The organism is Mycobacterium neumannii, assembly GCF_002245615.1.
GTDB lineage: Bacteria > Actinomycetota > Actinomycetes > Mycobacteriales > Mycobacteriaceae > Mycobacterium > Mycobacterium neumannii_A.
This window is the reverse complement of sequence record NZ_NKCO01000022.1, coordinates 1-88,949: the sequence shown is the minus strand read 5'-3', so window position 1 is coordinate 88,949 and position 88,949 is coordinate 1. Positions and strand designations below refer to the sequence as shown.

Here is an 88,949-nt window from a genome sequence, read left to right as displayed (position 1 = left end):
TTATAATGCTGGTCCGGTCGTCGTCGTCACTGTGTCCTTCGTCGGCAGCGTCGGATGTGTATAAGAGTCAGTTCATGAGCTGAACGGTAACCCGACGAGCGCACTGTTGGGGTGCTCGAACCGCGAGTGCGTCGGCAAAAAGTGTGCGCTGGAAGGCGGGGTTAGAACCGCCACCACGGGTGGAGCGGCGGCGTCGCGTCCAACCGGACCCGCTGCCCCGGTTTGGGCACCGCTAATTGCACCTTCTCCGCGTCGGCGGCCCGCAGCAGCCGCTCGACCGGTTCGGCCCACGGGTGTGGCGCGAGCCGGAAGGTGGCCCAGTGGATCGGTACCAGCAGCCCCCGGTCGGCTTCGGCGACGTCGAGGTGCGCCTTGACCGCCTCTTCGGGGTTCATGTGGATGTCCGGCCACGCCGGATGGTAGGCACCGACGGGCAGCAGCGTCAGGTCGAACGGCCCGTGGTCCATACCGATCTGGGCGAAGCTCTTGGTGTATCCGGTGTCGCCGCCGAAGAACGCCCGGTGTTGCGGGCCCATGATCACCCACGATGCCCACAGCGTGGTGTTACGGGTGAACGCGCGACCGGAGAAGTGTCGCGCCGGCGTGCACACCAGGGTGAGATCGCCGATCGTGTGGCTCTCGTTCCAGTCGAGTTCGACGATCCGGCTCTCCGGTATCCCCCATTTGCGCAGGTGCGCGCCGATGCCGAGCGGGACGACGAACGGCGCCCGCTGCGTGTGGACGAGGCCGACGATCGTGTCCATGTCGAGGTGGTCGTAGTGGTCGTGGCTGACGATGATCGCGTCGACGGCGGCCAGCGCCTCGAGCGGAGCGGGCACCTCGTGCATCCGCTCCGGGCCGACCGTTTGGGACGGTGAGCACCGGCGGCTCCACACCGGGTCGGCCAGCACGCGGTAGCCGTCGAGTTCGACCAGCGCCGAGGAGTGACCGAACCAGCACGCCGACACCTGCGTCGAGTCGGGCTCGGTGGGTGACGGTGTGACGACCGGAATCGAGCCGTCCGGTCGGGTGACGCCGCGTGACCCGACCAACTCGCGCACCAGCAGCCGCTGCTGTTCGGCGTCGATGCTCATCATCGAGGCCGGTTCGAGGTTGACGAACACCCCGTCGCGGTAGTTCGGGGAGCGTCGCGCGACGTGTTCGATCTCCGTGGGCGAAGCGCCCAGTGCCGCGGGTGCACCCTGCAATGCGCGTACAAGCCAACCGCCGGCCAGCAGTGAGGCCGTGCCGAAGCCGAGGCGCAGCGCCGACCGGATCATCAAGCCCCCTTGAACCTCGGAGGTCGCTTCTCGATGCGGGCCACCTGCGCCTCGATGATGTCCTGGCTCGCCCACGCCCGATCGAACAGATCCTTGTGCGCCGGCCACGGGTCCTCGTAGGCGCCGTCGTCGTTGAGCACCCGCTTGGCGTGCTGCAGGGCCAGCGGCGCGAAGCCCGCGATCTCCTGTGCCCAAGCCTGCGCGTCTTGCAGCGTGCCGATGCGGTTGGCCATCCCGGTCTGCAGTGCGACGTCGGCGGTGAGCCGCTCGGCCGCCATCAGCATGCCGCGCGCCCTGCCCGCCCCGACCAGCGACGTCAACCGCCGGATGCTCCAATTGTCCAGCGCTATCCCGTATTTCGCGACCGGGAACTGGAAGTACGCCTCGGGAGCGACGACGCGCAGGTCGCAGATCATGGACAGGATCACCCCGGCGCCGATCGCGGGTCCGTTGATGGCGCCGATGACCGGCACCGGCGCCGCATCGATGGCCAGGTTGAGCGCCCGCGCCTTATCGGGCAGTTCGTCGGCGACCCCCTGGCCGCCGGAGAGGTCGGCGCCGGAGCTGAAGACGTGGCCCGCGCCGGTCAGCACGATCGCGCGGACGTCCTCGGCGCCGGCCTTCTCGATCGCTTCGCGAAGCCCGTCGACGAGTTCGGCGTTGAGCGCGTTGCGGCGGTCCTCGCGTTGCATCTCCAGGGTCATCACGTGGCCGTCGCGGGTCACACCAATCATGGGAGCGAGCCTATATAAAGCGCTCTAGCCTGTTGCTGTGAGCCGGATCGGTGCCCTCGAGGTGCGCGATGCCGTGCTGGACCCCGGGTCGTTTCGCAGTTGGGACGGCCCTCCGCTGGATGTCGGGGCCGACGGCGACTATCAGCGGGCGCTGTCCGCCGCGGCCGCCAAGACGGGCTTGGACGAGTCGGTGGTAACCGGAGAAGGCACGGTGTTCGGCCGTCGAGTCGCCGTGGTGCTGTGCGAGTTCGACTTCCTTGCCGGCTCGATCGGGGTGGCCGCGGCCGAGCGGATCACCGCCGCGGTGCAACGGGCGACGGCGCAGCGGCTGCCGCTGCTGGCCTCGCCGAGTTCGGGTGGCACCAGGATGCAGGAGGGCACGGTTGCGTTCCTGCAGATGGTCAAGATCGCCGCGGCCGTCGAACTGCACAAACGCGCGCATCTACCGTATCTGGTGTACCTGCGGCATCCCACTACCGGCGGGGTGTTCGCGTCGTGGGGATCGCTGGGCCATGTGACCGGCGCCGAACCCGGCTCGCTGATCGGCTTCCTCGGGCCGAGGGTGTACGAACACCTCTACGGTGAGCCGTTTCCCGAGGGCATTCAGACCGCCGAGAACCTGCACCGCCACGGCGTCGTCGACGGGGTGGTCCCGCTCGACGCACTGCGCGCCACGTTGGACCGGACGCTGACGGTGGTCGCCGATCCGCCGGGCTCGCCGCCGTCCGCACCCGAACTCGGGCCGTTGCCCGACGTGCCGGCGTGGGAGTCGGTGGAGGCCTCGCGGCGGCCAGACCGCCCGGGTGTGGGGTATCTGCTGCGGCACGGGACGACCGAGCGGGTGCTGTTGTCGGGCACGGGACAGGGTGAGGCGGCGACGACGCTGTTGGCGCTGGCGCGGTTCGGCGGGCAGCCGGCGGTGGTGCTCGGACAACAACGTGTGGTCGGCGGGATGGTCGGGCCTGTGGCGCTGCTTGAGGCGCGTCGGGGCATGGCGCTGGCCGAAGGTCTGCAACTGCCGCTGGTGCTCGTGATCGACACGGCCGGGCCCGCATTGACCGTCGAGGCCGAGCAAGGCGGGCTGGCCGGCGAGATCGCGCGCTGCCTGGCCGAACTGGTCACCCTGGATACGCCGACGGTGTCGGTGCTGTTGGGTCAGGGCAGCGGCGGACCGGCGCTGGCGATGGTGCCGGCCGACCGGGTGTTGGCGGCGCTGCACGGCTGGCTGGCGCCGCTCCCGCCGGAGGGAGCCAGCGCGATCGTGTTCCGGGATCTCGACCATGCCCCGGAACTGGCTGCGGCCCAAGGTATTCGGTCGGCAGACCTGCTGCGCAACGGTATCGTCGACGTGATCGTCCCCGAAATCCCCGATGCCGCCGACGAACCCATGCAGTTCACGCAGCGGCTGTCGGCCGTCGTCGCCAACGAACTGCACTCGCTGCGGTCGGTTCCCGGAGAGGAACGGCTGCGGACGCGGCTGCAGCGCTACCGGAGCATCGGCCTGTGACACCGAGCGGCCACCATCCGATGGCATGCTGGGTTGGATGGAAGCCCTGCTCCATTTCGCCGGAAACTTCTGGTGGCTGATCTTTCCCTTCGGGGGCGTGATCGCGGGCGGTGTGCGCGCGGTCGCGGCTGCCAACGAACGTCGTGCGCAACGCCGACTCGAGCGCTATCGGATCAAGCAGGAGACCAAGGTGGCGCTGGCCGAGGCGTCGGGCCGGGCACGCAGTCATGAAGCGGCGAACCGGCGCGAGATGGCCAAGGTGATGCAGCGTCACGCCGACACCGACGCCCGCTGGCTCGAGTACGAGATCGACGTCGCGAAGCTGTTGGACTTTCCGCTGATGACCGACATGAGCGCTCCGTTGACGCTCGCATTTCACAAGGCCAGGAGTCGCGCGGATCTGCTGCGCCCCGAATCCGTCGACGACATCATCGCCGACCGCGCCACGCAGATCGACTACCGCGACGCGGTGCACGAGTATGTGGCGGCGTTCGACATCGCCGAGGCCGACGCGATTCGCAGGCGTCGCAGCGATTTCTCGACCGAAGACCAGGCTCGCATCGAACGGGCCCAGCATTTGCTTCGGCTCGCATCCGACGACGCGGCGACCTCCGACGAGCGGAAAGCGGCCTACGCCCGGGCGCAGAAGGAACTCGACGGCCTCATCGTGCTGCCCCCGACGACTCGGGCGAGCATCGAACGCAAGATCGTCGGCGAGATCGAGGCCTGACCCAGCTTTGGGCAATCAGCCGCCCAGCTCGGAGACCGCGGTGTCCAGTTGTGCTGCCTGCTCTTCGATTTCGCGGTCGGACGGCGCCTCACCGATGCGTTGCACCAGGTCGTCGCGGGACGCCACCTCAAGGGCGCCGCGGTAGTCGGCCGAAGCGAGTCGGCCCGCACTGATCACCTCCACCCGGCCTTCGACGACGACCAGGATGGCATTTCTCTCTTCGGACTGCAGCAGCGTGCGTACATCCTCGGTCGAGATCATGATTGGTTCCGTCCTGTCTGTTGTTGCAGCCGGTCGATCACTCGGAGGCCTGCGGATTCTCCTGCGGCCCCCGGCCGGCGTCCTGACTCATGGCCTAGCTATGCCCGTTGATCAACCGGTCTATGCGAGCGCCAGCGCGGCGAGCATCGCGATGCAGGTGACGAGGTCAAGCGGCAACCGCAGCCAACTTCGCCGGGTCCAGCGCACCGCCGCGGACTCGTCGACCTCCGCAGGATCGCCCCTCTCGAACGCCACCGCCTTCGGTATGAAGTCGACCAGCGACCACACCCGCATCACTGCATGGCTGGCCAGCGCCACCAGCAACGCGGTACGCACGTCGGCGTGGGACCACGCGGCGATGAGCGCGACGACGAGCAGCACCTCGAATGCGGTGTGCGCCGGGATCCAGAACCGGCGGCGCGAGAGACCGCCGTTGTGCGCCTGGATGATGCCAGGCCGCTTGGGCCACGCGGGGTCGACGACGACGGTCTCGTAAAGGCCGCCTCCGAATACGACACAGGCCAGCAGCGTGGCGGCGGCAATCGAAAGAAGCGTCGGGGTCCACATCACCGCCGATTATTACGGGGCGTCGAGATAACGCTGCACCGTCGGTCCCACCGCCGCGACGATCTCCTCGTGCGACATCGCGACGATCGGCGGAAGCTGCAGCACGTACCGGCACAGCGCCAACCCCAGCGTCTGCGTGGCGATCAACACCGCCCGCCGCTCCGGTGCGACGGGGTTGATCGCGGCGACGACGGGCAGCAGCTGCCGGGTGAAGATGTCGCTCATCCGTTGCGCGGCATCGTTGTTGGTCGCGCTCGACCGCAGCAGCACGATCAGCGCCTCATCGCGCTCCCACCGGTTCATGAAGTGGGACACCAGGCTGGCCCCGACGTCACCGGGATCGACACCGGACAGGTCGGGGATCTGCAGGTCGAAGTCGGCGGCCGCCGCGAACAACTGGTTCTTGTTGCCGAAGTACCGCATCACCATCGACGGGTCGATGCCGGCGTCCGCGGCAATGGCCCGGATGGTGGCTCGTTCGAAACCCGATCGAGCGAACCGGTCGCGTGCTGCCGCCAGGATGACCGCCTTGGTCTGCTCCGAGGATCTCCGCATGCCAACAAGTGTAGGCCAACAAGTGTTGACAAGAGGCTGAACCAGAGTACATAGTGATGTCAACAAGCGTTGGCATAGACGGCCGGCGGAAGGAGAAGACGATGAACACCCACGACACCGATGTCCTGATCGTCGGGGCGGGCCCGACCGGACTGGCCGCAGCGGTGGCGTTGGTCTCGCACGGCGTGGCGACGACGGTGGTCGATCGCCAGGCCGCGGGCGCCAATACGTCGCGCGCAGCGGTGGTCAATGCCCGCACACTCGAGGTGCTCGAAGCGTTCGACGTGGCCAGGCGGCTGGTCAAGGAGGGGGTGCAGGCGTCACGGTTCACGATCCGCGACCGCGGCCGCACGCTGATCCCGGTCGACTTCAGCGGGCTGCCGACCGAGTATCCGTATTCGTTGATGGTGTCGCAGGCCACCACCGAACGCCTGTTGCTCGAGCGACTGGAGGAAATTGGCGGTCGTGTGCTGCGCCCGAAGACCCTGACCACGCTCGCCGAGGATCGGACCGGAGTCACCGCGACGTTCGACGACGGCGACGCCCTCCGCGCACGCTACGTCGTCGGCGCCGACGGAATCCGCAGCCTCGTGCGGGAGCAGGCTCACATCGGCTTCGAAGGCAGCGTGTACGACGAGTCGTTCGTGCTCGCCGACGCCCGGCTCACCGGCCGCGCGCCCTCCGACGAGGTCATCCTGTACTGGGCCAAGGAGGGGCTGACCGTGGTAGCACCGCTGCCCGACGGCGTTCATCGGATCGTCGCGCCGGTCGCCGACGCGCCCGAGGAGCCATCGCAGGCGTTCGTTCAGCAGATCCTCGACGCCCGTATCGGCGCCGCGGCGCCGACGGTGAACGCGGTGATCTGGGGTTCACGCTTCCGCGTTCACCACCGGGTCGCCGACACCTTCCGCGCGGGCCGGCTGCTGCTGGCCGGTGACGCCGCGCATGTGCACAGTCCCGCCGGCGGGCAGGGCATGAACCTCGGCATCCAGGACGCGGTGGCACTCGCCGACGCGCTGACCGCTGTTCTCGCAGGCGAACCCGACGCCCGGCTCGACGACTACAGCGAGTCGCGGCGCCCCATCGCGCAGGAGGTCGTGGAGATGACCGATCGCCTCACCCGGCTGGCCACCCTCCCCCGCGCCGCGCGCCCGATCCGCAACACGGCGATCCGGCTGGCCGGGCTCGTGCCCGCGGTGCGCAGCGGCCTGGCGCGCAGGTTCAGCGGTCTGGTCTACCGCTGAACTCCACCGCCGTGGCCCGGCTGTGCCCGTACAGCACGGCCGCGGCGATGCCCGCCTCGACCATGGCGACCACTGTGGCCACGGCCATCACGGTCGAGGGGCCGTTGGTCGCCGCCGCACCGTGGTGATGGCCGGGCCCGGGCAGATGCAGCGCGATCATCGCCAGGTTCATCAGCGCGACGGCTACCCAGGTGCGCTGTCGCCCGTCGCGCCACAGGTCACGCGCGCAGTACAGGCATGCCCCGACCATCGCGGCCAACACCGCGGCGGTGAACGGACGTTCCGCGTGGCCGAGCATGGCCGCGTGTAACAGGGCCGATCCCGCCGCGAGTACGGCGCACGCCCGTCGCCCGACCGTTCCGATCGTCGTCATGTAGATACCGACTCCGGCGGTCGCAGGAATTCATCCCGTGACAGGATCCGGACATGGCAGCCATCCGCCCGTTCCGCATCGCGATTCCCGACGACGACCTCGCCGACCTGCAGTCGCGGTTGCGCCGAACGCGGTGGGCCGAGGCCGAATGTGTCGACGACTGGAGCCAGGGCATTCCGCTGGCCTACACCCGCGAGCTGGCCGAGTACTGGGCCGAGGGTTACGACTGGCGGGCCCGCGAGGCGGCGTTGAACCGGTTCGACCACTACACCACCGAGATCGACGGGCTCGACATCCACTTCATCCATCAGCGCTCGTCGCAGGCCGATGCGTTCCCGTTGCTGATCACCCACGGCTGGCCGGGGTCGATCGTCGAGTTCCACAAGGTGATCGAACCGCTCACCGAGCGCGGCTTCGACGTCGTCTGCCCGTCGCTGCCGGGTTACGGCTTCTCCGGAAAACCCACCGAAACAGGTTGGGGCATCGAGAAGATCGCCTCGGCCTGGGACACCCTGATGAGCGAGCTGGGCTATGACCGGTTCGGCGCGCAGGGCGGCGACTGGGGTGCCGCGGTCACCACGCAGATCGGCCGCAACGGGGGCCGCTGCAAAGCGATCCACCTGAACATGCCGCTCGGGTTCCCACCCGGCAAGCTCGAGAATCCGACCGAAGAGGAGAAGCGGGCGCTGGAACGTGGCGCGTACTACCAGAAGTGGGATTCGGGTTATTCCAAACAGCAGTCGACCCGTCCGCAGACCCTCGGCTATGGCCTCGTCGACTCCCCGGTCGGGCAGCTGGCGTGGATCGTGGAGAAGTTCTGGTCGTGGATGGACTGCGACGGCCATCCGGAGAATGTGCTGACCAAAGACGAACTCCTTGACAACGTGATGCTGTACTGGCTGACCGCATCGGGCGCGTCGTCGGCCCGGCTCTACTGGGAGAGCTTCAACGCGTTCGGCGGGTTCGACCGCGTCGAACTCCCGACCGGCGTCGCATCCTTTCCCAAAGAGATCCTGCAGGCCCCGCGCGACTGGTGCGAGAACGGATACAACATCACCCATTGGACGACGATGCCGCGCGGTGGTCACTTCGCGGCGTTCGAGCAGCCCGACCTGTACGTCGACGACGTCGCGAAGTTCTTCGATAGCGTGCGATAGATGGGCAGGACGCTGGAGGCCGACTACTTGGTCGTGGGGGCGGGCGCGATGGGGCTCGCGTTCACCGACACGTTGGTCCACGAGTCGGATGCGACGGTCGTGGTGGTCGACCGCAACGACCAGCCCGGCGGTCACTGGACGACGGCGTACCCGTTCGTGCGGCTGCACCAGCCGTCGGCCTACTACGGGGTGAACTCGCGGGGGCTGGGCAGCGACACTGTCGACCAATTCGGGCTCAACGCAGGCTATTACGAGCTGGCTAGCGGTGCCGAGGTGTGCGCGTACTTCGACGCGGTGATGACCCAGCACCTGCTGCCGACCGGTCGGGTGACGTATCTGCCAATGAGCGAGTATCTCCGCGACGGGCGGGTGCGCACATTCGGCGGCGAGGACATCGAGGTGACGGCGCGGCGGGTGGTCACGACGCGGGTCGAGGTCGTCGTGCCGTCGATGCGGCGCCCGTCCTATGACATCGCAGACGGTGTCCATGTCGTGCCGCCCAACAGCCTGCCGCGGCTGCCGGACCCGCGTGACCGTTATGTCGTTGTGGGAGGGGGGAAGACGGCGATGGACTCGTGCCTGTGGCTGTTGCGGCACGGCATCGCGCCGGAGCGGATGACGTGGATCAAGCCCCGCGAGTCGTGGGTGCTGGACCGGGCGGCCATTCAACCAGGCCGGCAGTTCGCAAAGCACACGATCGGGGATTTCGCCAACCAATTGGCCGCGGTGCGCGAGGCGGAGTCGCTTCCCGACCTGTTCGAGCGACTCGAGGACAAGGGCTGCCTGCAACGCATCGACCGGTCCGTCGAACCGACGATGTACCGGTGCGCGATCCTGTCGCAGGCCGAGCTGTCCGAGCTGCGCCGCATCACCGACGTCGTGCGGATGGGCCACGTCCGGGCGATCGAGCCCGGGCGGATCACGCTCGACGACGGGGTGCGTGAGGTCGGCGACTCGGTGCTCTACATCGACTGCACCGCAGACGGTTTGGGCAAGGAGCCGGTGACGACGATCTTCGACGGCGACCACATCGCGCTGCAGACGGTGCGCACGTGTCAGCCGGCGTTCAGTGCGGCCGTCATCGCTCACGTCGAGACGGCGTATGCCGACGACGACGCCCGCAATGCGTTGTGCCGGCCGGTGCCCTACCCGCACGTCCCGGTCGACTGGCTGCGGATGATGTTGATCTTCAACGAGAACCAGCTGCAGTGGTTCTCCGACCCGGACATGATGAAGTGGGTGGACGCGGCGCGGCTCAACGCGTTGCACCATGTGACCGCCAACGTCAGCGAACGGGCACGCGACCGGATCATCTCGATGCTCACCTCGGAGCTTCCCGCGGTCAACGAGAAGTTGGAAGCACTGCTGGCGCAGGCTTAGCACCGCGCCGCCCCCAATCCCGCTCCCTGCGCCGAATCTGAGCTTGTGCACGAGATTTCGCGCGATTCTCGCGCATATTTTCAGTTTCGGCGGCAACGGCTACGCCAGCGACTCCACCCACGCGCGGTGCAGTGCGGCGTAGTGACCGCCCGAGCGGGCGATCAGTTCGGCGGGTGTGCCGTCCTCGACGATCCTGCCGTGCTCGAGCACCAGCACCCTGTCGGCGACCTGGACGGTGGACAACCGGTGCGCGATCACCAACGCGGTGCGATCGGCGAGCACGGTCTCGAGCGCTCGCTGAACCATCCGCTCGCTGGGGATGTCCAACGACGACGTCGCCTCGTCGAGGATCAGCACCGCGGGATCGGCGAGGAACGCCCGCGCGAACGCGACGAGTTGCCGCTGCCCCGCCGAAAGCCGGCCGCCACGTTTGGCGACATCGGTGTCGTATCCGTCGGGCAGCGCCGCGATGAAGCGGTCGGCGCCGACGGCTTCGGCCGCAGCGGCGACCTCGGCGTCGGTGGCGTCGGGCCGGCCGAACCGGATGTTGTCGGCGATGGTGCCGTCGAACATGAAGTTCTCCTGGGTGACCATCACAACGTGGCGGCGCAGCTCGCTCTGCGAAAGGTCGCGTAGGTCAACGCCGTCCAGCGTCACCGAGCCAGAGGTCGGATCGTAGAACCGCGCGATCAGCTTGGCGATCGTGGTCTTGCCCGCACCGGTGGTGCCGACCAGCGCGACGGTCTGGCCGGCAGGCACCTCGAGCATCAACCCAGGCAGGACCGGGCGGTCGGCGACGTACTGGAATCGCACATCGTGGAAGGCGATCTCGCCGCGCACGCCGGTCAGCGCCACGGGGTGCTTCGGGTCTTTGATTCCCGGGCGCTGGGCGAGCACGCCCGCCAGCTTCTCCAGCGCCGACGCCGCCGACTGGAACGTGTTAAAGAACTGCGAGATCTCCTGCATCGGTTCGAAGAACATGCGCAGGTACAGCAGGAACGCGGTCAGCGTGCCGATGGTCATCTGTCCGTTCAGGACGCGGTAGCCGCCGTACAGCAGCACCACGCCGGTGGTGAGGTTGCCGACGAGTTTGACCCCCGGCATGAAGATCGCGAGCAGTTGGAAGGTGCGCTCGTTGTCGGCCTTGTAGCGGTCGGCGATGTCTTCGAAGATCTGCTGGTTGCGCGGTTCGCGGCGGTAGGCCTGCACGGCCTTGATGCCCGTCATCGTCTCGACGAACTGCACGATCACCAACGCGGCGCTTTCGCGTACTCGCCGATACGTTCTCGCCGACTCGTTGCGGAACCACCACACCAGCCCGATCAAGACCGGGAAGGCGCCCAGGCACATCAACCCGAGCCGCCAGTCGAGCACGACGAGCAGGACCGCCGTGCCGAACAGCGTGAGCACCGCGGTAACCAGGCTGTCGAAGCCGGTCTCGAGCATGTCCTGGATGGCTTCGACGTCGTTGGTGGACCGACTCACCACCCGCCCCGAGGTGTACCGGTCGTGGAAGGCGATGTCCAGGCGCTGGAAGTGCCGAAACACCCTGCGGCGCAACTCCAGAAGCACTTTCTGTCCGATGCGCCCGGAGCGGCGGAGGAAAAACATCCGACTGGTGGCCTGCACCGCCACGACGATGGCGAGGGTGCCGACGATCATCAGCAGCGTGTGGGCCGGCCCGCCTTCGACGATCGGCGGGATGCCCCGGTCGATGCCGCGCTGCACGAGGATCGGAACCGACAGACGCGCCGCGTTCTCCACGACCACTACGAGGGCGAGCAGCCCGACGGTGAAGCGGTAGGGGCGCAGCAGGTCGCCGAGAAGCGAACGGGCCTCGCGGCGTCGGTCGATGGTCTCGTCGATCGGCAGATCGTCCTGGTGTTCTTCGAACTTGCCGCGCCATTCTGGTGTCGCGGTATCAGTGGTGTCGGTGGCGGTCATCGGCGTTCGGCCTCCGAAGCCGCGAACCGTCGCTGTGCGGGGTCGCGGTGCAGCGCCTCCTGCTCCTCGACGGCGTGGTCGAGGCGGCTGCGGTCCCGATCGTCCTCCCACGCGCACGCGCGCTCGGTGCCGTCGGCCAGCTCGTCATCGGCGGCCAGCAGGTACCGGTACTGCGGCACCTCGGCGAGCAGCTCGGCGTGGGTGCCGACATGGGTGATGGTGCCGCCCTCTAGCAGGGCCACCTTGTCGGCAAGCAGGACCGTCGACGCGCGATGCGCCACAACGATTCCGGTGACGGAGTGCAGCACCCGGCGCAGCGCCTCCTCGACGACTGCTTCGGTGTGGACGTCGAGCGCGGACAGCGTGTCGTCGAGAACGAGGATCTTGGGCGCCGCCAGGATCGCGCGCGCCAGCGACAGCCGCTGCCGTTGCCCACCGGACAGGCTCATGCCCTGTTCGCCGATGCGGGTCTCGAGGCCGAAGGGCAGGTCGTAGACGAAGTGCGCGGCCGCGACGTCGATCGCCTCGGCCAGGTCGTCATCGGAGGCGTCCGGTCGTCCGAGCCTCAGGTTCTCGGCGACCGACATGGAGAACAGCGTCGGGTCTTCGAAGGCCGTGGCCACGGCTTCACGCAGCGCGGGCAGGGTGAATTCGCGAATGTCGCGCCCGTCGATGCGGATGGAACCCTCGGACACGTCGTACAGGCGAGACACGAGGGCGGCCAGCACCGACTTTCCCGACCCCGTCGACCCGACGAGCGCGAGCGTCTCCCCCGGTTCGACGGTGACCGTGACATGGCGCAGCGCGAACTCGTCCGAGTCGGGGAATCGGAAGCCGACGTCGATGAGTTCCAGGCGTCCGCCGCTCGGCGGTTGGTCAACGGCGCCGTCGACGATATCGATTGGCGTATCGAAGATCTCGGTGATCCGGTTCGCGGCGGTGAACGCCTCCTGCGTCATCGACAACAAAAAGCCCAGGGAAGCGATCGGCCAGACCAGCGACAGCATCATCGTGATGAACGCGACCAGCGTGCCGAGGGTCACGTGACCCTCGCCGGCGGCGTAGGCGCCGAAACCGAGGACCACGATCAACGTCAGGTTCGGGATGACTTCGAGCAACGTCCAGAACTTCGCCGAGACCGACACGCGATCGATCTGCGTGCCATAAAGATCGGTGAGTTGGTCGTCGAACCGGTCGTAGACGTAGCCCTCGCGGCCGAAGGATTTGATCACCCGCAACCCCAGCGCCGATTCCTCGACGTGGGTGGCGACGTGACCAGCCTGATCCTGGGCCAGCCGCGACAAGCGGGTGTATTCCTGTTGGAAGTGCAGGACGGTCAGTGTGATCGGCACGATCGACACCACCACGACCACGCCCAGCGGCCAGTACATCGCCAGCAGGATGGCCGTGACGACGGTGATCTGGAGTCCGTTGAGTAGCAGGAAGAGCAAGCCGAACGACATGAAGCGGCGAATTGTGCCGAGGTCGTTCATGATTCGCGAGAGCAGCTGGCCGGACTGCCAGCGTCCGTGGAAGCTCATCGGCAGCACCTGCAGCCGCGCGTAGAGGTCCGTGCGGATATCGGCCTCGACACCCAAGGTGGCGCGGGCAGCCAGCCATCGGCGGACGAACCACAGCACCGCTTCGGTGACGCCGATGCCCATCGCGGCGGTGCCGAGCAGCCACAGCCCCTGTTGATCCTGGTGGCGCACCGGACCGTCGATGACGGCTTTGGTCATCAGTGGGATGGACACGGTGGCGGCGAGGCTGGCGATGGCGACCGTGACCATTGCGATCCAGCGCGCCCGATACGGCATCAGGTACGGCAGCATCCGCCACAGGTCCGAGCTCGCGCGTCGGCGTTGCGGTGGCGGGGCGATGGCTGGCGCGGAGCGCAGGGCCTGGGCTTCGGGGGCGACCACTTAGTCCATCTTCCCATGCCAGGCAATCGGATATCGCGTGGTCATGCCGCTGCCGATTCCTGGGATCCGAACTGTGTCTCGTACAACTCGGCATACCGGCCTCTGTTGGCGAGCAGTTCGAAATGGGTGCCCCGCTCGACGATGTGACCGTCCTCGACGACCAGGATCAGATCGGCCGCGCGCACGGTCGACAGCCGATGCGCGATCACAATCGATGTCCGACCGGCGAGCGCTTCGCCGAGGGCTTGCTGAACGGCGGCCTCCGATTCGGAGTCCAGCGATGCGGTGGCCTCGTCGAGCACGACGACCCGGGATCGACCCAGCAGCAGCCGCGCGATCGTCAACCGCTGGCGCTGTCCGCCGGACAGGCGGTAGCCCCGCTCACCGACCACGGTGTCGAGTCCGTCGGGCATCTCCGCGACCACATCGGCGAGTCGCGCCCGGTCGAGCGCCTCCCACAGTTGGTCGTCGGTGGCATCGGGCGCCGCAAGCTTCAAGTTGGCCCGGATCGACTCGTGGAACAGGTGGCCGTCCTGAGTCACCACGCCGACGGTGTCCTTGAGCGACACGAACAACACGTCGCGGACATCAACGCCGTTGAGTGTGACCGCGCCGGAGTCGACGTCGTAGAGGCGGGCGAGCAGTGACGCGATCGTCGACTTGCCCGCCCCCGACGAACCCACCAGAGCCACCATCTGCCCGGGTCGCGCGGTGAACGAGATGCCGTGCAGCACTTCGTCACCGCCGCGGATGTCGAGTTCGGCGACCTCCTCCAGCGAGGCCAGCGACACCTTGTCCGCCGACGGGTACGAGAACCGCACATCGTCGAACTGCACCGCCACCGGACCGGCGGGAACCGGCACGGCGCCCGGCCGTTCCGCAATGAGCGGCTCAAGGTCGAGCACCTCGAAGACCCGCTCGAAGGACACCAGCGCGCTGGCGATCTCGACGTGGGCGTTGGCCAGTGCGGTCAGGGGCGCGTACAGGCGGGTCAACAGCAGTGCCAGGGACACGATCGCGCCTGCCTGCAAGTGGCCGCCGATGGCCAGCGCGCCGCCGAGCCCATAGACGAGCGCGAGCGCCAACGCCGACATGAACGTCAGCGAGTTCATGAAGACCGACTGCAGCATCGCGGTTTTCACGCCGATGTCGCGGACGCGGCCCGCCCGCAGCGCGAACTCGCGCGATTCGGTCGCCGGATCGCCGAACAGCTTGACCAGCGTGGCGCCGGGCGCCGAGAACCGTTCGGTCATCTGCGTATTCATGGTCGCGTTGTGGGTGGCGGCCTCGCGGGACAGCCGAGCCATCGTGCGACCGATCCGGCGGGCGGGAACGATGAAAAGAGGCACGAGCACCAGCGAGAGCAGGGTGACCTGCCACGAGATCGACAGCATCACCACCAATGTCAGCGTGAGCGTGACGAGGTTGGCTACCACACCGGAGAGGGTGTCGGAGAAGGCGCGTTGCGCCCCCATCACATCGTTGCCGAGCCGGCTCACCAGCGCGCCGGTCCGCGTGCGGGTGAAGAAGGCGACCGGCATCCGCTGCACGTGGTCGAAGACCGCGGTGCGCAAATCGAGAATGAGGCCCTCACCGATCGTCGACGACAACCACCTCGTTACCAGCGAGGCGGCAGTCTCGGCAACGGCCACCGCCGCGATGACAGCCGCAAGCAGCAGAACCGTGCGTGCCGATCCTGCCGTGATGGCGTCGACGACCTTGCCGGCCAGCACGGGGGTAGCGACGCCGAGGAGCGCGGAGACCACGCTGACCGCGACGAACGCGCGCAACCGAGGATGGTGGCGGGCAGCGAAACGCCAGATGCGACGCAGCAACGCCGTGTTCAGCAGCGACCGCAGATCGCCGCCGCGGGCATGCGACTGCCGGTACAGCGTCTGCCGCGCGACCGTTTCCATGCTCATGAAATCACCGTAGAACCTCAACAATGAATGAGGTCAACGGCTTCCCGTGCCGCTGACCGGGCACCTACGGGATACCCGGGATTTCGGCCGCACTCTCCTGTCGGACGCCGGCGTCCGCGGCCTGAGACCGGCTAGGCGTCTATCCGGGCGAACTGACGCTGCTGATACTGGTCGACACAGGTTGCGCGCCGGACCTTGCCGCTCGTGGTGATGGGGATCGATCCCGGTGACACCAGAACAAGATCGGCGACGTTCAGGCCGTGTGCGTTGGATATCGCCGAGGTGACTTCGCGCTTGACCTCAGCCAGGGTCTCGGCAGCCTCCTGATCGGAGCCACGCTTCCTAGCCTCGATGATGACGACCAGCTTCTCGACCGAACGGTCCGGCACCGCGATCGCCGCGCACCGCCCCCGCGTGATCTCCTGCACCGTGGCCTCGATGTCATCAGGCGAATGATTACGCCCGTACACGATCAACAGATCCTTGATACGGCCGATGACAAACAACTCGTCATCGAACAAAAAGCCCTGATCCCCAGTCCGCAACCACGGCCCCTCCGGCGTACCCTCCGACGGAGCGACAAGCCTGCCCCCGAACGTGGCTTCGGTCTCCTCCGGCTTCTGCCAATACCCCAGCGCCACGTTGTCCCCGTACACCCAGATCTCGCCAGTCACCCCCGCCGGGCACTCGGTCATCGTGTCGGGATCCACGATCCGAACCGTCGGCGAGTGCGGCACCCCGTAACTGACCAACGGTGTGCCGCCCCTGTTTTCGCAGCGCTCCGCCTTGCCGGCAGTCAGCTTGTCGGCGTCGAAACGCACAACCTTGGGCACCTGGTTCGGCCGGCCGGTCGCCACATACACCGTCGCTTCCGCCAACCCGTATCCGGGACGTAACACTGTCTCGGCGAGGTTGTAGGGAGCGAACCGCTTGGTGAAGCGCTCGATGGTGGCGGGATTGATGCGCTCGCTACCGCTACCTATTCCACGCAGCTGACCGAGGTCGAGTCCGGCCATGTCCTCGTCGGACGTCTTCTTCGCGGCGATTTCAAACGCGAAGTTCGGCGCCGACGAGAATGCGTGCTTGTTGCTCGCCAACAATTGCATCCACCGCGCCGGCCGCTGCAAGAACGCCACCGGGCTCATGAGCACAGCGTGGAGGCCGGCCAGGACAGGAACGAAGATTCCGACCATCAAGCCCATGTCGTGATAGAACGGCAGCCACGACACGATAGTGGTGTCGGGTGGAGGCACGTTTCCGTCGTCGGCGAACAGATCCGACATCAGCTGCCGGTAATTCACCAGAAGGTTCCTGTTCGACACCATGACGCCCGCCGGCGTACGGGTCGACCCGGACGTGTACTGCAGAAACGCGATGTCGGGACCGTCCTCGCACCCGGCATCGGATCCCGGCGGTGCATCGAGATCCAGCGAATCAACAGCGATCACCACAGGAGCCCCGCCGCTTTGCGACTGTACGGCCTGCGTGACGCTGTCCACGACTGCAGACGTCGTGAGAACTACTGCCGGCGAGGAGTCGTGCAGCACCGAATCGACGCGCTCATCGGTGACGCCACCCATCGGGACGGAGAGCGGAACGGCGATGAGTCCGGCTTGCAGTGCGCCGTAGAAGGCGACGATGTAGTCAAGCCCCTGTGGCGCCGAGATCACCGCCCGATCGCCGGGCGACGCGCAGCGTTCGAGCGCATTGGCGACGTTCGTCGTTCGCCGGTACAGCTGGGACCAGGTCAGGCTTTCGGGGACACCGTTCCAGTCCCGGTCATAGTCGATGAACGTGAACGCTGTGTCGTTGGGTTGGAAACCGGCGCGCTCCCGGATCATCGCGGCGGGGGAAGCATCATTCACGCGGATTCACACCCTCCGGAGCGAAATTCGGTAGAGGTTTGCGTGTTCGAGCCGGAACTGCCTGATCGATGCCTCGAGATATCTCTCGTAGACCGACACCTTTTCCGGACCGACAATTTCTACCGCCTCCGTCCAATTGCTCCGTAGCCTCTCGAGCCATGCTGAGCAGGTCAATGCGTAGTGCTCCCGATGATTCTGCACCGATCTGATCTCGAATAGCTTCTCGGCGGCGTGTGCTATCTCTGCCAGCCTTGGCGGATCCGACTCCGGGAATATGTGCTCGGCTATGAATAGGCAATCTTCCAGCCCTTGTTGGTCCATTGCGACGTTACCTTTGCCAATTGTCTGCAGAGCCAGACCCGCGCCGGGATGAAGGATTTCATGACACTTCTCGAAGAATCGCCGATATGCATCTACTCTGTCTGATCTCTTCCGGCCGAACTTGACGAAGTGCTCCATCGCGCCTATCGAAACGGCGGCGTCATAGCGTTCCTCGGGAACGAAATCCGCCCAGTCTTGGATGAGCACTTGAAATCGGGAATCGCCCAGCCCCTCGACGTGTTTGGCCTGCGCCTCGCTCAACGTCAGTCCGGTGACTTGCTGAACGCCATGTTCGGCGACCATTCGTTGCATGACCGAACCCCACCCGCATCCGATGTCCAGTACGCGGCTGCACCCCGTCGCCCCGGCCTCGGTCACGAGGTAATCGATCTTCCGTCTCTGCGCCTCCGCGAGATCATCACTCTCGCCATCCCACAATGCGCATGAATAAGTCATCGACTCATCGAGCCACAGTGAGTAGAACTTGTTACTCACGTCGTAGTGGTGCTGAATCGACTCGGGCGATGCACCGCGCTCGCTCAGTGTTTCCATTTCCTCCCCTTCAATCGAAAAGCTTCCTATGCGTCTATGCGTGCGAACTGACCCTGCCGATAATGTTCGACACAGGTTGCGCGCCGGACCTTGCCGCTCGTGGTGATCGGGATCGAACCCGGCGACACCAGAACAAGATCAGCGACGCCAAGGCCATGCGACTGAGATATCGCCGAGGTGACTTCACGCCTGACCTCAGCCAGGGTCTCGGCAGCCTCCTGATCGGAGCCACGCTTCCTGGCCTCGATGATGACGACCAGCTTCTCGACCGAACGGTCCGGCACCGCGATCGCCGCGCACCGCCCCCGCGTGATCTCCTGCACCGTGGCCTCGATGTCATCAGGCGAATGATTACGCCCGTACACGATCAACAGATCCTTGATACGGCCGATGACAAACAACTCGTCATCGAACAAAAAGCCCTGATCCCCAGTCCGCAACCACGGCCCCTCCGGCGTACCCTCCGACGGAGCGACAAGCCTGCCCCCGAACGTGGCTTCGGTCTCCTCCGGCTTCTGCCAATACCCCAGCGCCACGTTGTCCCCGTACACCCAGATCTCGCCAGTCACCCCCGCCGGGCACTCGGTCATCGTGTCGGGATCCACGATCCGAACCGTCGGCGAGTGCGGCACCCCATAACCGACCAACGGTGTGCCACCCCCGTTCTGGCAGCGCTCCGCCTTTCCGGCAGTCAGCTTGTCGGCGTCGAAACGCACAACCTTCGGTTCCTGACCGGGCCGGTCGGTCGCCACATACACCGTCGCTTCCGCCATGCCGTACGACGGTCGTATCACCGCCGAGCGGAGATTGCAGCGGGCGAACCGAGTGGTGAAGCGCTCGAGCGTCGCCGGGTGCACCCGTTCGCTACCGGTCGCAATGACGAGCACGTCCGAAAGATCAAGGCCGGCCATGTCCTCGTCGGACGTCTTCTTCGCAGCGATTTCAAACGCAAAGTTGGGCGCGGCCGAATATGCCTTGCTGTTGCTTGCCAGCAGTTGCATCCACCTAGCCGGCCGCTGCAAGAACGCCACCGGGCTGGTGAGTACGGCGTGAAGTCCCGTCAGAACGGGCCCGCAGACGCCGAGGTATAAACCCATGTCGTGATAGAACGGCAGCCACGAGACAAGCGTGGTCTCCGGCGGGGGGACACCACCGGAGGCGGCGAAGTAGTCGGCCGACACCTGACCGAAATTGGCCAGAACGTTCCTGTGCGACATCATGACGCCGGCCGGAGTACGGGTCGACCCGGACGTGTATTGCAGGTACGCGATGTCGGGTCCGTCCTCACACGCGGCATCAGAATCCGGCGGCGCGTCGAGGTCGAGCGAATCAACCGCGACGACTTCGGGCGCACATGCTTCCGAGTGAGAGTTGACGTAATCGGCCACGGGGCCGGCGACACGAGATGACGTGAAAACGACTGTCGGCGACGCGTCCCGCAACACCGAATCAACGCGCTCGTCGCTGACGCCCCCCAGTGGAACGGAAAGCGGGACCGCGATCCGGCCCGCCTGCAAAGCGCCGTAGAACGCGACGATGTACTCGAGGCCCTGCGGTGCCAGTATCACGGCGCGGTCGCCGGTCGACCCGTGACGGACAAGCTCCCGTGCAACATTGGTCGTCCGCCGGTAAAGCTGCGACCACGTCAGCGTTTCGGCCGCGCCGTCCCAGTCCTGCTCGTAGTCGATGAACGTGAGTGCCCGGTCATTCGGCTGCAGGCTGGCGCGCTCGCGCAGCACCGTCAAGAGGGAGGTCCCCGTCACCAGCCAGAGGTTACCGTCGCCGTCGCCAGTGCAGGCCGAAAGTGAGAGATTCGGTAGCCGACAAACCCATCACGGTAGAAAGTCCTGCGTGGACAGATCTGACGACCTGCCGTTTTGCTCCTGGAAGACGTGTAGGTGCCGCCGGAACTGGTGATGACCGCGTTTGCCGAACACCGCACTGCGGGGAGGGTACAGCGACGCACTCACACCGTGCGAGCCAATCGTTCCGCGAGCAGCGCCGCGAACTTCGCCGGATCGTCGGGAATGTCACCTTCCGCGAGAAGTGCTGTGCCGTAGAGCAATTCAGCTGTCTCCGCTAACGCGGACTCGTCAGCGCTGTTCTTCTGTGCCTGCTGCAGGCCGTTGACGAGCGGATGTCGTGGGTTGAGTTCGAGGATCCGTTTGGTGACTGGCATTGTCTGTCCAGATGCCCGGTACATGCGCGCCAGCGCCGGTGTGATGCCGAAGGTGGGGGTTATCAAGCAGGCCGGCGACTCGGTCAGTCGCTTGGACAAGCGTACTTCTGCGACATGGTCACTGAGGACTTCCTTCAACCAGGCCAGTAGATCGGCGAAGTCCTTCTGCTGCTCCTCGCGCTCGGCCTCGCTCCTTTCCTCCTCCGTTTCAAGGTCGACTTCGCCCCTTGCCACCGACTGGAGCTGTTTGCCTTCGAACTCGGGCACCGATCCCACCCAGATTTCATCAACTGGATCGGTGAGCAGCAGCACCTCGTAGCCCTTGGCTCGGAAGGCCTCGAGATGTGGCGACTTCAGAAGCTGCTCGCGTGACTGTCCTGTGGCATAGAAAATCTGCTCCTGACCCTCTTTCATGCGTTCGACATACTCGGCGAGAGTGGTCGGCTCCTCGTCACTGTGAGTCGAGGCGAACGACGAGATGCGCAGGAGGGTGTCCCTGTTGTCGAAGTCGGACATCAGGCCCTCCTTGAGGGCTGAGCCGAATTGGGTCCAGAACGTGCGGTAGTCCTCCGGACGCTCGGATTGCAGATCCTGGATCGTCGACAAAACCTTCTTGGTCAGCCGACGGCGGATCGCGGTGACCTGTCGATCCTGCTGCAGGATTTCGCGAGAGACGTTGAGGGACATGTCCTGTGCATCCACGACGCCCTTGACGAATCTCAGGTAGCGGGGCATCAGTTCATCGCAGTCACCCATGATGAACACACGCCTGACATAGAGCTGTATCCCCACCTTGGCGTCTCGCGAGAACAGATCGAACGGGGCCTGCGACGGGATGAACAGAAGTGCCTGGTACTCGAAGGTGCCCTCGGCCTTCATCGCAATCACCTCGAGCGGGTCGTCCCAGGCGTGAGCGATGTGCTTGTAGAACTCCCTGTACTCCTCAGCGGAGACCTCATCCTTGGACTTGGCCCACACCGCCTTCATCGAGTTGAGCGTCTGAGTCTCGATCGTGACGGCTTCCTCACCCCCTTCCTCGGCTGGGGGAGTTCGCCGCTCGACCTGCATACGGATGGGCCAGGAGATGAAGTCGGAGTACTTCTTGACGAGTTCTTTGATCTTGAACTCGGAGGTGTAGTCGTGCAGCTGGTCCTCGACGTCTTCGGGCTTGAGGTGCAGCGTCACTGACGTGCCCTGCGGGGCGTGTTCGACTGTCTCGATGGAGTAGGTGGACTCACCGGTCGATACCCATCGGGTGGCCTGACTTTCGCCGGCCTTCCTGGTGAGCAGCTCAACCTTATCGGCCACCATGAACGTCGAGTAGAAGCCGATACCGAACTGACCGATCAGTTCCTCAGAGGCGGCGGCGTTCTTGGCCTCTCTCAACTGCTGCCGCAGTTGAGCGGTACCGGACTTCGCCAGCGTGCCAATGAGGTCGACAACCTCGTCGTGCGTCATACCGATGCCGTTGTCACGGACGGTCAGGATGCGAGCGTCGTTGTCCACATCGATCTCAATGTGCAGATCGGATGCGTCGACATCGAGGTCCTTATTGCGCAGCGTCTCCAGGCGCATCTTGTCCAGCGCGTCGGACGCATTCGAGATCAACTCTCGCAGGAAGGAGTCCTTGTTGGAGTACACCGAGTGAATCAGCAACTCAAGAAGTTGGCGCGCCTCCGCTTGGAACTCCAACTGTTCGACGTGTGCAGTCATGTGCTTCCGTTCGACAACAGACGTTTAATACCGGCAAAGATGATAGCGAGCCGGTCGATGGCCGGCAGGAAGGGCTCGACTTTGTCCACCTCCGTTCGGCATGGCGACTTGACGACCGCTAGCAACGTCCACCCGGCCGCTCGAAGGGACCGAAACCGACGTGAGCAGAACCCGGCGCTCGCTATGAAGCACGCCTAATCGTCGTTCCGATGCCGGCTTGTGCCGCTTTACGGATCGATTGTTCCGATTTCGAGACAACAGCCCCTGTGTGAACCTAGCGTTGTCGTTTGTGACCGCCTGCCGAGGCAAACCACTGCCACCGAGGAAGCACGCGACGGCGCCGCCGTCGGTGTCCCGCTGACCTCTCGAGTGCACGGTGTGGGGCCGTGCGGCGGCCGAGGCCACAGCAACCATTTCTACGCGGAGGGGAAATGACGTCATTCAAGTCTGTGGATGATTCACAGTCGGGCTCTATGGCAGCCGCGACGCCATCCACAACGGGCACCACGCCTGTCACCCCAGTTGCCGTTATCGGCATGGCATGCCGGCTTCCGGGGGGCATCGACTCTCCAGAACAGCTGTGGGAGGCCTTACTTCGGGGCGAAGACCTGATCATCGAGATCCCGCCGGACCGCTGGGACGCCGAGGAGTATTACGATCCCGAGCCGGGTGTGCCCGGTCGGTCGGTGTCGAAGTGGGGCGCGTTCCTCGACGAGTACGGCGGTTTCGACGCTGACTTCTTCGGCATCAGCGAACGGGAAGCCACCGCGGTGGACCCTCAGCATCGCCTCTTGCTGGAAACTTCCTGGGAGGCAGTGGAACACGCTGGTTACAGCCCTGCGCGGTTGGCAGGTTCGCAGACTGGCGTTTACGTCGGTCTGACGCACGGCGACTACATTCTGCTCGCGGCGGATGCCCATGCCCTGGAGGGGCCATACGGATTCTTGGGCAACAACTACAGCATGGCGTCGGGCCGAATCGCGTACGCCATGGACCTGCACGGTCCGGCCATAACGGTGGACACTGCGTGTTCGTCCGGCCTCGTCACTGTGCATATGGCCTGTCGCAGCCTGCATGACGGCGAATGCGACGTCGCACTCGCCGGCGGTGCCACGCTGTTGCTTGATCCGCGGAAGTCGTCTGCGGGATCGGCCGGCGGCATGCTGTCCCCCACCGGGCATTGCCATGCGTTCGACGTAGAGGCGGACGGGTTCGCGTCCGGCGAGGGTGCCGTCATGGTGCTTCTGAAGCGTTTGCCCGACGCGCTGCGCGATGGTGACCGAATCTTGGCCGTCGTGCGCGGTACGGCTCTGAATAACGACGGCCGCACGGTGAACATCACCACACCGTCGCAGCCCCTGCAGGTCAAGGCCTACCAAGCCGCATTGGCGGCGGCCGGTGTGGACCCGAGCACCGTCGGCATGGTCGAGGCACACGGAACGGGAACCCCGACCGGCGATCCCATCGAATTCGGCAGCCTGTCAGAGGTTTACGGACTCGAAGGGCCGTGTGCGCTCGCAGCGTCGAAGACGAACTTCGGGCATACCCAATCGGCCTCGGGAACTTTGGGACTGGTGAAGGCGGTCCTCGCCGTTCAGCACGGAGTGGTGCCACAGAACCTGCACTTCACCCAGCTGCCCGACGAACTCGCCCGTGTCGAGAGCAATCTCTTTGTGCCCAAGGAGAACACGCCCTGGCCGACCAACGGTGCGGCACCCCGGCGGGCTGCAGTTTCAGCCTACGGGTTCTCGGGAACCAATGCCCACGCCATCGTGGAGCAGGCTCCCGGCACTTCCGCGGTCGATCCGCAACGCAACGGAAGCGGTGACGCGGCGACTGAGCAACCGCAACTGTTCACGCTGTCATCGACCTCAGCCGACGAACTGCGCCGAACCGCCGCACGGCTGGCCGACTGGGTTCAGACGCATGAGGACGTGACCCTGGCGGACCTGGGCTACACGTTGGCGCGCCGGCGTGCACACCGCCCGGTGCGCACCGGCGTCATCGCGAGCAACCGACCGGAGTTGATCGAGGCTCTGCACGAGGTAGCCGCCGGTGATACACCGTACGAGGCAGCAGTCGGACGCGATGACCGTGGTCCTGTATGGGTGTTCTCGGGCCACGGATCGCAATGGGCGGGAATGGGTGCCGACCTGCTGGCCAACGAGCCAGTGTTCGCTGCCACCATCGCCGCTGCCGAACCGCTGATCGCGCAGGAATCCGGCTTCTCGGTGACCGAGGCGATGACCGCCCCTGAGATGGTGTCCGGCGTCGACCGCGTCCAGCCCACGCTGTTCGCGATGCAGGTCGCATTCGCAGAAACCATGAAGTCCTACGGTGTGCGCCCGGGCGCGGTGATCGGACACTCCCTGGGCGAGACCGCCGCAGCGGTGGTCGCCGGTGCGCTGTCGCTCGAGGACGGCGTCCGCGTCATTTGCCGCCGCTCGCGGCTAATGGCCCGCATCGCCGGTTCCGGGGCGATGGGATCGGTGGTACTGCCGGCGCAGCAAGTGCTTTCCGAACTGACCGCCCGAGGGATCGACGACGTCGTTATCGCGGTGGTCGCCTCACCGGAGTCCACTGTGATCGGCGGGGCTCCCGAGCGCGTACGGGAACTGCTCGCTGAGTGGGAGCAGCGCGACGTGATGGCCCGCGAAGTCAAGATCGACCTGGCATCGCACACTCCCCAAGTCGAACCCATACTCGGCGACTTGTCCGAGGCACTGGGCGAGTTGTCCCCTGGCACACCGGAAGTCCCGTTTTATTCAACGAGTTTGTTCGACCCGCGCGACGTGCCGGTGTGCGATGCCCGCTACTGGGTGAACAATCTGCGGCGCACGGTGCGGTTCGCCGCGGCGGTGCAGGCCGCTATGGAGGACGGCTACCGGGTCTTCGCCGAACTGGCACCCCACCCCCTGCTCACACACCCGCTGGAGCAGAACGCCCGCAGCCTCGACGTGCCGATGGCTGCCTTGGCGAGCATGCGTCGCGAACAAGAGCTGCCGCACGGACTGCGCGGTTTCTTGGCAGACCTGCATGCCGCAGGTGCCGCGGTCGACTTCTCCGTGCTCTATCCGCATGGACGGTTGATCGATGCGCCCCTGCCGACATGGACACATCGCCAACTCCGTCTGAGCAAGGACGGTCAGGCAAGCTCCCCGACGCACGGCGCTCGCACCATTTCGGTTCATCCCTTGCTGGGTTCCCATGTGCGCTTGCAGGAGGAGCCCGAGCGCCACGTCTGGCAGGGCGAGGTCGGCACCACGGTCCATCCCTGGCTGGGCGATCACCAGATTCGCAATGTGGCTGTGCTCCCCGGAGCTGCTTACTGCGAGATGGCGCTGGCGGCCGCGCATGCCGTTCTTGGCGAGGCGTCCGAGATCCGCGACATCCGCTTCGAACAGGCACTGCTTCTCGACGAGCAGACCACCGTCGGCGCCTCGGCATCGCTGTCGTCGCCGGGCAATTTCGAATTCTCCGTGGAGACCAGTCAAGGAGGCGAGCAGACGCGACAAGCTACCGCGATCCTTCAGGCCGCCGAGCTCGAGCAGCCTCCTGCGCATGACGCGTCTGCGCTGCTCGCGGCGCATCCGCACCGCGAAGATGGAGACGCGGTGCGCGCACGCATGGATCAGCGGGGTGTCCAGTACGGTCCGGCGTTCGCCGGTCTCGGCGCCGTACACACCGGCGAGTCCGCGACCATGCTCGCCGAGGTCGCACTTCCCCGCCAGATCCGATCGCAGCAGGGCGCTTACGGCGTGCACCCGGCGCTGCTCGATGCTTGTTTCCAATCTGTCGAGGCTCACCCCGACGTCCAGGCGTTGGGTGAAGGCATGCTCGGGCTCCCGCTCGGTATACGTCGCCTGCGCTCGTACACCGCTGCGCGCGACGCGCACTACTGCTTGACGCGCGTGACCAGAGTCGACGTCTCCGGAGTGGAGGCCGACATCGACGTGCTCGATGAGCACGGCACCATCATGATCTCTGTCGAGGGCCTGCAGTTGGGCACCGGAGCAGACGAGAAGGGCAACAAAGCACGGATACTGGCCGACCGGCTGCTGACGATCGAATGGCAACCGCGAACACTGCCAGAGGTTGAGTACGCCGAGGCCGGGAATTGGCTGCTGGTCAGCACAACCAACACAGACCAAGTTGCTACAAATTTGGCCGATATCCTGAAGACGCATGGTGCGCAATGCACTGCCATGTGTTGGCCGCGGAATGCGGACCACACCTCGAGCGCCGAAGAGCTCAGAAGTCAGCTGCGTGGCGGATCGTTCACGGGCGTAGTGGTTTTCACGGGCTCCGAGAACGGCGGCGCCGAGAATGAGCTTCCGCGTTTGAGTCGCGAGTATGTGGAGCATCTCGTCCGCATCACCCGCGAACTCCCGGACCTGTCTGGCGAGCCGCCGCGTCTGTACGTTGTGACCCGAGACGCCCAGGCTGTGGGGACCGGGGACCGGCCCAACCTCGAACTAGGCGGGCTTCGAGGGCTCGTGCGAGTGATCGGCACAGAGCATCCGCACCTGCGAGCCACTCAGATCGACGTGGACGCCAGCATCAAGCCTGACCAGTTGGCGCAGCAATTGCTCTCTGAGATCGAAGAAGACGAAACAGCTTGGCGGAACGGTCAATGGTACGTGGCGCGTTTATACCCCGCTCCGTTGCGCCCAGAGGACCGGAAGACCTCCGTCGTCAATCATGAGCAAGACGGGATGCGGTTGAAGATCCGTACACCAGGGGACCTAGAGTCCGCTGAACTCGTTGCTTGCCAGCGGGTTTCGCCTGGGCACGGAGAAATCGAGGTCGCGGTCACCGCGTCGAGTATCAACTTCGCCGACGTGCTGGTCGCATTTGGCCGCTACCCGTCGTTCGAGGGTCGGCTTCCAGAGCCCGGAACCGACTTCGCCGGGGTGGTGACCGCCGTAGGACCCGACGTCACGACTCACAAGGTCGGCGATCACGTTGCCGGCCTCTCCCCTAACGGTTGTTGGGCGACATTCATCACCTGCGACGCCAACCTCGCGGTCACTCTGCCCACCGGGTTGACCGACGCTGACGCCGCCGCGGTGACCACGGCGACCGCAACCGCCTGGTACGGCCTGCATGATTTGGCCCGCATCAAGAGTGAAGACAAGGTGCTGATCCACTCCGCTACCGGCGGGGTCGGCCAGGCCGCAATCGCGATCGCCCGCGCGGCAGGCGCCGAGATCTTCGCCACGGCAGGCAGTGAGCAGCGTCGGCAGCGGTTGCGCGACATGGGTATTAAGCATGTTTACGACTCCCGCAGCACCGAGTTCGCCGATCAGATCCGCAGCGATACCGAGGGCTATGGGGTCGACATCGTGCTCAACTCGGTCATCGGGGCCGCCCAAAGGGCAGGCGTCGAATTGCTGGCATTCGGTGGACGATTCGTGGAGATCGGCAAACGTGACATCTACGGTGACACCAAGCTGGGGTTGTTCCCGTTCCGACGCAACCTGACGTTCCATGCCCTCGACCTGGCGCTCCTGTCGTTCAGCCATCCTGACCGGCTGCGGGACCTGTTGAACACGGTGTACAAGCTCACCGTCGACGGCGTGCTTCCGATCCCGGAGAGCACCCACTATCCGTTGGCCGACGCCGCCACCGCAATTCGGGTGATGAGCGCCGCGCAGCACACCGGCAAGCTCATCCTCGACATTCCGCGGGCGGGAAGCAGCAACGTGGTGTTGCCGCCGGAGCAGGCTCAGGCCTTCCGCGATGACGGCTCCTACATCATCACAGGCGGTCTGGGCGGTCTTGGGTTGTTCCTGGCCGAGAAGATGGCCGCCGGCGGCTGCGGGCGCATCGTGCTCACCTCGCGTTCGCAACCCAACCGGAAGACACTGGAAACCATCGAGCTCATCCGTTCGATCGGTGCCGACGTCGTGGTGGAGTGCGGGGATATCACCCGACCCGAAACGGCAGAACGCGTAGTGGCAACAGCTATTTCGACCGGGCTGCCGGTGCGCGGGGTGCTGCATGCCGCCGCCGTCATCGAGGACGCCACGCTGACGAACATCACCGAGGAGCTCATCGAACGGGACTGGGCGCCAAAGGTATACGGCGCGTGGAATCTGCACGCGGCGACCGCGGATCAACCGTTGGACTGGTTCTGCTCGTTCTCGTCGGCAGCCGCGCTGGTGGGCTCGCCGGGCCAGGGCGCGTACGCCGCGGCCAACAGCTGGCTCGATGCGTTCACCCATTGGCGACATGTACAAGGTCTTCCGGCCACGGCGATTGCATGGGGCGCCTGGGGAGAAATCGGTGCGGCCACCGCACTGGCGGAGGGCACGGGCGTTGCCATCACACCCGACGAAGGGGCGTACGCGTTCGAGGCGATGCTGCGTCACGACCGCGCCTACACCGGCTACGCGCCCATCATGGGGACCCCGTGGTTGACCGCGTTCGCGCAGCACAGCCCGTTCGCCGAGGCGTTCCGCAACACCGGACAAGGCACCGCGGGCTCAAGCAAGTTCCGTGCAGAACTCGACGAGCTCCCCGTTGAGGAGTGGCCCGCCCTGCTGCGGCGCTTGATCTCCGATCAGGTCAGCTTGATCCTGCGGCGCAACGTCGACCCAGACCGTCCGCTTGCCGAGTACGGCATGGACTCGCTGGGGGCCCTCGAACTGCGCACGCGGATCGAGACCGAAACGGGGCTTCGCATCACGTCGACGAATATGACGACGACCATTCGCGATTTGGCGACCATGCTGTCCGAGAAGCTGACGCCCGCGGAACCCAAAGAGGTCAAAGTGTCGGCTTGATCCGATCTCGGTTGCTTGCTTCGGAGCGTTGCGACGGAGGTGATGTCGGCTCCTGTGTGGGAAAACATCGATCGGAGAGATTGCGCTCGGGAACGAGGGTCAACTCGGCCGTGGGTCGTTAGCCTCTGCGGGTGATGGGCGATCCGCTTACTTTCCGCCGGATAGTTCAGTCGCTCGATGGCGCTTGCCATCGCCGAAGAAGCAGGACATTGTCCAATCATCGGCGACGGTGCGTCGCCGTGGTCGAACAGAGATTTCAAACCTCGGAATCTCTGCAAACGCCGGATTCAAAGGGTCGAAAGCGGCGTCGGCTCTGCTCCTATCGGTCCGCCGTTCCCTAGAACCTGGTCTTCACAGGTTGGACGTCGGTCGGCTTCAGCCCGACCGGCTCAGTCATCAGACGTGCCGCCTGACGCCAGCCTGTCGCGCAGACTCTTCGGACGGATATCAGGCCAGTTCTGCTCGATATAGTCCAGGCAGGCAGCCCGATCCGCTTCACCGAAAACGACACGCCAACCCGGCGGCACATCGGCGAAAGTCGGCCAAAGACTGTGCTGCTCCTCATCGTTGACCAAGACGAAAAAGCTGCCGTTCTCGTCGTCGAAAGGATTGACGCTCATAGTTCTCCCAGTCAATATAGATCGATATCAGTAAAACCGTCCCAAAGCATACTCACCACTGAGCCGACCGAGTTCACACCCGTATAGGTGGCATTCTTGCCGACACAATCCGCGGCCGAATTGAGGTGAACATAGCCAACCTCGTGGTCGAGAGATTACGGTTCGTCTTCTTGGCGGTCGCTGTCATGGCGGACGCTCAACTGGGCGCAAGCGCGCGGTCGGCAAGCAATCCCATTACCGGTGCCAAGAACCGCGAATAAGCAGCTGTGACGTGGGTCTGGTCGGAGTACACGAGGGTGTCGCCAACGATGACAGGGCAGCGGTCAGCGGTGCAGAACAAGTCCGTGACGTCGACATAGTGGCCTCCGCCAGCTCTGGTGGCGGCAGATTCACCGGCGATGCCGACTTCGTTCACCGCGCTCGACCGAGGAGCCGAGCAGGCCGTCGCATCATCGAGATGGCCGGACAGGCAGATCGACACCATCGAGTGCGGGTTCGGGATGGGGCCGAGCACCAGAACCTCCGCACCCGTACTACTACGAAGCTGCCGCACGAGGCGAGTCATGCTCTCCATCCACTCCGGAGCATATGAGGTGAACCCGGGTTCCCAACCCAGTCCAGAACCGCCGTAACCCCGCCAGATGCTCAATATCACGAGCCTTGGATGCTTGGCGCTCAACTGGTCAATGACCTCGCCGCGCCATTGCGTGCAATTGGCGTATAGCATCTGACGGACGGGTCCAGTGATCGGCAACTCCATCGGTGGGCAGCCCTGTGTGCTCAGAGTCTCGAGCCGCCAACCCTTCTGCGAAGCAACCTCATCGAACGCTGGACTCCACATCGTCGCGTTCGAATCGCCAACCAGGGCAACCGTTGTCGTGGAGGCGGTGTCGCCGGCCGCGCAGTCCGGCTGTCCGACTTGGAAGAATGTGCGCAAGCAGCCGCTACGGATCATGCCTTGAGCCTCGTCTACCGCGTCGGCAAGCGGCGGATTGAGGTTCGACGGAACGGCTTTCAGGTCGGCAGTTGCAGCCACTTCGGCCTGAACTCTCGCGAACGTCTCATCTACCGCCGCGTCGTACGCTTGTCTGTTCTGGCCGGCGGGAGGAAACGCCACAGTATCGGTCAGGGGTGCGGCTGGTGAACCGCGGCCAACCGGCGAAGGCACCGACACCATCACGGCCACGCAGACCGTCACCGCGGCCGCGGTGGCGACACCGCCGAGCGCGAGGCTTTTAGCGGGAGATCTGCGCATGGGAGCGGCAAACCGCAACGGATTCTCAATCAGATGCAGTGTGAGCACCGCCAGCCCGCCGGAGACCAGCACCGCTGTCAGCCGGCCTGCCAGCCCGAGTGGATGACCCATGAGGAGCGGAGCGAACAGCAACACAGGCCAATGCCAGAGGTACCAGGAGTAAGACACTCTGCCGATCGCTTGCATCGGCGACCACGCCAGGAATCGACCGCATCCCTGAGAGGGCACGGAGCAGCCAGCACCGATCACCAAGGCCGTGCCCAGCGTCGGCAACAGCGCGGCGACACCAGGATAGGGAGTGTTCTTACTGAGCAGGGTGCACGCCAGCAGGATCATGGCGAGCCCGCCCCATCCAGCGATGGCCGCGAACTTCCTTGGTAGTCGGCGCCATTGACTGACCGTAAGCGCTACTAATCCGCCCACTGCAAGTTGCCATGCACGCGTGAACAGCGAAAAAAATGCCACCGACGGCAGCAGGAACGTGGTCGTCGCCGCCAACGCAAGCGACGCTGCCGCGACAAGGACGAGGACGACCAGAAACGGTTTCGTCGACGCCTTGGCGGGACCCTTCAGGCGTCGCCGTGCACGCCGCATGACCCAGGCCGTACCTACGATTAGAGCCGGCCACACAAAATAGAATTGCTCCTCGACGCCCAACGACCAGTAATGCTCGTACGGCGTCAGGAGGTTGGGGTCGAAGTAGTTCTGCAATTGCAGGATGAACCAAAAGTTGCTGACGTAGAGTGCGCTCGCGATGCCGTCGAGCATGACGCCCTGGACCTGCAAGGGTGGAAGCAAAAAGGCCGATGCAATCGCGGTGACAATACCTACCGCGGCCGAGGCTGGTAGTAGTCGGCGGGCGCGCGCTCCGTAGAAACGGCGTAGCCGGACCTTGCCGCTGGAACTCACCTCGCGCCACAACAGCCCGGTGATGAGGAAGCCCGAGATGACGAAGAACACGTCCACGCCCACGAAGCCACCACCTACACCGGGCACCGCAGCGTGGAAGAGGACAACGGCCAACACTGCGACAGCACGCAAACCCTCGACGTCTTGGCGAAACCCTGCCTTTACGGGCCGCCGCCTCAGCAGCCCTCCTTCAGGATCAACGGCTACGGCGTCATACGAGGTCACGCCACCGCGCCGATTTGAAGCTTCCATCACGTCATGCATCTTCACATACATGGCGTGGTCAAACTGGCAAACTTTAGCGGCAGGTGTCAACCACTACTGAAACGCGCACCCTAGGTTAGGCCGAGGGGGAAAACGTACGGACTCGAATCTGATCTTGGTCTCGCAATGGCAGCAACCCGTCACACCTTGCGCCTGCGACGACCGCTAACGGATTACCCGAACCAGAACCGCTCCTGCTGCTGCTGAACCGGTGGGATATCCGACCGGCGCCCCAACTCCCCTTGCAGTAGCTGCTTCGGCCGGCTTCGAAGTTCGCTGTAGCGTACGGTAACGTGCGCACGTCGAGGAGGGCCTGTGAAACTCACTTCCAGAAGGTTGGCGATTAAGTTTGCTGAATCCGTGGCGCTCGGGTTGCTCCTCTTTCTGGCAGCAGGCACGTTCGACTACTGGGAAGCGTGGATCTTCCTGGCGGTATTCAACCTTGCGGGATGGATTCCGAGCATCTACTTGTTGAGGACGAACCCCGATGCGTTCGAGCGTCGTATGCGTGGGGCGACCGCAGAGACCCGAGTAGTTCAAAAGGTTCTCATCGTCGGCTGGTTGTCGTCCGTGCCCGCAGCGTTCCTGGTCAGCGGCTTTGACCATCGCTTTGGTTGGTCCCATGTACCAACTGCGGTCTGTGTGGTCGGCAACGTCCTCGTAGCCGGTGGACTGATTTTGGTGACAGTGGTCGTGATCCAGAACAGCTACGCGGCAGCGAACGTCCAAGTGGAGGGAGACCAGAAGATCGTCTCTACCGGTCTGTACGGGATGGTGCGGCACCCGATGTACACCGGCAGCATGATCATGTTGGTTGGTACACCCCTCGCGCTCGGGTCTTACTGGGGACTCCTGGCCGTCGTCCTCGCGGGGATATCACTCGGTGTTCGGATCCAGGACGAGGAGAAGCTGCTGCAGCAGGAACTGGATGGATACCTCGACTACACACAGAAAGTCCGCTACCGCCTGGTTCCCTGTGTCTGGTGAAGTCACGACATCGATAGTCTGAATGAATCTCCGATCAGGACTCGAGCAAACTTTCGCGGTAGGGCGGTGGTTCAGTTTGCTCTCCGTCCCGCGTCACTTTCAGTTAACCTGCTTCGAACGGGCTCGGGGGCACCGCTCGCAACTATGCAGCGGTGAAAGGTTTTGGAGACCCCAGGCGATGTAACGCGTGCTCTTCGCATCGCGTTGCCAATTCATAGATCGATGGCTGGGGGGCCAGGTTGAGCGAGAACATCACCATCGGTGAGCGCGTGAAAGCGACTAAATGGCTGATCTCGTACTGGTCGCGGCAGCCGAGAGAAGCAGCTAGGGGGTGGGTACGCGCGTGGCTCCAAAGCAACAGAAGCCACTCAGGACAAGGCACGACACCTGGCGACGCGGCCGCACTCGATGAGCGCAGCTCGGAGCTGCAGTCGCTGCGTCACCGCTACGCCGCGATGCAAGACATCATCGGCACATCAACCGTCTGGCGTCCCGGGTTCGTCAGGCAAGAGGATTTACTGTACTTCCGCGGCGACAACTGCTATGTCTTCCAGAACCAGGCCAACAACACACCGGAGAAGTACGTTCTGACGTATTTCTTTCTCAGGACCATTGACTGGTTAGGGTTGCTTGATCTATTCACCGAAGACGGCGACTTCGGCGTATTCACCTATCCCACAGGCGATTTCGACAACGACGGAAACAAGCGGGTCGTCAGCCGTGACCTGTTGGATTCGGTCAATGAGTTGTTGTGGCTCGAGCGCACGTTGAAGGTCTCAAGCCTGCCCGGATTGAAGGTGCTCGACATCGGTGCCGGCTATGGCCGTCTCGCCTACCGGGCAGTCACCGCCTTGAGCAACATAGACACGTACTACTGCATCGACGCCGTTCCCGAGTCGACGTTCATCTGCTCCTATTACCTGTCCAAGAAGGGCGCGGAACGCGCATGCGTCGTCCCCTTCGATGAGCAAGAAAAATATCTGACCCCAGGGACCATCAAGTTGGCGATCAATATCCACAGCTTTTCCGAGTGCGCCATCGAAGCCATCGAGTACTGGATCGGACGGTGTGCAGAGCTCGAAATCGAGTACCTGTTCATCGTTCCCAACGACAGCGCGGGCGAAGAAACCATCCATCTTGTCAATGGTTTTGATTACACACCGATACTCGCCCAACACGGCTACCACTTGCACACCGTTGAGCCGAAGTACAGCAACCCGGAGTTGCAGAAGTTCGGCGTTTCACCCGCCTGGTACTACCTGTTCCGCGCAACTGAAGGCTGAAGTCATCCGCGTCTCCGCGGGTGACCATCTATTCCGGTGTGCCGGACATATCCGCAAGCTGCTTTCGCAGGCTTCTTACCGATGGAGCATTGAACAGGCTGGTAACCGGCAACTGAATGCTAAGGGCTGCGTTGATGCCCGCGATCAGCCGCATCGCGGAAAGCGAATCTCCGCCCATGTCGAAGAATGACTCGTCGATGCCCACGCGGTCCGCACCCAGCACTTCCGCGAAAACGTCCGACAGAAGCCGCTCGACCGGGTTGGTCGGCAGCGAGTCGTTTGCTAGGGCGTCGGAGTATTCCGGTGTCGATGTACCAGTAGACATCGGCTGAGCGTGGCCGCGGCGGTCGCGCTCACCCGCACGGATCAGGTCAATCGACGAGAGGCGCCGTGCCGGATCGGCGATCATCGCCAGCAATATCCCTTGCAACCGCTCGATCATCGCATCGATGCTGGCCAAGTCGAAGATGTCAGTGCGGAATTGGACGTGAAGCCCCAATTCGCGCCCTGGTTGAGCCTGCACCGCAAGGGGGTAATGGTAGTAGTCACGGGCCCTCAACTCCGTGATGGCGAAGTCATGGCCGCTCGACAACGTCGCGCTGTCCATGGGGTAGTTCTCGTACACGAAGACCGTGTCGAACAACTTCTCGTGGCCCGCGAGGCGATGAATATCCGACAGCCCGAGGTGCTGATGCTCAAAGGTGTTGTTATGGGTTCGCTGCAGCTGCTTTAGCAAGTCGGTGGTAGTGGTAGCCGGCGTGAGATGCGCGCGCACCGGCACCGTATTGATCAGAAGTCCCGCCATCGTCTCCGCGCCCGTCAACTCGGCGGGCCGCCCGGAAACCACGGCGCCCAACGCGACGTCCTGATTGCCTGTCACGGAGCTCAAGAGCAGGGCCCACGCAGCCTGCAGCACGGTGCTGAGGGTGGTGTGGTGTGAGCGGGCCAGCTCGCCAAGGGCTTTCGTAGTTTGTTCCGGCACCCGGAACTCTGCGATTGTGCGCGGCCCTACCCCCAACCGGTCCGGGGGAGCCACCAGTGTTGGGGTGTCAAAACCGGCCAACGCCTGAGTCCACGCCGCGCGCGCGGCCTGCAAGTCTCGCTCGGCCAGCCAGGTGATGAATCTGCGGTACGGCGTGGGTTCTGGCAGTCGCTGACCGTAGTAGATGGCAATGATTTCGTGCAGCAGAATCGGCATCGACCAACCGTCGAGCACTATGTGGTGATTGGTCAGCACCAACCGGTGGCTTTCTGCGGCGGTGCGGATCAATGCCATCCGGAAGGGCGGCTGATCCGCCAAGTCGCAGACGGCGGCGCGCTCCGCAGCGCATAAGCGCTGGATCTGCTCACCGACGTCGACCGCACCCTCGCTTAGATCGACATAGCGCCACGGGACCGTCGGGTCAGCGGAGATCACCTGGACCGGCTCGCCGGACCGGGCGAAAAAGCGGGCTACCACGTTGGGATGGCGGGCGACCACGGTTTGCACCGCGTCACGCAATCGCAGCGACTCCAGCGGCCCGGTGATGGTGATATCCAGTTGCACCGCATACACATCGTCGCCGTCACGCTGCGCAGCACTGGCGTGGAAGAGCAACCCCTGCTGCAGCGGAGTCAACGGCAAGACGTCGGCGACCGCATAGCGCTGGCACAGCTCGTCGAGCTCGGGCTGGTTCAGCCGAGCAGGCGCGATGTCGGACGGTGTCAGTCCGCCGCCGCCAGCGCGCACATGCGCGCAAATGCCCGCTAGCGCCTCAAACCACAACCTGCTAAGTCTGCCGACCTGACCGGCGTCCAGCGCCGACGGGGCCCACGTCCAGTCCGCGTGTAATTGGGGCCCGGCATCCGTGTCGGCGGTGGCGGCGTTGAGCTCCACGGTGTGCGCCAAGGGCAGAGGTATCGCCCCAACCGCGCCAGTCGACGCCAATCCCTCGGGATCGATCTGCCACATATCGTCTGAGGTGTCGCCGGCCGACGCACCCAACCGGCCCAGGTAATTGAACCCGAGCACCGGGTCTGACCCGGTCAGATTGACGTCCGGGTTTAGATGGCGAAGCAGACCATAGGTCACACCGTCGGGTAGGGCACGCAGCTGCTCTTTGGCGCCCTTGACCATTCCCCCCAACGCCGCCTCACCGGCGATGACGTCGTCCCAGTCCAACTCGTCCACGGCCAATGCGACCGGGTAAAGCGCCGTGAACCAGCCAACGGTGCGTGACAGGTCCACATCGGCCGAGAGTTCCTCAGCGCGGCCATGGCTCTCCACGTCGATGACGACCGTTGCATTACCGGGACGGGAGAACTCCGCTGCCGCCAGCCCGAACGCGATCAACAAGATGTCCTGGATTCCGGCACGGAAGGCCGCCGGGACCTCACCCAACAGCATCTTGGTGGTCTCGACATCGAGTGACACCGACAAGCGTCCGGCGGACGCGTAGGTATCCAGCGCCGGTTGCACCGTCGGCAGCGCGGCGGGGGTCGCGGTCACTTGCCGCCACGCGTCGGTTTGAGCAACCACCTCAGGCGCACGGGCAAGCTCGGCCAGCAGCGCCGACCACCGGGCAAATGATGTCCCACCCTCCGGAAGGATGATCGGCTGCCCTGCGCGGTGCTGGGCCCAGGCAATGTTGAGGTCTTCCAACAAGATTCGCCACGACACCCCGTCAACTGCCAGATGATGAATGATCAGCACCAACTGACCGGTACGGGCGACCCACAGCGCACTGAGCATCTGCCCGGCCGCCGGGTTCAACTGCGACCGTGCCGACACCAACGCCGACTCGGACAATTCGTCCGCGGTTTTCAGGTGGTCTCGCGCATCCACTGCCGCAGGCTCGGGAACCGTGAGCGCCCAGCCACCTGCACCATCGTCGTCGACCCGCAGCCGCAACATCGCGTGTCGATCCAGGAGGGCCTGCAAGACCGCCACCACGTCAGCCTCGCCGAGTCCGACGGGGGCTTGCACCACCATGGTTTGGTTGAACTCATCGACAGGACCATCCATGCCCTGCAGCCATCGCATGATCGGGGTTGCCACCACCGGACCGACACCCGCATCGAGGGCCCCCGCGGTCTCACCCTCGATGACCCGGGCCGCGCGGGCCAGGCGTGCCACCGTCTGCTCAGCGAACACGTCCCGTGGGCGGCACAGCAGACCCGCCGCCCGAGCGCGGGCCACGACCTGCATCGACAAGATGCTGTCCCCGCCGAGTTCGAAGAACGAGTCATCGACCCCGACCCGTTCCAATCCCAACACCTGGGCGTAGATCCCGGCCAGAACTTCTTCGACTGCGCTCTCCGGCGCGCGATAGCGATCGGCTTCGGTGTATTCAGGCGCCGGCAGCGCGCGGGTGTCGAGCTTCCCGTTGACTGTCAACGGAAACGCGTCGAGAACGACGACGGCGGCCGGCACCATATAACGCGGCAACTGCTCGGCCAAGGTCGCTCGGACATCGTTCGGATTCACCACCCCGCCCGCCGACTCGGTTACATAGCCCACCAGACGCTTGCCGCCGGGACGATCCTCACGGGCGATCACCACCGCCTGATCTACTCCGCCACATCCGGCCAGCACCGCTTGGACTTCGCCAAGCTCGATGCGATACCCGCGGATCTTGACCTGCTCATCGACACGGCCCACATATCGCAACTGTCCATCCGGGCCCCAGGACACCAGATCCCCGGTGCGATACATGCGTACCCCCGGATTCCCGTACGGACACGCCACAAACCGCGATGCGGTCAACGCAGCCCGGCCGAGGTACCCGCACGCCAGACCCTCGCCAGCCACATACAACTCACCGACGACCCCGACCGGCACCTCTCGCAACCAGCCATCGAGCACGAACAACGCCGCCCCCGGTACCGGCGCACCGATCGGCGGCGCCCCCTGCCCCGCCCTCAGCGGCGCGCTGAGCATCACTACCATCGTCGTCTCGGTCGGCCCGAAAGCGTTGATCATCACCCGCCCCGGCGCCCACCGATCCACCAACTCCGGCGGACACGCCTCACCGGCGACCACCAACGCCGTGGACTCCAACCCCTCGACTGCGAGCATCCCCGCCGCCGATGGTGTCTGGGTCAGCACATTGACCTGTTCGGCGACAAGCACCGAGTGCAGGTCCTCCGCCGAGCGGGTCACCGTGTCGGGCACCACCACCACCTTGCCGCCGTTCAGCAGCGGACCCCACGTCTCCCACACCGAAGTGTCGAACCCATAGGAATGACACTGCGTCCACACCCCGGTCACCGGCAGGTAGCGGCCCAACTGCAGCAGCAGCTGGGTGACGTTGTGATGAGTGGTGACCACACCCTTTGGTACACCGGTGGTGCCCGAGGTGTAGATCAGGTACGCGACATCGTCCGGCGCCGGCTCATCCGCTGTAACTGCGGTGCTGGGCTGGCTATCGACGGCGGGGTCGTCGAGACGGATCACCACGAGCTGACGGCTGGCCAATCTGTGAGCCAGCTCGGCGGTAGTGAGCGCGGCGACCGGGGCGGCGTCGTCGAGCACGAACTCGATCCGCGCGTCCGGGTGCGCCGGGTCGATCGGCACGTAAGCCGCTCCGCACTTGAGCATCCCCAGCATCGCCACGGCCGCCTCGGCCGAGCGCTCCACCAACAACGCCACCCGCTGTCCTTGCCTCACCCCGCGACTGGCCAGCAGGTGTGCCCAGCGATTCGAAGCCTCATCGAGTTCGCGATACGTCCACGAACGGCCCTGGCAGGTCAATGCCACCGCCTCCGGCGTACGGTCGACCTGAGCAGCGAACAAGTCAGGAATTGACACCGCCGACGGTCCCGGGGCCGCCAGCACCGAGCGATTCCCCCAGCTTTCCAACCGGGCGTGCTCGTCCCGATCGAGCACATCGATCGACGACAACCGCCGTGACGGGTCAGCCGTCATTGCCGCCAATATCCGTTGCAACCGCTCAACGAACGCCTCGACGCTGGCCGCATCGAACACATCGGTACGGAACTCGACGTGTCCGCTGATACCGCCGGGCTCACCGGCCTCGGTCCACTGCTCACCCAAAGAGAACGTCAGGTCCATGCGGGCGGTGTGGGTGTCGGCAGACATCGGGGTGACCTCCGCATCACCGAGGCGCAGATCACCGGCAGCATTGTTCTGCCAAGCCAACGACACCTGCACCAACGGGTGATGATTGAGCGCGCGGACCGGGTTGAGCCGCTCTACCAGCACCTCGAACGGCACATCCTGATGCTCGAACGCGGCCAGGCTGCGCGCACGCACCTGCTCCAACACCTCAGCGACCGTCGCGTCGGCGGTCATCTCGACGCGCAACACCAACGTGTTGACGAAAAAGCCCACCAACTCATCAAGCGCCCGATCACGCCGCCCAGCGATCGGGAAACCCACCGCCACATCAGAACTCGCGCTCAGCTTGGCCAACAACACCGCCAAAGCCGCCTGCATCACCATGAAACTGGTCGCGCCGTGCTCACCGGCCAACCGCGAAACACCCTGCTGCACCTGCGCCGGCCACTGCACCGCCACCTTGTCGCCGCGATAATCGGCCACCGGCGGATAAGGCCGATCCGTGGGCAACTGCACCCGCTCAGGCATACCGGCCAATTCCTCTTGCCAGTACGTCAACTGCGCAGCGATCGGGCTATCCCGATCGGTCAACTCACCGAGTTGGGCGCGCTGCCACAGGGAGTAATCGACATACTGCACCGGTAGCGGTGCCCAGCCCGGGGCTTCACCCGCGCATCGGGCGGCATACGCCGCACTCAAATCACCCACCAACGGAGCGATCGACCAGCCGTCAGCGGCGATATGATGCACCACCGCCACCAACACATGCGCATCCTCGGCAAGCCGGAAAAGCGTTGCCCGCAACGGAATCTCAGCGGCTAGATCAAACGGGCGACGCGCCACCGCCCCGACAGCCTCCTCCAGCTGGCTTGCCGGCCATCCGGTGGCATCAACGACCTGCCAGCCGACTTCGGCCCGCTCTACCGGCATCACCGACTGCTGGGGAACCCCGTCCGGGGCGGGGAACAGCGTGCGCAAACTCTCGTGGCGGTCCACCACATCAATCAGGGCGGCGCCCAACGCTTCTGCACTCAAGCGTCCGTCCAACCGCAACGCGACTGCCAAGTTGTAGACCGCAGAGGGCCCCTGCAACTGGTCCAGGAACCATAACCGGTTCTGGGCAAACGACAACGGCACCACCGCCGGACGCTCCACGGGCACCAGCGGCGCCAACCCCTCGTCAGCCCCGATTCGTGGCGCCAACCCCGCCACCGTGGGCGCCTCAAACAAAGCACGCACCGAGAGACCTGCGTTCAAAGACTTGTTGACAGCGGCGATCACCCGCATCGCCGACAACGAGTCCCCGCCCAACTCGAAGAACGAGTCATCCACACCGACCCGCTCCAACCCCAACACCTGGGCGTAGATGGCGGCCAGGATCTCCTCGTTCGGCGTGGACGGGGCGCGATACCGATCGAGATCGGTGTAATCGGGTGGGGGCAGGGCGCGTCGGTCGAGTTTGCCGTTGACCGTCAATGGCAGCGCGTCAAGCACCACCACCGCGACCGGCACCATGTAGTCCGGCAAGTGCTCGGCCAGCACCGAGCGGATTTGTGCCGGTTCAGCGCCCCCGGTGATATAGCCAACCAGCCGTTTGTCACCAGGGCGGTCCTCGCGGGTGATGACCGCCGCATGTTCGACCCCATCGCAGTCGGCCAATGCGGCCTGGATGTCGCCGATCTCGATGCGATAGCCGCGAATCTTGACCTGCTCATCGGCGCGGCCGACATACCGCAGTTGCCCATCGGGTGCCCACGACACCAGATCTCCGGTGCGATACATCCGCTCCCCGGCGCCGGAGAACGGACACGCGACGAATCGCGACCCCGTCAACGAACCCCTGCCCACGTAACCGCACGCCAGACCGCGCCCGGCTACGTACAACTCGCCGACCACCCCCACGGGAACTGGGCGCAACCACGCATCGAGAACGAAGAAAGCAGCGCCGGGCACCGGGATGCCAATGGGCACCGTCCCCGAACCCGCGCGTAACGGTGCGCTGAAAGACGTGTACCACGTTTCGGTTGGCCCGTAGCCGTTGATCATCAACCGGCCGGGCGCCCAGCGATCCACCACCTCGGGCGGGCACGCCTCACCGGCCACCACCAGTGCAACCGACTCCAGACCGTCGGGCGACAGCACCGCCACCGCCGATGGAGTCTGATTCAAGACACTGACTCGTTCGGCAATCAGCAAGGCGTGCAAGTCATCCGGCGAACCTGCTACCGACTCCGGCACAACCACCAAGCGTCCACCGTGCAACAGCGCCCCGAAGATCTCCCACACCGAGACATCGAACGCCAACGAATGCCATTGCGACCAAACCTGATCCGTCAGCTTCAGGTCGGTATCCAGCGACTCGAACAGCTGAGTCACGGTGCGGTGAGTGACTGCAACGCCCTTGGGCACCCCGGTGGTTCCTGAGGTGTAGATGATGTAGGCGAAGTCGTCCGCGGTCGGTACCGGCAGACCGGTGCTGGGGTAGGTGTTGATGCGAGGGTCGTCGACCTCGACGACTGGCACCGCACCCGCGTCCAGCCGCGGGCGCAGGTCGGTCGTGGTGACCATCGAGACCGGCGCTGCGTCGGCGAGGATGACCGCGATGCGCGTATCAGGATGGGCCGGGTCGATCGGCACGTAGGCCGCCCCCGTCTTGAGCACCGCCAACACCGCAACAACCGCATCAACTGACCGGTTCACCAGCAGCGCCACCCGCTCACCGGGTCCAGCACCGTGAGCCACCAACAGATGCGCTAAGCGGTTGGCGGCCTCATCGAGGTCCAGATACGTCCACGAGCGGCCCTCGAAGGTCAACGCCAACGCCTCTGGATGACGCGCCACCTGCGCGCCGAACAACACCGGGATCGACACTGCCGGCGGTGACGGTGCACTCAGGACCGCCCGATGACCGAGCGCGTCAAGTTGAGCGTGTTCCGCCGAATCGAGAACATCGAGCGATGACAGTCGGCGAGCCGGATCGTCGGTCATCGCCAACAGGACCCGCTCAAATCGCTCGATGAGAGCGTCGATGCTGGCGGCGTCGAACACGTCGGTCCGGAACTCAACCGCCCCATTGATCCCGGCCGGCTGACCGTCCTCGCTCCAGTGCTCCGACAGCGAGAACGTCAAATCCATACGCGCGGTGTGAGTCTCGGCCGGCAGCGGGGTGACCTTCACATTCCCCAACGCCAGATCCGTGCCACGGCCGCGATGTGGCCCAGCGAAGTTCTGCCAGGCCAACAACACCTGGACCAACGGCTCATGAGCGCGGGACCGGTTCGGATTGAGCCGATCGACCAAAACCTCGAACGGCACGTCCTGATGCTCAAATCCAGCCAGGCCACACTGCCGTACCTGCCCCAGCAGTTCGCCCACCGTGGGGTCCCCCGCCAGATCAACCCGCAACACCAGCGTGTTGACGAAGAAACCAACCAGGCTCTCGAGCGCCGGATCCCGCCGTCCAGCGATCGGGAACCCGACGGCCACATCAGAACTCGCGCTGAGCTTGCCCAACAACACCGCCAACGCAGCCTGCACCACCATGAAACTGGTGGCGTTGTGTTCACGAGCAACCGCGCTGACCCGTTGCTGTACCTCAGCCGGCCAGTGCACGGACACGCTGGCCCCGCGGTAATCCGCCACCGGCGGGTAGGGCCGGTCCGTAGGAAGATCGACCCGCTCAGGAATCCCTGCCAAAGCCTCTTCCCAGTAGGCCAGCTGCGCGCCGATCGGGCTGTCAGGATCCTCGAGATCGCCGAACTGCGCCCGCTGCCACAGTGTGTAATCGACATACTGCACCGGCAGATCTGCCCAGGCGGGCGCCTGACCCGCGCACCGGGAGTTGTACGCCACCCCGAGGTCAGTCACCAACGGCGTGATCGACCAACCGTCAGCGGCGATATGGTGTAGCACGCCCACCATGACATACTCATCGTCGGCGAGACGGAAAAGCGTTGCTCGCAAGGGAATTTCAGCCTTCAGGTCAAACGGTTGACGCACCACGGAGTCGATGGCGTCGCCCAACCGGCTGTCAAGCCACCCAACCGCATCGATAAGCTGCCAACCCACCTGCGCCTGTTGGGGCGGCACGACCACCTGCCGGGGTATGCCGTCAACGGTCGGAAACAACGTGCGAAGCGACTCATGCCGGCCCACCACGTCGTTCAGCGCCAGCCGCAGCGATTCGACATCCAAGGACCCAGATAGCCGCAACGCGACCACCATGTTGTAAACCGGTGAGGGGCCTTGCAATTGGTCGATGAACCACAACCGATTCTGCGCGAACGACAACGGAATCACCGCCGGTCGCTGGACGGCCGACACCGGCTCCAACCCGGCGGAACCGCCGGCAACACGGGACGCCAACAGTGCGACGGTGGGGGCCTCGAACAAATCACGCACCGCGAGACCAGCACCCAAGGATTTGTTGACCGCAGCAATCACCCGCATCGCTGACAACGAATCGCCGCCGAGTTCAAAGAACGAGTCATCGACTCCGACTCTCGGCAAACCGAGCACGCTGGCAAAAGCAATGACCATGATCTCTTCGGTCGGGCTCGAGGGGGCGCGGTAGCGATCTGCCTCGGAATACTCGGGTGCAGGCAGGGCCCGCTTGTCGAGCTTGCCGTTGGGTGTCAACGGCAGCGCGTCAAGCACCACCACCGCCGCCGGAACCATGTAGGCAGGCAGCCGCTCGCCGAGGGCGGCGCGGACCTGGGCTGAATCTGCGGTCCCAGTGATGTATCCGACGAGGCGCTTGTCTCCGGGATGGTCTTCACGGGCGATGACCACCCCCTGGTCCACCCCATCACAGCCGACCAACGCGGCTTGGACCTCACCGAGCTCGATCCGGTACCCCCGGATCTTGACCTGCTCATCGGCACGCCCCACGTATTGCAGCTGCCCATCGCCCCCCCACCGCACCAGGTCCCCGGTCCGATACATCCGCGTACCTAGTCCGCCAAACGGGCACGCCACGAAGCGCGTTCCGCTCAACGACGCGCGGCCCACATACCCGTACGCCAGCCCGGCGCCCGCTACATACAACTCGCCGGCCACCCCCGGCGGCACGGGATTCAACCAACCGTCGAGCACGAAGAAGCCCAGGTGCGCCAACGGCTCCCCAATCGGGCTGATCGCGCCATCGACGTCGTTCGCGACGATTTCCCTGAAGGAGGCATGCACCGTCGTTTCTGTGATGCCGTACATGTTGATCAGCCGAGGTGATTGCGGGTGATCATCAAGCCAGGCCCGAAGCCTCTGAGGCTCCAGCGCTTCTCCACCGAACACGACTGTCTGAAGCTGTAGTTGATCCCCCGTAGAGGGCGCTAATGCATCAGCGGCTTGTAGCGCATAGAAGGCCGAAGGAGTCTGGCTCAACACACTGACTCGCTCAGCGACCAGCAGAGCGTGGAGATCTTCTGGTGAGCGGACCACCGCATCGGGCACCACCACCAGGCGCCCGCCACGCAGCAGCGCACCGAAGATCTCCCAGACCGAGAAGTCGAACGCCAACGAATGAGTCTGCGACCACACCTGGTTCGCGAGTTCCATTCCGGCGTCGAGGGACTCCAGCAAGCGGGACACGTTGCGATGCCCGACGGCGACGCCCTTGGGCACCCCCGTCGTACCCGAGGTGTAAATAACGTAGGCGACGTCCTCGGGCGCCGGAGCCGGCAAGCCATCGCAAGGGTACGTGCCGATCACAGGATCATTCAGATCGATGACAGGCACGTCCAATCCCAAGAGGAGATCGGCAGATTCGGCGTTGATGATCACGGCCAGAGGCGCCGCGTCTTCCATCATGAACCTGATCCGCGCCTCCGGCATGCCCGGATCGATAGCCAGATACGCCGCCCCGGATTTCAGAACCGCCAACATTGCGACGACCGCCTCGGCCGACCGCGACAACAACAAAGCAACACATTTACCGGGTCCCGCCCCTCGGCCGACCAACACGTGTGCCAACCGGTTCGCTGCCTCGTCGAGTTCCCGGTAAGTCATCGACCGGTGCTCGCAGCTGAGAGCCAACGCTTCCGGGCTACGTGCAACCTGCGCGTCAAACAGAACCGGTATTGACACAGACGCCGTCTCCGGCGCGGTCAACACCGGCCTGTTGCCGACCCCGTCTAACCACGCTTGCTCAGCGCGGCCGAGCACATCAACCGACGACAGAGCACAGGTGGGGTCGGTGGTCATTGCCACCAACACGCGCTCGAACCGCTCGATGAGCACCTCGATGCTGGCCGCATCGAATACGTCGGTACGGAACTCCACTACGCCGGAGATCCCCATGGCCTCACCGGCTTTGTCCCACTGTTCGGCCAGCGAGAAGGTCATGTCGACCCGAGCTGCTTGAGTGTCCGTCTCCAGCGGCGTGACATCCAGATCACCCAACCGCAACTCGGTTTCCGCACTGTCGTTCTGCCATGCCAACATGACCTGTACCAGCGGGTGGTGAGTCAGGGAGCGGGTCGGCTTGAGTCGATCCACCAGCACCTCAAAGGGCACATCCTGGTGCTCGAACGCCACGAGGCTCCTCGTCCGCACCTGGTCGAGCAACTCAGCCACGCTCGGATCGCCGGCAAGGTCCACCCGCAGTACCAAGGTGTTGACGAAAAAGCCGATCAAGCCGTCAAGAGCCGGGTCTCGGCGGCCGGCGATCGGGAACCCTACGGCCACATCAGAACTCGCGCTGACCTTCGACAGGAGGACGGCCAACGCCGCCTGCATCACCATGAAACTGGTCGCGCTGTGCTCGCGAGCCACCGAAGCAACCTGCTGCTGCAGCTGCGCCGGCCATTCGATCCTCACTCGGGCACCGCGGTAATCGGCCACCGGAGGATAGGGTCGATCGGTGGGCAACTCGAGCCGCTCGGGCATCCCCGCCAAAGCGTCCACCCAGTGATCGACCTGAGTGGCGATGCGACTCTCCGGGTCATCGATATCACCCAGTTGCGTTCGCTGCCACAGTGTGTAGTCGACATACTGCACCGCCAACGGCTTCCACGCAGGGGCCCGGCCCGCACACCGATCGGCGTACGCCACCGACAGATCACTTACCATCGGCGTGACCGACGAGCCGTCGGCGGCGATATGATGCACCACCGCCACGAGCACGTGCTCATCCTCGTCGATGCGAAAGAGCCTCGCCCGCAACGGAATATCAGTGGTGAGGTCAAACGGGGCACGCACTACCGCGGCGATGCTCTCGTCCAGCCGCTCCGCCGACCAGCCGACGGCATCGACGATCTGCCATCCGAAATCGGCGCGCTCAATTGGAACCACAGACTGCTGAGGTATCCCGTCCGCCGCGGGAAAAACCGTGCGCAGCGATTCGTGACGACCTACGAGATCTGTCAGCGCCTCCCGCAGTGCTTCTGCGTCAAGGCGTCCGCCCAGCCTGAGCCCCACCGCCAAGTTGTAGACCGGTGACGGACCCTGCAACTGATCCAGGAACCACAGCCGATTCTGGGCGAATGACAATGGGACCATAGCGGGTCGCTCGACTGCCGTCAGCGGTTCTGACCCCGTTTGCTCGACGCCGATGCGCGGCGCCAGTTGAGCAATCGTGGGCGCCTCGAACAATGTGCGCACCGACAAACTGGCATCCAGGCTGGTATTGAGAGCACCGATCAGGCGCATCGCCGACAGCGAATCGCCACCGAGATCGAAGAACGAGTCGTCGACTCCCACGTGATCCACACCGAGGACTTGGGCATAAATGCCGGTCAAGATCTCTTCGGTGAGGGTGGCTGGGGCGCGGTAACGGTTGGAGTCGCTGTATTCGGGCGCCGGCAAGGCGCGGGTGTCGAGTTTGCCGTTGACCGTCAGCGGCAGGGCGTCCAGCACGACGACCGCTGCGGGCACCATGTAGGCCGGCAACCGGTCGATCAGAGCTGTACGGATGGCGGTCGGATCGGCGGTGCCGGTCACATAGCCCACCAGGCGCTTGTCGCCCGGACGGTCCTTGCGGGCGACCACCGCAGCCTGCTCGACGCCATCGAGTGCAGCTAATGCCGCCTGCACCTCACCGAGTTCGATGCGGTAACCGCGGATCTTGACCTGCTCATCCGCGCGCCCCAGGTAAACCAGTTGCCCGTCGGGGCGCCAATACACCAGATCGCCGGTCCGGTACATCCGTGTGCCCGGTGCTCCGAACGGGCACGCCACAAATCGCGATGCAGTCAGCCCCAGGCGTCGCACATACCCACTAGCCAGGCCAGCGCCTGCCACATACAGTTCACCGACCACGCCTTGCGGCACCGGACGCAACCAGTTGTCCAAAACGAATAGTGCAGCCCCGGCCACCGGTGAGCCGATCGGCACCGCTTCCGTCCCAGGCGTCAGCGGTGCACTGATCGCGACACACATCGTTGTCTCGGTCGGGCCGTATGCGTTGATCATCAGCCGGTTCGGAGCCCACCGATCCACGACCTCGGGTGGACAAGCCTCGCCGACAGCCACCAGCGCGACTGATTCCAGCGTTTCAGGAGAGAGCACACTGACAGCAGACGGAGTCTCCGTAAGCACGTCGACCTTCTCCGTCGTCAGCACGTCTTGGAAGCTCTCCGGAGCTCGCGTTACGTCTTCGGGTAGCACAACCAGGCGCCCTCCGCGCAGAAGAGCACCGAAGATCTCCCACACCGAGACGTCGAAGGCCAGGGTGTGGCATTGCGCCCACACTCCAACGGGCGGTAGGCCCACGTCCGGAGACGCCAGCAATTGGGTGACGTTGCGGTGGGTGACTGCCACACCCTTGGGATTGCCGGTGGTGCCGGACGTGTAAATCACGTATGCGACATCGTCAGGCGCCGGTGGAGGGGGCGCAGTGCTGGGCTGATGGGCGACGGCCGGATCGTTGAAGTCCACTACCAGTAAATCGTGGTCTTCCAGCCGATCAGCCAAGTCGGCGGTGGTGACGGCGGCCAACGGTGCCGCATCTCCAACGATGAAATCGATGCGGGCCGACGGCAATGTCGGATCGATCGGCAGATACGCCGCGCCGGTCTTGAGCACCGCCAGGATCGCGACGACCGCCTCAGCGGACCGGTTGAACAAGAGCGCGACGTACTGTCCCGGACCCGCCCCCCGGTCGGCAAGCAGGTGCGCCAACCGGTTGGCCGCGAGCTCGAGTTCTCGATAGGTCAACGATCGGTCACCGCACACCAACGCGACCGCGTTTGGCGTCTCCCCCGCGCGCGCTGAGAAAACGTCGAGGATGGACGATCCCCGGCCTACCGGTTTGGTCAAGACAGCCCGGTTACCGATCTCGTCGAGGCGGGCGTACTCACCGGAAGCGAGCAAGTCCACCGACGAGAGCGGCCGTTTGGGATCGGCCGTCATCGTCACCAAGAGCCGTTCGAGCCGGTCGATGAGGACGTGGATGTCCTGAGCGTCGAACACGTCGGTGTCGTACTCGACGCGAAGGCCCAGCTCGTCACCCGGAATCGCTTGCACCGTCAGCGGATAGTGGTTGTATTCGCGACTCGCGAAATCCGGGATGGCCAACTCGTGGTCCGCTTCCAGCGCAGCGGTGTCGACCGGGTAGTTCTCGTAGACGAACAAGGTGTCGAACAACTGGTCGTGCCCGGTGAGCCGATGTATCTCGTTGAGCGCGAGGTGCTGGTGTTCCAGGGTGCGGTTGTGAGCGTTCTGCAATTGTTCGAGCAAATCTGCTGTGTTGGTGGCCGGCGTGATCGTCGCCCGCACCGGGACCGTGTTGATCAACAGACCCACCATCGAGTCCGCGCCGACCACTTCGTCCGGACGCCCCGAAACCGCTGTCCCGAAGGCGACATCGTGCTGACCGGTCAATGAACTCAGCAACTGCGCGAATGCGCCTTGCAACACCGTGCTGACCGTGGTGTGGTGAGCGCGCGCCAAGTCGCCGACGGCTCGCGTGGTCGGATCTGGCACCCGGAACGACGCGACATCTCGCTTGCCGCGCCCCAACCGATCAGGGGGACCCACCATGGTCGGGTTCTCGAAGCCGGCCAGTACTTCGCCCCAGGCCATCCGGGCGGCCTCGCGGTCTCGACTGACCAGCCAATTGATGAAGTTGCGGTACGGAGCTGCGGCCGATAACGGCTGACCGTAGTAGCTGGCGAAGATCTCCTGCAGGAGGATCGGCAGCGACCAGCCATCCACGACGATGTGGTGAAAGGTGAGCACAAACCGGTGGCGGTCTTCGGCAGTCCGGGCCAGTGCCCCCCGGAAGGCCGACTGGTGGGCAAGATCGCAGACCGCGGCGCGTTCCGCGGCGCACACGGTGTCGAGCTGCTCGTCGATGCCCACATCGCCCGTAACGAGATCGAGATACCGCCAGGGCACGTCGGGATCGACCGGAATGATCTGTACCGGCTCTTCGAACTGGGCACAGAACGTGGCAGCCAGGTTCGGATGCCGGTTGGCCACCGTCAGCACCGCCTCGTGCAGGCGGCGAGCATCGAGGGGCCCAGTAACGGTGATGTCCAGCTGCACCGCATACACATCATCGGTGACCTGCGCACTGTCGGTATGGAACAGAAGCCCGTGCTGCAGGGGACTCAGCGGTAGAACATCGGCGATCCTGTACTGGTTATGGAGCTCATCCAGCTGCTGCTGGGTCAGGCGCGCGGGTGCGATATCGGAGGGCGTCAGTCCGCCGCCGCCTGCACTGACGTGCGCGCAGATGCCGGACAGCGCCTCGAACCACAGTCGGCTCAGCCGGCTGACCTGGCCCTCATCGAGCGCCGAGGTTGCCCACGTCCAGTTGGCGTGCAACTGCGGGCCGGTCTCGGCGTCGACGGTGGCGGCGTTCAGCTCGAGCGTGTGCATCAACGGCATCGGGATGTCTGCGGCCGCGGCGGTCGCTGACAAGCCGTCCTGGCTCATCCGCCATGTTCCGCCGACAGTCTCCGCGCCCGGAGCGCCCATCCGGCCCAGATAGTTGAAGCCGATGGTGGGGTCGGGACCCGCCAGCTCGACGTCGGCGTTCAGATACCGCAATACGCCGTAAGTCAGCCCGTCCGGCACTGCGCGAAGCTGCTCTTTGGCGGCCTTGAGCGCCGCCCCCAGCGATGCCTCACCGGCGGTCACCTGCGCCCAGTCCAGACCGTTGACCGTCAGCGCCACCGGGTATTTGGTGGTGAACCACCCCACCGTTCGCGACAGGTCGACGTCGGCGGCGATCTCCTCCTGCCGACCATGCCCCTCCACGTCGATACCGATCGGGTCGCCGTCAGCGGCGAAGAACTCCGCCAGCGCCAGGCCGAACGCGATCAACAGGATGTCGTTCACGCCCGCATGGAATGCCGACGGCACTTCCCCGAGCAGCATGCGCGTGGTCGGCTCGTCCAGCGACAACGAAATGCGCCCCGCAGTCGCGAACGTATCGATCGCCGGCTGCACGGCCGGTAGCACCGCAGGGGCGGCCGCCACCTGACGCCATATCTGCGCCTGCTGCACCACGTCCGGGTCTTGCGCGTACTCCGCCAGGAGGGAGGCCCACCGGGCGAACGGCGTCCCCCCGGCGGGCAACTGCACCGGCTTGCCGCCGCGACGCTGTGACCAAGCGATGTTGAGGTCTTCCAGCAGGACTCGCCAGGACACGCCATCGACGGCCAGGTGGTGTGCGACCAGCACCAGCTGAGAAGTGGACGTTACCCACAAGGCCCTGAGCATGACGCCCGCAGCCGGGTCCAATTGTGAGCGCGCTGCGACCAGAGCTTCTTCAGACAAGAAGTCCACGGTGCGCAGGCATGCGGCGGCGCCGACCGACCCCGCCTCCGGCACGTTCAGTGACCAGTTGCCGGCTCCATCGTGGTCGACGCGCAGCCGCAGCATGGAGTGCCGGTCCAATAGCGCCTGCAACAGCGCCACCACGTCGGCCTCGGTCACCTCGGCCGGGGCTTGGGCCACCACCGTCTGGTTGAACTGATCGACCGGACCGTTGACGCCGGCCAGCCAGTGGATGATGGGCGTCGCAGGAATCTGGCCCAAGCCCTCGTCGACGACCTCTACGTCGCCGGTCGTGGCGCGCGCCACCCTGGCCAGTCGGGCCACGGTCTGTTCGACGAAGATGTCACGCGGTCGGCACTTCAACCCCGCTGCGCGTGCTCGGGCTGCGACCTGCATCGACAGGATGCTGTCTCCGCCCAGTTCGAAAAAGGACTCGTCGATCCCGACCCGCTCGACTCCGAGTATTTCGGCATAGATGTCGGCCAAGACTTCCTCGACCGCGTCGGTGGGCGCACGGTAAGTGTCGCTGCCCTGATATTCCGGTGCGGGCAGGGCGCGTTTGTCGAGTTTGCCGTTGACCGTCAAGGGCAGCGACTCGAGCACCACCACCGCCGTCGGCACCATGTAGGCGGGCAGACGTTGGGCAAGGGCGTTGCGAAGCTCGGCCGAATCGGCCGTCCCGGTGACATAACCGACCAGACGTTTGTCACCGGGCCGGTCCTCGCGCACGATGACCGCTGCCTGCGCCACACCGGCCAACGCGGCCAGGGCCGCCTGGATCTCCCCGAGCTCGATGCGATACCCGCGGATCTTGACCTGCTCGTCGATGCGGCCCAGGTATTCCAGCTGGCCGTCGGCGCCCCAGCGCACGAGATCCCCGGTGCGATACATGCGTTGGCCGGGCGCGCCGGAACCGACGAACGGGCAAGCCACGAACCGCGACGCGGTCAGACCCGCCCGGCGCACGTACCCGCACGCCACGCCGCGACCGGCCACATACAACTCCCCGACCTCGCCGCGCGGCACCGGCCGCAACCAGCCGTCGAGCACGAACAGCGCCGCACCCGGCACCGGCAGGCCGATCGGCACCGCGCCCGACCCCGCCCGGAGCGGCGCGCTGATCGTGGCGTAAACGGTGGTCTCGGTTGGGCCGTACCCGTTGACCATCACCCGATCGGGCGCCCACTGGTCCACCACCGCGGGGGGGCAGGCCTCCCCGGCCGCCATCAGCGCGACCGACACCAACCCCTGCGGCGACAGCGCCGCCACCGCGGAGGGGGTCTGACTCAGGACACTGACCCGCTCCGTCACCAGGAGCGAGTGAAAGTCTTCCGGCGAGCGGGCCACGTCCTCGGGCACCACCACGAGCCGACCGCCGTGGAGCAACGCTCCCCAGATCTCCCACACCGAGAAGTCGAAGACTAGGGACGAAGTCTGTGTCCAGACCTGTTCGGGCGCCATCTGCACCCCTACGTCCATTCCGTCGAAAAGCCGGGTGACGTTGGAGTGGGTGACGGCCACGCCCTTCGGCGTGCCGGTGGTGCCGGACGTGTAGATGATGTGGGCGAGGTCGTCGGCAGCGGGCGCCGGCAGTGCGGTGCCAGGACAGGTTTCGACGCCAGGATCGTCGACGTCGACGACGGGCAACGCGTGTGCGGTCAGCCGGTCGGCGAATTCGGCGGTGGTCACACCGGCGATCGGCGCGGCATCGGAGATCATGAACCCGATCCGGGCGGCAGGCAGTTTCGGGTCGATCGGCAGATAAGCCGCCCCGGCCTTGAGTACCGCCAGAATGGCCACGATCGCATCTAGCGACCGGTTGAAGAGCAACGCCACGCACTGTCCCGGAGCGGCTCCGTGAGCGGCCAGCAGATGCGCCAACCGGTTTGATGCCTCGTCCAACTCCCGGTAGGTCATCGAGCGGCCCTGACAAGTCAGCGCCACCGCGTCCGGCGCCGTGACCACTTGAGCGGCGAACAGCGCCGGGATCGAGGCCGTGGTCGCGGACTGAGTCAACACCGCGGTGTGACCAATCTGTTCCAGCCGGGCGTGCTCTTGGGCATCGAGCAAGTCGATCGTCGACAACCGCCGCGTCGGGTCGGCGGTCATCGCCGCCAGCACGCGGCCGAACCGCTCGATCAGCGTCTGGATTCGTTCGTCGTCGAATACGTCAGCGGCGAATTCGACCCGAAGAGCGAGCTCGTCGCCCGGGACGGCTTGCAGCGTCAGGGAGTAGTGGTTGTACTCCCGGGTGTTGAACTCGGTGATGGCCAACCCGTTGTCGCCGGCCAACGCGGCCGTGTCGACCGGGTAATTCTCGTAGACCAGAAGAGTGTCGAAGAGTTTGTCGTGACCGGCGATTCGGTGCATCTCGTTGAGCGCCAAGTGCTGGTGCTCGAGCGTGCGGTTATTGGTGCTCTGCAGCTGGTCGAGCAACTCGACTGTGGTGGTGGTCGACGTGACGTTCACCCGAACCGGGACGGTGTTGATCAACAACCCCACCATCGATTCCGCGCCGAGCACGTCAGCCGGCCGACCCGAAACCGCCGTCCCGAAGGCCACGTCATGCTGACCGGTCAGCGAGCCCAGGAGCAACGCCCAAGCGCCCTGGAGCACGACGTTGACCGTGGTGTGCCGCGAGCGTGCCAGCTCGGTCAGGGCCTGTGTCGTCGCCTGCGACAGCCGGTGCTCGTACACACCGCGACTGCGAAGCTCCAACCCATCCGGAGAACCCACCAATGTCGGGGTCTCGAAACCGGTCAACACATCACGCCAGGCTGCGAGGGCTGCCTCGCGGTCCCGCTCGGCCAGCCAGGTGACGAATCTGCGATACGGCGTGGCCGGGGGCAGGCGCCACCCGTAGTAGCTCGCGAAGATCTCGCGCAGCAGGATCGGCATCGACCAGCCATCGAGCACGATGTGATGATTGGTGAGCACGAACCGGTGCTGATCGGGTGCGGTACGAATCAATGCCACCCGGAATACCGGGTCGTCGGCGAGGTGACGGATCGCAGCGCGTTCGCTCGCACAGATTGCTTCGATCTCCACATCCAGGTCTGTGTCGCTGTCCCGAAGGTCGATGTAGCGCCAAGGCACCTCGGGGTCGGCCGGGATGATCTGCACCGGCTGGCCGAATTGTTCTGAGAAGCGGGCCAACACATTCGGGTGCCGGGCCGCGACCTTATTCACGGCATTACGCAGCCGGTCCTCGTCGAGAGCACCGCGCACGGTGATGTCGAACTGCACGGCATACACGTCGTCGCCCAGGTCCGGCGCTGCGCCGGCATGGAAGAGTAAACCGTGCTGTAGAGGGGTAAGCGGCAGTATGTCAGCGATTTGCATATTGCCGCTGAAGCTCCTCGATCTGTTGTTGGCTGAGGTTGACGGCGATATCGGAGGGGGTCAACCCGCCTCCGCCGCCCATGACATGTTTGCAGATTCCGTCCAGAGCCTCAAACCACAAGCTACTCAACCGAATAACGTCCGCCTCGCCCAACGCTGAGGGAGCCCACGTCCAGTTGGCGTGCAGCTGAGGGCCGCTGTCGGTGTCTACGGTTGCCGCGTTGAGCTCCACGGTGTGCAGCAGTGGCATCGGGATGTCCGAAGCGATACCGGTCAGCGACATGCCGTCGTGGCTCATCCGCCAAAGGTCGTCGGAGGTTTCGGCGGCCGCCGCGCCGAGGCGACCGAGGTAGTTGAAGCCGATAGCCGGGTCGGAATCGGGCAACTCGGCGTCGGGATTCAAATAACGCAGGAGACCGTAGGACAGACCGTCCGGCAGCTCGCGCAGTTGCTCCTTGGCATCTTTGACCAGCGCCCCCAGCGACGGGCCTCCGGCGCTCACCCGTGACCAGTCCTGTCCACCGACGCTCAACGCCACCGGGTACTTGGTGGTGAACCAGCCCACCGTCCGGGACAGGTCCGCCTCTTCGGTCAGATCCCCGTCGCGTCCGTGGCCTTCGACGTCGATGCTGACCGGCGCGAGACCGGTTCCCAGAAACTCCGCGACCGCAAGCCCGAACCCGATCAACAGAACTTCGTGGACTCCGGCGTGGAACGCCGTCGGAACCTCACCCAGCAGCATCCGGGTCGTCTCGACGTCCAACACCGCCGACAAGCGGCCGGCTGTGGCGAACGTGTCCACCGCCGGCTGCACCGCGGGCAAGCGCGACGGGACTGCGGCCACCTGCCGCCATGCGGCGGTCTTCGCGACCACCTCCGCATCCTTGGCGTGCTCGGCCAGCATCGATGCCCATCGGGCGAACGACGTCCCGCCCACCGGTAGATCGATCGGCTGTCCGGCGCGATGTTGCCGCCAGGCGATGTTGAGGTCCTCCAACAGAATCCGCCATGAGACGCCGTCGACGACGAGGTGGTGGACAACCAGCGCGAGCTGGCCGGTCGAGGCCACCCACAGCGCACCGAACATCGCCCCGCTGACGGGACTCAACCGTGACCGCACCTTGACCAGCGCCTCGTCCGATAGCGCTTCGACGGTGTGCAGGCACTCGCGGGCGTCCACCGACCCGGCCTCCGGCACAAGCAACGACCATCCGTCGGCAGTCTCGGCGACGCGCAGGCGCAACATGGCGTGCCGATCGGACAACGCCTGCAACAACGCCACCACATCGGCTTCACCGACCCCGGCGGGAGCCTGCAGCAGCACAGTCTGATTGAACTGGTCAATCGGCCCGTTCACGCTCTCGAGCCAGCTGATGATGGGGGTGGCCGTAACCGGTCCGATGCCGTCGTCGAACTCTTGGGTCTCGCCGTCCGAGATCGTGGCCACCTGCGCCAGCCGAGCCACCGTCTGCTCGACGAAGATGTCGCGGGGCCGACACACCACACCGGCCGCTCGAGCGCGTGCCACCACCTGCATGGACAGGATGCTGTCGCCGCCCAACTCGAAAAACGACTCGTCGACGCCGACCTGCTCCAGCCCCAGCACCTGGGCGAAGATGTCCGCAAGAACCTCCTCGGTGGCACTGGCGGGGGCGCGGTAGCGGTCCACATCGGTGTACTCGGGCGCCGGTAGCGCGCGCTTGTCGAGCTTGCCGTTGGACGTGATCGGCAACGTGTCCAGCGCCACCACCGCCGCCGGCACCATGTACGCGGGCAACCGCTCACCGAGCTTCGCCCGAATCCCGCTCACCTCGGCGGAACCGGTGATGTAGCCGACCAGGCGTTTGTCGCCGGGGCGGTCCTCACGCACGAGCACCGCCGCTTGATCAACCCCTTGGAGGGCGGCCAGCGCGGCCTGCACCTCGCCGAGCTCGATGCGGTATCCACGGATCTTGACCTGCTCGTCGGCGCGGCCCACGTACCGAAGCTGCCCGTCAGCGCCCCACGACGCCAGGTCCCCGGTGCGATACATACGCGCCCCGGGCGCCCCGAGCGGGCACGCCACAAACCGCGAGCCGGTCAGCCCGGCCCGGCCGACGTAGCCCTCGGCGACACCGGCGCCGGCCACGTACAACTCGCCGACCACCCCGACGGGCGTCGGGCGCAACCACGCGTCCAACACGAAGAAGCCCAAGTGGGCCAACGGAACCCCGATCGGGCTGACCGTGGCCTGGGTGTCGGCGGGGACGATCTCGCGCACCGAGGCGTGCACCGTCGTCTCGGTGATGCCGTACATGTTCAGCAGCCGCGGCGATGCCGGATGCCGATCGAACCAGCCACCCAGACGCGACGGTTCGAGCGCCTCCCCGCCGAAGACCACCGTCTCCAGCATCAGCTGATCACCCAGCTCTGGCGCCAGCCCGTCAGCGGCCTGCAGGGCATAGAACGCCGACGGGGTCTGGCTGAGGACGCTGACTTGCTCGCTGACCAACAACGCACGTAGCTCCTCGGGGGAACGCACCACCGCATCGGGCACCATGACCAGCCGGCCGCCGCTCAGCAGCGCCCCGAAGATCTCCCACACCGAGAAGTCGAAGGCCAACGAATGGCACTGCGACCATACGCCTGCCGCCGGCACATTGTTGCCGAGCGTCTGCAGGAGCTGGATCACGTTGCGGTGCGCGACCGCAACGCCCTTCGGGGTGCCAGTGGTACCCGAGGTGTAGATCAGGTAAGCGATATCGCCGGGTACCGGTGAGGGCAGCGCGGTGCCCGGATAGCTGTTGACCGCCGGGTCGTTGACGTCGACGACCAAAAGATCGTCGCGCTCGGCCAGCCGCGAGCGACGGTCGGTGGTGGTCAGGACGACCGTCGGCGCCGCGTCGGCCAGGACGAACTCGATGCGCGCATCGGGATGCGCCGGGTCGATCGGCACGTACGCCGCCCCGGTCTTGAGGACCGCGAACATCGCCACGACCGCCGGGGTCGAGCGCTCCATCAGCAGCGCCACCCGTCCGCCAGCACTGACGCCGCGGGCGATCAGCAGGTTTGCCAACCGATTCGACGCCTCGTCGAGCTCGCGATAGGACAGTGACCGCCCGCCGCTGCTGACCGCCACCGCTTCCGGGCTGCGGACGACTTGCGCCGCGAAGGCCTCCGGGATGGACCCCGGCGGCGTAGGGACGGGCCGGGTCAACACGGCCCTGTTGCCCCAGTCCTGCAGCCGGGCATGCTCATGCTCGTCGACGACATCGATCGACGACATCCGGCGGGACGGATCAGCGCACAGCGCGGCCACTACCCGCTGCAGCCGCTCGACCAGCGCTTCAACGCTCGCGGCGTCGAACACGTCGGTGCGGAACTCAACATCCCCGGCGATACCGACGGGCTCCCCGGCCTCGTTCCACCGCTCTGCCAACGAGAACGTCAGATCCACGCGGGCGGTGTCGGTGTCGGCGGGCAAGGGCGTGACTCCGACGTCACCCAACCGGAAATCGCCGGCTACGTTGTTCTGCCAGGCCAACAGCACCTGCACCAGTGGATGGTGGTTCAGGCTTCGAGTCGGATTGAGTCGCTCCACCAACGCTTCGAACGGCACGTCCTGATGTTCGAATGCCGCCAGGCTGCGCTGGCGCACTTGCTCGAGCACCTCGGCGACCGTCGGGTCGCCCGCAAGGTCGACCCGCAGTACCAGCGTGTTGACGAAGAAACCGACCAACTCTTCGAGTGCCCGGTCTCTCCGCCCAGCAATCGGGAAGCCCACTGCCACATCGGAACTCGCGCTGAGTTTGGCCAACAGCACTGCCAGAGCGGCCTGCATCACCATAAAACTGGTTGCGCCATGCTCGCCGGCCAGCCTTGAAACCGCTTGCTGCACAGGCACCGGCCACTGCACCGCCACCTTGGCACCGCGGTAGTCCGCCACGGCCGGATACGGCCGATCAGTCGGCAGCTCCACTCGCTCAGGCAGATCTGCCAACGCGTCCCGCCAGTAGGCCAGCTGCGCAGCGATCCGGCTGTCGGGATCATCGAGATCACCCAACTGCGCGCGCTGCCACAGGGTGTAGTCGATGTACTGCACCGGCAGTTGCGCCCAGCTCGGAGCTCGATCCGCACAGCGGGCTGCGTAAGCCACACCCAGGTCACGCACCAACGGAGTGATCGACCACCCGTCAGCGGCGATGTGGTGCACCACCGCGACCAGCACATGCTCGTGGTCACTGACACGGAAAGCCGTTGTGCGCAAGGGGATTTCGGTAGCCAAGTCAAAGGGTCGATGCGCTGCCGCCCCGATGGCCTCCTCCAGCCGGCGCTGCGGCCAGCCGGTAGCATCGACAACCTGCCAACCCACGTCCGCCCGCTCCGCAGGCACCACCAACTGCTCGGGAACACCGTCGGGCGCCGGGAACAGCGTGCGCAGGCTCTCGTGTCGGCCTACCACGTCACCCCAGGCAGCGCCCAGCGCTTGGGTGTTCAGCCGCCCATCCAGGCGCAACGCCACCGCGAGGTTGTAGACCGCGGACGGGCCCTGCAGCTGCTCTATGAACCACAACCGGTTCTGCGCGAACGACAACGGCACCACCGCAGGGCGCTCCGCTGGCAGCAGCGGCGCCAGCCCTTCGGCTGCTCCGATGCGCGGTGCCAACCGGGCCACCGTCGGCGCCTCGAACAGGGTCCGTACGCCCAGATCGACGCCCAGGGTGGCGTTGACCGCGGTGACCACCCGCATGGCCGACAGCGAGTCACCGCCCAACTCGAAGAACGAGTCGTCGACCCCGACTCGCTCCGCACCCAGCACCTGAGCGTAGATACCGACCAGGATCTCCTCGAGGGCGTCAGCCGGCGCCCGGTAGCGGTCGCCGTCGGCGTATTCCGGTGCCGGCAGTGCGCGCTTGTCGAGCTTGCCGTTTCCGGTGAGCGGCAGGGCCTCCACGATCACCACCGCCGCGGGCACCATGTAAGCCGGCAGACGTTCGGAAAGGGTGTTACGCAAGTCGACGGAGTCTGCTGTGCCGGTGACGTAAGCCACCAGCCGCTTGTCACCCGGGCGGTCCTCGCGGACGATCACCGCCGACTGGTGCACCGCGTCGACGGTGCTCAGCACCGTCTGGATCTCGCCGAGCTCGATGCGGTAGCCGCGGATCTTGACCTGCTCATCGGCACGTCCCAGGTACTGCAGCTGCCCGTCGGCACCCCAGCGCACCAGGTCACCGGTGCGATACATCCGCGTGCCGACGCCAGCGAACGGGCAGGCGACGAACCGCGTCGCGGTCAGCCCGGCCCGGCGCACGTATCCGAAAGCGACACCTTGACCGGCCACGTACAACTCTCCGACCACGCCACGTGGAACCGGTCGCAACCAACTGTCCAACACGAAGAAGCCGAGATGGGCCAGCGGCGATCCGATCGGGCTCACGGCGTTCTCGGCGTCGATGTCGGCGATCTCGCGGAACGAGGCATGGACCGTGGTCTCGGTGATGCCGTACATGTTGATGAGCCGGGGCAGACCGGGGTGGTTGCGAAGCCACGACGTAAGGCGGTGCGGTTCAAGCGCTTCACCACCGAAGATCACCGTCTCCAGCTTGAGCTGTTGGCCGAGCTCGGGCGCCAACGAATCCGCGGTTTCCAAGGCATAGAACGCCGACGGGGTCTGGCTTAGGACATTCACTTCTTCCCTGACGAGCAAGGCGTGCAGGTCCTGCGGCGAAACGGCCACCGAATCGGGCACCACCACCAGCCGGCCGCCGTGCAGCAGCGCACCGAAGATCTCCCACACCGAGAAGTCGAAGGCCAAGGAGTGGCATTGCGTCCACACCTGGCCGGGCGACGTGTGCAGATCCGCGTCCAGCGAGTCCAGCAGCTCGGTCACGTTCACGTGTGGGACGGCCACGCCTTTGGGCACACCGGTCGTGCCCGAGGTGTAGATCAGATAGGCCACGTCGTGCGGGCTGGGTGCCGGCAGTGCGGTGCTGGGCTGGGCATGGACGGCGGGGTCACCGATGTCGACGACCAGCAAATCATGGCCGTCCAGGCGGTCGGCCAGGCGGGCAGAGGTGATCGCGACCACCGGAGCGGCGTCGGAGAGCATGAAGTGCATGCGCGTACCCGGTTGACTCGGGTCGATCGCCAGGTAAGCCGCCCCAGTCTTCAGCACGGCGAGGATCGACACCACGGCCTCCGCGGACCGCTTCAACAGGAGGGCCACCCGTTCTCCGGGTCCCACCCCGTGACTGCGCAGCAGGTGCGCCATCCGGTTCGCGGCCACATCGAGTTCGCGATACGTCCACGAACGGGCGCCGTAAGTGATGGCGATGGCCTCCGGAGCACGGGCCACCTGGGCAGCGAACAACGCCGGGATCGACCAGGTCGCGGACACCGGCAGGGTCAATGCTTCTTGGTTGCCCCACGTCTGCACATCAAGGTGTTCACGCTCGTCGAGCAGATCGATCGACGACACCCGGCGGGTCGGGTCAGCACACAGCGCGACCACCACCCGCTGTAACCGCTCGACCAACGCTTCAACGCTCGCGGCGTCGAACACGTCAGTGCGGAACTCAACATCCCCGGCGATACCGACGGGCTGCCCGGCCGCGCTCCACCGCTCTGCCAATGAGAACGTCAGATCCACGCGTGCGGTGTGCGTGTCGGCCGGCATCGAGGCGACCTCTACATCACCGAGTCTCAGTTCCCCGGCGGCGTTGTTCTGCCAGGCCAACAGGACCTGCACCAGCGGATGGTGGTTCAGGCTGCGGCTGGGATTGAGCCGCTCGACGAGCACCTCAAACGGCACATCCTGGTGCTCGAATGCCGCCAGGCTTCGGTGCCGCACCTGCTCCAGCACCTCGGCGACCGTCGGGTCCCCGGCGAGATCGACACGCAGCACAAGCGTGTTGACGAAGAAACCGACCAACTCTTCGAGTGCCCGGTCTCTCCGCCCAGCAATCGGGAAGCCCACTGCCACATCGGAACTCGCGCTGAGCTTGGCCAACAGCACCGCCAGAGCGGCCTGCATCACCATAAAACTGGTCGCGCCATGCTCGCCGGCCAGCCTTGAAACCGCTTGCTGCACAGGCACCGGCCACTGCACCGCCACCTTGGCACCGCGGTAGTCCGCCACCGGCGGATACGGCCGATCAGTCGGCAGCTCCACTCGCTCGGGCAGATCTGCCAACGCGTCCTGCCAGTAGGCCAGCTGCGCAGCGATCCGGCTGTCGGGATCATTGAGATCACCCAACTGCGCGCGCTGCCACAACGCGTAATCGACATACTGCACCGGCAGCGGCGCCCAGTCCGGGGCTTGGCCCGCGCAGCGGGCGGCGTAGGCCGCACTCAAATCGCCCATTAACGGAGCGACCGACCAACCGTCAGCGGCGATATGGTGCACCACCGCCACCAACACATGCTTATCCTCGCTGAGCCGGAAAAGCGTTGCCCGCAAAGGGATCTCACCGGCCAATTCAAACGGCTTACGCGCCACTGCCCCGACGGCCTCATCCAACCGACCCGTCGGCCACCCGGTCGCATCAACCACCTGCCAACCCACATCAGCGCGCTCAACAGGCACCACCGACTGCTGCGGAACCCCACCTGGGGCTGGAAACAACGTCCGCAAACTCTCGTGACGACCCACCACATCAACAACAGCCGCACCCAACGCCTCAGCGTTCAAGCGCCCATCCAACCGCCACGCCATCGCCAAGTTGTCAACCGAGGAGGGACCCTGCAACTGATCCAGGAACCACAACCGGTTCTGCGCAAACGACAACGGCACCACCGCAGGACGCGGACCGGCAACCAACGGCTCTAGCCCGTCTCCCTCGCCTATGCGAGACGCCAACTCGGCCACCGTGGGCGCCTCAAACACCGCACGTAAAGAAAGCCCGGAGTCCAGGCGCGTATTGACCGCGGCGACCGCCCGCATCGCCAGCAGCGAGTCGCCACCAAGCTCGAAGAACGACTCATCCACGCCGATCCGCTCGACACCCAACACCTCGGCGAAAATGCCAGCCAGAATCTCCTCGGCCGGCGTGCCCGGAGCACGATACCGATCGACATCGCTATATTCCGGCGCAGGCAAAGCGCGCTTGTCGAGCTTGCCGTTGACCGTCAACGGCAATGCATCGATCAATACCACCGCCGAAGGCACCATATAGCTGGGTAGCCGCTCACCCAGGGCGGCACGAATAGTGGTGGGATCCACTGCGCCCTCAACCGACTCCGTGAGATAGCCGACGAGGCGCTTGTCACCCGGACGGTCCTCGCGGACGATCACCGCTGTCTGGTCCACCCCCTCCAGCGCGCTGAGTGCGGCTTGTATTTCGCCGATCTCGATGCGATGCCCACGAATTTTGACTTGCTCATCAACGCGACCGACATAACGCAGCTGTCCATCTGCGCCCCACCACACCAGGTCTCCGGTGCGATACATCCGGTTGCCGGGTCCGCCGAACGGACACGCGACAAACCGCGCGGCCGTCAGCCCAGCCCTTCGCACGTACCCGACCGCCAACTGCGGCCCGGCCACATACAGCTCTCCGACCACCCCGTGCGGTACCGGGCGTAACCAACTGTCCAACACAAGAAACGCCGCGCCCGCCACCGGTGCGCCGATCGGCACCACCCGTGAGCCCGCCTGCAGCGGCGCACTCAACGCCACCCACATCGTGGCCTCGGTCGGGCCGTACTCATTGATCATCACCCGGCCAGGGGCCCAGCGATCCACCACCTCGGGCGGACAAGCCTCGCCACCGACCAGTAATGTCACCGCATCCAGCCCCTGCGGCGACAACATCCCCACCGCCGACGGGGTCTGACACAGCACGCTGACCTGCTCGTCAATCAAGAAGACGCGCAAAGCTTCCGGCGAAGTGGCGACCGACTCGGGCACCACCGCCAGCCGCCCCCCACGCAGCAAGGCGCCGTAGATCTCCCACCCCGAGATGTCGAAGCTATACGAGTGCCACTGCGACCACACCTGCCCCGCCGTGGCCCACTCATCATGCAAAGAGCCGATCAGCTGGGTGACGTTGGCGTGGGTGATCGCCACCCCCTTCGGTACACCGGTCGTGCCCGAGGTGTAAATCGTGTAGGCCACATCATCCGCGGCGGGCGCCGGTAAGGGTGAGACCGAATAGCCCTCGATCGACGGATCGGCGACGTCGATGACCACCAACGCGCTATCGGCCAACCGCTCGGCAAGCCCCGTGGTGGTCAGTGCCACCATGGGCGCCGCGTCCGCAATCATGAATTCGATGCGCGGCCACGGGTGTGCTGGATCGATCGGCAGGTACGCCGCCCCGCTCTTGAGCACTCCTAACATGGCGACGATCGCCTCTGCGCAACGCGAGAACATAAGCGCCACAGTCTTGCCCGGGCCTACCCCCAGGTCAGCCAACAGGTTCGCCACTCGGTTCGATGCCGCATCCAGTTGGGCATAGGTCCACGAACGACCGGCATACGTCAGCGCAACCGCGTCTGGAACGGCAGCTACCTGTGCGGTGAACATTGACGGGATCGAGACGGCGTCTGGCGCCGGCGCGGTCAGCACGGCCCGGTTACCCCACCCGTCAGCTCGGGCCTGTTCGCGCTCATCGAGCAAGTCAATTGACGGCAACCGCTGCTCTGGATCAGTAGACATCACCAGTAGAAGGCGACTCAACCGGTCCGCCAAGTCGGAGACATCAAGCTCCACGAGCGGATGGCCGGCGCCCAAAGAGCTTAGATGGAGCTGATCGCCATCTTTGAAGAAGACCAGCGCGGCCTGGTCGCCGAACCCGGCATTGGTCAGTGTGCCTGTCGCCAGGGCGCCATCGAAGTGGCCCATATGCGCAGCGGGAATGATATTCACAACGACCCGATTGGACGCACGCCCAGCGTCGTTGAGGCGCGTTGCACTCTCGACCGTCTGCACCGGAAACCGCTGGTGTTGCAAAGCTTCCCGGATTCGGGTGTCGACGTGTCGACAAAACCCCGCAACCGAAGAGTCGGCCGGAGTTTTCAACACAAGTGGCACAACGCCAGAAACCATCCCGGTAACAGCCTGTGATTCTGGACGCACTCGCCTGCTAACAGGAAAATCAAGTACAACTTCCGAACGCTCAGCGTCGTACTCACTCACCAATAGCGCGCAGGCGGCAGTGATCACGGACGACCGACGTACGCCCAGGTGGCTCGACAAAGCGTCGATGCGTTCCACAATCTGCGGCTCCAGTGGAAGCGGTGGGGAGAACTCGTCTGCATCACTGGGGGTCGCTGTGGCGTGCGCTAAGGGGAGAGTCAGCGGCCTTTCGGCAGGAAGATTGCTAGCCCAATAGGCACGATCATCGAGATAGTCCGTGGAGGTTTCGTATTCCAGCTCGCACTGAACCAGGTCTTGCAGGGAGCCGAAGAAAGCCGGGGGTATCTCGTCGCCAACGGCAAAGGCAGAGTAAACAGCTGCGATTCGATGCAGAACCAGAGTAAGGCCGATTCCGTCTACCGCGATATGGTGGCAGCATGCGAACAAGTAGTTTTCGTCTATTCGGGTCTGCAACAGTGCGAACTTGAATAGTGGCCCAGAAAGAGGCATCGGCATGCGGCGGATACTCGATGCCAAGCGATGCGTTTCCTCGACGGGATCTTGCGAGCGCATCAAGTCATAGCGGCGTAGCTCAACCAACGGGTGATCAACCGGCTTCTGGAAAACTTGCCCAGCCATTTCGAAGAATTCGGCTCTAAGTGGTTCAGCCTCACCCACCACATGACAGATCGCCGATTCAAGGAGATCGGGATCTATGGAACCCTCGATCCGCAGGAGTCCGCCGAGATGTAGCGTCGCGTCGGCGCGGCCCGTTTCTTCCGCAAGCCACATCTCGAACTGTCTCGGCGTAACCGGATAGACCCGGTCATCGAGTTCCATTGGTTCCCCTCAATCGGCCAAGTACGTCAGGCGCTTTGCTCATCGGAGTCTGGCCCCCGCCGAGCCTCTCGCGCAGACCTTTTGATTCGCGTGCGAAGTCCTGTCGGAAGCAGTCCAAGACGCAGGGCGCTAGACTTTGCCGTGAACCGCTCATCAGCAGGTTGTGACACACCCAAAGACAAGGAACAGGCTGCAGCGCTCACCGCTGGTCGAAACGACAAACCACCGTTGGGGCAGTCGAACGGGTCGATGCTCACAGCTCTCCAGATTTACTTTTGCGAGTGGGACTGTTCCGAACCATACTAAGCCGAGCCAGATCTGTGATGCGATTCAGCAAAGTCTCTAGGTGTTATGCGCTTCACAGCTTAGCATCCGGAGCGCTCGGGCCGCGAAACGCTATCGCCTGCGGTGATGGGCCAGCTCGGACTGCGTGCCGGCGGCTTGGCGCGTCCCGATTTTTCTAGGCTCAGTGAACTCAACGGGTTCCGTGGATTGGCCGAGCGAGGTCTCCCAACGGACTGATCCCGCTATGCGTGCGCAGGTGCCGTTTGACTCACGAAGCGACTCCCGCAATGACGCGGAGGAGCTATTTGGAAATGACGTTTCGAAACCGCTCGATCAGAATCGACCCATTATTGACGGCGCGTTCTCAAATGGGGCAGTTAGCCGTCGTTCGCCCTCCACGCACCTCTGACGCTGTCATTGTCGGCATCCGAAAATGTTGGCATCAACTCTTCATGATCGAAGTATGCCCTTACAGGTGGCGTTTGGGCGCCTTCAGCTGTGGCGGCAGTTTGCTGAACTACTCTGCGGTTCGAAACAGCGGAGAGAACAGTGCAGAATTCTCGAGCTGCACTGCATGCCGTTACATGGCGGACGTCATTGGTGCTGGATGACTCCGATTTACCCTCACATCGGCAAAGTACTGAGCCAGGTTCAGCGCTCCTGCTGCTTGATGGCGAATCGAACTGAGGGGCCGTCGCGGTGCAGCAAAATGCGGTGCCCCTCGAAATAGTCGTCGACAGCCTTGCGGGCACCCTTCCAGTACCCGTAATCATCGATGACCAACACTCCGCCGACCGGAATTCGTGGATAGAGATTCTCGAGCTCATGGCGTGTTGACTCGTATAGGTCGGTGTCGAGGCGCAGCAGAGCTATCGTCTCAGGCGCTTGCGCAGGAATAGTGTCCTCCACGGGACCAGCTACGAGATTGATCCGCTCTGCGGGATATCCGGTGGAGGTCAAGAGAGCGAAGACGTCATCGCGCGAAGGCTTGAAATGGGTCACCTTCGGCACTACGCGGTCGTACAGTGCCTTACCGATCCGGCCCGGGTTCATAGAACTCTGAACCGATGTGCCGTTGAAGAGCACATCTTCGTCGGTAGGTTGGTACGGGAAACCGGACGGCCCCATGCCGGCCCACACGTCATACCCGTAGATGTCGCGGTCGACGATGCCACGTTGACGGAGCCGCAACAGCATCGCCAGCAGACTTCCGCCGCGCCAAACTCCGCACTCGACGAAGGCCCCCGGAATGTCGTTGTCGACAATGTAATCGACGCTCCCGCATAAGGCGGCAACGCGATCGCTCGAGGTCAGAGTGTACGGGTCGACCCTGCGGATGATGTCCTGTGTGGATTCATCCAGATCAACGAACTTGTGGCGCGAGTCCATCCGACGAATCCGGCGCACAATCCGCGAGGTGACATAGTCAGCGACGACGGGCACCGTTGGCTTGCTCATCGAGTTTCCCTCCTCTGACGCAAAAGCTACGAGACGCAATCATTGCGCAAGGCGCTGGATGCGTGTCAGCCCCTACCCCATCACACTTCAACTTTGTTCACCGGTACGCTGCCCTGCACTGTCGACATTGCGAGCGTCAGTAGCCCCAGCCACCTCGTCTGCCTCAGCATTGGTCGCCTCCGACAGCGCTTCGCGCTCCAGAAGATCGGCAGCGATGGCAACGCTTTCCGCAGGTTTGGTCATCTGCGCAGCGATCTCGCGGGCTCGGGTGACGTATTCCCCCGCGACGATTGTCCGCAAGTCCTCAACCAATGATTCGCGGCTGATGTCCGCAAAGGGCCGTGCTGCACCGACTTTCAGGCGTTTCACCAGAGCGCCCCAGCGCGCCTGCTCAGGCCACGTCGAAAGAATCAGCGTCGGGACTCCGGCACGCAAGCCCGCAGCCGTTGTCCCTGAGCCACCGTGGTGAACGACCGCACGGCAGGCCGGGAAGACCGTCGCATGATTCATCGCGGAAGCAACCTTGACGCTGTCGGACTGCATCTCGCTGAAGCCGCTCCATCCAGAGCAGATCAGCGCCCGCTCACCTAGCTCCGCGCACGCATCCGTGATCATCGCGAACACATTGTCGGCGGACTCGACCAGGTCGACTGGGATGCTGCCGAACCCGAAATATATGGGCGGTTTTCCCGCGGCTATCCACGATGCGATCTCCTCGTCGGCGTCGGTCGGCAACTGCATCGTCAGCGTGCCGACAAACGGCCGCCTTTGGCCCCACTCGGCCGCCAATCCGGGAAACCAAACCTCGTCGTACGCCTGAATCTCCAGCGACCCGGCGATCCTGCGTGGGGCAGGCGCCGTCGCCTTGGGCAGACCGAGTTCGCCGCGTTGCTTGTCTTCGGCCTTTTTGTACAGCACCCTCCACTGGACCCACTCACCGAACTTCGTCACCGCGCGCTCGAACACTCGCCCGTTAGCTCGCATAGGGACGAAATGCATCACCGCCAGCGGGATACCGTGATACTCAGCGACGTTGGCCGCGACATCTTCCCCGAGAGGGCCGGTTAGCAGCAGGTCGGCGTCCTTGGCCAGCCCCATCAATGTGGAGTCCGCCTCTTCAAGGTACTGGGCCAAGAGCGCACGATCCTCCTGCCACAGTCTCCGCAGGTCCGCAACCTTCGAGGGATGGGACATTCGGGCCTGGAATTCACGATGGACGTCCTGCCACAAACGCGCGTTCGGGCCGTATCCGACCGCCTCAAGCCCGGCGGACTCGACGAACCCCACCATGTCCGGCGCTACTGCCAAATACACCTGGTGTCCGCGGTGCAGCAACTCCCGCCCGACGGCAACGCAGGGCTCCACATCGCCACGACTTCCGTAGCTTGCCAGCACGAATCTTAGGGATTTAGCCATCCACTGCCCCCTTCAAGTGCGTGGACAGAGATTACAGCTTGTGTCGCCGGAGCGCCCGAGGGCGATACCAGCCACACATGACGCAGCTGCCCTTTGTCGGCTTTCACCCATCCGACTGCCTCCAGACGGATCGGCGCATTGCGCCTCAGCAACAACAGTGAAAGGCTCCGCGAAAAAGATGAGAGGGTAGGACACGATGAAGTTTTTGGTGGCCTGCTACGGGACGCGCGGCGATGTGGAACCCTGCGCCACGGTTGGCCGCGAACTAATGCACCGCGGGCACGAAGTGCACATGGCCGTTCCTCCTAACCTGGTTGGCTTCGTCGAGTCGGCGGGGCTCAACGCGACCGCGCTGGGTCCCGATCCACGGGAGATGCTCGACGCGCACTGGGCTTTCTACAGAACGTGTTTTCGCACGCCTTGGCGCATTCGCGAAGTGAGCAGATTGTCGCGCGAGGCATGGGAACCCAAGGCTCGAGCGTGGGAAGAGCTGAGCAGGACGCTGACCTCACTTGCGAAGGGCGTCGACCTGCTCTTCACTGGTCTGGTTTTCGAGGAGGTTGCTGGCAACGTCGCGGAGTATTACGACATTCCGTTGGCTACGCTTCATTACTTCCCGATACGACCCAACGGCGAACTGCTCTCGTTCCTGCCGGCACGATTTCGCCGCTCAACCATGCTGGCGCACGAACGCATGATTTGGCGCGGTGCCAAAGAGGTAGTAAACGCGCAGCGCCGCGCACTGGGATTGCCCGAGGCAGTACTGCCCTACACGCGACAGATCACCGAACGTGGATCGCTGGAAATCCAGGCCTACGAGGAGGCTTGCTTTCCTGGATTGGCGGAAGAGTGGGCGGATCTCGACGGCCAGCGCCCCTTCGTCGGAGCACTGACGATGAACCAGCCGACCGATACCGATCAGGAGGTTGCGTCGTGGATTGGCGCAGGCAGGCCACCCATTTTCTTCGGGTTCGGCAGCGTGCCGGTGGAATCTGCCGCCGACACGCTCGCCATGATCACCGCCGCCTGCACGCAGTTGGGCGAGCGGGCGCTGATATGCGCCGCTGGAATTGATGCTTCCCGAGTCGCGCATCCGGATGACGTCAAAGTGGTGGGCGCGACAAGTTACGCAGCCGCCTTCCCCGCGTGCCGCGCAGTCGTCCACCACGGGGGCGCGGGCACGACGGCGTTGGCTCTGCGCGCCGGAATCCCGCAGCTGATCCTTTCCACAGACCTCGATCAGACTCTCTGGGGAGTCCGGATCAAGCGACTGAAAGTCGGTTCAAAGCGGCGCTTTTCGACTACCACCTCGGGTTCATTACTAGCGGATTTACGCGCCGTTCTCGATCCTCGGTGCGTTTCGCGCGCCCGCGAGATGGCGGCCCAGATGACCGATCCGACCGAAAGCATCTCGGCCGCTGCGGACTTAGTCGAGAAGTTCGCTCGTTTGGACTCTGTTTGCTGATTGGGTGTGGGCCATCGAAGGACCACGCGAGGGTTCGCCCGGCCTATAAGCGCTCCACCCGCTGGCCGCTTTCCACACACGCGAAGGTCTTGCGCTTCGTGCGGTGTGTAATCACCACGAGCGACAAAACCTGTCTGCGACCGGAAGCGCGAATATCGCGGCCTCACGAAAGATTGGGTCAAGTCGTCATCTGCCCGCACGGCACGACAAGGGTCTCGATCCAGCAAGGATCATGGGCATGCGTGACGGCATAATGTCAGCGAATTTGGTAGATCGCGGCGGCGATCCCGAACGGGCCGACCAACAGCCAGTCTCCCCAGCAGAGGTCTCGAGAGCAATTAATTCGCCACTCAGTACGTTGAATCGCCCTGTCGTGCAGTAAGGGTCAGAGCCCTGTCTTAATATTTTTCGCTTCACAAATATATTCGTCTTAGAAAACTCGCTCGCAAGGCCAAATTATCTCATAAGATCAGATCGCTTCTGGTCGCGTAACGGGGGAGATCTTGAAGCTATGCTATTTAATGACGACTCAGATACCGCGGTGAACCGGGACCTGATCCTAGTGCTGGGGGTGGCCCGATCGGGTACCTCGGCGCTGACACGGGTTCTGTCTCTGTGCGGGGCCTCCCTGCCCCCCGCCCTAGTAGTCGCCGACAAACACAATCCGCGCGGCTACTTCGAATCCCGCCGTGTACTGCACCTGAATGCGCGGATCCTGCACCGGCAGCGAGTCGCGTTCCACAGCCTGGCCGCCGATGACGTACCGACCACCGACAAGGGTATGTCTGCGGTGCGCCGTTACCTTGAAACGTTGCCCGCCACACCATTGTTGGTAATCAAAGACCCCCAGATCATCACCCTCACCAGCACCTGGGTGACGGCCGCGCGTCAGGCCGGGTATCGACCAGTGGCGGTGCTACCAATCCGGCATCCAGCCCCGGTGATCTCCTCAATGACAAAGCTAGACGTCAAACCGTCGCCGGAATTGGCGGCAGCATTGTGGCTGAAGTACACACTGCTCGCCGAACGGCACACCCGGGACCTGCCCCGGCTGTTCGTCAATTACGGCAACTTGCTTAATGATTGGCGGAGCGAAGTGAAACGGATTGCCAGCCGGCTGGACATTGATCTACGACCCGACACCGATGCGGTAGACGAGTTTCTGAGTCCTAGTTCCGCTGAGCATGTAAGCCTGCCTCAACTGTGCGGAACCGACTGGATTGAGACGGTTTATCGAATGCTCCACGATGCTGCTGTCTACGATGCGCCGGTCAACACCCCGGCATTGGATGCAATACTGACCGAGTACCGGGCATGTGAGCGGGACATGAACACCGCGCTGGCCGATGCCCGGCGACTCTCCTCGATGCAACGTTTCTTCCCGCCGGGGGTGACGGCGTTGCTGCGGGAGTTGGCTGCGTTGGTATCTCGGCAGCGGGATTGACTGACTATCACCTGATCGATGTGACGTGTTCCTACCGTCAGAGCCCCTTTGTTCGAATCGGCGTCACCGCGCTTGCCACTATGCCGATATAACGCGCCTGTTTTCGACGGCTCCCTTTTAGCCACTGCTCAGGACACTTCCGCGCCCGAGGCGAGAGCCGTGGCTCTGTTTGCCTCGTAAGACAAGCGTTCATGAGTCGCCCTGCTGCGCGCTATCGCAGTCTCGTACCCCAAGTTCCGTACTTCTCGGACTGCTGCGGCACCAGGCATCTCGGCCGTGCAACGCCGGCTACCCGACATGTCCGCGCCGCATAAGACAATGCGTCGACAATACCGGCGCCTGACCGAGGGCTTCAAGGAACGCCGACCTAGCCGTCGCGAGGTGCCTCAAGTCTGTGGCATGGTCCCTCACATCCAATAAGAGCGTTGATCGCGCTCGTCGAAAGTCCTCAGGCCAGTTGTCTGCTGTGCACGCGGACTGACATCCGGCGTATATGCAGATTCGCATTGACGCTGCGTCCGTGGATGTATCACTACAGCAATCGGTACTCTCAGGTCATGAATTGGTACGAATTTATCGAAGCCCGCATTTTCCCGTGCTGTGTCGTGCTCCGTTATGACGCGTACCAATCACAAGAACGTCCATCGATGCGCGTGGTTGAAGGCTGATGACGCGGGCTCGTATGCGTCGCCCAAGGACATCAATCGATAGCCCGGAAACGACAAGTCCTGCGCGGTCCGACAATCGGCTCGCGCTGCTGGACCACGGCTTATTCACGCAGCATCACGCCATCGGCCGCAATCTAGTCATCCAGGGGGTGTGGGTTTACGAACACGCCATCAACTTTGACCGCGTGAGAAGTTTCCACCGGAACCTGGGTGACGGCCTGTTGGGACGGCGCATCGAGAGATCGCCGCTGCCGTTCGGCTGGCATCGGTGGGTCTTAGATCGTGGACCCTGGGCCCTCGATGTCGAAGAGCGCCCTCGTCCACGCGCCGACCTCGGCGACTGGATCGATGAACGCTCCCAAATGACTATCGACCCCGTGGAGGGGCCGGGTTGGCATCTCGGAGTTCTTCCCCTGGAAGATGGCTCCACCGCGGTCAGCCTCGTAGTTTCCCACTACCTGGTCGACGGCCTCGGGCTTGTCGTCGTATTAGTTGATGCGCTCTTAGGCCTCCCGCGCGAAATTCAATATCCATTGCCGAAATCACGTAGTCACCTTCGCGCATTGGCGCAAGACATGCGACAAACGGTGCAGGACGCGCCCGAGGTTGCCCGCGCGGTTGGTTTGGCCGCGAGACTTGCTCGTCAGCGCAGACGAGATACTGCGCAATCCCCACCACCACCGCCGCCACCGCCTGTCCGTAAGGCCGCGTTTGATGACGCTCTTGTCGTGCCGGGTATCACGATCCGCATTGATTTGGAAGCCTGGGATGCTCGTGCGAAGGCTCTCGGCGGAACGAGTAACACATTGACTGCCGGCTTCGCTGCCAAACTCGGTGAACACCTAGGGCGCAGACGTGCCGGCGACGGTGCCGTGACGTTGCAGCTCCCCGTGAGCGACCGTGTCGAAGGCGATACACGGGCGAATGCGATGTTGATACCACGCGTCAGCATCGACCCGACCGGGGTGACGACAAATCTGCATGACATCCGCGCGGCGATCAGGCAGGAGTTGAACGCCCTGCGGGAAAACCAAGACGAGTCATTGCAGCTTGCTTGGCTTCTCTCGTTCATGCCGAAGCGGACGTTGCGACGAATGGACGATGCGACGGTGGCAGACCCTGACCACCCGGTGTTCTGTTCCAATCTCGGTGACGTCGGTTCGGTAGTGAACCGTCTCGACGGTACTGACGCCGAGTACGCCACCGCACGAGTGACTGCACAAAACGAAACGCGGCAATGGCTTGAGCGCACCGGCGGTCAGTTGATTCTGCAGTCGTTGCGCATCCCCGGCAGCATCATCATCAGTGTCGACGCATACCAGCCGGGTTTTGAGAATACAAAGCCCGCTTTGCGCAAGTTGGCGGCGGAAACGCTTGCTGAATTCGGCCTTACTGGAAGGATCGAGTAGAGAGACTCGGTGTAGGAGGCGTTAGGGCCGATCACCCAAAAGAACACAGTCATATTTCAGTAACTCGATTTAGAGAATGCGCTCCCCCGGTATCGCTCGCAGATCCACACGGTGCACGCTAGCGCTGTTTCGAACCGCATTTCGTGTCAGGACACGCGCCAACAAGAGCGCCCATCTCGCAGAGCTGACGATGTGCGTCCGGCTCGCGTCACATCGTTCGATGATTCGGCATCCCGGGTGACGTCAACGGCAGCTGAATCTTGATCAGTTGTCGGCAGGTGAGGGCGGCCGTCGGCGGGACAGGCCACATGCCTGAGTCGCGCGGCCTCCGAAGGAGTGATCAGCAGGCTGACCGTCTCCAGCAACTCGGCGGGATTTTGACATCCGCGACGTTTAGTGCGCGCGTTGACGCGAAAGCTGTTGTTGGCCCTAGCGAGTCGCACACCTCCAAAGCGCGCGGCATGGCTAGCAATCGCAATTGGGGGAGGCGCCTTGAGTAAATAGACGAAAAGGAGTCTTGGTCTCGCATAGACCCGAATGGTCATGCCATGCTGCTCCCCAGGGCGGCGGCGTATGGAGCATGCGACGCTGAGGCCGATCTTTCGAAGATGTTAGCGTGGAAATTGGGAGCCTCGGGGGAGAATTAAATGCAACCAGCTACAGAACGTCTTCACTCGCTTGACGCTGTCCGCGCTTTCGCGTTGTTGGCCGGCGTCGCTTTTCACGCGACCGCACCCTGGATAGAGGACGGGTGGGCAGTCGCTTTCGAGCCGCCGAGCGCGACGGCCGCGGCGATCTGGTATTTCCTGCACATGTTCCGTATGCCAGTGTTCTTCTTGATCGCCGGGTATTTCGGGCGTCTGGCAGCAGAACGGCGCGGCACGAAGGGTTTCACCAAGGACCGCGCGAAGCGTATTGCGCTCCCACTCGTCGTCGGCATCCCGTTGATCCCTCCTCTGACGTTGGTGGGCTTCGCGTTAGGTTCGCTGGCTTCGGGAATGAGCGTCGCGGAGTTGACGGCGTTTGCAAGAGCTGTGACCGGCCAGGCGCCGAGTGCCACCTACGGCCCTCCCGTCCTACAGATCCTGGGGCACCTTTGGTTCCTGTACTACCTGCTCTTGTTTTACGTCGCCGCACTCATTTTGCGGCGGGTCTGTGCGCTAGACCGCGGGGGCGAGGTGCTTCGTGGCATCGACAGGATTCTTGGCTTCTTCATGCGTACTGGGCTCGTCGTCGTTGCGTTCGCCTTGCTGGTCGCCACCTGGTACTCCTTCGTGTGGACCGAATGGCCAGAGTGGACGGGGCGTCCTGCCCCAGTGTCGGTCGTTCCGTTCGCTCCCGCGTTGCTTGGTTATGGATTCTTCTTCGTTGTGGGCTGGTTGCTGCATCGGCAAAACGACTTGCTTATACAGCAGCGCACCCGGTGGGTGCAGTACCTGCTCGCAGGTGCCGCGCTCGCGGTATTGAGTTATCTGATCGCAGGCCCGACACCCAAGTGGTCGCACTACCTCCACGGGTGGGAGCTGTACCTCTATGCGGTGGCGTATTTGACGGCCAGCTGGTGTTTGAGCTTCGCGCTGATCGGGTTGGCGTTGCGCTTCCTCTCGAATGCCAGTCCAGTTCGCCGCTACGTCGCGGATTCGTCTTACTGGCTGTACCTCATGCATCTAGCGCCAATCGCTCTCTTCGTGGCGCTCATGCGTCCACTCGCTTGGCATTGGAGCGTGAAGTACTCGATAACGATAGCCGCCACCGTGACGGTACTGCTGTTGAGCTATCAGGCTTTCGTGCGCTACACGTTCATTGGCGCGACCCTCAATGGCCGACGTCATCAGCGGACTGTCTAGGGTGTCCGCGTTCCGTGTTCCGTGAGAACCCCCCAAAGAAATCCACGATCCCACCCACGCGCATCGATAGCACCACGTTCTGGTGACACTGGTCGAGGGAAACGTCTGCCTCCTCGGCGATGCCGAGCGATCTGTGGTCTTCCGGAGCGAGTCGTGCCGGATCACGCCGCGCGCCGAGGTCGTTACCGGTGTTAGCGATGGCCGCCCGGGTACTCGCGCTTCGTCGCGACGATCATCATCCCGTCGCGGCTGACCGGAATCCGCTGGCTGAGACGTGGCCACTGATGTCCGGCAGATCGGCGGCGTATCGCGAAGACTGTTGTGGCACAAAGGGTTTGGGACTGACCAACGCGGCCGGTTGGTCGAGGGGTAGCGGAAACGCCCTGAGGCGGGCGATGGCTACCACCTTGATTCGACCGACGCTATGAGCCTGGGCCCAAGAGGCGTGCGAGCCGGGAATTGCCGCACCCTATCAGCGAATAGCCGAGCAGGGCCGCGCCTGACTTCGAATGACTCGCTTGCGTGCTCAACTCAGCCGGTCACGAGTGCCTCTACCGTCAAAAATGACACCGACAGAACATTATCGACGCACACCCCAGCGGGGAAGAGCGCCATCCGATTTGAGCTGGCTAAACATCCCCGGCATCGATCGCTTTCTTAACCTCCTGTGCGTGCGCCACCTGCCGCGCGGTGTAACCGATACATAACGCAATTCCGCCGACGATAACGCATAGCCCCGCTAACCACAGCAAGCCGAAAGTGATGCTCTGGTCCAACGCGTGCAACTGAGCGGCGTTCATGAATTCCGCGGGGCCGTCGATCCCGCCCAGAGACAGATTGCGCGAGGTGATCACCGCCTGGATCACGGCCAGCACTACGGGTCCCCCGAGGGTGGAGAGCATCAGCGCGATTGCGGAGGTGGGCCCAATGCGGTCATCCCCGACACTGGCGATGGCCGAAAGCATGAGCGGGAGGTTGGCCAACCCAATACCGAACGCGCCGACGACGAGTGGCACCACGAGTGTTGGGAAATACGGGACACCCATATGCAGTGTCATGCTGCTCGCGACGACCGCACTCAGCACGAGTAGAACGCCAGCAATCACCACGACCCTCGGAGGGAACCGCATCACCAGCCGCGACGAGACGCCCATCCCGCTTCCAACGGCAATGACAAACGGGATAAATCCAAGGCCGGCGTGGAGGGTGCTGTACTTCAGTACTTGTTGCACATATAGAGCGACGAGGACGGTCAGGCTGAACAGGACCCCACCAGCTAAGAAGATGGTCGCGAATGTAGCCACCCGATTGCGGTCGAAGAACAAGTCGAACGGCACGATCGGATTTTCTGCCCGTCGCTCAACCACGACGAACGCGGCAATGGCGCCAAGTGCCAGCGCGCCTGAACCGACAGTGATAACCGAGAGCCAGCCCTCCTGTGGCCCTACCGAGAGACCGAAAACGGCCGTGACACAGATCAACGTGGTCAGCAGAGCGCCAGTGGCATCAAGTTTCATTCGCTCCGTGCGGGTTTCCTGCAGCGCGATCCGTGCGAGCCAGATCACTGCCAAACCCATCGGTACGTTGACCATGAAGATGATCCGCCATGACACATCCGTGAGTGCTCCGCCCACCGTCAGGGCCAGCACCCCGCTGATCCCGTTCATCGCCCCAAAGATTGCAGTCGCGGCGTTGCGTCCGGGGCCTTTGGGGAATGTCGTCGCGACTAGTGCAAGACAGGTCGGCGCAAGAATTCCCGCGGCGACACCCTGCAGTAGTCGGCCAAAGAGGAGGCTGGGCGCATCCCAAGCAACCGAGCATATCGCTGATGCGACGGTGAACAGTGCGGCCGCAATCGTGAAGATGCGCTTGCGCCCAAAAGCGTCCCCGAGGCGGCCGCCCAACAGCATGAGGCCGCCAAAAGTCAATACGTAGGCAGTGATCACCCACGCGCGCGACGCATCGGACAGGCCGAGCTCGTTCTGAATCTTGGGTAGCGCAAAGACCGCGATGGTGCCGTCCATCGCCGCTACCAGCCCCATACCGCTGATTGCCACAACCGCCGCGATGAAGCGGCGGCGCGACATCGAGGTCTGGAGAAACCCGTTTGTATCTTGCGTCGCCGGTTCGCAGGCTGTCGGATCGCTCTGCTCTACTGCCCTACCGTCCATGACGTTGCGCTGCCTCAATGCCGGCCGTCATATCGGCCTACGCTACAGCAACCATCGGAAAGGTCGTGCATCGCCGTTCCTGGCGAAAGGCCTGCGGAGTTGGCAGTGGCTCGGGCACGCCGAGTGGCGCGAGACGAGGCCGTAACGGGTAGTGGGCGGCTGCGGTGGTCCTCCGCCACCCGCTGAGGCGTTTGAAATCGTTTGTCGAATTAGCAACCTGAACCGCGTCGCCTTGCCGTAGCCCGCCGAGTGGCACCCGGAGGGTCGATCGCACGGCATGTGGCGCATGTACCGCAGCCACGACAGCCGACAACGCCGAGGACACGTCGTTGAGTCTGCAGAAAGAACTCGATTCGGCCCCGATGACGCGCGTCGAACTTTGCCGTTGTCACAAGGTATCGGCGTCGATGCGCGACAGCACGATATCGAGCCGAAATACGCGCCGCTCGAGTTCCGTAAGGTCGTGCAGCCGTCGCGGCGCGCCGACATCCTTCGGCCACAGGTACCGCCACGGCAAATAGTCGTTGGGCAGTAGGTAGACGTGGAAGCCGCGATCGAGAAAGGGTTGCAGCACGTCAATGGGCCGCAGATTCGGATCGCTCCACCAACTTGGTGATAGTTCAACCACCAATTCTGCGTCGGCGGCGAGCACGTCCACGAACGCCGATACTCCGGCGAGCACGCGGTCCTCGCCGCCCTCCACATCGATCTTGATCATGCGCGCTGACATCAGCTCTTCGCGGGTTAAGAGCGAAGCGAGCGGCGCTGCCCGCACTCGGCCCTCTTCGCGGAGCTTGGGGCGGGCGACCGTAGAGGTCTCGCCGAGGTTCCAGTTTGGGCCCAAGAACAGCGGAAGTTCGTGATCGCGGTCCGATACTGCGGCGTCAACCATGCGTACGTTCGTGAGTTCGTTCCTCGCCACTGTCTCTCGCAGCCAGGGGATCACCACGGGACAAGGTTCAATCGCCACAACGGTACCGCGCGGCCCGACCAATCTGCTGGTCAGTGCGGCTACGCAACCGATGTGTGCACCGACGTCAACGAAGGTGTCACCCGGCCGCAACCGGCGGCGCAGAAACGCCGCAAGATCAGGTTCCCACGCCGTACCGAAAAGGTAGATGTAGATCTGTAGACCGTCTTGGAGCCGACATCGAATACGAATGCCATCTTCGGTGGTGGTCTCAACGACCAACGGTCCCCATAATGCGGCGCGAATCCACAATGGAAAAGCCACCGCGAAGAACGGGACGATCATCAGCAACGCTCGAATCCAGCGCCCTGCAACGCCGACGTGTTCCCTATCGGTATGAAGAAGTCGCATGTACCGGCGCCCCAGCGGCAAGATCAATGCCTTGATCATCTCTGCAACTCCTAACCCGTACGGAGGTCGGAGGGACCTAGTCGACGCTGTGGAGCCGATGTCCGACTCTCGGATCCCCGACACCTCGATTTCAACGCACGGATTGGAGCCCAGCGCTGGTAGCTACACTCTGCACCATCTGGCCGGCCGCACCGCGAAGGCCAATAGCGAAGCTGCCGAGGCGACGAGCCGTCTGGCGAGGATGCTTCAAGAAATTGGCATAACTGGACTGCCACCAGTAGTTGATCGACATGTTCTCGCCTACGCCCCACACTGCGTGCCACCAGAACAGGGGGATATAGAGCATGTCGCCCGGGCTCAGATCGACAACAGTTCGGTGGGCGTCGGCCCAATCGGGAAAACGAGTCAGATCCGGATGGGCAACGTTGACCTGTGCGATGTTGTTGCCCACGTAATTGAAGGGGAAGGGGTAAACGCGGGCGATCTCCCGAGGCGGGCAGAGCAAAACTTGCTTTCGCCCGCGAATTTGCGTGAGGAAGTTGTCGGCGTAGTCGTAATGAAGGCCGGTGAAGTTGTTACCGGCGCCGAGCCAGAGGTTGACGGCGGCGTATTTGTCCTCATCGGCGAACGCAGGAAACTGAACATCGGGCCATAGCTCGGGCAGGGCAGTCTTGATGGGGAGCTGTACCGCGTAAAGCTGGCCGTCGGAAATCGTGCCGCCTGCAATCATTTCGATGTACTTCGCAAACGTCATCTCGGATGCGGTGGCGATCGCTCCATTCTTCGCGTCCGGGATGTGGGTGCCAGCGTTAGTGACCTTCGAAGGGCTGATGGTGCGGGCACCGACTTTCTCCGTAAGGTATTCATTGGTCCACCGCTCGAGCGCGGGCCAGCCCTCCATCGCGCCGGAGATGACGACCGGGCGCTGAGGAACGATGAAGCGCTCCTCCAACTCCTCGCGGCTGGGGCATTCCACTCTGGGCACCTCAAAGGTGCTACTGACGTCGAACAAGCGTCTCCTCCTACCAAACGGTGAGGCTCGCACCGCAATCGTGGCAAACTACCACACCCCCGTGCAGCCACTGCGATTCCCAGCCTTTGCGGCACCCGAGTCGCGGGGCAGACCGAACACTTTTTTCTTCCCGCCGACCCTGTCCGCCCGAGTCGTGCAAATGTATATCCCTCGGGCAGCAGAGGTAAACCCGCGTTCGACGGCACGCGTCAACGGGAGTGAGGCGTTGACAGATCTGCTCCTGCGTGGTGCGAGCCTCCAATAGAGCGGGCGACCGCGATGGTTAAACCTGCCGAGATCCCAACTTAACCGGCAAAGTCGAGTGATGGGGGTTTCGCCGTAGTAACCTGGCGCGGACGGGCCACTCGGCGTCGCGCGCCTGTCGCGTTTTCGCGAGAGGAACGGGGGGTGTGCAGTAACTTCGACGTCAACGATCGAGCGAGGGAGGGATCGACGTGGAGTCCGAAGTTCTGACGCTGCCGGACGCAAGGATTGTTCCGGGACCGCCGCTTCCGCTGCTCATAGAGCCAACGAAGGATGGCTTGGACGTCGTGGCTTGGGCGGAGGCACAACGAGGCCCACTGCACGAACTCCTACTTCGCCACGGAGGCATCGTCTTTCGAGGATTCACCGGAGCATCGGTCGAGGCTTTCCGCAAGTTCATCGCTGCTGTGTCGGGCGAGCCACTTCCCTACGTCGGTAGGACATCGCCTCGGCACGAAGTTGCCGACCGTGTCTACACTTCGACCGACTACCCCCCGCACACGCGGATCCCGCTCCATAACGAGTCGTCGTACAGCAAGACCTGGCCGCTGCGCCTCTTCTTCCATTGCGTGATACCACCGGCCAGCGGAGGCGCCACGCCGATAGCCGACAGTCGCAACATCTACCGGCGGATCTCACCCGAACTGCGCCAAAGGCTGGAGGAGCGGGATTACCTGTACGTCCGCCACTTCACGCCGACACTCGGCGTCAGTTGGCAGGAAGCCTTCCAGACATCGGACCGCGCTGACGTCGAACGGTACTGCGCCGACAACGACATCGACCTCACGTGGGGCGCGGCCGACGAACTGACTACTCGGCAGCGCCGACCGGTGTCCGCAACACACCCCGAGACGGGCGAAAAGACGTGGTTCAACCACCTCACCTTTTTCCACGTCTCCACGCTGGATCCATTGGTTGCCGAGGCGTTGCTGTCGATGGGGAAAGAGAACCTGCCGAACAACACCTATTACGGTGACGGCGAGGAAATCGAGCCGGAGGCCTTGGATGAACTGCGCGCCGCCTACGACGCAGAAACGGTTTCGATACCGTGGCAGGAAGGCGACATCATGATGCTCGACAACATGCTCGTCGCCCACAGCCGGGACACGTACAAGCCGCCCCGCAAGATCGTGGTCGGCATGGCAGAACCTTGGTCCCGGAGATAGCGGTGACGTCTTCGGCTCCCGCTGGCAACCGCACCACCAGCTAACCCGGCAGACGCCCTAGGGTTTGGCGGCGTCGTTCGCCTTCTTCGCTTCCTGCGCCCGCGCCACTTGTTCCGCGGTGTAACCGACGAACATCACCACCGCCGCCAGCAGGATCACAACCACGGCTATTCCCAGCAAACCATCAGTAAAGCCGCGATCCAACGCACTCAACTGCGCGTCGTTCATGGATACCGCCGGCCCGGTGACCCCACCGTAGTGCAGCGTGCGCAATGTGATGACGGCCTGGATGCCAACCAGCACAAGTGGGCCTCCGATCATCCTCACCATCACGGCGACGGCAGAAGCGGGCCCTATCCGGTCCGAGCCCACACTGGCGATCAGCGAGAGCATGAGCGGGATTTCGAGCAGGCCCAAGCCGATCCCCCCGACTACGAGCGGTACCACCAGATTCGGAAAATACGGCACGTCGCGATTGAGCGTGGAGCCATACAGCATCGCACCCAACAGCAAGATGGCGCCCGCTGTCACCACTACCCGCGGTGGGAACCACTTCACCACCTGCGACGATGCCCCCATACCGATTGCCTGTGCGAGGGCAAACGGAATGAAACTGATGCCTGCCTGCAGCGGGCTGTAGCCCATGACGTCCTGCACATACAGCGCGATGAGCACGGCCAGCGTAAAGCCCGTCCCGCCGGAGAGAAACATTGATGCGTAGGTCGCCAGCCGATTGCGATCGGAAAACAGGCTGAAAGGTACGACGGGAGTCTCGGCGTTGCGCTCGACCACGACGAACACCAGGAGAGCGGCAAGAGCCACCGCAAGGGAGCCGATGGTCAAGGCCGACAGCCACCCGTTTTCCGGTCCCATCGACAATCCGAAGACTGCCGCGGTGCATATCAGCGTGGCCAGTACCGCTCCTGCGACGTCAAGCTTCATCCGCTCCTTCTGCGTTTCCTGCAGCATCGCGCGGGCCACGAAAATCACAACCAGTCCAATGGGCACGTTGACCCAAAACACCAGTCGCCACGACATGTCGGTGAGCATTCCGCCCAACACCAAGCCCATTACCGAGCCGATTCCGATCATTGCGCCCAGCACCGCCGTCGCAGCATTGCGTACCGGCCCCTTGGGGAAGGTCGTCGCGACCAGGGCCATACAGGTCGGCGCGATGATCGCAGCCGCCGCGCCGTGCACCAGACGGGCGAGTACGAGGACCCCCCCGTTCCAGGCAACAGCGCACATGCCTGAGGCGAGCGTGAACAGCGCGACCCCGATGATGAATGTTCGCTTGCGGCCGATGGTGTCGCCGAGCCGGCCCCCGACCAGCATGAGGCCGCCGAACGTGAGTACGTAGGCTGTGATCACCCAGCTGCGCATACCGTCTGAAAGGCCCAGCTCATTCTGGATCGTGAAGAGGGCGAGGATCACCACCGGGCCGTCCATTGACGCCATCAGTTGGGTGCCGCCGATCGCTAAGATGACGGCGACGAATCGTCGGGACCTCAGCAAAGCAGGAACGAATCTTTTCCCGCCGCTCGGCGTCGTTGGATCGATGGCGGTCGAGCCCAGATGTACTGCGCTCTCGTCATTTGAGTGCGTAGCTACCCGCTCTCCATCGTTGAGAGACGCCATAGTCGATCACCCTACAGCTAATCTGTGTGCCGCGGCAGACCGGTCAAGTGTGAGGGCCCTTGTGCCGGTTGACCATCGCTCGGGGGGCGCGGAGCATTCTCAGAACCGACAAGCGGTACAGCAAGGAATTCGAGTAGGCGCGGTCGGCGCCGATCGCCCATAGATCGCGCGAATTCTCGAATGCCGTCCGGAAGTCATGTTCGCTCGCCCGGAAAGCCTCGAAAACGCGGTCCAGCACAGCGCTGTCCCAGACCTCATCCCGGGCAGCCGCGCACATCGCGTCGTAGGCCGCAGACATCCAGTCTGCGCCGAAGCGCTCGGTCACCGGCCCGGTGTAACGCTGGCGCCGAAGACTTGGTGCGAGGAACTCGTCTATTGCCTCGTCGTCACCGGCCTTCAGTTCACAGCCGATGGCCGCCGATATCCGCGACACCTCCCGGCGCCAGTCTTCGAGGAGGTTGGCATAGTCGACGAACACTCGCGCTACGCCACGCGTGTTCCGCTCAGCCAAGAGGCAATTTTTCAGCCACAGGGCGCTTGCGAGCTCGGGTGTGGTCGGACCCGCTGCCGCTAGCGACGCGATCACCTCTTGCGGGTGGCGCAATGCAATCACCGCCGCAACGTCCAGATTCTGTGCACGGGCTGCTTCGAACCACAGATCACAGAGTGCGGTTATGTGTGTGTCTTTGATGACCACGAGCGGCCCATCCGGCAGTTCAGAGAGAAACGCACCGATCTTGGCCTTCCAGCCAGCCTTCTCGGCTGCGTCGAAGGCACCATCCTCTAGCAGCCGCAGCGACGGATCAAACCCCGCGCTGCCGTGTCGGCGCAAGATCGTCTCGTTGAGAACGAGTGTCGCGCGGGGCTCCCAATAGCCCCGCGGATTGTGATCATCAGCGGGCCTTACGTCGGCTGGGAGCGCACCTCCGCACAGCGACAGCACCCGCGCCAGCGCCGAGGTTCCCGACCGGCCTTGGCCCAACACGAAGAGAACTACCCGACGCGCCTTCATTTCTACAGGTGCCGGGTATTCCATCTTCAGATCTTCTTCCACCTTGGTCCCCCCATTGTCTTCAGCAACTTCCCGACGTCCCCGAATCTCGCCACCAACCGGTAGTTACCGGATGGACTCTTTCGCATATCGGCCTCCTTGGTGATTAGCTGCGTTCCGGTTCTCACACCTCTAGACAGAGTCGGGCCTAGAGCTCGGTGACGTTCGACAGCGACAGATCTTGACCGTCGATCCGGCGGATATCGGTTGGCGCTGCCGGTAAGCGCAGACTCGACAAGTGGTTGTAGCTTCGATCGAAGAAGTGCACATTGCCAGGGACATAGCGTCTGCCTAATCTGGTTGCGTATCCGGACTCTCCGACAACCACAACGTGCTTGTCCACCGAAAGTCCGCGCGTGAGCAGTTCGCCCACGTGGACCACCACACCGTGACGGTTGACGAGATTGCCCCCGCGTGAATCGCAAATCAGCCATTCACCGTCTTCGAGGAAAACAACGTTGTGACAGCCCGCACCGGGAACGGTGAATCTGTTTTTCACCTCGAAGTTTTCGTCCGTTTGCACCAACTCACTGAATTTGCCGTTCGCCAACCCGTTCTGCAACAGGAGATAGATGGACCCTTGTTCAGCGACGATGGAGTTGATATGGACGTACTTCCCCCCCGGGATTATGTAACGATCGGGTCCGGTTTTGTAGCTGGCGAATTCGTCGCCAAGGGGGTAGAACTCCTCCTCCAACTCGAAGTCCTCATTGAAGCGCAGGATTCTTTGGCAGAAAGTATCTATGACATGCAGTTTGTCGCCGATGAAATCCATCTGGTGACAATTGGTGTGCAGACCCTCGATGACAACCGATTCGCGACGAATTCGATTGTTCTCGACCTCCAACTTGATTACGCGGCCAAGCAGTTTGCCTCGTAGTTGTAACGGTTTGCCCCGCAGCTGTATGCGACTCAGAAGGATTCCGGTGTCGTAGATGTCATGCGCTTGGTAGCAGTAGATGGATCCGTTCTTGATGGTCACACCGAAGAACACCCCGCTCATGATCTTCATCCACTCCCGCCCGTTGACTGCGTACAGCCCTTCCCGGGACGCCACGATGTGGGTGTAGTCCGTGAGATCCCTGTTGCGCACCCGTATCGAACCCAGGCGATACACCAGGCGGTCGACGATCTTGAAGTTCAGAACGGTCTTGAAATCGGTGAACGTTGATGCCATTGCGTGCCGAATCATTCCACGCCGGGATTCCGGGAGCTCCTCTTGAAACTGACGAAAAATCACGACGTTTCCCTCGGGATCCTTTATCGAGAGAAGCCATCTTCCCCAGTAGCTGAACCACGGAAGGCGCTCGAATCCCAAATTCCTCGGCGGTTCCTCAAGTTGGATGTCGTGCCGCCTCAGTCGTTCTTTCAAGTCCTCCATGTCCTGGATTTGCAGGAGGAAGCGAGCCGTCCCCGGGTTGGCGGAACCGGGTCGAAAACTATTGACGTCGTGAATCACCAGCCCACGACCGATAGCGCCCGTGCTCAGGTAATAGGGACGCGGGTATCCGTAGACCTCCCGATGAAATCTGATGCCCAAAGTCCGACGATAAAAATCAACGAGCTTCTCCGGATCAGCCGAAACGAGTTCGACCGATACGAGCCCCTCAACAACGCTGTCCGTCACCTCGGTCCTCCTTCAGCGGGCGTCTTCTGCGGAGTTCGATGAATTGAGCCGTCGTGCAAGCCTTCAACCAGCACGGTCGATGCGAGCCGCGACTTCGATGTCTCGGTCAGTGGAGAGGACTCGACCGGATCGACATCGCGTTGGGGGCATGTTGCGACACCGGCGAGCATGCAAGATTGCTGAACGGAAGTCGTCTGAGAAGATCGCGCGTTCGTCTGCACGCAGCATTTGGCGTCCGACGCGGAACCCTGCCGACGATTTTCTTTGCTCCGGAGGGCCGGCATTTCCGAAATCGACAACTCAGGGAGCCAGCTCGCACAGTACGCTTTTGCTGGTCGTGTTTGCGGCCGGCTCAGATTGGGGGGCTCATGTGCGGAATCGCTTCTATTCTCGACGTCCAAGGTGATCCCCGTGTACTGCGTGAACGGGCCGTTACGATGGCTCGCCTGCTGCGCCATCGAGGTCCGGACTGGAGCGGGATCTACGCCGACGAGAATGCGGTCCTCGCCCATGAGCGGTTGTCGATCGTCGACGTGGAGCACGGTGCCCAGCCCTTGACGGATCAGGCCGTCGAGCTCGTGCTCGCAGTGAACGGCGAAATCTACAACCATCGAAGCCTGCGAGCTGAATTCCGCGATTACCCGTTCAAGACCGCGTCGGATTGTGAGTCGATCATCCCGCTCTACAAGCGGTACGGAACCGACTTCCTCAATCGCCTCAGCGGAATCTTCGCCTTCGTCCTTTACGACAAGCGAACCGGCGATTTCCTCGTCGCCCGAGATCCCATCGGTGTCATCCCGCTCTACACCGGTCGGGACGAACATGGGAACCTGTATGTCGCCTCGGAGATGAAGGCGCTGATCCGATACTGCCGGCACATCGAAGACTTTCCGCCCGGCCACTACCTGACACGCGGCCTCGACCAGCCCCGGCGTTACTACGATCCCGATTGGCGCGACTTCTCGGCCGTCTCCGGGCAGCCCCTCGACATCGCTGGTTTGCGAACGGGACTCGAAGCCGCCGTTCATCAGCAGTTGATGTCCGACGTTCCGTACGGCGTCTTGATCTCGGGGGGGCTCGACTCGTCCGTCATATCGGCGGTAACCGCTGGATTCGCCGAGAACCGAATCGAAGACGGCGACCGGACGCAGGCCTGGTGGCCTCGGTTGCATTCGTTCTGCATCGGCCTCGAAGGCTCTCCCGACCTCGCCGCCGCCCGAAAGGTCGCGACGGCGATCGGCACCGTGCACCATGAGTTCCAGTTCACGGTGCAAGAGGGCATTGATGCGCTCTGGGATGTGATCTACCACATCGAGACATACGACGTCACGAGCATCCGCGCTTCGACTCCGATGTATCTGATGATGCGACGGATCAAGGCGATGGGGATCAAGATGGTCCTCTCGGGCGAAGGCGCCGACGAGGTCTTCGGTGGATACCTCTACTTCCATAAGGCTCCCGGCGCCCGAGAATTCCATGAAGAAACCATCCGCAAACTCGATCTGCTTCACAAGTATGACTGCCTCCGAGCCAATAAGGCCGCGGCTGCGTGGGGCGTCGAAATCCGGGTGCCGTTCCTTGACCGCGAGTTCCTCGACATCGCAATGTCTTTCGATCCCAGCGAGAAGATGGTCGGCCAGGGCAGAATGGAGAAGTGGCCGTTGCGCAAAGCCTTCGAAGGACGTCTGCCCGATGAGATCCTCTGGCGACAGAAGGAACAGTTCTCCGACGGCGTGGGCTATCGGTGGATCGACTCGCTGAAGGCGACCGCAGAGGCTCAAGTGTCCGATAGCCAGATGCAAAGTGCGCGATACCGTTTCCCGGACAATCCCCCGGCAACCAAAGAGGCGTACATGTACCGGGAGATATTTGAATCGCACTTTCCCGGTCGCGCCGCAGCGGCCTGCGTTCCTGGAGGGCCAAGTATCGCGTGCAGCACTCCGGCCGCGATCGCTTGGGATATGAGCTTTGCGAAGAACGCTGACCCGTCGGGCCGTGCGGTGCTCGGCGTCCATCAGGTTGCGATTGCCAATGCGTAGGGACGGAGCGCAAAAACGGACTCTGCGAGCGGCGTCAGAGTACGACTGGATGACCCCGAGCCTTCTGTCCGCATGATCTGCGGTCTCAATCAACACCCCCTGGTCCCCCCCAACCATCAGGTCCGCGTGCTTGCCCTCACCGAGTGAGTCAATCGCCAAGCGAGGCTTGATGTTCGGCATGCCCGCCTATCGCCCACCTGTGGGGCGGTAGACGGCAACAGCCGAGTTTCGACGAGATGGGTCCGCGAAGGTCTTGCCACAAGGAACACGAGCCCTCGAATCTCCCACCGCGACACCTCAAGCTTCTAACGAGAGTTTGAGTTGTTCGACGTACATACGTATCGCTTCGTCGGATGTCATCTCGTCGTGCCCGCAATCGACCGAGTGCACAGTGAGGTCGCCGGAAACGTATGGCCGCCAATCTTGCGGGTTGTTCACAATCTCGCCCCGGGTTGCGGAGAACACGACCATGTCGCCATCGAACACGTCAGGTACATGCTCGCGTAGATACGAGAGATTGGTGTTGTGGTTATAGACCGCGAACTCGAAGATCGGTTTGGGCGGCAGGACGAATTCCACCACTTGCCCCTGCTGGCGAATCAGCTCTTCGGCCCGCCGGTATGTCAGCCGCTCGGACTCCTCGGAGACATCGATACCGCTCGACCGTAAGAAGAGGTTCAGCAGACGATCCTCGGCGGGATTCTCGTCTTCAACAGTTTCTCCAGGTCCATCGGCGCTGAGCACGGGGTCCAGCATGATGAGGTTGTTGACAGTGCATCCTCGTCGGCGAAGCTCCACGGCGATTTCGTGCGCAACCGGACCTCCGAAAGACCATCCGAGGAGGTTGTAGGGACCTTCGGGATAGATAGCTTGGATCCGGTCGGCGTAGTTCTTCGCCATGTCTCGGATCGATCGAGGTGTTACCTCACCATCCTGTGGGATCTGGTTGATACCGATGATCGGACACTCGAGATACTCGCGCAGACCGCGGTACGCATAACTCTGCCCGTTACCTTCGTGAATGCAACACAGCGGGACGCCCGTTCCCTCCTTGAATATTTCGACGGGAACCAGTTCCACCCCGCTGTCGGCGCTTTCGAGTTGCTCGCTCAGGCTCCTGACGGAAGGGGCATGGAACAACGTGCGAACGGCGAGATGGGTGTCGAGCGCTCTGTTGATGGCGGCGACCACCCGCATAGCCGACAGCGAATCGCCGCCGAGTTCGAAGAAGGAGTCGTCGACGCTGACGCGGTCTAGGCCCAGGACTTGGGCGTAGATGCCGGCCAGGATTTCTTCGATGGCGTTGGCCGGGGCGCGGTAGTGATCGATGTCGGTGT

Annotated in this window: 40 protein-coding genes and 1 pseudogene; 14 read left to right on the top strand and 27 right to left on the bottom strand. The window is 63.9% G+C overall.

Annotation, left to right across the window (positions count from 1 at the left end; genetic code table 11):
• Window positions 1-161: 161 nt before the first annotated feature.
• Both CEX88_RS21050 and CEX88_RS21045 read right to left on the bottom strand, forming a co-directional pair.
• Window positions 162-1,280, bottom strand: a complete 1,119-nt coding sequence (locus CEX88_RS21050) for an MBL fold metallo-hydrolase (RefSeq protein WP_094294965.1) — start codon at window positions 1,278-1,280, stop codon at window positions 162-164.
• Window positions 1,280-2,014 carry an enoyl-CoA hydratase gene (locus CEX88_RS21045; RefSeq protein WP_094294964.1) on the bottom strand — a complete coding sequence of 245 codons (735 nt, stop codon included), beginning with the start codon at window positions 2,012-2,014 and terminating at the stop codon, window positions 1,280-1,282. Before CEX88_RS21045 ends, CEX88_RS21050 begins: the two co-directional genes overlap by 1 nt.
• 37 nt (window positions 2,015-2,051) lie before the next feature.
• Between CEX88_RS21045 and CEX88_RS21040 the strand changes: the two genes are divergently transcribed.
• Window positions 2,052-3,521, top strand: a complete 1,470-nt coding sequence (locus CEX88_RS21040; RefSeq protein ID WP_094294963.1) for an acetyl-coenzyme A carboxylase carboxyl transferase subunits beta/alpha — start codon at window positions 2,052-2,054, stop codon at window positions 3,519-3,521.
• Window positions 3,522-3,558: 37 nt separating this feature from the next.
• On the top strand, window positions 3,559-4,251 hold the full coding sequence (locus tag CEX88_RS21035) for a hypothetical protein (RefSeq protein ID WP_066848567.1): 693 nt from the start codon (window positions 3,559-3,561) through the stop codon (window positions 4,249-4,251).
• A 15-nt stretch (window positions 4,252-4,266) separates the two neighbouring features.
• Here the strand turns inward: CEX88_RS21035 and CEX88_RS21030 are convergent, their stop codons facing one another.
• The 3 genes from CEX88_RS21030 to CEX88_RS21020 form a co-directional block, all read right to left on the bottom strand.
• Complete coding sequence (locus CEX88_RS21030; RefSeq protein WP_066848429.1) at window positions 4,267-4,512, bottom strand: hypothetical protein; 246 nt, start codon at window positions 4,510-4,512, stop codon at window positions 4,267-4,269.
• Window positions 4,513-4,632: 120 nt separating this feature from the next.
• The gene (locus tag CEX88_RS21025; RefSeq protein WP_066848431.1) at window positions 4,633-5,079 is read right to left on the bottom strand and encodes a hypothetical protein; all 447 of its coding nucleotides are present in this window, start codon (window positions 5,077-5,079) and stop codon (window positions 4,633-4,635) included.
• Window positions 5,080-5,091: 12 nt separating this feature from the next.
• Window positions 5,092-5,634, bottom strand: coding sequence for a TetR/AcrR family transcriptional regulator (locus CEX88_RS21020; RefSeq protein ID WP_066848439.1), 543 nt, complete (start codon window positions 5,632-5,634; stop codon window positions 5,092-5,094).
• A gap of 101 nt (window positions 5,635-5,735) precedes the next feature.
• Between CEX88_RS21020 and CEX88_RS21015 the strand changes: the two genes are divergently transcribed.
• Window positions 5,736-6,878 (top strand): FAD-dependent oxidoreductase, encoded by a 1,143-nt coding sequence (locus tag CEX88_RS21015; protein ID WP_094294962.1) that lies wholly within the window; start codon window positions 5,736-5,738, stop codon window positions 6,876-6,878.
• On the opposite strand, the gene CEX88_RS21010 is transcribed toward CEX88_RS21015, so the two are convergent.
• Window positions 6,856-7,251: a hypothetical protein gene (locus tag CEX88_RS21010; RefSeq protein ID WP_066848453.1), complete on the bottom strand. Its 396-nt coding sequence runs from the start codon at window positions 7,249-7,251 to the stop codon at window positions 6,856-6,858. The two genes, CEX88_RS21015 and CEX88_RS21010, sit on opposite strands and share 23 nt — an antisense overlap.
• Before the next feature lie 53 nt (window positions 7,252-7,304).
• Here CEX88_RS21010 and CEX88_RS21005 point away from each other — a divergent pair, with 53 nt between their 5' ends.
• Complete coding sequence (locus CEX88_RS21005; protein ID WP_094294961.1) at window positions 7,305-8,408, top strand: epoxide hydrolase family protein; 1,104 nt, start codon at window positions 7,305-7,307, stop codon at window positions 8,406-8,408.
• Window positions 8,409-9,788: an NAD(P)-binding protein gene (locus CEX88_RS21000; protein WP_094294960.1), complete on the top strand. Its 1,380-nt coding sequence runs from the start codon at window positions 8,409-8,411 to the stop codon at window positions 9,786-9,788.
• Between the two features lie 99 nt (window positions 9,789-9,887).
• Here the strand turns inward: CEX88_RS21000 and CEX88_RS20995 are convergent, their stop codons facing one another.
• The 7 genes from CEX88_RS20995 to htpG all read right to left on the bottom strand — a co-directional run bounded on the left by CEX88_RS20995 (window position 9,888) and on the right by htpG (window position 22,206).
• Window positions 9,888-11,732, bottom strand: a complete 1,845-nt coding sequence (locus tag CEX88_RS20995) for an ABC transporter ATP-binding protein (protein WP_094294959.1) — start codon at window positions 11,730-11,732, stop codon at window positions 9,888-9,890.
• Window positions 11,729-13,654: an ABC transporter ATP-binding protein gene (locus CEX88_RS20990; protein ID WP_094294958.1), complete on the bottom strand. Its 1,926-nt coding sequence runs from the start codon at window positions 13,652-13,654 to the stop codon at window positions 11,729-11,731. Before CEX88_RS20990 ends, CEX88_RS20995 begins: the two co-directional genes overlap by 4 nt.
• Window positions 13,655-13,695: 41 nt before the next feature.
• On the bottom strand, window positions 13,696-15,576 hold the full coding sequence (locus tag CEX88_RS20985) for an ABC transporter ATP-binding protein (RefSeq protein ID WP_094294957.1): 1,881 nt from the start codon (window positions 15,574-15,576) through the stop codon (window positions 13,696-13,698).
• Between the two features lie 131 nt (window positions 15,577-15,707).
• Entirely contained in the window at window positions 15,708-17,441 is a 1,734-nt protein-coding gene (locus CEX88_RS20980; protein ID WP_420799237.1) for an AMP-binding protein, read from the bottom strand.
• Between the two features lie 6 nt (window positions 17,442-17,447).
• Window positions 17,448-18,314: an SAM-dependent methyltransferase gene (locus tag CEX88_RS20975; RefSeq protein WP_094294955.1), complete on the bottom strand. Its 867-nt coding sequence runs from the start codon at window positions 18,312-18,314 to the stop codon at window positions 17,448-17,450.
• A 26-nt stretch (window positions 18,315-18,340) separates the two neighbouring features.
• Entirely contained in the window at window positions 18,341-20,077 is a 1,737-nt protein-coding gene (locus CEX88_RS20970; protein WP_094294954.1) for an AMP-binding protein, read from the bottom strand.
• A gap of 203 nt (window positions 20,078-20,280) precedes the next feature.
• Window positions 20,281-22,206, bottom strand: a complete 1,926-nt coding sequence (gene htpG, locus CEX88_RS20965; protein WP_094294953.1) for a molecular chaperone HtpG — start codon at window positions 22,204-22,206, stop codon at window positions 20,281-20,283.
• Between the two features lie 473 nt (window positions 22,207-22,679).
• Between htpG and pks2 the strand changes: the two genes are divergently transcribed.
• Window positions 22,680-28,994, top strand: a complete 6,315-nt coding sequence (gene pks2, locus CEX88_RS20960) for a sulfolipid-1 biosynthesis phthioceranic/hydroxyphthioceranic acid synthase (RefSeq protein WP_238382140.1) — start codon at window positions 22,680-22,682, stop codon at window positions 28,992-28,994.
• 389 nt (window positions 28,995-29,383) lie between these two features.
• Here pks2 and CEX88_RS20955 read toward each other — a convergent pair whose 3' ends face one another.
• Complete coding sequence (locus tag CEX88_RS20955; RefSeq protein ID WP_094294951.1) at window positions 29,384-29,614, bottom strand: MbtH family protein; 231 nt, start codon at window positions 29,612-29,614, stop codon at window positions 29,384-29,386.
• 196 nt (window positions 29,615-29,810) lie between these two features.
• On the bottom strand, window positions 29,811-32,054 hold the full coding sequence (locus CEX88_RS20950; RefSeq protein ID WP_238382139.1) for an acyltransferase family protein: 2,244 nt from the start codon (window positions 32,052-32,054) through the stop codon (window positions 29,811-29,813).
• Between the two features lie 303 nt (window positions 32,055-32,357).
• Between CEX88_RS20950 and CEX88_RS20945 the strand changes: the two genes are divergently transcribed.
• Window positions 32,358-33,029: a methyltransferase family protein gene (locus CEX88_RS20945; RefSeq protein WP_202931597.1), complete on the top strand. Its 672-nt coding sequence runs from the start codon at window positions 32,358-32,360 to the stop codon at window positions 33,027-33,029.
• Between the two features lie 239 nt (window positions 33,030-33,268).
• Window positions 33,269-34,312, top strand: a complete 1,044-nt coding sequence (locus tag CEX88_RS20940) for a class I SAM-dependent methyltransferase (RefSeq protein WP_094294950.1) — start codon at window positions 33,269-33,271, stop codon at window positions 34,310-34,312.
• A gap of 28 nt (window positions 34,313-34,340) precedes the next feature.
• Here the strand turns inward: CEX88_RS20940 and CEX88_RS20935 are convergent, their stop codons facing one another.
• From CEX88_RS20935 to CEX88_RS20920, 5 genes and pseudogenes are all read right to left on the bottom strand, one after another.
• Window positions 34,341-54,434 carry a non-ribosomal peptide synthetase gene (locus CEX88_RS20935; RefSeq protein WP_094294949.1) on the bottom strand — a complete coding sequence of 6,698 codons (20,094 nt, stop codon included), beginning with the start codon at window positions 54,432-54,434 and terminating at the stop codon, window positions 34,341-34,343.
• Window positions 54,421-64,047, bottom strand: coding sequence for a non-ribosomal peptide synthetase (locus CEX88_RS20930; RefSeq protein WP_476638874.1), 9,627 nt, complete (start codon window positions 64,045-64,047; stop codon window positions 54,421-54,423). The genes CEX88_RS20935 and CEX88_RS20930 overlap by 14 nt, the downstream gene beginning before the upstream one ends.
• A gap of 309 nt (window positions 64,048-64,356) precedes the next feature.
• Window positions 64,357-65,283, bottom strand: a pseudogene (locus CEX88_RS26650) (condensation domain-containing protein); the annotation flags it as partial.
• A gap of 984 nt (window positions 65,284-66,267) precedes the next feature.
• Entirely contained in the window at window positions 66,268-67,074 is an 807-nt protein-coding gene (locus CEX88_RS20925) for a TylF/MycF/NovP-related O-methyltransferase (protein ID WP_094294947.1), read from the bottom strand.
• An 87-nt stretch (window positions 67,075-67,161) separates the two neighbouring features.
• The gene (locus CEX88_RS20920) at window positions 67,162-68,490 is read right to left on the bottom strand and encodes a glycosyltransferase (protein ID WP_094294946.1); all 1,329 of its coding nucleotides are present in this window, start codon (window positions 68,488-68,490) and stop codon (window positions 67,162-67,164) included.
• Window positions 68,491-68,686: 196 nt separating this feature from the next.
• Between CEX88_RS20920 and CEX88_RS20915 the strand changes: the two genes are divergently transcribed.
• From CEX88_RS20915 to CEX88_RS20900, 4 genes are all read left to right on the top strand, one after another.
• Window positions 68,687-69,955: a glycosyltransferase gene (locus tag CEX88_RS20915; RefSeq protein ID WP_094294945.1), complete on the top strand. Its 1,269-nt coding sequence runs from the start codon at window positions 68,687-68,689 to the stop codon at window positions 69,953-69,955.
• A gap of 541 nt (window positions 69,956-70,496) precedes the next feature.
• Window positions 70,497-71,399, top strand: a complete 903-nt coding sequence (locus CEX88_RS20910; RefSeq protein WP_126315818.1) for a sulfotransferase family protein — start codon at window positions 70,497-70,499, stop codon at window positions 71,397-71,399.
• Between the two features lie 667 nt (window positions 71,400-72,066).
• Window positions 72,067-73,476: a hypothetical protein gene (locus CEX88_RS20905; protein WP_420799236.1), complete on the top strand. Its 1,410-nt coding sequence runs from the start codon at window positions 72,067-72,069 to the stop codon at window positions 73,474-73,476.
• Between the two features lie 647 nt (window positions 73,477-74,123).
• A complete protein-coding gene (locus CEX88_RS20900; RefSeq protein ID WP_094294942.1) occupies window positions 74,124-75,323 on the top strand; it encodes an acyltransferase family protein in 1,200 nt (399 codons plus the stop codon).
• 629 nt (window positions 75,324-75,952) lie between these two features.
• Here the strand turns inward: CEX88_RS20900 and CEX88_RS20895 are convergent.
• From CEX88_RS20895 to CEX88_RS20885, 3 genes are all read right to left on the bottom strand, one after another.
• The gene (locus tag CEX88_RS20895; protein WP_094294967.1) at window positions 75,953-77,410 is read right to left on the bottom strand and encodes an MFS transporter; all 1,458 of its coding nucleotides are present in this window, start codon (window positions 77,408-77,410) and stop codon (window positions 75,953-75,955) included.
• A 472-nt stretch (window positions 77,411-77,882) separates the two neighbouring features.
• Window positions 77,883-78,854 (bottom strand): FkbM family methyltransferase, encoded by a 972-nt coding sequence (locus CEX88_RS20890; protein ID WP_094294941.1) that lies wholly within the window; start codon window positions 78,852-78,854, stop codon window positions 77,883-77,885.
• A 91-nt stretch (window positions 78,855-78,945) separates the two neighbouring features.
• Entirely contained in the window at window positions 78,946-79,827 is an 882-nt protein-coding gene (locus tag CEX88_RS20885; RefSeq protein WP_202931595.1) for a cupin-like domain-containing protein, read from the bottom strand.
• A 455-nt stretch (window positions 79,828-80,282) separates the two neighbouring features.
• Between CEX88_RS20885 and CEX88_RS20880 the strand changes: the two genes are divergently transcribed.
• A complete protein-coding gene (locus tag CEX88_RS20880; RefSeq protein ID WP_202931594.1) occupies window positions 80,283-81,257 on the top strand; it encodes a TauD/TfdA family dioxygenase in 975 nt (324 codons plus the stop codon).
• A 57-nt stretch (window positions 81,258-81,314) separates the two neighbouring features.
• On the opposite strand, the gene CEX88_RS20875 is transcribed toward CEX88_RS20880, so the two are convergent.
• The 3 genes from CEX88_RS20875 to CEX88_RS20865 all read right to left on the bottom strand — a co-directional run bounded on the left by CEX88_RS20875 (window position 81,315) and on the right by CEX88_RS20865 (window position 85,573).
• The gene (locus tag CEX88_RS20875) at window positions 81,315-82,895 is read right to left on the bottom strand and encodes an MFS transporter (protein ID WP_094294938.1); all 1,581 of its coding nucleotides are present in this window, start codon (window positions 82,893-82,895) and stop codon (window positions 81,315-81,317) included.
• Between the two features lie 43 nt (window positions 82,896-82,938).
• Window positions 82,939-83,931, bottom strand: coding sequence for a sulfotransferase family protein (locus tag CEX88_RS20870; protein WP_094294966.1), 993 nt, complete (start codon window positions 83,929-83,931; stop codon window positions 82,939-82,941).
• A 163-nt stretch (window positions 83,932-84,094) separates the two neighbouring features.
• Window positions 84,095-85,573 carry a VOC family protein gene (locus CEX88_RS20865; protein WP_126315817.1) on the bottom strand — a complete coding sequence of 493 codons (1,479 nt, stop codon included), beginning with the start codon at window positions 85,571-85,573 and terminating at the stop codon, window positions 84,095-84,097.
• Window positions 85,574-85,626: 53 nt separating this feature from the next.
• On the opposite strand from CEX88_RS20865, the gene asnB reads away from it, so the two are divergent.
• Window positions 85,627-87,612: an asparagine synthase B gene (gene asnB, locus CEX88_RS20860; protein ID WP_238382138.1), complete on the top strand. Its 1,986-nt coding sequence runs from the start codon at window positions 85,627-85,629 to the stop codon at window positions 87,610-87,612.
• A gap of 297 nt (window positions 87,613-87,909) precedes the next feature.
• Here the strand turns inward: asnB and CEX88_RS20855 are convergent.
• On the bottom strand, window positions 87,910-88,949 hold a 1,040-nt coding region (locus CEX88_RS20855), incomplete at its 5' end, for a thioesterase domain-containing protein (protein WP_094294936.1).

What these genes read in the sequence shown, in the direction of transcription:
- CEX88_RS21010 (WP_066848453.1), bottom strand. Translation starts at nt 7,251, where the DNA reads ATGACGACGATCGGAACGGTCGGGCGACGGGCGTGCGCCGTACTCGCG.
- CEX88_RS20905 (WP_420799236.1), top strand. Translation starts at nt 72,067, where the DNA reads ATGACGCGGGCTCGTATGCGTCGCCCAAGGACATCAATCGATAGCCCG.
- CEX88_RS21015 (WP_094294962.1), top strand. Translation starts at nt 5,736, where the DNA reads ATGAACACCCACGACACCGATGTCCTGATCGTCGGGGCGGGCCCGACC.
- CEX88_RS21045 (WP_094294964.1), bottom strand. Translation starts at nt 2,014, where the DNA reads ATGATTGGTGTGACCCGCGACGGCCACGTGATGACCCTGGAGATGCAA.
- CEX88_RS20870 (WP_094294966.1), bottom strand. Translation starts at nt 83,931, where the DNA reads ATGGAATACCCGGCACCTGTAGAAATGAAGGCGCGTCGGGTAGTTCTC.
- CEX88_RS20875 (WP_094294938.1), bottom strand. Translation starts at nt 82,895, where the DNA reads ATGGCGTCTCTCAACGATGGAGAGCGGGTAGCTACGCACTCAAATGAC.
- CEX88_RS21020 (WP_066848439.1), bottom strand. Translation starts at nt 5,634, where the DNA reads ATGCGGAGATCCTCGGAGCAGACCAAGGCGGTCATCCTGGCGGCAGCA.
- pks2 (WP_238382140.1), top strand. Translation starts at nt 22,680, where the DNA reads ATGGCAGCCGCGACGCCATCCACAACGGGCACCACGCCTGTCACCCCA.
- CEX88_RS21005 (WP_094294961.1), top strand. Translation starts at nt 7,305, where the DNA reads ATGGCAGCCATCCGCCCGTTCCGCATCGCGATTCCCGACGACGACCTC.
- CEX88_RS20955 (WP_094294951.1), bottom strand. Translation starts at nt 29,614, where the DNA reads ATGAGCGTCAATCCTTTCGACGACGAGAACGGCAGCTTTTTCGTCTTG.
- CEX88_RS20890 (WP_094294941.1), bottom strand. Translation starts at nt 78,854, where the DNA reads ATGATCAAGGCATTGATCTTGCCGCTGGGGCGCCGGTACATGCGACTT.
- CEX88_RS21050 (WP_094294965.1), bottom strand. Translation starts at nt 1,280, where the DNA reads ATGATCCGGTCGGCGCTGCGCCTCGGCTTCGGCACGGCCTCACTGCTG.
- CEX88_RS20975 (WP_094294955.1), bottom strand. Translation starts at nt 18,314, where the DNA reads ATGGAAACACTGAGCGAGCGCGGTGCATCGCCCGAGTCGATTCAGCAC.
- CEX88_RS21030 (WP_066848429.1), bottom strand. Translation starts at nt 4,512, where the DNA reads ATGATCTCGACCGAGGATGTACGCACGCTGCTGCAGTCCGAAGAGAGA.
- htpG (WP_094294953.1), bottom strand. Translation starts at nt 22,206, where the DNA reads ATGACTGCACACGTCGAACAGTTGGAGTTCCAAGCGGAGGCGCGCCAA.
- CEX88_RS20895 (WP_094294967.1), bottom strand. Translation starts at nt 77,410, where the DNA reads ATGTCGCGCCGCCGCTTCATCGCGGCGGTTGTGGCAATCAGCGGTATG.
- CEX88_RS21025 (WP_066848431.1), bottom strand. Translation starts at nt 5,079, where the DNA reads ATGTGGACCCCGACGCTTCTTTCGATTGCCGCCGCCACGCTGCTGGCC.
- CEX88_RS20925 (WP_094294947.1), bottom strand. Translation starts at nt 67,074, where the DNA reads ATGAGCAAGCCAACGGTGCCCGTCGTCGCTGACTATGTCACCTCGCGG.
- CEX88_RS21000 (WP_094294960.1), top strand. Translation starts at nt 8,409, where the DNA reads ATGGGCAGGACGCTGGAGGCCGACTACTTGGTCGTGGGGGCGGGCGCG.
- CEX88_RS20985 (WP_094294957.1), bottom strand. Translation starts at nt 15,576, where the DNA reads ATGAGCATGGAAACGGTCGCGCGGCAGACGCTGTACCGGCAGTCGCAT.
- CEX88_RS21035 (WP_066848567.1), top strand. Translation starts at nt 3,559, where the DNA reads ATGGAAGCCCTGCTCCATTTCGCCGGAAACTTCTGGTGGCTGATCTTT.
- CEX88_RS20995 (WP_094294959.1), bottom strand. Translation starts at nt 11,732, where the DNA reads ATGACCGCCACCGACACCACTGATACCGCGACACCAGAATGGCGCGGC.
- CEX88_RS20915 (WP_094294945.1), top strand. Translation starts at nt 68,687, where the DNA reads ATGAAGTTTTTGGTGGCCTGCTACGGGACGCGCGGCGATGTGGAACCC.
- CEX88_RS20935 (WP_094294949.1), bottom strand. Translation starts at nt 54,434, where the DNA reads ATGCAAATCGCTGACATACTGCCGCTTACCCCTCTACAGCACGGTTTA.
- CEX88_RS20900 (WP_094294942.1), top strand. Translation starts at nt 74,124, where the DNA reads ATGCAACCAGCTACAGAACGTCTTCACTCGCTTGACGCTGTCCGCGCT.
- CEX88_RS20950 (WP_238382139.1), bottom strand. Translation starts at nt 32,054, where the DNA reads ATGTATGTGAAGATGCATGACGTGATGGAAGCTTCAAATCGGCGCGGT.
- CEX88_RS20920 (WP_094294946.1), bottom strand. Translation starts at nt 68,490, where the DNA reads ATGGCTAAATCCCTAAGATTCGTGCTGGCAAGCTACGGAAGTCGTGGC.